This window comes from Lactococcus sp. KTH0-1S (assembly GCF_052544945.1).
The window spans coordinates 1-115343 of sequence record NZ_CP195165.1; the positions used below are offsets into that span (position 1 = coordinate 1).

Sequence of the window (115343 nt, forward strand, 5' to 3'; positions counted from 1 at the left end):
ATGGCATCCCTTAATGAAAATCAAAAATTTTGGGCCCGTGTAACCGAACTAGCTAGGCAGAGTATCGGTAAACAAGCTTATGATTTTTTTATTGAGCCTGCTCAATTAATGTCTGTCGAGCAAGATACTGCCAATATCTTGCTTGATAGTGGAATGAAAAAAGATTATTGGAAAAAACAGTCCGATTTGATCACAACGGCGGGATTTGAGGTCTTTGGTCGGATGATTGATTATGAACTCTATGCAAATGATGAGTTAACTGAATTGGAACTTCATCGTTTAAATAATCAATCTTCTGTTGAAGAGCAATCGCGTTCTACTGCTAAACCCGCTTCTCCTTTGGTTAGTGGTCTCAACGAGAAATATAATTTTGAAAATTTTGTGCAAGGTCCTGGTAACCGTTGGACTTTAGCTGCAGCAATTGCTGTTGCTGATAAACCTGGTGATACCTATAATCCACTTTTTATTTATGGTGGAGCTGGCTTAGGTAAGACGCATTTAATGCATGCAATTGGAAATCAGATTTTGACTGACAATCCGACAGCTCGAATTAAATATGTTTCTTCGGAGAATTTCGTTAACGACTATGTTAATGCAACGCGAAAAAACCAAATGGAGAATTTTGAAAATACTTATCGTAATTTAGATTTACTTCTATTGGACGATGTGCAATTTTTCAGTGATAAAGAGGGGACGAAAAATGAATTTTTCAATACCTTCAATGCACTCTATGATAAAGGTTCCCAAATTGTTTTAACTTCTGATCGTATTCCGCAAGAATTAAATAATTTGGAAGATCGCTTGGTTTCACGCTTCTCTTGGGGTTTGACTACTGATATTACGGCTCCTGACTATGAAACTCGGATGGCTATTCTTTTGATTAAATCTGAATCAAGTCGTTTAGAATTTCCGAGTGAAACTCTATCTTATATTGCTGGTCAGATTGATTCAAACGTTCGAGAACTCGAAGGCGCTCTAAATCGAGTCGAATTTGTGGCTCGAGCAAATGGCATTGCGGTGGTCGATATTGAGACAGCAAGTCAGGCTTTGCGTTCTTTAAAAAATGCAACTCAGCAATCTTTATCAAATCTTACTATTAAAAAAATTCAAGATGAAGTTGCTAATTATTATCATATTTCATTCTCAGATCTTGTTGGCCCTAAGCGTCCTAAGGAAATTGCCTTTCCAAGACAGATTGCGATGTATCTTGTCAGAGAACTTTTAGGTACAAGTCTTCCGGCAATTGGAACTGCTTTTGGCGGCCGTGATCACACAACGGTAATGTACGCTTATAAACAAATTTCGGATAAGATGAAAAATGATATGGATGTTCAAAAAGACATCGATAGCATTAAACGTAAATTTTAAACCTGTGGAAAACTCAAGGACTTATAAAATGCTTATTCTTTAATTATCCACAGGGAAAAAGCTTATACTTCTAAGTGGATTTGTCTTATACAGATTATCCACAGGACCTACTACTATTACTATTATATTTATAAAAAGAAATTATAAAGGAATCTCATGATTAAATTTTCAATTAATAAAAATGCGTTTCAAAATGCTTTGAGAATTACCAAACAAGCAATTGGTTCTAAAGTAACAATTCCTGCTTTAACAAAGTTAAAAATTGAAGTTGAAGAAAATGGAATTACTTTAATTGGTTCAAATGGTCAAATTTCAATCAAGAATTTTTTACCTGTTGATAATAAAGATGCAAGTATGCTTATTTCAGGGACTGGTTCAGTTTTATTAGAAGCTGCTTTCTTTGAAAATGTGGTAAGTCAATTACCAGAAGTCACTCTTGAATTTACTGAAAAAGAACAAAAGCAAGTTTTGTTAACTTCTGGTAAGTCAGAAATTACTTTAAAAGGCCTGGATTCAGAAATCTATCCGCATTTACAAGAAATTTCCGAAGGCTCTTCATTGAAAATGAAAGTTAAAGTACTTAAAGAAATTTTTACAGAAACAGTTTTTGCTGTAAGTACTCAAGAAAATCGTCCAATTTTTACAGGTGTTCATTTAGAAACTTTATCAACTGGAGAATTAAAAGCAGTCGCAACTGATTCACATCGGATGAGTCAACGTTTATTGCCTTTAGAAGATTCAGAATTAAAATTTGATGTTATTTTGCCAAGTAAATCAATCAATAGTTTTAAAAATGTTTTCACAAATGATGAAGAAGAGATTGAAATTTTCATCAGTGGAAGCCAAATGCTTTTTAGAAATGAAACAATTAGTTATTATAGTCGTTTGATTGAAGGATCTTATCCTGATACTAATCGTTTAATTCCAAATGAAGCTGATTATACTTTAGATTTAGTTTTTGATGCTGCGCAATTGCGTCATACAATGGATCGTGCGCGTTTGTTGACAGTAATGACAACTAATGGAACTGTAAAATTGACTGTTTCTGGTGATTCTGTAGTAACCACAGCCAACTCTCCTGAGGTCGGTTCTGTCCATGAAGAATTGACAGCCTTATCAAAAGAAGGAAATGACTTAGCAATCAGCTTTAATCCTGAATATTTGATTGATGCTTTGAAAGTGATTAAAGCACCAGAAGTTCGTATTCGCTTTATTTCTAATGTTCGTCCGTTCACTTTACAACCACGTAATGAAGAATCTGGATTTGTCCAATTGATTACACCAGTACGTACAAATTAATTTTACTGACAGCTCTTTTGTCAGCTTAGATTTACTGACGAAAATGTCTGTCAGTAAATTTAGATTTTGTTATAATGGACTTAACGAAAGTTAGGTCTATTTTTTATGGAAATTTTATATACTGAAATTACACAAGATTTAACAGAGGGACTATTAGAGATTTCTCTTGAAGAACTTGGAAAAAATCGAAAAGTTTATTATATTGTGCCTTCTTCAATGTCATTTGAGAAGGAGAAAGAAATTTTAGAGCGTTTGGCTAAAGGAAGTGATGCAGCAGTTTTTGACTTACTCGTCACTCGTTTTAAGCAATTGCCTTATTATTTTGATAAGCGGGAAAAAGCGACAACCAAAACAGAGTTAGGAACAGCAGGCCTATCAATGCTTTTTCGACGTGTTTTGAGAAGTTTTTCAAAAGAAGAAATTCCGCTGTATTTTTCTCTACAGGATTCTGCTGGTTTTTTGGAAATGCTAATTCAGTTAAGAACAGAGTTACTGACAGCAAATCTGTCAGTAGAAAATTTACCTGACAGCCCTAAAAATCAAGAATTAAAAAAAATCTTAAGTAGATTTGAAGAAAAATTAGCAAATGACTATGCTAACTACTCAGAATTTGGTGATTTTACTAGTCGTCTTGCTGATGGGGAATTTGATTTTCAACTCAAAGATGTGACAATTGTCATTGATGGATATACTCGATTTTCTGCGGAAGAAGAGCTTTTTATTGAAAGTATTCAAGATAGAGTGGCACGTTTTGTCATTGGAACTTATAGTGATGAAAATTCACTGACAGCCGGATCTGAAACAATTTATATCAGTACGAGTCAAATGATTGGGCGTTTTCGCAGTAAATTTCCAGTAGAATTAAGAAAAATGACTTCTTCATCTGTCAATGAAGTTTACAATAAGTTGACAAAATTACTCGATTTGGATTCAAGATTTGCCATTTCTGATCAAAATATTGAAATAAATTCTGCTGATACAAATTATTTCAGAATTTGGGAAGCCGAAAACCAAAAAGTTGAAATTGAAGGTGTCGCAAAGGAAATTAGACAAAAAATAAGTCAGGGGGCTTTTTTCAAAGATTTTACAGTTTTAGTAGGTGACCCAGCTGCTTATGAAATTACTTTGAAAGAAATTTTTGAACTCTATGAAATTCCATTTTTCTATGCCCAAGAAGAATCAATGAGTCAGCATCCTTTGGTTATCTTTTTTGAAAGTTTACTTTCAATTAAAAAGAATAATTATCGGACAGATGATGTTGTCAATCTTCTAAAAAGCAAGGTTTACACTGATGTCAACCTTGATGAAGAAGTCATTGATTACTTTGAATACTATGTTCAAAAATATAAGATTTCTGGTCGAAAAAAATTTACGGAAGCATTCAATGAAAGTGAGTTTTCTAAAATTGAATTAGTGAATCAGCTTCGTGAAAATTTATTGGGAAATGATTCTCCTTTACAAGTCTTTTTAGGGACAAATCGGCAAAAAACAGGAAAAAAATGGGTTTCTGATTTACAAGTTTTACTTGAAACTGGAAATGTAATGGCCAATATGAATAATTATTTTTCAGAAGCAGAATCTGAAAATAATCACCAAATGGCTGATAAACATGAACAAGTTTGGCAAATGCTTATTTCCATATTGAATGAGTTTTTGGCCGTTTTTTCTGATGAAAAATTGAAAAATGTGGAGTTTTTAGATATTTTATTAGCAGGATTGAAAAATGCAAAATATCGACAAATTCCAGCAAACGTTGATGTTGTAAATATCAAAGATTATGAACTTGTTGAACCTAAAACTAATAAATATATCTATGCCATTGGTTTGAGTCAAACTAATTTTCCAAGAATAAAGAAAAATTCAACACTTTTATCCGATGAAGAACGACTAGAAATTAATCAAACAACTGATGAAAATCAGTTTATTGAACAGTTGAACGTTGTCAACTATCAAAAAATCAATTTACAGTCCTTTCTTTAGTGAATTCGGCAAAAGAAACTTTAGTTTTGTCCATGCCACAAATTATGGCAAATGAGCAAGGAGAATTTTCACCAGTTTTCCAATTATTTTTGAATCATGCGGATGAAAAAATTCTTCAAAAAATTCAAGAAGTCAATCTTTTTGAAAGCTTAGAGCACATTGGAAACAGTCGTTCAGTGATTTCTATGATTGGAAAAATTGAGCGTGAACTTGTTGAAACAGAAGAAAAAAATGATGATAAAAGAGTTTTTTGGTCTAGTATTTTCCGGATTTTAGTTAAGTCAAATCCAGATTTTCAAAAAATATTATTGAATTTAGCTAAAGATATTGATACGGTAAACTTATCAAAAGAAACCTTAGACAAAATTTATGGTGATAAACTTTATGCTTCTGTCAGTTCTTTTGAACGCTTTTATAACTGTGAATATCAGTACTTTTTAGAGACCACTTTGGGTCTGGAAACTTTTGAAAATATTGATATAAATTCCAAAATTGTTGGTAACTTTTTCCATGAAGTTTTTGAAAAAGTCATGCAAGAAGAAGCCTTGTCAGCTGAAAATTTTGATGAAAAATTGACAAAAGTTTTACATGATGTTGACAGTAATTACTCTCGTTATTTTACTCAGGATGCAACAGCAAGATTTACTTGGACCAATTTAGAAGAAATTGTTAGACAGACTGCAACAGTTTTAAAGGAGACGGTTTCTACTGATGAACTTAAAACTTTACTGACAGAAAGTAGTTTTGGCTTACCAAAAAGTGAATTAGGTAATTTTTCTGTTGATGATATTTACTTACGAGGAAGAATTGACCGTTTGGACCAACTTTCTTCTGATTATCTGGGAGCTATAGATTACAAATCAAGTGCTCATTCCTTTAAATTACAGGATGCTTATGACGGTCTGAGTTTACAATTTATGACCTATTTAGACGTGATTAAAGAAGCATTTCCTAATCAAAAAATATGGGGTGCTCTTTATTTACAATTTAAAAATCAACCAATTAACTTATCAGAAATCAATCATTTATCAGAGATTGCTGGCTTATTGAAAGAATCAATGCGCTATGATGGTTTAGTTTTGGAAGAGGCAGCTGACCAAATTAAAGCAATAGAAAATATTGCTGTAAAAAAATCTAATATTTACAATCAAGAAGAATTTGAACAGCTTTTAAAATTGAATGAAAATCATTATCAGCATGCTGGTCAGCGACTTAAGAGTGGTCAGATTGCAATAAATCCAATTATGAAACGCTCCGAAGGGATTGATCAAACAGGTAATGTTCGAGGTTGTCGCTACTGTCCGCTTAAATCTATTTGTCGATTTGAAGCAAATGTACACATGAATGAGCATAGTCGTGAAATTGGTCAAAAATCCCAAGCAGAAATCTTAGCAGAATTAAAAGGAGAAGGGCGAAATGAGTGAAGTAAAATTAACTCCAGAGCAAAATGAAGCCATTCATAGTTCTGGTAAGAATATTTTAGTTTCAGCGAGTGCTGGTTCCGGAAAAACTTTTGTTATGGCTCAAAGAATTGTCGAGAAAGTCAAACAAGGAATTGAAATTGATCGACTTTTCATTTCCACATTTACAAAAAAGCAGCAAGCGAATTACGGATGCGGCTTGAGCGAGATTTGAAAAAAGCCAGACAAGAAAGTTCTGATGAAAATCAAGCTCGTAGGTTGACACTTGCTTTACAGAACCTGTCAAATGCTGATATTGTAACTATGGATAGTTTCACCCAAAAATTGACAAAAGCGAATTTCAATCGAGTAAATATTGACCCGAATTTCCGAATCTTAGCTGATCAAACAGAGAGTGATTTAATTAGACAAGAAGTCTTTGAACAATTGGTTGAGTCTTATCTATCAGAAGATGATGGATTGAATATTTCAAAAGAAAAATTTGAAGAACTTATAAAAAATTTTTCTAAAGACAGAAATATTGCTGGTTTTCAAAAAGTGGTTTACACTACTTACCGTTTTGCATCAGCAACCGAAAATCCAATAAAGTGGTTAGAAAATCAATTTTTAAAAGGTTTTGAAACATATAAATCACTGACAGACTTGTCAGCAGATTTTTCAGCAGAAATAAAAGAGAATTTACTGATATTTTTTGAACTTCTAGAAACTTCATTAACCAATGGAGTAATTGCTAAAAAAGGAGCTGGACGTGATAAAGCCAATCTTATTTTAGATAATAAAAATGAACTCTTAGAAGTAATAACCACTAAAGATTTTGCAACTTTCACAGAACTATTTTTATCAATAGATACAGATATTCGGGTGGGTTCTTCAAAAGATGAAATACTTTCGGCTCTGAAAAAAGATTTTTCAGCACAAAAGCAAGACTTAGTCGGCTCGAAATCCAAACCTGGAGAAATTCGGAAGTTTGTTGATAAAATAAAACATGGTCAGTTGATTGAAAAATATCAAAATCAAGCATTTGAAATCGCAGAAAACTTACAAAAATTTGTTATTGAGTTTTACCAAAGTTATTTAGAACGTAAAAAGAATGAAAATGCCTTTGAGTACTCTGATATCGCACACTTTGCCATCGAAATTTTAGAGGAAAATCCAGATATACGTGAAACTTTAAAAGAACATTATGATGAAATCATGATTGATGAGTATCAGGATACCAGCCACACTCAGGAGCGAATGCTGGAACTTTTATCGAATGGACATAATCTCTTCATGGTTGGTGATATTAAGCAATCAATTTACGGCTTTCGTTTAGCTGACCCTGGCCTCTTTTTAGAAAAATATAAAGACTATGCCAAGACAGAAAATCCAAATCAATTAATTCGCTTAAAAGAAAACTTTCGTTCACGTGGTGAGGTTTTAACATTTACAAATGATATCTTTAAACACCTGATGGATGAAAAATTAGGTGAGATGACTTATGGCAAAGAAGAAGCCTTAGTTCAAGGAAATATTACTGATTATCCAGTTGAATCTGAGAAAGATTTTTATCCAGAACTTCTTTTATACAAAGAAAATACAAGTGATGAAGAAACAGATGAATCCGAAGTCAGAATTTCGGATGGAGAGATTAAAGGAGCAGCTCAAGAAATAAAAAAATTGATTGAAGCTGGAGTTGAACCAAAAGATATAGCAATCTTGGTTCGATCTAAATCAAATAATAATAAAATTGAGGATATTCTGCTTAGTTACGATATTCCAGTGGTTCTTGATGAAGGACGAGTTGATTTTTTGAAATCAATGGAAGTCTTAATTATGCTAGACGTTTTACGAGCAATTGATAATCCACTCTATGATTTATCATTGGTTGCGATGTTAAGGTCTCCGTTATTTGGATTTAATGAAGATGAATTAACGAGAATCAGTACTCAAGGAAGCCATGACCTTCGATTTTGGGATAAAATTCTTTTGTCACTTAATAAAGAAGGACAAAATCCAGAACTTATCAATCCTTCCTTAGAGAACAAGCTTAAAGCATTTTATAAGAAGTTTACAGAATGGCGTAAACTTGTAAACCAAGTTGCAATTCATGATTTACTTTGGAAAATATATACTGAAACCTACTATTTCGACTATGTTGGTGCCTTAAAAAATGGGGAAATGCGTCAAGCGAACTTACAAGCCTTAGCAGTTCGAGCAGAATCATATGAAAGTTCTGGTTATAAAGGATTATTTAAATTTGTAAGATTAATCAACAAATTTATGGAACAAAATAATGATTTAGCTTCTGTTAATATAAAACTTCCTCAAAATGCTGTTCGAGTGATGACCTTCCATAAATCAAAAGGATTAGAATTTGATTATGTCTTTTTAATGAATTTACAATCTCGTTTCAACGATCGTGATTTGAAAGAAGATGTTATCCTAAGTCGTGAAAATGGTTTAGGAATGAAGCTTATTGCTGATTTAAAGGATGAAGCAGATGTTATAACTGATTTCCCTTATGCTTTAGTGAAAATGGAAACATTCCCTTATATGGTGAATAAAGACTTAAAACAAAGAGCAGCTCTCTCAGAAGAAATGCGTGTTTTATATGTTGCATTTACACGAGCAAAGAAAAAACTTTATCTTGTCGGAAAAATAAAAGAAACAGATAAGAAATCAGGACTTGACCTTTATGATAATGCAAGTTTAGAAGGAAAGATTTTAGAAGATAAATTTCGTAACTCAAGTCGCGGTTTTCAACACTGGATATTGGCGCTTCAAAATGCCACAAAACTTCCGATGAAACTCAATGTCTACACAAAAGAAGAGTTGGAAGTAGAAAAACTTGAATTTACAAGTCAACCTGATTTCAAAAAATTGGTCGAAGAATCGGAAAAATTTGATAATATCATGGCCTATTCTGATGAAATACAAAAAGCTCAAAAAATTATGAATTATGAATATCCAAATCAAGCAGCAACAGAGCTTTCAAGTATTCAAACACCAAGTCAGGTTAAAAAACGAAGCTATGAAAAACAATTACAAGTGGGTGAAATTCAACCGATAAGTGAATTTACTCGGGTCAAAAAGCTAGATTTTTCTGATTTTGGTCCTAAGAAAGTTACTGCTGCAGAAATCGGTTCGGCAACACATAGTTTTATGCAGTATGCAGATTTTTCTCAAGCAGATTTATTTAGTTTTCAAGTGACACTTGATGAAATGGGATTTGATGAAAAAATAAAAAATCAAATTGATATTGCTAAAATTTTGACTTTGTTTGATACAGATTTCGGTCAGTTTTTATCAGAAAATGTTGATAAAACAGTTAAAGAAGCACCATTTTCAATGTTGAGAACAGATGAATTTGCTAAAGAGCAGTATATTGTTCGGGGAATTTGTGATGGATTTGTTAAACTTACTGATAAAATCGTTCTATTTGATTATAAGACAGATAGATTTACAAGTTCTTCAGCTATTTCTGAAATAAAAGAGCGTTATAGAGATCAGATGAATCTTTATAGTGAGGCTTTGAAAAAAGCCTACGATGTCAACCAAGTTGACAAGTATCTCATTTTATTAGGAGGCCCTCAGCAAGTTTTTGTTGAAAAACTAGATGATTAGATTATAATGACAGGAATTGTATAGAAAGGATAGATAATGCTGGAATATGAATTAGGTTCGATTGTCGAGATGAAGAAACCTCATGCCTGCACTGTTAAGGCGACTGGTAAAAAAGCAAATGCTTGGGAAATCACTAGATTGGGTGCAGATATCAAGATAAGATGTACAAACTGCAATCATGAAGTGATGATGAGTCGTTTTGACTTTAATAAAAAAATAAAAAAGGTGCTCAAGTGAGCCCTTTTTTTAATTATAAACCGATTTGAGATTAAATTTGAGGTATTTAATAAGCCAAAAGTAAAGTAACTTTGTAAATCGCCAAATCAAAGGGCTAACAAGAACCATCAGCGAACAAGCGATAATCGCAACTAACCAGTACCACCAGTCAAAACCTGTTGCTCCATTCGCATTCCCAAAAGTAATATGTGGGTTATGAGTAGCAACAGCGAAAATCATAATAAATGGAGCAAGGAATAAAGCTAATATAATAGCATAGAGAGCCAAAAGAATCAAAGCAGTAGTAATTATCAACCAGAAACCAAGAACGAAGTTAAAAAAGACTAAGCCAAAACCAGCAAATAGGTTGATATGTTTCTTTCTTTTTTGTGGTTCAATTCCTTGAGCAAAAGCTGATAAATCTGATTCATATAATTCGGCTAGGGCAATCAATGTTTCAAAATTTGGTTCAGTTTTATTGGATTCCCAACGTGAAATGGCTTGTCTACTAAAATAAAGTTCTTTTGCAACTTCTTCTTGTGTGAGCTTCTGGGCAAGACGAGCTTTTTGTAAATTTTCTCCGAGCATTTTTTCTCCTGAAATTTAAATGGGTGATTTAGTGATTTGTTTCTGATTTCATTATCAACTAAAGCGAAGTTAAAAGCAAGAACATAGGTGGTATTTTAGGGTAACATTTTGTGGCAAGCCTTTAAAATAAAGGCTAGTGATGACATGCTCTATTGTTTACGAGCCTTGTGTAAACTTGTAAACTTAGAGATTTTCTATGATTTGCCTTGCCTTTATTGTGTTTTTAGGCGATTTACAGTATAATTAGAACTAATTAATCTTAATTTTGGAGAATATAAAACATGGCTTTAACAGCAGGTATCGTTGGTTTACCAAACGTTGGTAAATCAACTCTTTTTAATGCAATTACAAAAGCAGGCGCAGAAGCTGCAAACTATCCTTTTGCAACAATTGACCCAAATGTTGGGATGGTAGAAGTACCGGATGAACGTTTAAACAAGTTAACAGAGTTGATTAAACCTAAGAAAACTGTTCCGACAACTTTTGAATTTACAGATATTGCTGGGATTGTTAAAGGGGCTTCACGCGGAGAAGGTCTAGGAAATAAATTTCTTGCCAATATTCGTGAAGTAGATGCTATCATTCACGTTGTTCGAGCTTTTGATGATGAAAATGTCATGCGTGAAAATAATCGTGAAGATGCTTTTATTGATCCAATGGCAGACATTGAAACAATTAATCTTGAATTAATTTTGGCCGATTTAGAATCAGTCAATAAACGTTATGCGCGTGTTGAAAAAGTTGCTCGTACGGCAAAAGATAAAGATGCGGTCGCAGAATTTAATGTTTTGAAAAAGCTCAAACCGGTTCTTGAAGATGGTAAATCAGCACGAACAATTGACTTTGACGAAGATGAAACAAAGGTTCTTAAAAGCTTGTTCTTATTGACAAGTAAACCAGTTCTTTATGTAGCTAATGTTTCAGAAGATGAAGTAGGCGAACCTGATAATATCGAATACGTGAAACAAATTCGTGAGTTTGCGGCGACTGAAAATGCTGAAGTTGCAGTGATTTCTGCTCGTGTTGAAGAAGAAATCTCAGAGTTGGAAGATGATGAAAAAGCAGAATTTTTGGAAGCAATTGGCTTAAAAGAATCTGGTGTTGATATGTTGACTCGTGCAGCTTACCACCTTCTTGGACTTGCCACTTACTTTACTGCTGGTGAAAAAGAAGTCCGTGCTTGGACCTTCAAGCGTGGAATGAAAGCTCCACAAATGGCAGGAATTATCCATACAGACTTTGAAAAAGGCTTTATCCGCGCAGTAACTATGTCTTATGATGATTTGCTTAAATACGGTTCAGAAAAAGCTGTTCGTGAAGCCGGTCGCTTGCGTGAAGAAGGAAAAGAATATGTTGGTCAAGATGGCGACATTATGGAATTCCGTTTCAACGTGTAAACCTTGTAAATGAAATGAAGAAATGCACCGAATCGGTGCATTTTTGCAACCTAAAAATGCTTGAGTTGAAGAATAAAAAACGATACTCTTAAAGCATGAAAGGAAGGCAACATGGAAATCTCTCAGATAATCAAAGAAAATCGTAAAATGAAAAATCTCAGTCAGGAAGAATTGGCGAAAAAAATGCATATTTCTCGTCAATCAATTTCAAAATGGGAGACAGGAAAATCACTACCAACAACAGACCAAATTATCTTACTTAGTGAAATTTTCGATTGTTCTTTGGACACGTTGCTCAAAGGTGACAAAAAGATGGAAGAAAAAGCAAAACATGAGATTGATGACAAACGGACTTTGAAGTTAATTTATAAGGTGGGTTGGGGATTTATTATTCCTTTACTTTTTATTTTGAAATTTGTTTTACATTTGTTTTGATGATAATGAAAGACCATTTTGGTCTTTTTTTGTTTGGTAAAAACAATCAAAAGAGTACGATGTAAATCTTAAAGTTACGTTTTATTAAATTAAGTTTTTTTAAAGTTAAAATTTTGACAAATAAATTAAATTCGAGTATAATCACTTTCAAGAAAGCGTTAACAAAACAGTATTACTCTATCATATCAGAAGAAAAGTACTAGCACTCTGATAGATATTTTAGCTAGCTTATGAACAATTTGAAGGAGATACACAATGGAACTTACAATGACACGCGCTCTTATTAGACGCAGAAATCTAAAGAGAAAAGTATCGGTTTTAGTACTGGCAACTGCACTTATCTCAGGAACAGCTTTTGCTTCGGCACAGGTTTTCGTTTCTGGTGGTTGGAATACGAATTATATCGAACGATTTAATCCGACGATTACTAAAGCTACTGCGCATGATAATGCCCAAATAAATCAAAGACATTATAGCTGGGCAAAAGTCGGAAAAAGTGCAACAGCTTTTAGTAATACCGTATCAGCTAACAAAATTGCACAGGCGAAAGCTATTGGGGCATGGAATGCTGGTTATAGTGGTTGGTTTGTCAAATTATAATAGAGAGTTAATATGAATAAGGTTATTAAGTTTGTTCTTCTTGTTCTATTTATTGTTATTTCAATATCTTCTGCCAATATAGTAAAAAATAATTTTGTAGATAAGCAAATTGAAAAAAATTATGATGTTCAAGATTTTACACAAATTTATCTTCCTTCATCCATTAGTAGCGACAAGAAGTTAATTTCCCTTGTAGAAGGTGTGTCAGCTAAAACTGGGGCATCTTTTATTTTTAGGAGTACGTATGGTGGAGTAAAGAACGATGGGAAAGGTCATGCGGATTTGCTTAAAATGGATAGTAAAGCGGTGTTTTACAAGACAAACTATCAAACATCTGATAAAAAAACTTTTGTATCTCACGGTTTTAGCTGTCAATTATGGAGTGAGCCTCTTAAGAATATTACGACTGTAGAACAGGAAAATAGTGATGTTTATATAAAAAATAAAAATATCCAAACTTCTCTCCAAGACTTTTTAATAGCTCTTAATCAAAAATATGGGACTCATATTACTTCTAAAAAATTAACGACTCGTCCTAGTGATTTTTATCCTAATAATTATACTAGTTTCATTGGTTTAACTAATGATAATTTATCTTTATTTATAGGAATTTCGATAGTTTTCTTTGCTATCTTTTTATTTGTTTGGTTAGTTGGAAATAATAAAAAAATTGCTACTTATCGTTTGAATGGCGTCAGCGCTCATAGGATAGGCTTGCGTTTATTTTTGAAAGAATTTTTTATAGTGACATTGCTGGCTTATATATTTTCAAGTTTTTTAGTTTTCAGAGGATTTAATCTTCAATTTAGTTTGCAAATGTTTATTATGCTGTTACTTGTTATCATAGTTTCCTATATCTCCATAGTACTTGTATCTAGCTTTTCACTTGCCAATCAGATTAACTCTAAGTCATTTTTTAAGTATAGTCACTATGTTCTCTATGCGGTCAAAGCATTTGTATTTTTGATTACAGTTTCTACAACAGCAACTCTACTCTATTTTGTAAATGCTAAGCTAGAAATAACTTCCAAAATTGGGCAAGAATATGCCGTACTTTACCCAGAATTTTCAGGCTATGACGGAGGTCAGCCCCTAAATCTATCATGCATTGATTTATTTGTTTATGCTGAGGAACATGATGGACTTTATATTTCTGATTCAAGTATTGATATTGTAGAAAATGATAGTCTGAATGACTTACAAATTAATGATAACTATCTTTCAAAATTTGCTATATACTCTCAGGACAATCAAAGAGTAGAAATAAATCCTGATACAAATTCGGGGATTATTTTGGTTTCGGAAAAATATAAATCTCAACTTTCTAAGATAAAAAAATATTATGCTTCTTCTGATTCATTGGCATTTTTTAAAGGTTCAACTATAAAATACTATTTCATAAAAGATGCTCAAAAGTTAGACTTACTAGACGAAAATAGTACCAAAATATCTCCAGATTTAGTAGAAGTTTATACGAGAAAAAATTTTACTGATAAGGGAAATATTACTTTTCAACACAATACTGTTTTGAAATTTAAAATTAGGGGAACAATAGAAAAAACATATCAACCTCTTATTCCTATTTTGAAGAAAAATAGTGCTCTTGAAACTCACCCTTCCATGATTAAGATAGACGATATAAGTAAAACGGATAATTTGAGTACGGTTGGAAATCCCTATAATTATGCTGTTACTAATGGTTTAGTGATTCTTATATTTTTATCAATGATTCTGACAACTACGGTTTTTTATTTTGAAACATACAAAAAGAAAATTGCGGTCAAAAGATTATATGGAATTTCTTTCTTTGTAACTTATAAAACTCTTTTTGCAATAGTCTTAGTGCAGGGAAGTTTATATTTTGCTTTTGCTTTAAGTCAAAGAGATGTTAACATCACACTGGAGGGACTGGGAATTTATTTTGTCTTAGAAATTTTGATTATTATTTTGATATTGCTAAAACTACAAAAAGGACTATTTTTGAATGTCTTGAAAGGAGAATAGAATGATTGAGATTGAAGAACTGACAAAAAGTTACAAAGGGCATATTATTTTTGATAAATTAAATTTAAAAATTCCGGAAGGAAAAATGACCGCAATTTATGGGACAAGTGGTGCGGGAAAGTCAACACTTTTGAATATTATCGGTTTAATTGAGGATTATGATGATGGGAAATATTATTTTAACGGTCAGTTTGCACCACCTTTTAATAGTTCCTTAGCTTTAAAGATGAGGAGAAATAAAATTTCCTATCTTTTTCAAAACTTTGCTTTATTGGAAGATGAAACAATCGAAAAAAATTTAGAGATAGCACTGATTTATTCTAGAATTTCCAAAAAAGAAAAACGAAAAAAGATGAAGAATTTGTTACTCCAAGTAGGCATAAATCATCGATTAAATACAAAAGTTTATAGTCTTTCTGGTGGAGAGAAACAAAGAGTAGCAATTGCACGGGCTTTATTAAAAGAAAGTCAGCTGATTTTGGCAGATGAACCAACAGGTTCGCTTGATACAGAAAATAGAAATGAAGTGATTGCTCTTTTGCGTCAAGAAGTTGATAAGGGAAAGACGGTTGTCATTGTGACACATGATTCTTATCTGAAAGAAATTAGTGATTTAGTTATTGAGATTGGGGAATGATCTGTGATGAAAATTAAAAAGGCTCAATAGAAATATTGGGTCTTTTTTTTGCTCCTCTAGGTAAATAAACATGTTATAATAATCTCAGAAGCTGATTTTTATGAATCGGCCTTTTGGCTTTTATTGAAATATTTACTGACAGATAAAAATAGGACAGCTGAAAAGTCTGTCAGTAAATTTGGTAGGTTAAACTAATGAAAATCTATATTGTCGGAACAGTTGGATCTGGAAAATCAACGTTGGCTAGGAAATTAAGTGAAAAAAACTCAATGTGCGTGTTTCACTTGGATAATATCGTTCATGAAGGTGAAAGAAATCGAACAGATAAAGAAGTTTTCGAGTCAATTGAGTGTATTTTTAAGAATGAGTGTTTTATCATTGAAGATACATTACGCGAACGATTTATTCCATTGTTAGACAAAGTTGACAAGATTATTTATTTAGATTTACCTAAAAACTTACTGAAATATCGGATAATTAAGCGCTATGTAAAACAAAAATTGAGACTTGAAAAATCAACTTATCGACCAAGTTTACAGATGTTAAAACAGATGTTTATCTGGCAAAAAATTGACCGGAGTGAATTGATAAATGCTCAAAAAAATAAAATTGTTTTACACAATAAAAGAGAAATTCGGCAATTTATAAAAAATTTTCAAAAATAGAGAAGAAAGAATAGAAAATGACAAAAATGATTGTTGGCTTGGGAAACCCAGGCGATAAATATGAAAAAACAAAACATAATATGGGCTTTATGGCACTTGATTTACTGGCAAAAGAACTGAATGTTGATTTTAAAGAAGAAAAACCTTTTATGTCGCTTGTCGCGTCAACATTTGTGAATGGTGAAAAATTGTTTCTCGTGAAACCTCTGACTTTTATGAATGAATCTGGGCGGGCGGTGGCGCCACTTTTGAAATATTATAATATAGACGAGGCAGATTTAACGGTCATGCATGATGACTTGGATTCACCAGTTGGGCGCGTGCGTCTAAGACAAAAAGGGTCATCTGGTGGACAAAATGGAATAAAATCAGTCATTACACATGTGGGAAGTCAAACTTTTAACCGTGTAAAAATTGGGATTGGCCGTCCAAAACATGGGATGACAGTTGTGAATCATGTACTCTCTGGTTTTGACAATGAAGATAAGGAAATCGCTCAAGATGGAATTTTCAAAGCTGTTGATGCAATGAAATTCTATCTTGAAAATGGTGATTTTCAAAAGACAATGAATAAATTTAACTAAATGAATATTATTGAATTTTTTGACCAAAATTGGCAACTACAAAAATGGCAACAAGGTTTTTCAAAGCGTGAGCGAACTTTACTGACAGGATTGTCAGGAACAGCAAAGAGCTTAGTGATGGCAAATGCTTATGAAAATGTTGCTGACAAATATATTATTGTTACTGACAGCCAGTTTCATGCGAATGAACTTTATGATGAACTGTCAACTTTGCTTGGTGAAGAAAAAGTTTTTCAATTTTTTTCTGATGATAATATCTACGCAGAGTTCGCACTTGCATCTAAAGATCGAGTTGCTTATCGACTTGAGGCACTTAATTTCCTACTTGACGAAAAGTCAACAGGATTTTTGGTTGTGCCATTTTTGGCATTACGGAGCTATTTACCAAGTCCCGAAAACTTTTTAGAAAATTATCTTTTACTGACCTCTGGGGATGAGTATGATTTATCAAATTTAGTTAATTTATTATCAAATGCTAGTTATGAAAAGACAGAACGCGTAATGACGCCAGGTGAATTTTCAATGCGAGGAGATATCGTTGATATTTATCCTTTAGATGCGGAAAATCCAGTACGCTTAGAGTTTTTTGGTGATGAAGTAGATACGATTCGCTCATTTGATGTGGAGAGTCAACGTTCGCTGACAAGCCTTGAACGTTTGGAAATCTATCCGGCCAGTGATTTTATTTTGACTGACAAAGAATTTGACAAGGGTGCAAAATCACTGACAGAAATGACAAATTTACTGACAGACCCGTCAGCAAAATCATATATGGAAGAAGTGATTTCAGCAGCTCAAAATCACTATTATCACAAAGATTTACGAAAATTTGCGGAGTATTTTTATGATAAAAAAACTTCACTTTTAAATTATTTTCCAAAAAATGTTCAAATATTCATTGATGATTTTCAAAAAGTAAATGAAATGAATAATAAGTTAGAAATGGAATTAGCAGATTTCATTTTATCTGAAAAAGCAATGGAAAGAGGATTTGAAGGGCAGACTTATTTGCTAGATACAATGGCAAAAGTTAGAAATTATAAGCCTGCTACCTTCTTTTCAAATTTCCAAAAAGGGCTCGGAAATCTCAGATTTGAACAACTTTATAATTTCAAACAACATTCAATGCAACAATTTTTCGGTCAATTAGAACTTTTTTACACTGAAGTTGAACGATTTATTAAGCAAGAGTTTACAGTTGTTTTAGCTGTATCATCAGAAAAACTCCGCAAATCACTCCATGAGTTAGATTTAAGTTTACAAGAGGTTGACAGAGAAGCTATTCAAGTGGGGAAAATCAATCTGATTGATTTGCAATTATCCAATGGTTTTAATTTCCTTGATGAAAAATTAGTCGTCATGACTGAGCATGAAATATTTGGTAAAATGCGTAAGAAAAAGGCACGCAAACTGAATATAACAAATGCAGAAAGACTAAAAGATTACAATGAACTCGCTGTTGGTGATTTTGTTGTCCATAAGAATCATGGGATTGGGAAATATTTAGGTTTACAAACGCTTGAAGTCGGCGGAATGCATCGGGATTATCTGACCATTCAATATCAAAATGGGGATACAATTTCTGTTCCAGTTGATCACTTAGATTTACTCAGTAAATATACAGCTGGTGAAGGAAAAAGTCCTAAAATTAATAAACTGAATGATGGTCGCTGGCGTAAAACCATGTCTTCTGTCAGTAAACAAGTTGAAGATATTTCAGATGATTTGATTAAACTTTATGCTGAACGTCAGGCGAAAAAAGGATTTGCATTCTCGCCGGATGACACCAGTCAAGAAGAATTTGATTCTGGTTTTTCATATGTTGAAACTGAAGACCAGATGCGTTCAATCAATGAAATTAAGCATGATATGGAACTTGAACGACCAATGGACCGCTTGTTAGTTGGTGATGTTGGTTTTGGTAAAACCGAAGTTGCAATGCGAGCAGCCTTCAAAGCCATCAATGACGGGAAACAAGTCGCAGTTCTTGTGCCAACAACTGTTCTTGCTGAGCAGCATTTTAATAATTTTACTGAACGTTTTATCAACTTTGGTGTCAATGTCGAAGTTCTCAGCCGTTTTCAAACGAAAACACAGCAAACTGAAATTCTAGCCAAATTGAAAAAAGGACGAGTTGATTTAATTATTGGAACCCACCGTTTACTTTCAAAAGATGTTGAATTTTTTGATTTAGGTTTGATGATTATTGATGAAGAACAACGTTTTGGGGTTAAGCATAAAGAACGTTTGAAAGAATTAAAAACCCAGGTTGATGTTTTGACATTGACAGCCACACCTATTCCTAGGACTCTACATATGTCAATGCTTGGAATTCGTGACTTGTCAGTTATTGAAACACCACCAACAAACCGTTATCCAGTTCAAACCTATGTCATGGAAACAAACTATGGTGTGGTTCGTGATGCAGTGTTGAGAGAAATCTCTCGTGGTGGACAAGTTTACTATGTTTACAACAGGGTTGACACAATAGAACAAAAAGTTTCTCAATTAGAAGAGTTAATTCCTGAAGCAAGAATTGGTTTTATACACGGCCAAATGACTGAAGTTCAACTTGAAAATACTTTACTTGCCTTTATCGCAGGTGATTATGATGTGCTTGTTGCAACGACAATCATTGAAACTGGAGTTGATATTCCAAATGCGAATACGCTTTTTATTGAAAATGCGGATATGATGGGCTTGTCACAACTTTATCAACTAAGAGGGCGAGTGGGGCGTTCAAATCGGGTGGCTTACGCCTACTTCATGTATCGACCTGAAAAAATATTGTCTGAAGTTTCGGAAAAACGTTTGGAAGCTATTAAAGGCTTCACAGAATTAGGCTCAGGTTTCAAGATTGCCATGCGTGATTTGTCTATCCGTGGTGCTGGTAATTTATTGGGAAGTGAGCAATCAGGATTTATTGATTCTGTTGGTTTTGATTTGTACTCACAACTGTTGGAAGAAGCCATTCACGCTAAACTTGGGACAAGTAAGCAAAAACGGACTTCAAATGTGGAAATTTCTTTGGAATTGGATGCCTTTATTCCTGCTTATTATATTTCTGATGAACGTCAAAAAATCGAAATTTATAAACGAATTCGTCAAATTGATAGTCGTGAGATTTATGAAGAACTACAAGAAGAATTGGTTGACCGTTTTGGAGAATATCCAGATGAAGTCGCTTATCTTCTGGAAATTGGTCTCTTAAAACACTTTGCAGATAACGCCTTAGTTGAAAAAATTGAAAAATCGAGATTTGAAGCAACTGTTACTTTGGAAAAAGTGGCTAATACCACCTATGACCCACAAGATTATTTCAAAGCCTTGGCTAAAACAAGCATGAAAGCTTCTGTGGGGGAAAAATATGGTAAAATGACTTTCCGCTTTAAAATTGAAAATCGAAATTCAGTTGTTCTTCTGAGCGAAATAATGAATTTTATTGAAGAATTATCAAAAATACGAGATAGTTACGAAAATGAGTAATCATTTTGTAAGAAAATATAAATATGATACGATACTTTTATATAAAACTATAAAATCAGAGTTTAATAATTTTTTATAAACAAAAAAACATAAAGAGAAAAAATTCTCAAGATGTAATTTATAAAATTAAACTCATATCTTAAAGGAACATTTATAAAAGTGAATTTAAAAGCAACAAAAGCGGAGTTGAGAGAAAAAGCCGTACCTATCAAACTTATTCTTACTATCTTATCATTCCAGTCTTTATCATTCTTGTTTTTCTATTAACTTTAGTGGGGTACAATAAAGGAACTTTTGGAACAATCGTTTTTGTTTTTGTGATTTTTGCTCATGTTTGGGCAAGTAAACTAGATTTAGTAAGAAAAAGAAAGCATGTGGCGCCAATTTTAATGTATGTCACTCAAGGCTTAAGAATTGTTCTTATGGTTTTATTAGTTACCGAAGTTTCAGCTAATGATATAAAAAAAGCTTATCCAACAATGAAAGAAGATGCCAAAGCAGCAAGGCTAGAATATCAAGAACTTAGACGTTCAAAATAATAAAAAAATTACTGACAGGTCTGTCAGTAAATTAATAAGGTTCTATCACTAATGATGGAGCCTTATTATTATAAATAAAGGCATTTTCAAACAAAATGAAATATGTTATAATCAAACCATGAGATTAGATAAGTTTTTAAAAGTTTCGCGCTTGATTAAACGTCGTCCAGTTGCGAAAGAAGTTGCCGACAAAGGTCGGATTAAAATTAATGGAAAATTAGCGAAATCTTCATCTGATGTAAATTTTAATGACACAATTGAAATTCGTTTCGGAAATAAAATTGTTGAAGTTCGGGTTGCTGAATTAAAAGAGTTTACACGTAAAGAAGATGCTGATAAAATGTATGAAATGATTAGCGAAACTCGTATTACAGAAGAAGTTGAGTAATTATCATCAAAATAGATTGGAGGTTGTCATGGCAAAACAAGTGATTCAACTAAATAATAAGTACACTCAGAAGCATAAAAAAAGAAATTTAAACCCAGTACCAAAAAGAAAACATTTAGGGCTTATTTTGATCGTGGCAATTTTACTTTTTAGTTTAGCAAGTATGAGTTTGATAAAATCATATGAAACTTTGCACAGTCAAGTAGCTTTAGAACAAAGTGCAAAGAAACAATATGAGAGTCTTTCTAAAGAAGTAACGATTAAAAAAGAAGAAATATCAAAACTTCAAGATCCTAACTATCTCCAAAAATTTGCTCGGAGTGACGGTCAAGAATATTCACAAAGTGATGAAAAAGTTTTTACTACTGACAGTCCCTTGATTGGAAGTAACGGGTCAAAATAATGATTGGACAAGTTGAAAATATTACAAGATTTGGACTTTTTGTAAAAATTTCTACTGACAAACTTGACGAAAGTACAGAAAAACTTGTTGACAAAGCTGTCAGTAAAAATAGAGGACTTTTGCGTTGGTCACAAATCCCTAAAAATGTACCCAAAGTACAAATTGGAGATTTGATTGGTGTTGAAATTTCAAAAATACACGAAGATGGTAAGATTGATTTAAATTATCAAGAAAAAAATTTTAAAAATGTCTATGCCGAATTTTTAGAAAAAAGTCACCAAAGACTTACAGAGCTTGAGCAAAAAAATCGTGAATTAAACTAAATAATTAAAAAGAAAAAATATTATTTAGTTTTTTCTTCGACTATTCTATTGACTAAAAATAGCACCTATTTTATGAAAAATTCTAGGAATTAAAAAGATAAAGATTACAACAGAAATTATTCTATGGAATGGATAAGATGTTGGGCAAGGTTTTAATCATGCAAAAACAGAGAACAAAAATTAATAGTGGAGTGGCCTTGGTGATGCTTTTAATGATTATCCCAGGCTTTTTTGCTTTTTCACAAACAAGATATTTTGCTGACAAAAAGGTCAGTAAATCCAAAAATATTGTTGTAGCTGACAAAGTTACAGACAAAGAAAAAGAAACTGAAACTTGGACCTCAATCCCCCAAAGAGCAGTGGCTTATCAAGAATTAACAACTTATGAGGACTCAAACCTTACCAAATCAGTTGGTAAAATTCCAGCTAAGACACAATTAGATATTGCCGAAATCGTTGGGAAATCCTTTAAGTTAAAGACAGGAAAGTTTATTTCTACTGACAAAAAAGCTGTGATATCAGATCTTACAATTTCTAGAGAGTCAACAAATACAACAATATATACTGATAAAAGTGTCAATGTATTTTACAACCCCGTAACCACTTATGATAATCAAATAATGACAAATTTAAGTGGCAGTCATCAACTTTCTGCTGATAAAATGGCTAAGACTAACTGGGGAACTTACTACGAAGTATCTTTAGATAATGGCCAAACGGGTTGGGTTTCAGAAAATGATATTTCTTTGGAAAATCCCAAAATCAAACAAGTTCAGGCATTATTGAATCAGAAATACAATGACAAAAAGTATTCAATCTATGTCAAAGAACTTGATGATAAGTTTACAGCTGGTGTAAACCAAGAACAGAAAATGTATTCAGCAAGTCTTTCTAAAATTCCAATTCTTTATTGGACTCAAAAACGACTTAATGAAGGTTTGGCTTCACTTGATGACAAACTATTGTATACCCCAGCCATTAATACTTTTTATGGAAGCTATAAACCAGAAGGAACTGGAAATTTACCAAAAACAGCAGATAATAAATATTACAGTCTTCAGGATGTCATCAATAGAACAGCCAAACTCTCAGACAATGTCGGAAGTAATATGCTCGCCTATTATGAAACCCAGGAGTTTAATCCAAACTATCAAAAAGAAATAAATAGGATTGCTGGACAAGAGTGGAATCCAAAAGAGCGAAATGCCTCAGCTCAAATGGTAGGTAGAATGCTAGAAGCTCTTTATAATGAAGGAGGGGCTTCCTTTAACGCTTTATTTGATACCTCTTTTGATGATGTTAAAATTAGAGCAGGCGTTCCTAAAAATATATCGGTTGCTCACAAAATTGGTGGTGCAGATACAGATAATCATGATGCAGCCATTGTATTTGCAAGTAAACCATATCTTTTGGTCATTGAAACTGATGGGGCAACAGATGATGAAATAAAAGCAATTTCTCAAGATGTTTATGGAGTTATGAAATGACACCAGCTCAACGTAAATTTTTAAAAATAGTCAAAGATGAACACTATTTTGATAAAGATTCAAAAATATTATTGGCTTTATCAGGTGGTAAAGACTCAATGACTCTTTTTAACTGGCTCTATGATTTGAAAGAAGTTCTCGGTATTGAACTGGGACTGGCTCATATTAATCATGGCTTACGAGAAGAGTCGAAGTTTGAAGAAATTGCTCTTCGAGAAATGGCAACAAAACTTAAAGTACCCATTTATGTCGACAAGTTTACAGGAGAGTTTACAGAAAAAAATGCACGTAATTTCCGTTATCAGTTTTTTGAAAAGCTAATGATAGGAGAAAATTACAATATTTTGCTGACAGCTCATCATCAAGGAGACCTTGTTGAAACGGTATTAATGCGTCAAATTACAGGACGTCCTTTGAGAAGTCTGCAGGGCATTGCTGACCGTCAACCTTTTGCAGGTGGTCAATTAATCAGACCTTTATTGAAATTTACAAAAGAAGAACTTGATGCATCAACCTATTATGAAGATTCAACAAATCAAGGACTAGATTATTTTAGAAATAGAATACGTAATCAACTAATTCCAGAATTGACAAAAGAAAATCCTCAATTTTCACAATCAATCAGTGATTTGAGCTCGGAAATTAAAATGGCTTTGGGAGTAATTAATCAAAAAATTTCGGAACTTGAAATTGTTGATGAAAAAATATCATCTAAAAAATTCATCTCCCAAACAAAAGAATTACAACATTTTATCTTACAAGCATTTTTTGCTCAATATCCAGAAATAGAAGTAAGTAAGAAAAAATTTGCAGAATTACTTCATATTATCAATCGTCCTCAACAATATTTCGCAAAATTGAATAAGGAATTTTATTTTGTGAAGACTAAAGATTTCTTTTATCTTGAAAAAATTCAACTTGAAAGAGAGAATTCAGTAGAAATTGTAAGTGAAAATCCACAAGATGAATCATTCATGGAAGTTTATTTGCCTCTTGAAGGAGAAATTGAAATTCGTAAACGCCAGCCCGGAGATCAAATTCTAATCAATGGTCATCATAAAAAATTACGCAAGTTTTTTATTGATAACAAAGTTCCATTAAAGGCCCGAGAGAATCCACTTATCTTCGTTGATAAAAAACTCTATGCCATTGTCGGTCTTGCGTGTTCTGATTTGAGTAAAATGCTCAAAAATGATAAAATTAGAAGAATATTATGGGTCAAACCCAGTATAGGAGAGGAAATCAACGATGCTCGAAAAAAATCTTGATAAGGCCATTGAAAAAGTATTAGTTTCAGAAGAAGAAATTATAGAAAAATCCAAAGAACTTGGAGAAATATTAACAAAGGAATACGAAGGAAAAAATCCATTAGTCTTAGGAATTCTTCGTGGTTCAGTTCCTTTCTTAGCTGAATTAATCAAACATATTGATTGTCACTTAGAAACTGACTTTATGACTGTATCAAGTTATCACGGCGGAACAAAATCTTCTGGTGAAGTAAAATTAATCCTAGATGTTGATACAGCAGTAAAAGGTCGTGATATTTTAATTGTTGAAGATATTATCGATACTGGTCGTACTTTAAAATATCTAAAAGAACTTTTGGAACATCGTGGAGCAAATGTCAAAATTGTAACACTTCTTGATAAACCAGAAGGACGAATTGTTGAAATTAAACCAGATTATTCAGGTTTTACAATTCCTAATGAATTTGTTGTTGGATTTGGTTTGGACTACGAAGAAAACTACCGTAATCTTCCATATGTCGGAGTTTTAAAACCAGAAGTTTATAACAAATAATTCGTTGATTTTAGTCATCTAAAATTTTTCTCAGACTAAAGTATGAAAAAATCTCTGACCAATACTTACTATTAGCATTCCAAAAGGAAATATGCTATAACTAGGTATAGCTGTTATTGACTAGCCTGTATCCTTTATTACCAGTGATACTAAGAAGTAAATTCTTGGCTTTTCTAATAATAAATAAACAAAAGATAAGGAAAATATGAATAACAACAAACAACCAAAACAAGGAAATTTTGTAAAAAATATCTTGATGTGGGTAATCTTGGCTATTGTTGTTGTTGTCGGTTTCAATTTCTTCTTCAGTAGTAATCAATCAAGCGTGGATAAAATTAGCTATTCACAATTGATGACGAAACTTGACGGTAACAAGATTGAAAACGTCACAATGCAACCTTCTGATAGCTTAATTACTGTAACAGGTGAATATAAAGAACCTGTAAAAGTAAAAGGAACAAATAATTTCCCACTTTTAGGTAATTCTAGTAGTGAAGTTAAAAACTTCCAAGCTTATATTATTCCAACTGACAGTGTTGTCAAGGATATCCAAAATGCAGCTAAAAGTAATGATGTAAAACTTAGTGTTGTTCAAGCTTCATCAAGTGGTATGTGGGTTCAAATTCTCTCATACATCATTCCAATGCTTCTATTTGTTGGTATATTCTGGCTCATGATGGGCGGAATGGGCGCTCGTGGCGGAGGCGGCGGTGGAAATCCGATGTCCTTCGGTAAATCTCGTGCTAAACAACAAGATGGTAAAACATCTAAAGTTCGTTTTGCTGACGTTGCCGGTTCTGAAGAGGAAAAACAAGAGCTTGTAGAAGTTGTTGATTTCCTTAAAAATCCGAAAAAATATCATGATTTAGGAGCTCGTATCCCAGCAGGTGTTCTTCTTGAAGGCCCTCCAGGTACAGGTAAAACATTGCTTGCTAAGGCTGTTGCCGGTGAAGCAGGAGTTCCTTTCTATAGTATCTCAGGTTCTGATTTCGTTGAAATGTTTGTCGGTGTCGGTGCCTCACGTGTCCGTGACTTATTTGAAAATGCTAAGAAAACTGCACCATCAATTATCTTTATTGATGAAATTGATGCTGTTGGTCGTCAACGTGGTGCAGGTCTTGGTGGTGGTAACGATGAACGTGAACAAACCCTTAACCAATTGCTCGTTGAAATGGATGGTTTCCAAGATGATGGCAACTCAGTAATCGTTATTGCTGCAACTAACCGTTCAGATGTGCTTGACCCAGCGCTTTTACGTCCAGGTCGTTTTGACCGTAAAGTCTTGGTCGGAGCTCCAGATGTTAAAGGTCGTGAAGCCGTTCTTAAAGTTCATGCTAAAAACAAACCTTTAGCAAGTGATGTTGATTTGCACAATGTTGCTACACAAACTCCAGGCTATGTCGGAGCTGATTTGGAAAATGTTTTGAATGAAGCTGCACTTGTTGCTGCACGTCAAAATAAAAAAGAAATCAATGCTGCTGACATTGATGAAGGAATGGACCGTGCAATGGCTGGTCCAGCTAAGAAAGATCGTATTCAATCAATGCGCGAACGTGAGATCGTGGCTTACCACGAAGCAGGTCACGCTATTGTTGGACTCGTTCTTGAAAATGGATCTACTGTTCGTAAAGTTACCGTTGTTCCACGTGGACGCATCGGTGGTTACATGCTTGCTCTTCCAGATGAAGAAATCATGCAACCAACTAATTTCCATCTTCAAGACCAACTTGCCAGCCTTATGGGTGGACGACTTGGTGAAGAAATTGTCTTTGGTGTAGCTACTCCAGGGGCATCAAATGATATCGAAAAAGCAACACACATTGCTCGTTCAATGGTAACTGAATATGGGATGTCTAAGAAACTTGGTATGGTATCTTATGAAGGAGACCATCAAGTATTTATTGGTCGCGACTATGGTCAAACTAAGACTTACTCAGAAGCAACTGCTGTTATGATTGATGATGAAGTGCGTCGTATTCTCGGTGAAGCTTATGACCGTGCTAAAGAAGCAATTGAAACACACCGTGAGCAACATAAAGCAATTGCGGAAGCTCTGCTTAAATATGAAACACTTGATGCGAAACAAATCATGTCACTCTTCAAAACAGGAAAAATGCCTGATGAAGCAGCGGCAGCAGAAGTACCAGAACCAAAAACATTTGAAGAATCTCTCAAAGATGCAAATGCGAATGTTGATGATTTTTCAAACATTAATATCTATAATGGTGATGAAAAAACAGATTCTAAACCAGAAGAAAATAAGGAAAAATCAGAAGATGAAACAGCCGAATAAGGCTGTTTTTCTTTTTTTTTATGTTTTAGAATAAGTGGTCTAGTTTATTCTTGACAAAAAATAATATTTTGATATAATTAAATAGTTGTCGTTTGAGACGACTGACTTTCTTATTATTCATCTAAAATATTATTTTGAAAAGATAACACAGTTTATTCTTGACAAAAAAATATAAAAGTGTATAATAGAAAAGTACTGTTTGAGACAGCACAACAATATATGGTCCGTTGGTCAAGGGGTTAAGACACCGCCTTTTCACGGCGGTAACACGGGTTCGAATCCCGTACGGACTATATCTGGAGGATTACCCAAGTCCGGCTGAAGGGAACGGTCTTGAAAACCGTCAGGCGTGTAAAAGCGTGCGTGGGTTCGAATCCCACATCCTCCTTTTTAATTATCGCGGGATGGAGCAGCTAGGTAGCTCGTCGGGCTCATAACCCGAAGGTCATAGGTTCAAATCCTATTCCCGCAATTTTGGCTCGGTAGCTCAGTTGGTAGAGCAATGGATTGAAGCTCCATGTGTCGGCGGTTCGATTCCGTCTCGCGCCATTCCTTATTTAGCGGATGTAGTTTAATGGTAGAACCCCAGCCTTCCAAGCTGGCTACGCGAGTTCGATTCTCGTCATCCGCTTAACTTAATATTTTGGGAGTTTAGCTCAGTTGGTTAGAGCACTGTGTTGATAACGCAGGGGTCCCAGGTTCGAATCCTGGAATTCCCATATTTGGTATTTATTGCATAGGAGATATACCTGTTCCCATGTCGAACACAGAAGTCAAGTCCTTTTGCGCTGGAAGTACTTGGGGGTTGCCCCCTGGGAGATAAAGACGATGCCAAGTTTATATTGCGGATTAGCTCAGTTGGTAGTAGCGCATGACTGTTAATCATGATGTCGTCAGTTCGAGTCTGACATCCGCAGTAACTAAGTCACCTAAGGGTGACTTTTTTTATTTTATAAATATCATCAATAAATCTTGGCACGCCTTTTTGTGTCAAGGTTTTTATTTACAGCTTTATTGGTAGCGGTTACAATATAATTATACTAGTTACTATGTAAAGGAGTCTGAAATGACTGATACTGTAAACTTAAAAGTACGAGTGCAAAAACTTGGTACCGCATTATCAAATATGGTAATGCCAAATATTCCTATTTTGATTGCCTGGGGGGTGTTGACGATGTTCTTCATTCCTGATGGTTTTACCCCTAATAAAACATTTGCAGCAATGGTTAGTCCGATGCTTGCTTTTCTTATTCCCCTAATGATTGGTTACACTGGTGGAAAAAATATTTATGAACATCGTGGAGGAGTGGTTGGTGCAATTGCGACTTTCGGTTCAATTATTGCCACAGCTAGTCTTTCTCTAGGAGGTCTAAATACTAAAGGAAATGTTCCTATGATTTTAGGGGCAATGATTTTGGGTCCTTTTGGTGCTTGGGTAATAAAAAAATTTGATGACTATGTTCAACCGCATATTAAAGCAGGTCTAGAAATGTTGATTAATAATTTCTCAGCTGGTTTAGTTGGATTTGGACTTGCACTTTTTGCTGTAAAAGTGGTTGGTCCACTTGTAGCTTGGTTAACCGACGTGATGGGACATGGGGTCGATTTTTTAATTGCTAATCATTTGATTCCCCTTGCTAATCTTTTTATTGAACCAGCAAAAATATTATTTTTAAATAATGCAATCAATCAAGGGATTTTATCGCCATTGGGAATTCAGCAAGTTTCTGAAAATGGAAAATCACTTCTATTTTTATTAGAAGCGAATCCTGGACCAGGACTTGGAATTCTGATTGCTTTTATGCTTTTTGGTAAGGGTTCAGCTAAAGCGACGGCACCTGGTGCGATTTTGATTCAATTTGTCGGTGGTATACACGAAATCTATTTTCCTTATGTCATGATGAAACCTGCGCTCTTTTTTGCTGTGATGGCCGGTGGTGTATCAGGAACCTTGACAAATAATTTACTAGGTTCGGGTCTTGCGGCTCCTGCTTCACCTGGTTCAATTATTGCAATCACAGGGATGGCATCAGCTAAATCAGCGGGTGGTTTTGTAAATGTCTTATGTGTCTGGTCAGGAATAGCTGTGGCAGCAATTGTTTCATTTTTAGTTGCATCTTTTATTTTAAAACGGGATAAATCAATGATTGATGATTCTGCTTTTGAGAATGCAAAAGTAGGTGTAGCTGCAGATAAAGCTGTCAGTAAAGGACAAGTTTCTGTCAGCAATAATATTACTGACCAAGTCGATTTCTCTACGATTAATCATATTATCTTTGCTTGTGATGCAGGAATGGGTTCATCAGCAATGGGAGCCTCTATTTTGAGAAATAAAGCTAAGAAAGTAGGTTTGCTACAAGATGTTACTAATGTCGCTATAGCTAACTTAAAAGCAGGTTCTGACACAATTGTTGTGACACAAGATGAACTTGCTCCAAGAGCTGCGACAATGGCTCCTGAAGCAATTAGATACTCAGTGGCTAATTTCCTTAATTCACCTCGCTATGATGAAATTATCAGTAATTTATTGACTACTGACAGTGCTACAAATCAAACAATAATTACTGACAAACCTGTCAGTAAAAATGAGATAGACTTGAACCAAATTGATGAAGTTGTCTTTGCTCATGATGATTTACATATTGGTTCAAATACAATGGGCAAAGAAACATTAAAAGCAATATTCCAGATGCATGGTGTCAAAATTCCTATCTCTGATGTTGAATTTATTGGTTTAGGAGCATTTAATGCCAAAAATATCATGATTGTTTCAACAAAAGAATTTACGACAAGTGTAAAAAACGAAGCTCCAAATGCTCAACATCTTTTTGTTGAGTCATTAATTACTACTCCTGAATACATCAATATGGTGAAACGGATGAACAAATAAAAATGCTAGCTGTTAATTGGCGGTCTAGTTATGAGTAGAATTTTAAAAAAGGAATTTTTATGTTTTTAACAAGTCGTGAGCAAAAATTAATCCAGACATTTTTGAAACGTGGAAAGCTTACGATAGCAGAAATGATGGAAATTACAGATACAAGTCGCAGAACGCTTTATCGCGATTTGAACAATTTACAAAAGTCTTTACCAGAAAATATCAGTTTGGAAAATACTGATGAAGGCTATTTTTTGAAAGGGGATATCAATCAACTTACTCAAGCTCATGAATTAATAGACTATTCAATAAGTGAACGTTTGTATGGTGAGTTGCTTTTATTAATTGAAAATAAAGCATCTATCGCTTCTCTAACAGATTATTTTGGAATTAGTCAACCGACAGTAACTAGTGATTTGAAGCAAATTGAGCAAGCTCTGTTTGAAAATGAACTAGTACTAATCCGAGATCGTGGCTTAAAACTTAAAGGGTCAGAAGAAAATATTCGTCCAGTATTTGTGGCAGTGATTTATAATTCAGCAAGCATTCAGGAACTACTTCTTAATCAACTTTCTAACAATAAAATTTTAAGAATAATAGATTTAAATAAATTTAAGCAAGTAAATGAGGCTTTTAAACGTATAGATTTACCTGAAAAAATGACTGACAAAGTCAAAGTTTTAATGCAACTTTTTTGCTTAGTTGTTTTGCTGCGTTTGGATGAGGGGGATTCTGTCAGTAGTGAAACTCTGGGCAGACCAAGTAAGCAAGCCTTAAACTTTGTCAATAAGTTACTGACAGAGTTGTCAGTAACAAAATTTGTTGTTTCTGAAATCACTTATCTTGCAACAGTTTATGATATTTTATATTTTGGCTTTGGAAGAGAGCTGTTATTTATGGAAAAATTTGATACCGATTTTTCTTATAAAATTCGGCAACTCATTGATAAAGTTTCAACAATTCTGGAGATAGAATTTGGGAAAGATGACCGTTTATATGGTTTACTATATGCTCATCTCAAAGAATCAGAGATGTTACCAGTCCTCTTTCCTAAAAAAGAAAATGATTTTATCAAAAAGATAAATAAAGATAATCCTGAAATTTATAAAACAGTCAAAGAATCATTAAGGGAGGTCTTTGATAAGAATTTTTCAGAAATGGAAATTGCTTTTATAAGTCTTCACTTTGTGGCGACTCTTGAACGCAGTGACCTAGTTTTACCTTTAAGTGCCGTACTTGTCAGCAGTCGTGGAAGAATTTCTTGCGAATTTATCATGAGTAATTTAAGAAAGAATTTTCCCTTCTTAAAAAAGATAGAACTTATTCAAAGTTCAATCCATATCACTCAGGAAAAATATGACGTCATTTTTACAACAGAGAAAGAGTTAGATTACCTCTACATCAATCCACTGCTAGATCAAAAGAATTTGGAAAATATTCGTCACCAGCTGAGGTTGATTCAACAAAAATCACGAGCACTTACCTCTGATTCAGAAAAAGAAAAGAATTTTTTAAATCTCAATGACTTATTTTCAATAGGCAATGAAATATTAAAATCTTTTGAAATCCTATCTCTTGAAAATAAGGCAGAATTACATGATACTGTAAAACAAATTATTCAGCGAGTAAACCCAGAAGATAGTGGAGAACTCGTTCATTTGGTGGAAGAAAGATTTAAAGAAACACATCTAGCAATTCCAGAAACAAAAATTGCTCTCTTTCACGCAGTTCATTCATCAATCTCAAGTCCAATTTTTAAAATCTTTGACTTAAGTCAGCCAATTGAAGGAGTAGCAATGGATCATCAAGCTATTCAAATTGGACGAGTTCTATTGTTATTAGCGCCTCCAGAAGTTCCAGAGTATGTTTCCTTTTTATTAGGTAAAATCTCAAGTTCAATTATTGAAAACAAGCTTTATACTAGGATATACGATTCCGGAAATTATGAAATTGTAAGTGAGTTACTAAGAGAGATACTCATCGAAGCTGTTAAACATTATGATGACTAGGTTTACATAAGTTGTAAACCTAGTAAACCAAGAAAGGTAGTTTTTAAAATGGAAATTCAAAAAAGTCTGATTAAAATTAATCAAAACTTTTCAAATAAAGAAGAGGCCATAAAATATTGTGGAAGTTTGTTGGTTGATGGAGGTTATGTCAAACCTAACTATATCTCAGCGATGATTGAACGAGATAGAGAATTGTCAGTCTATATGGGAAACTTTATTGCAATTCCTCATGGAACTGATGAATCAAAAAAAGAAGTTTTAAAAACAGGAGTAGCCATTGTTCAAGTTCCTCGTGGTGTAAATTTTGGAACAGTAGAAAATCCTAAGATAGCAACAATGCTATTTGGAATTGCGGGCATTAAAGAGGAGCATCTTGAGCTGATTCAAAAGATTTCAATTTTTTGCGCGGACGTTGACAATGTTGTAAAACTTGCTGATGCTCAGACAATCGAAGAAATTGCAAAATACTTTGAAAATTAATTAAAAAATGGCACAGATTTTAGTGCCATTTTTTATATTTACCAGCACAATGTAAAAGCTTACAATTGCTTATATAGAGGGATTTTAGAGGATTCTATTTGAACTTTTACTTTCTAAATAAAGGAGCAGTAAGTAAGATGAAAAAAGCAGTACATTTTGGTGCAGGAAATATTGGACGTGGCTTCATAGGTGAAATTTTGAGTAAAAATGGATTTGATATTCACTTTATTGACACAAATAAGTCTATAATTGACGAACTTAATAATCGACATTCCTATGAAATTGGGATTGCAACTAGTGAACATGAAAAAATTTCTGTAAAAGCTGTCTCTGGTATTAACAATAGTGAGAATCCTGAGGCAGTCATTGAAGCAATTGCAAAAGCTGATATTCTAACAACAGCGATTGGTCCTAATGTCTTGCCTTATATTGCTGAGCTTATTGCAAAAGGACTTCAGAAACGTAAAGAAGAAAAGGTTCAGAGCCCGTTAGATATTATTGCCTGTGAAAATATGATAGGGGGCTCTGAATTTTTGGAAGAAAAAGTGTCCGATTATCTGTCGGAATCTGATAAACTTTATCTTTCTAAATTTATTGGTTTTCCTAATGCTGCAGTTGACCGTATTGTCCCTGCTCAAAAACATAAAGATGTTCTCTATGTTGAGGTAGAGCCTTTTAGTGAGTGGGTAATAGATGCAAGTCATTTAAAAAATAAAGAAATCAAACTTGAAGGAGTTCATTATACAACTGACCTTGAACCCTTTATTGAGCGTAAACTTTTTTCTGTAAACTCAGGACATGCTGCAGTTGCCTATTCTAGCGCATATAAAGGTTATAAAACAATATTAGAAGGTTTACAGGATGAAGAAATTTTGAATATCCTAAAAGCAGTTCAAAAAGAAACACGCGCTTTACTTTTAGCAAAATGGGCTCAATATTTTAAGCAAGATGAGTTAATTAAATATCATGAACTAATCATTTCTCGCTTTTCTAATCCAGAAATTATTGATGAAGTCTCACGCGTGGCAAGAACACCTATCAGGAAATTAGGATATGATGAACGTTTTATTCGTCCAATAAGAGAATTAAACGATCGTAAGCTTTCTTATCAAAATCATCTAGATATTGTTGGAAAAATTTTTGCTTACCATGATGAAAATGATGCTCAAGCCATTCAACTCCAAGAAAAACTAAAAATAACAGAACTCCCAATGCTCATTGAAGAAGTGACTGGTCTAAGCAATCAAAAGTTGATTTTGGAAATTGAAAAGGTTATTAATCACTATAAAAAATAAAATTTGGTAGAGATGATGATTATTTATTAATACAATTTATGACTCAAAATTAAACCGCTTTCTATTGAAAAAAAAGATAAAAAGTGTTATTATAGAATCATAGAAAAAGCACTGGAATGTGCGAGCTCTTTCATTTTTTTGACCGACTATATTTGTATTGCATAGGGGTTCATGAGACATTCGGTAGCGTAATACCTCGAACGAAAGTAGGGGAAGCTGATGCGAAGCGAGAACACCCACCTGGCGTTTTAGCGGGTTCAATACACGGAAGAGTATACGGCATTCAATCAGTGTTTTTTGTGTATTAAAAATTAGGCAAATCAATAATAAATCTAAGGCATGGGACTATATATTTAAATAGAACTGCTTTATAACATTAGATTTGTTTTTGCATTCATTTGTTAACAATTTTTGTTAATTTATTTGTTGGATAATTTTTGTAGAATAAAGATACTTCAATGTGTAGGCCTTACACGAATAATAAAAGGTCAGTCTAACTTTGTTTGTACCTAGATATGTACTTCAAACTATCTTTCGATTTTGAAAGCCCATAGTTTAACTCCTATGAGTTTTTTGTTTTTAAAAGGATATGAATCTAAAAGGAGTAAAGATTTATGCTGATTAGAAATTATGAATCAAAAGATTTAAATGAAGTTATTAATCTGTTTAAAAACACTATTTTTGAAGTAAATATTTCTGATTATACTTTGGAACAGATTAAAGCTTGGGTTGACGTTGACACAAAGTTATTTGATGATAATCTTGCCAAAACCTACGCCAGAGTCATTTCTAATCATGAGCAGATAGTAGGATTTGGTAACATTGATGATAAAGGATATATTGATTTATTTTATGTCAGTGCAGACTATCAAAGGCAGGGAGTAGGGCAAAAACTTCTAAATGATTTAGAAAAAAGCTCGAATTATACAAGCTTTATGGTTAATTCATCTATTACTGCTAAGCCCTTCTTTGAAAAAATGGGCTATAAAGAAACAAAAAAGAACTGTGTACACTTGCGAGGGCAAGATTTTGTTAATTTTACTTTAAAAAAAGTTGTTGAATAAAGTTGATTTTATTTAACAACTTAAAATAACGTGCAGGTACTGAGCCACGTAAAAAGCTGATAGGTTTATAGTACTTACAATAATACTGAAGATATTACATTTATTAATGGTGGATATTCTAGATAAAAGCTCACCTATTTGAGTTCTTTCTCAAATTTCTTTTAGGAGTTTATACATAAAAAATAGACCAATCATTGGCCTATTTTTTTTATTTATTTTTATCAACTAAATCTAAAAGGAATTCATTGACACTTGCGTAAATGGCTTCTTCACCAACCATGCTAATAAGTCCAGTTCTCTTAAATGATTCTTTTAATTTAGGATTCATTGAGGCGAAGACAATTTGGCGTTCTTCCTTATGAAAAATACTGTAAATATCAATCAATAGTTTTATAGAAGTGACGTCAATCATCGGTACACCTCTTAGAGAAAGAACAACATTAGTATTTGCTGGAAGTTCATCAATTGCCTGTTTTAACTTGCTACTATTTAAAAAGAAGAGCGGGCCAGAAATATAAATAACTGTCCAATCAGTAAATACTTCGTGATGATTTTGACTGATTCGTTCGGGTTCAATTTGTGAACTATTAATCTCAATTTGGGAAATTTTTACGATAAAGAGTAAGAAACCAACAATGATTCCTGCTAATATTGCAGTACTTAAATCGAAAATAACAGTGATAATCATCGTTACAAAAAATTCGATGATTCCACTTTTTAATTTATTTTTGAATAAGAAACGAATGGCTTCCCACTCGTTCATTCTTACGGCGGTCATGATAAGAACACCAGCAAGGGCACTTAGTGGAATATGAGTCATAAATGGTGCAAATAGAAACATTGACAGGAGAAGAATAAGGGCGTGAATAATACCAGTTAAGCGAGTTTGAGCACCTGCTTTTATAGCTACACTTGTTCGAGCAATTGCGGCTGTTGCTGGAATTCCTCCGAAAAAGGGAATGAAAATATTTCCGATTCCTTGAGCAACGAGTTCTTGGTTATTATCCATTGGGTGATTGGTTGCACGACCTGCTGAGGCACCACAAAGGAGACTTTCGGTCATTCCAAGTACGGTGATGCTTATGGCTGGGATAAGTAGAGTTTTCATGTCTTGAAGATTCAATTCAGTCAAACGTAGATGAGCTTGGGGAATAAGGGTGGTTGGAATTTTTCCTACTAAAGGAATATCTAGTTTTAGGACAAGGACTGCTAAAGTTGACAGAAGAATGGCCAACAATGAAGCTGGGAATTTTTTACCCCATGATTTAGGATAGAAAATCATTAATAAGATTGTTAAAAGTCCAATAATTGTTGAAGCATAATCAATGTGTAAGCCAGAGATAAATTTTATTAAATCAAAAAAAGAACCTGTAAAATGTTCTATTCCGAAAAAGTTTTTAATTTGTCCACTGGCAATGATGATGGCAATACCAGAAGTAAAACCTGTTATTACTGGTGAGGGAATAAGTGAAATTAAATTTCCTAAACGGAAAATACCTGCGAGTAATAGAAAAATTCCTGCCATAAAAGTAGCAATAAATATTCCATTCATTCCGTATTTACCAATGAGTGAAATTAAAATAGCCGCCATTGCTCCTGTTGGACCAGAAATTTGATAGAAAGCTCCAGAAAGTGAGCTAATAATCAGACCTGCAACAATGGCTGTTATAAGACCGGCTGCGGCTGTTGTACCACTTGATACACCGAAGGCAAGGGCCAGCGGGAGGGCAACGGCAGCTACAGTAATTCCCGCCATCAAATCTTGTAAGAATTTTCGTCGGTTGTAGTCTTTGAATTCTGAGTTAATAATACCTAAAAATTGTTTAATCATAATAATTCCTTTAATTTTTTATCACAATATTCTATGATAACAGAGATGAGTAATCATATCAAATAATTATCGGAATCGAAATGAAATCAAGATTAGACAAATTTTTGTAATTAAAAAACTAGAAAATAAATTTCTTACTAATATCTAATGAAAAATTTAAGAATAACTGTTAAAATAATGATAGAGATTATATTAGGAGAGGAAGATAATGATAATTAAAACAATAAATTTAGAAGACTATAAAGAAGTTGCTGAACTTATTCGTGAATCTTTTGGTCATTCAGAGCATGGTTATGGTAATGAGGCTGAACTTGTTGATAAAATTCGTAATGAAGAAGGTTATATCAAAGATTTGGAAATTGTTGCTTTTGAAGATGGTAAAATCGTTGGTCACGGTCTTTTGAGTGAGGTAGAGATAGTAAGTGACTCACAAAAATTCAAAGGTTTGGTCTTAGCTCCCCTTGATGTTTTAACTACTTACCAAGGTAAAGGAATTGGGGCAGCAGTATTATTGGAACTTGAAAAAAGAGCAAAAATTTTGGATTATCCGTTTATTAGTATTTTAGGACATGAAACTTATTATCCTAAGTTCGGTTATGTACCAGCAAGTCAATATCAGATCAAAGCACCTTTTGAAGTTCCTGATGAGAACTTCATGATTAAAGAATTAACTGACGGTGGCTTAGAAGGAAAATCAGGAGTAATTCAATACTCAGAAGCCTTTAACTAAGTAACAATTGAGTTTAAAACTCTTTGTTAGTAACTCTATATTTAAGACTTAAATAATAAAAATTCTTGCATTTTGGTCTATAAATCGGTATAATAAGCTAGTAAGTTGGCCTGGTAGCTCAGTTGGCTTGAAGCACTGCTTCAAGGTTGCGGATAGAAAAATTGCGAAGCAATTTATCATTACTACCACAGAATTTTAGAATTCTAGAAGTGGTCACAAAATATTCAACTTTTTATAAGTTGGCCCGGTAGCTCAGTTGGTAGAGCAGTAGACTCTTAATCTATGGGTCCAGGGTTCGAGCCCCTGCCGAGCCATAAATAGTAAAAGCACTCTAAATTTTTAAAAGTTTAGAGTGCTTTTTTTACTGACAGAAATCTGTCAGTAAAGTAAATAGTCTGAAAATAGTGTATAATATTGTCAAAAGATTTCTGTCAGTAGAACAGGATGGTAAGTAGAGGATGTTTTATGGATTTATTAAAAAAATTTAACCCTAATTTAGATAAAATTGAAATTTCATTGATTCGTCAGTTTGACCAACAAGTTTCATCTATTCCTGATATTATAAAGTTGACTTTGGGAGAACCTGATTTTTATACGCCTGAGCATGTTAAAGAAGCGGGGATTGCGGCGATTGAAAATAATCAAAGTCATTATACTGGAATGGCTGGTTTACTAGAACTACGTCAGGCAGCTAGTGAATTTATAAATAAAAAATATGGTTTATCTTATGCAGCAGAAGATGAAATTTTAGTTACTGTTGGAGTAACGGAAGCCATTTCTAGTGTTTTGTTATCAATTTTAGTTGCTGGTGATGAAGTTTTGATTCCTGCGCCTGCATATCCTGGTTATGAGCCATTAATTACGCTTGCTGGCGGTTCTTTGGTTGAAATTGATACAAGAGCTAATGATTTTGTTCTCACGCCTGAGATGCTTGAACAAGCGATTGTCGAGCGTGAGGGAAAAGTTAAGGCTGTTATTTTGAATTATCCAGCAAATCCTACAGGGGTAACTTATAATCGGGGGCAAATTAAGGCTTTAGCTGAAGTTTTGAAAAAGCATGAAGTATTTGTGATTGCTGATGAAGTTTATTCTGAACTAAATTATACTGACCAACCGCATGTGTCAATTGCTGAATATGCACCTGAGCAAACAATCGTACTTAATGGTTTATCAAAATCGCATGCGATGACTGGTTGGCGGATTGGATTAATCTTTGCAGCGCGTGAATTAGTGGCACAGATTATTAAGACTCACCAATATTTGGTGACTTCGGCTTCAACTCAGTCACAGTTTGCAGCGATTGAAGCTTTGAAAAATGGTGCTGATGATGCTCTTCCGATGAAAAAAGAATATCTTAAACGTCGTGATTATATTATTGAAAAGATGTCAGACCTTGGTTTCAAAATTATTGAACCAGATGGAGCTTTCTACATTTTTGCAAAAATTCCAGCTGATTTAGAACAAGATTCATTCAAATTTGCTGTGGATTTTGCAAAAGAAAATGCAGTTGCCATTATTCCTGGTATCGCTTTTGGTCAGTACGGTGAAGGATTTGTCCGCTTATCTTATGCGGCTTCAATGGATATGATTGAGCAAGCAATGGCAAGATTGACGGATTATGTGACTAAAAAACGTGGCTGAGGAATCGGTCAGTAAAATTAAAAATCATTGATAACAGTTAGAAGAGTTGTCAGTGATTTTTTTGATATAATGAAATAAAATATCGAAAGGAGAAAATCATGCGTGATGCCGAAACTCAAGGTCTAGTGCTTTACAGTCGTAATTACAAAGAAAAAGATAAATTGGTTAAGATTTTTACAGAGTCTTTTGGTAAACGGATGTTTTTTGTCAAAAATTTTGGAAAATCCCCTTATGCTAGTTCCTTACAAGCTTTTACTGATGGAAAATTGACGGCAACGATTAATGACGGGGGATTTTCTTTTATCGAGGATGTCAGTGAAGTGGTCGTTTATAAAAATATTAGTTCAGATATTTTCATCAATGCTCATGCTTCTTATATCATAAGTTTGGCTGATGCGGCCATTTCTGATAATCAATACGACCCAGGGCTTTATGGATTTCTAAAGCGAAGTTTAGAGCTTTTAGATCAAGGATTTGATATGGAAGTCGTGACTAACATTTTTGAATTACAAGTTCTTCATCGTTTTGGGGTTTCATTGAACTTCTCAGAATGTGCATTTTGTCATAAAACCGTTGGCCCCTTTGATTTTTCTTATAAATTTAGTGGCTGCCTTTGTCCCCAACATTTTGATGAAGATTTACGACGGAGTCATCTTGACCCAAATGTGATTTATTTGGTCAATCTTTTTCAAGAAATATCTTTAGATGAACTCAAAAAAATCTCGATAAAAGCAGATATGAAACTAAAAATTCGTCAATTTATTGATGGGCTTTATGATGAATATGTCGGAATTCATCTCAAATCCAAAAAATTCTTGGATGGAATGTCTGGGTGGGCAGATATTATGAAATAAATCTGTGGATAAGTCGCTAGAAGTTCTGTCAGTAAATTTATCCACAGTGGAAAACTTAAAATTACTGACAGAAACCTCTAAATATTTCTGTCAGTAAAAAATGAGGAAAATTTATGGACTCAAAATCATGGGGAAGAGTTTTTCGTGAAATTCGCGAAATGAAAAATTTGTCATTAGCCAAAGTTGCAGGAGATTATGAGAATTCACCAAATCTTATTACTTCAAAGCAACAAGTTTCACGTTTTTAACTTGGTAAATCTGATATCACACTCACAAAAATTTACTGACAGATTTCCGTTAGTAAATTTATCCATAGAAAAAATCACTGACAAATCTGTCAGTGATTTTTAATTTTATTAAACGTGAATTGGTAAGCCATCAGCCAATTCAGCTGTATCCATAATCGCTTCACCAAGTGTTGGGTGAGGTTGGATAGTCAATGAAATGTCTTTAGAAGTCAATCCATTTTCAATCGCTAGTGACAAACCAGAAATCAAGTCAGATGCACCAGGGCCAACGATTTGAGCACCGATTAAGGCCCCTTCTTTAGTTTCAGTAATCAAACGTAAGAAACCAGTGGTATCATTCATTGAAATGGCACGGCCATTTGCAGCAAATGGGAATTTAGAAATTTTAACATCTTTACGGTCTTTAACTGATTCAGGCGTTTCTCCAACTGTTGCCAATTCAGTTGTTGTATAAGCTACAGCAGGCAAAGCAACGTGTAAGTCCACGTCGTCCTCAGCTCCAGCAATCGCAGCAGCAGCAACTTTAGCTTGGAAAGAAGCTTTGTGAGCGAGCATTGGACCAGGAACCACATCACCGATTGCATAAATGTGGGGAACATTAGTTGCATAAGAATCGTCAACTTCAATCAAACCACGGTCAGTCAATTTAACATCAGTGTTGTTCAAGCCGATTAAATCAGTATTTGGACGACGTCCAACAGAAACGAGTAAGTAATCACCAGTCACTGTTTGTTCTTTTCCGTCAACCTCAAAAGTCAAAGTTACATCTTTATCAGTTTGAGTAGCTGATTTAGCCATTGCTGAAGTAAAGATTTCAGAACCAGCAGATTTAACGCGATTAGCAATGATATCAGACATTTCTTTATCAAACCCGTTTAAAATGTGGTCCAAACCTTCAACGATTGTAATCTTAGAACCAAGCATACGGTAAGCTCCACCAAGTTCAGAACCAATAACTCCTCCCCCAACAATAATCAAATGTTTAGGAACTTCTGGAAGTGACAAAGCACCAGTAGAGTCAATAATGCGACCACCAAATGGGAAAGAAGGAATTTCGATAGGACGTGAACCAGTTGAGATAATCACATCATTAAATTGCAAAAGTTGGAAACCATCTTCTTGTTCAACATTGATTGTATTGTTATCAATAAATTCTGCAGTTCCTTGAATCACGTCAATTTTGTGTTTTTTAAGTAGCATTTTAACGCCACCTGTCAACTGGTTGACAACTTTATCTTGTTTCCATTTTTGGGCAGATTCCCAGTTTAATTTAACATTTCCGACAGAAAGACCAAAAGGATTTTCTCCTTTTTCTTCCTCCAAAGATTCTTGGTAATGATGACCAATATTAATCAATGCTTTTGATGGGATACAACCAATATTTAAACAAACCCCACCAACATTATCTTTTTCAATAATTGTAACTTTTTTACCAAGTTCAGCCGCACGGATGGCTGCAACATAACCACCAGGGCCTGAACCAATAACAACCAAATCAACTTCTGTTGCTTGTGCACCAACAACCATAATATATCCTCTTTCTTGTAAACATTAGTGTCAACTTGAATTTACAATACTGTAAACTAGTTTTTTAAATCTATGACAGAAAGAAACGAAAACAATATTTTTTCGTTCCTTTACTAATAAGACAATTAGCGAGTATCCTCTAGGAGACTCGCCTGTAATTAATAGATGCTTTAGCACCATTTATTACAGTCTATTAGATTTCCATAAGCATGAACTCAGGGTCAGCCAATAGAGATTTCAAGTAGTTAAGTGATGTTTGACCCAACATCCCATCAATCAAACGGTGGTCATAAGTCATAGACAATTTCATGTTTTGTCCCACAACAATTTCGCCTTCACCATTAACAATTGGTTCTTTAACGATTGAACCCAGTCCTAAAATTACGACATCAGAACCATTAATGATTGGTGTAAACCAAGAACCACGAGCAGATCCAATATTTGAAATTGTAATTGTTGAACCTTGCATTTGTTGAGGTTTAAGTGTTCCTTCTCGTGTAGCAGTGGCTAATTCAGCGATTTCTTTAGCAATCTCAAGAATTGATTTAGTTTCAGCTTCATGAATCACTGGAACGTACAAACCAGTTGGAGCATTTACAGCGATTCCAAGGTTGACATGTTCATGATAAACAATTTCTTGTTTTTCATAGTCAACAGAAGCATTGATATCTGGGAATTTATGAGCAGTAGTAGCCAACGCTTTAGCAACATAAGCAAGATAAGTTAATTTAATATCTTGTTTTGCAGCAATTTCTTTAAAGACAGCACGATGTTTCACGAGTTTAGAAACTTCAACTTGGTCAAAGTTTGTTACTGGTGGAATGTGTGTATGTTGAGCAGTCATGACTTTAGAAACAACTTTACGAGTTGGATTCATTGCTTCGCGTCGATCACCAGACCCTGCTTTAACGCTTGGCGCTTTTTCAGCAACAGGAGCAGCTGGTTTATCAGCCTTAGGTGCTGGAGCAGCTTCTGGTGCTGTTTGAGCGATAGGAGCGACATTGCCAGATTCAAAAGCTTTAACATCGGCCAACGTTGTGTGACCGTGACGACCAGTTGCAGGAACTTGACTTAAATCAATACCAGCCTTGCGTGCATAATGACGAACAGAAGGCATCGCAAGAATGTGACCAGTAGAAGTTGTTTTAGTCAATGGAGCATTTGCAGGACTTGCAGTACTAGTAGCAGGAGTAGCTGCTTTAGGTGCTTCTGCGACTGGAGCAGGACTAGCAGCTGCTGGAGCAGCCCCATTTCCATTGTACTCAATTAAAGGAGCCCCAACTTCTACAGTTGTTCCAGCTTCAACGAAAAGTTTAGTGACTTTTCCAGAATATGGAGAAAGAATTTCTTGCATGAGTTTATCATTTTGAACCTCTGCAACAGGATCATCTTCTTTAATTTCATCTCCAACTTTAACTAACCAGTTGGCGATATCTCCTTCATGCATTCCTTCACCAATATCAGGCATCGTGAAGATTTGAGCTTCTCCAGAAGGTGCATCAGTTGTAGCAGTATCAGAACCAGCTGTTTCTTGAGGAGCAGGAGCAGCTGCAGAAGAGCCTGAACCGTCACCATCAAACTCAACCAAAGGAGAATCAACTTCTACGGTTGTTCCAGCTTCAACGAAAAGTTTTGTTACGGTACCAGAATAAGGAGAGAGAATTTCTTGCATAAGTTTATCATTTTGTACTTCAGCAATTGGGTCATCTTCTTTAACAACATCTCCAACTTTAACTAACCAGTTGGCAATGTCTCCTTCGTGCATTCCTTCGCCAATATCAGGCATTTTAAAAATCTCAGTCATAGTCAACCACCTCTTTAACTTTATTCACAATATCTTCAGCTTTAACTGCCCAGTCATTTTCTGCTTGTGCAAATGGGAAAATTGAGTCAGGACCACTAACACGTCCAATTGGCGCTTTAAGGTTCAAAACAAAACGTTCTGAAATTTCGGCCATGACATTCGCTGCGATACCGGCTGTACGTTGAGCTTCTTGAACAACGACCACACGCCCAGTTTTTTCAACTGTTTTACCAATTGACGCAATATCAAGAGGAGCAACTGTTCTGAGGTCAAGGACTTCAGCTTTAATTCCATCTTTTTCGAGTTGTTCAGCAGCTTTAAGAGCAAGTGGAACTGTTCCACCATAAGCAATGATTGAAACATCAGAGCCTTCTTTAGCGACTGCAGCAGTATCAAGTGGTGTAGTGTAATAACCTTCAGGAACTTCACCTTTAAGTGAGCGATAAAGGTGAAGGTTTTCAAGGAAAATAACAGGGTCGTTATTTTCAATTGAAGCCAGCAATAATCCTTTAGCATCAGCTGGATTTGAAGGCATTACAACACGAATTCCGGGGATTTGTGAAAATAGCCCTTCAATTGAATCCGCGTGCATTTCAGGCGTTTTAGTTCCGATTCCATAAGGTGTACGCACGACAATATTATTTGAACGTGTGTTATTAAAACGGTAACGTGTCCGGCTCATTTGTCCAGCAATTGAGTCGAAAACTTCAAAGATAAAGGTTCCGAATTGAATTTCCATAATTGGGTGGAAACCTTGTGTTGCAAGACCAATTGCCATTCCACCAATTCCTGATTCAGCAAGTGGAGTATTGAAAACACGTTCTTCTCCATATTTTGCTTGCAGACCATCAGTAGCACGGAAAACCCCACCATTTTGTCCAACGTCTTCACCAAAAATGAGTGCATCTTTATCTTTTTCAAGCGCCAAATCAAGCGCTTCTGTAATTGCTGCAATATAAGTTTTTACTGCCATTCTTATTTGCCCTCGCTTTCAAATTTTGCAATTTGTTCTGCCATTGCTTGGCTTGGCACTTCAAGTGTATTTTTAATGAAGCTAGAAATTTTTTGTTTTTCAACATTATTGGCTTTCTTAATGTCGGCATCAATACCTGCATCAAGTTCAGCAATATAAGCTTCCTCTTTCTCTGTATCCCAAAGTCCTTTTTCAGTCAGGAAATTACGCATACGAACGAGAGGTTCTTTTTTCCACCAAGCTTCAATGTCTTCTTTAGTACGATAGCGAAGTGGGTCATCACCAGCTGTTGAGTGTGGTTCTAAACGGTTTGTAATTGCTTCAATAACAACTGGACCATTTCCAGCTACTGCCCAAGCACGAGCTTCTTTGGAAGCAAGATACATAGCAATCGCGTCCATTCCATCAACTACGATCGAAGGAGCACCTGCGGCCCAACCTTTAGCAGCTAAATGAGGAGCAGCACTTTGGAGACTACGAGGCGTCGAAATTGCATAGCCATTATTTTGGATAAAGGCAACAAGTGGGGCTTTATAAGCTCCAGCAAAGTTAATTCCTTCATAAGTATCACCTTGTGAAGAACCACCATCACCTGTGTAAACGAAAGCTACAGCATCTTTTTTACGTTTTTTGAGTCCGAGTGCGACACCAGCGGCTTCAACGTATTGAGCACCAATGATAATTTGTGGGAACCATGAGTTTACAGGTTTACCATCATCGGTAGTGTACTCATTACCAAGTTGATGTCCACGAGACCAAAGAAGACCTTTCCAAATTGGCCAACCTTTTGCGTAAATTTGTGGCAAGTCACGGTAACCTGGGAAGAGCCAGTCTTCGTCAGTGAAAGCGAATGATGAGGCCATTTGAGAAGCTTCTTGACCAGCGTGAGGTCCAAAGAATCCCATACGTCCTTGTTTAGCTAATTTCATTGAACGAATGTCAACTTGACGTGCAAAAAGCATACTTTTAAAGAGTTCAACGAGTTTTTCATCAGAAAGTCCTGCACGTTTAAGACCCTCTTCGTCAACAATTTTCCCTTCTTCGTTAAGAATTTGAAGCATTGGAAATGTAGTGTCTTGCAGTTCTAGCTGCGCTTTGAAATCTAAGATTTGTTCTGAATTTGACATAATAGATTCCCTTTCTATTTTATGTGTCTATAATTAGAAATTTATCATTTTTTGGAGAAATTTCCTAAGGTTATGCTTGTGAAATAACTTAGTCTGTTCGGTAGTCAGCTTTGAACATTTCAGAAAGTTCAGTATTTTGAATTGTTCCAAAATATTGTCCTTCTTTATTTGTTTCAAGGACTTCAAGAATTGCTGAAGGTTCAAATTCTAGACCAATAAATTGCTCTTTGATATCTCGCCAATCTCGAACGCCTAAGAAATCTCCTTGGAAATTAATTTCAGTGATTTTACCATTTTCGACATTGACTTGAATATCAATGGCTCCGCCGGTAAATTTAGCGTGATTTTGGAAGGAGAATTTTGGTGATTCGCCATAATTCCAATCCCAAGTCGCAAATTGCTCATCTCGTATTTTTTTGATTGAGCTAAGTTGGTCATCAGTTAAAACTAATTCACCATCTTTTCCTTCGTCTGTGAGATAGTATTTTAATGCGCCAATAAAACTATCTAAGGTTAAGTCCTCAGGGGCAAAATCTTTGATATTTCCCACACGAGCGCGAACTGATTTAGCCGCTTTACTGACAAATTTTTCATCAGAAACATTGAGAGAACGAATCATTGCTTCAACATCAGTGTCCCAAAGGAGGGTTCCGTGATGCATCAAATAACCTCCAGCATAGCGTTGGGCATTTCCCGAAATCTTTTTACCCTCAACTTCAAGGTCATTGCGTCCAGTGATTTCAGCTTTGATTCCAACAGCATGGAGTGCTTCATACATCGGTTGAACAAATTTTTTAAAGTTGACAGAGCCAGAATTTTCGACAGGAACAAAAAATGTGAAACAGATGTTTCCTTCATCATGATAAACTGCACCACCGCCAGATACTCGACGAACAACTTGAACATCATGACTGTCAATGTAGTCTTGATTCACTTCAGCAAAAGTGTTTTGGTTGCGCCCCACAATAACTGCACGTTTATTTTGCCATAAAGCAAAAACAGGCTCAGTTGGTTTTAGGTGATAAAGCAGCCAGCTGTCCATCGCGATATTTGTGTAAGCGTCTTGACCTAGATAGTTAATATATTGCATGTTTATGCATCCCTTCCAAATCCTTGTGCTTATTTTGTCAAATAAGTTTGACAAAATAACACGCACGATTTAATTATACCCTTTGTGAAACAAAATGTAAAGAGAAATGCTTTACGCTTACAATTACTGTACTATGTGATTTTCACCTCAAAATATTGTGAAATAGATATCATTTGTGACAGATGAAAAAAAGACCAGTCTATTTTGACTGGTCTTGGATTTCTCGACGAATTTCGAGGGCACGTTCCGGAAAATCGGTGATGATTCCAGCGACATGTTGTTGAAAAGCTTGTCGCATTTCTGTTTCTTGATTAACTGTCCAGAGACGAAGAGGTCTTTTTGAACTTTTGAGAAGAAGTGGGTGCTTGAAGGCGTAGGTTCTTCGGGGATGAATTCCGGAAATAAAATCTGTTGAGCTGCCTTTATAATGACTTTTTAGGGTCAAAAGATTTTTCGTCAGATAATTAACCTCAGCCTTTGAATCAAAAGTGTGTATTTTTTTTAATGAATCGAAATTAAACGAACTATAAATATAGCTAAAGGGCCATTTAGTTTCTGTCATTAAGTCTGAGAGCTTTTTTTCAATTCCGGGATAGTCAAATTTATCAGTTTTAATTTCGATATTTAAATAACCAGTAAATGATAGGTCTGTCAGTAATTTTAAAACCTCTGACAAAGTTGGAATTTTTTCGTCAGTAAATTTTGAATTGAACCAAGAACCAGCATCAAATTTCTTTAAATCTATAGCATTCATATTTTTGACAAGACCTTTACCATTTGTTGTCCGGTCAATTTTCTCATCGTGAATAACAATTAATTCATTATCGAGTGATAAGTGGACATCAAGCTCAATTCCGTCAGCGTGGACACGAACAGCTTCATGAAAAGCGGCCAATGTATTTTCTGGACAGTTGGATTTAGAACCACGATGAGCAAAAACCAATGTTTTAGAAGTGAGGCTTGGCTTGAATTTCAAATTGTTTTTGATTTTATTTCTGTCAAGAAAATTATGAAGTTTAAAAACTATTTTTGTGAAGCCAGACATGAGTCACTTCCTTTCGATTTGAGCATAATTTTTACTGACAAGGCCATAAAAAAGTGCTGGTAGGGTCTGTCAGTAAAAATTAAAGAAGAGTTTCCTTGTATTCTTCTTCGATTTGGCTGACAAAAAGGTGCATTATTTTATCACGCTTTTCGCCTAGTCTTTTTCCTTCGGTTGTATTTAATAAATCTTTTAACAAAAATAATTTTTCATAAAAATGATTGAGTGTGGAGTTATTTTTTTGACTATGATAGTCTTCTTTAGAATTGTAATCTAAAGGTGGCAGATTTGGGTCATAAAAGACTCGATTTTTTGCCCAACCATATTCAAGTGTCCTTACAATTCCCCAAGCTCCCATTGCATCAAGGCGGTCAGCATCTTGCACAATTTGTCCATTCAAAGAGAGTGTTTTTCTCTCGATTAAATTACTTGAAAAACTCATGTTGTCAATAATCATAAAAAGTTCATCAATGAGCTTTTTATCAATTTTAAGCTCATTTAAAAATTGCGCAACTTTTGCTTTTTGTTTAGGAACATCCTCTGTTAATTTTTCATCATAAGTATCATGTAAATAACAAGTTGCTAGAACAAGTTCTTGATTTGCTGACGGCTCTGTCAGTAAAATTTTTTGAGCAAGAGCAACAACCCGTTCAATATGGTCAAAGCCATGTCCATCATTATTTTTATCATGAATTTCTTGAGCAAATCTTTTAATTTTCTTTAAATCAATCAAGTTAAATCTCCAAAATAAATGACTTGAGTTTACACCAGTGTCAACTAAAACCGAATAGTGTAAACTGGCAAATCCTCAAGATTAGTAAGGCTAAGGAAGTAAAATTTGAAAATGAATTATTTGAAATAGTTGATTCCCATAGCAGACTTAACTTCATCAAGAGTTTGACTGGCTACAGCTTGGGCCTTAAGTGAGCCTGCTTTAAGCATATCGTAAACGTAGTCCATATTTTGTGCAAACTCAATACGACGTTCACGGATTGGTGAAAGTTCGCGGTCAAGAACATCAAGAAGGAAACGTTTTGTTTTCACATCACCAAGACCACCCGCTTGATATTGGGCTTTCATTTCAGCAATTTGCTCTGCATCTTCAGCTTTACCAAAAACGTCAAGATAATGGAAAACCATGTTTCCTTCAATTTTACCAGGATCTTCAACTTTGATATGGTCAGGGTCAGTATACATTGACATCACTTTTTTCTTGAGTGTATCCATGTCATCAGCAAGGAAAATTCCGTTTCCAAGAGATTTAGACATTTTGGCATTTCCGTCAAGTCCAGGTAAACGACCAGCAGCTTCATTTTCAGGGTAAATTCCTTCTGGTTCAACTAAAACATCTGTGTGATAAGCATTATTAAATGAGCGAACAATTTCTCGTGTTTGTTCAATCATTGGTTTTTGATCATTTCCGACTGGAACATGAGTGGCTTTAAAAGCAGTAATATCAGCAGCTTGAGAAACTGGATACACTAAAAAGCCAGCAGGGATTGATTCACCAAAAGCTTTTTGTGCAATCTCTGTTTTTACAGTAGGATTGCGTTCAAGGCGGGCAAGTGAAACTAAATTCATATAATACATTGAAAGTTCAGCCAGTTCAGGAATTTGACTTTGAATGAAAATGGTTGATTTTTCAGGGTCAAGTCCTGCTGCTAAGTAGTCAAGGGCAACATCACCGACAGATTGACGAATGAGTTCAGGTTCTTTTGCATGGTCAGTTAAAGCTTGTTGGTCAGCTAAAAAGACAAACATATTGTATTTATCTTCATTTTGCATTTTGACACGATTTTGCAAAGAGCCTACATAGTGGCCGATGTGAAGTTTTCCTGTTGGACGGTCTCCAGTTAAAATAGTTGGTTTTGTCATTTTGTTCTCCTTATGTGTGTTTGGATTAGATTGATTATTGAAGAGTGTAAACTGATTTACACTAAATAAATAATAAAAAAAGCACCCATAGAACTATAAAAAGTCCTACGGGCGCTTTGAGCGCGGTGCCACCGTAAATTTAAAATCAAATGATTTTCTTAGAACTTGTCAAAAAACAAGTTGCTCTGTAACGGAAGCGACCGTGATTCTTTATTTTTTTAAATCAAATTTATTAGTTAATCACAAGCCCATTCACTTTGCTGAAAACGTTGGTTTGCACAACCACCAACTTCCTAAAGATTTCAAAATCAAAGTTACTTTCTTGTTGTTTTAAATTTTACACTTTTTGTAATGAACTGTCAAACTTTAAAAAGTAGAAAATCAATTTGCTTGAATTCATAATTGCAAAAAGATATACTCAAATTACAAGAGAGAATTACAAATACAACTTAAGTATTCAATTCATAAAGCAATTGCACAGTTCTATTAAGGAGGAAAAAAATGAAAAATATCTCTACTGCATCAGCACATTGGGAGGACACTTTAGAAAACGGTTTTGGCACAATTTCTGCTGAAAGTTCTCAAATTTTTACAGAAACTCCCTATAATTTCAAAGCACGTTCAGAAAGTCAAGCTCATATTACCACACCAGAAGAACTTTTGGGAGCTGCTCATGCAGCCTGTTTTAGTATGGCATTCTCAATGGTTTTAGGACAAAAAGGCTTAGTAGCAACTTCTATTGACACAACGGCAGATGTTACTTTTGAAGCAACAGCAGATGGTCCAGCGATTACAAAAATTAAATTGACTAATCGTTCAGTGGTACCAGAACTTTCTGAAGCTGATTTTCAAGAAATTGCCAAAGTAGTAAAGGAAAGCTGTCCAGTATCTAAGGCTCTGTCAGGAGTCGATATTGAACTTGAAGCGACTTTAGGCTAGTCTATTTTATAGAATAAAATAAAAACTAAGTTATTGATGAATAGCTTAGTTTTTTTGCATAAACTGGTGAAATAATGACGAAAAATGAGGCCTTTCTGATATAATTTAACTAACAATAAATTTAATAAAGTCTTAACTTAATTAAAATAAGTGGGGTCTCAATGAAAGAAAATAAATTATTATCACCGGCAGCCATTTTTCTGTTGGGTGTGAATTCCATTATTGGTTCAGGAATTTTCTTACTTTCTGGCAAAATTTATGAAGATGCAGGAATTTGGAGTTTGCTGGCTATTTTATGTGCTGGTTTATCGATTTTTGTGATTGCTTTTGCTTATGCCAACATGAGTAAGATTTATTCAAAAAATGGTGGAGCTTTTGTTTATGCCAAAGAAACTTTTGGGCGTTTTCCAGGCTTTATTGTGGGAATGGTGACATGGTTGCTAGGTACAGTGACACTAGCTACAGAGGTTTCGGCTTTACTGACAGCAATGAAAATGATTCTTCCAAATCTTAATAGTCGGTTAATTGGTATCATTATTATTTTAGCCTTAGGAATTATCTCCTATTTTGGGAGTTCAATTATTGCTGGTTTAGACAATCTGACTTCTTTTGTGAAAATTGTCTTAGTTCTTGTTTTTATTTTTACTTGTCTATGGTTGGTACGTGGTCTTAATTTTTCAAGTCCAAATTTACTGACAGCTTCGTCAGCAAATTTAGGTGGCTTTAAAGGATTTCTGTCAGCTTACGGTACTGTATTCTTTTTCTTCACCGGCTTTTCATTTCTACCGGTGAATGCTGAAAAAATGAAAAATCCAGCAAAAAATTTACCAAAAATGATGTCCCTTGTCATGTTAACCTGTTTGGCTGTTTATCTGATTATTCAAACCATTACCATTGGGGCATTGGGGCCAGAACTGACTAAAACACTTGTACCTGCGGCAACAGCTTTTAGTAAAATCGTGGGTAGCATTGGAATTCCGCTCTTTGTTGTCGGAATATGTTTTTCAATTTTTGGTGTTATTGTTGCGACCACTTTTAATACACCAACAATTTTAGCCAGTTTGGCTCAGGCTCATGAAGATGTGCCTATGTTTGTTTCTAAAAATAATCGCTTTGGAACCCCCACTTGGGCAATTATTTTGACGACAGTTTGTGGAATAGCTCTCTTTTTGAGTGGAAATTATGTTTTTCTGAGTGGCCTGACTGTCTTTATGAGTTTTGTTCAATATTTATCAACTGGACTTGCTAACATTAAGAAAAAATTCCTTTTGATTGGAATTGGTTCGGTTCTCTTTTCATTGGTTTTACTGACAAGCTTTACTTTATCCGTCCTAATTTTAGGTTTAGGAATCTTGATACTACTTGTTATGATTTATTTTGTCGTTAAATTAGATGATGATGAACGTGAAAAATGGCTCAAAGAACACCAAGAAAAGTCAAAAGGAGCAGATGTCAATACTGTTAAACGTTTGTAAGTAATTTTTAGATATTTTATTTTACTGAAGAAAGCTGTCAGTAAAATAAGGAGAAAAATATGAAAAAAAGAATATGCATTTTGGTTGTTGAGCAGTATTTTTTTAATAATTGGTCTAATTTTGCAATTCATCCCCAGTCATTCAATACAAAATGCTAGTTTTACTGCTTTAATAATTGGACTAGTTTTAGTTTTTTTCATTAAGGACAAAAATGAATCGAGAAAACCATTACCCGAAAAGTTTTATCAGAAAAAAGTTTTTTGGGCTTGGATTTTTATTTCACTCTTTGTAATTTTGTTTATTTATTCTATTTTTTTGAAAAAAGAGTCTCCTTATAATTTTATGATGATAATTTTAGTTGTTGATATGATTATCTTTAACTATTTCGGTACCAAGTATAAATGGTAGATAAAAAAATACTGACAGCTCAATTCTGTCAGTAAAAAAACTCGGTTTCCCGAGTTTTTTTATTTGTCCATTTTTTCAAAATGTTCGACTAATTTACCAGAAACATCTGATTCCAACATTTTATGAATTTGTTTCAAGGCAGAGGCAATCGCCAATTCACTTGAATTTCCGTGAGCTTTAACAACAGGTGCTTTAAGACCAACAAAAGCAGCTCCACCAGCTCCATCTGTACTCATCAAATCTTTAAGTCCAGACAAAGGTTTTTTAATTAGAGCCCCACCGATTTTAGTGGTGACACTACCAGCCATGATGGCTGATTTTATTTCTTTCATGAGAACAGTCGCTGTTCCTTCAATCGCTTTTAAAATGGCGTTTCCCGTGAAACCATCGGTTACTACAACATCAGCCCCACCTGAAAGTAAATCACGAGATTCAATATTTCCGATGAAGTTGATTTCAGACATAGCTGACAAAATTTCATGCGCTTCTTTGACAGTTGGCGAACCTTTAGATTCTTCGGCACCATTAGAAATCAAAGCAACACGTGGTTTATTGATCCCGCGAACATTTTCAGCGTAATAAGAACCAAGAATGGCAAAATCAACGAGATGATGGGCCGTATTTTCAGTATTTGCTCCCAAATCAAGCATATCAAAACCGCGACCATCAGCTGTCGGTAAGGTTGACATCAAGGCTGGACGTGACACTTGCTTAATTCTTTTAACCAAAAGTAAGCCGGCGGTTAAAAGTGCACCAGTTGAGCCGGCAGACAAGACTGCATCAGCTTCCCCTTTTTTCACAGCAGTCACAGCTCGGACAAGTGAGCTGTCTTTTTTTGTTTTAATGGCAGCAACGGGATCATCATGAAAATCAATGACTTCAGTTGTTTCAACAATTTCAATATTTGTTTCATCGTCTAAAAATTGACGAATTTTTGCCCCATCTCCGTAGAGTTGGAAGGTAACATTAGAAAGTTCTTTCTTTGCCAAGTTTACACCTTTGACAATATTTTCGGGAGCAAAATCTCCTCCCATTGCATCAATTGCAATTTTCATATTTTTATTTTCTCCAAATCAAATAATCTCTCATTAAAATTATAACAAAAAAAGTGACCAGATAGTCACTTTTTTTCACAATAGGAAATCTATTGAATAAAATTATTCTTTATTTAAAATATTTTCAATCTCAACCAGTACAGCATCTTCGTCATTAGAAAGAATGACTTTATCAGCTAGTTCAAGAATTTCAGGCGCTGCGTTACTGACAGCAAAAGAAGAACCAGCGTATTCAAACATTTCCAAATCATTCATTTGGTCACCAAAAACAGCTAAATTTTCAGGGAGCCAGTTAAAATGTGCTAACAAATGTGCCAAACCAGAAGCTTTAGAAATACCATTTGGCACGATGTCAATACTAGTAAAACCAGTTGTTGTTGCCCTTACGAAAGAGAGTCTGTCTGTAATCCATTGTTCACAGTCACGCACGTGGTCTTCGGGGAAGTTGGTTGTAACCTTGAGCAATTTATCATCAATTTCATCTAAGCGATGGTAAAGTTGACAGTTAGGGTAATAAAGTTTTGCATGAGCAAGGTATTCTTTAGAAATACCTTCAGGATAATAAGCCCCTTTAAGACCAGAAATTAAATAATCATTTTTGGGACTAAACGGCATTTCTTGCAAGTCATCAATTAATTCTTGCGTTTGAGCAACAGTCAAATCTTTTGCAAAGAGAATTTCTCCTTTATAAGCAACAACTCCACCATTCTCAGCAACAAAAGCCATTTGATCTTTATATTCTGAAAAAACTTCAATCAAACCTAGCAAAGAACGTCCAGAAGAAGCAGCAAAAAGAAGATTTTTATCTTGAATTTTTTTAATTACTTCAGCGAGTTTTTTGTGATTATAAGAATGGTCATTGCGCAGAAAAGTTCCGTCCATATCTGTCGCAAAAAGTTTTAAATTTTGATTCATGACTTCTCCCTCAATCCACTGTTAGCGCTAACAGTAGATGAAAATGAATTCTGTCAGTAAATTTTACTGACAGAACTGTCAGCAAAGCTGTCAGTTCTTTTATCCGCAACTAAAACGTCTCCCGTGAGTCGCCTTTTACTGACAGAACTGTAAACTTGGTTTACACAACAGTGTAAACGAACTAAATAATAATAAATTTAATCGGCCCAGAGTGCTTTTACTTTTTCTTGGACTTCCGCATTATCTAAGAAATCATCATAAGTTTCACCAATACGGTCAATGACACCAGATTTACCAAGAACAACAATGTGATTGGCAATGGTATTAATGAATTCATGGTCATGTGAAGCAAAGAGGATTGAGCCTTTAAATGATTTCAAACCATCATTAAGTGCAGAAATAGATTCCAAATCCAAGTGATTAGTTGGGTCATCAAGCACAAGCACATTAGCTCGTTGAAGCATCATTTTAGAAAGCATGACACGAACTTTTTCTCCCCCTGAGAGGACATTGACAGCTTTTAAAGATTCTTCACCTTTGAAAAGCATACGCCCAAGGAAACCGCGAAGATAAGTATTATCATCTTCTTCTTTTGTCAATACAAATTGACGCAACCAGTCAAGAATAGAGTCACTTGTATCAAAATCTTTGGTATTATCTTTTGGAAGATATGAACGAGAAGATGTAACTCCCCATTTAATATCGCCAGTTACGGTCCAATTATCTTCTACATCATCCATTAAAGCACGAAGTAACGTTGTTTGTTGAATATCGTTTTGACCAATAAATACAGTCTTATCACCAGGATTTAAGATGAATGAAATATTTTCGATAATCATTTCTCCTTCAATCGCAACTGAAAGATTTTCTACACGAAGTAAATCATTACCGATTTCGCGTTCTTGTTCAAAACCAACAAATGGATATTTACGTGATGAAGGAACGAATTCCTCAACTTCAATTTTATCAAGCATTTTCTTACGTGATGTCGCTTGTTTTGATTTAGACGCATTAGCAGAGAAACGAGCGATAAACTCTTTCAACTCGGCAATTTTTTCTTCAGCTTTACGGTTTTGGTCACCTTGCAAGCGAAGAGCAAGTTCAGAAGACTCTTTCCAGAAATCATAGTTCCCTGGGTAAAGTTTGATTTTACCATAGTCAAGGTCTGCCATGTAAGTACAAACATTGTTCAAGAAGTGACGGTCATGGGAAACAACGATAACGGTATTTTCAAAATTAATCAAAAATTCTTCAAGCCAAGCTATTGCTTGAATATCAAGTCCATTGGTTGGTTCGTCAAGAAGAAGCACATCAGGTTTACCAAAAAGTGCTTTAGCAAGAAGGACTTTAACGTGTTCGCCAGAAGTTAAATTGGCCATCAAATCTGTATGTTGTTCAGCTTTAATGCCAAGGTTTTGCAAAAGACGAGCAGCGTCAGCTTCGGCTTCATAACCACCCATTTCGCCAAATTCTGCCTCAAGTTCGGCAGCTTTCATGAAGTCATCATCTGTCGCATCAGGATTCATGTAAATGGCATTTTTTTCTTGATTAATGGCGAAAAGTTTTTCATTCCCCATCATCACGACATCAAGTGGTGTTTGGTCTTCGTAATCGTAATGATTTTGACGAAGAACAGACATGCGTTCGTTTGGTCCCATTGAGATGTGACCTGTTGTTGGTTGGATTTCACCGTCCAAGATTTTCAAGAAAGTTGATTTACCAGCACCATTGGCACCGATTAAACCGTAACAGTTTCCCGGTGTAAACTTGATGTTTACTTCGTCAAAAAGCTTGCGGTCAGAGAATTGTAATGAAATATCAGATACTGTAAGCATGTATTTTCCTTTTTTATTGATGAGAATAATTCTCAAATATTTTTCGATAAAGTAGTTTGACTACTTTTGTGCTCAAAAATAAGCATTCTGCCCTTATTTTATCATAAATCTTGGACTTTATAAAGCCCACTTTTTTATAAATCTTGACAAGTTTTTCATTCATTTTCTTACAAAAAGATGAAGTTTAGTTTCAATTTAGCGTAATTTTAGCATTACTTAAGTCAGGGTGACTATAATATACTTATTCCAATAAAATTTTTCATAAAGTTTACTCCTAAACAAAAAAATGAGCGGCTGGTTACCGCCCATTTTTTTATTTATCGCTATTTTTAATGAATAAAATAATTGAAATAGCTAAAGCCACAAAACCAATTCCATTAAATTCGATAAATGTTATGAAAACATTTGAAGAATATCCCAACTGATTAAAGATAAGCGTGGCGGGAATTCCTATTCCCCAAATTAATAAGGTTAGGGCTAAAAAAATTAAGGCTCCTATAAAATAATTTTTATTCATGTTTTATCTTTCTCCTAACTTTCTTTGGCATCTACAGAAATATTTACAACATAAATAAACAGTAGAATTGAAAATAGACTACCTAATAGACTTGTTAAAAAAAATCCCAATCCTAACGTTCGCCAAAGTCCCACAAATGTTTCTGGGGATAATGCAGTTTTTAATGAAACACCGACAAATATTCTTCCTAAAATAACTTCTAAAAACAAGTCATAAATGTAGAGTATCATAAAACTAAAAGAGAGAAATGTATTTATTTTCCACTTTTGTAGGCATGACACACCTATCCCAATAAGCAATAAAAATAAAACTACGCTAGTTACTGGTTTTTGAACGCAAAGATAGTAAAAATAATTCTCACGACTCTTTGCTATATCAAAATTAGCACTTAATTTTAATTGATTGATTGTTGCAGGTAGAAACATTGCAGCAATCCATAAAATGAAAATAAGATAAATTTCCCAAAGTTTGGCTAACTTTCTTTTTTTGTTACCAGTCATCATGAGTAATTCCTCCCCAAGCAAATGCTTGAATTTTTACATCCCAAGCACTCTTTGTCCCACGTTTTAAATGAGCTAAATAATTTGCAGACCCACCCGTTCCACCTGCATATGGTATAGTCTTTAAGCTCAAGTTATAGCTAAAACTTCTGGAAGAACCAGGATAAAATTTTTGACTATATACGCTTCCTCCTCTATCCTGTTCTCCAGCATTTACCCAAGTTTTGTGGGAAGAATCTACTAGTATTTGTGAATCTCCAGAATATCCTCCTGATACATTATTTAAGGTTGCTGTTGCTTGTGAACCTTTTTGAACAATAGTCCATTTTAACTTTAAAGAAACTTTTATACCGAGAGTAACATCATATACAGGTTTTGGGGTAGTTACTTGGGGAATTGTGCCAGCAAAAACCTCAGTTTCCCAAAGCTTATTCATCCCAATAGAATTTAAACTAACTTTTCTTGAATTCTTAATTTTAGCTTGACTTAAATCTGCAGAAATAGTGGTTACTCCAGAAGTGCTATTTCTATTTTCAGAAATAATCTGGCTATCGACTATGATAGGAGCCGTCAAATCAGTTCCATCTACTGCGTTATCGATTGAAACCCCATCATTGACCTGATATTTCACTTGATTATCTTTACTAGTGATAACTTTATCTGCATCACTTGGAATGACTAGGTTAACATCTCCACTAGACGTGACATTAATGGCGGGAGATACTTCATCTGCTCTTACAGCAACGGTCAACAATAAAAGTGTGGACACTGTGGCAAGTATGAGTGTATATTGTTTCGTCTTCATAACGTTTTCTCCGATTTCTAGCTAAAGATTTAGCAAAGTCCAATGAAATTGGGAGAAAATTTCACTAGACAGAGAGAGGGGGTAACTTGAGATCGTAAAGTTCTCGCTTTTGTTTTTTCATACTTTTATTATAATCCAAAAGTCAAGTCTAACAACAAAAAAGCCGTAGTGTTATCACTACGGAAATATTACAGGTTTTTATTCAAAAAATGCTTGTTTCGCCTACCATAGAAATCTTTTAATTTCTCTTGACCCAATAAGTCAAAAATAGCGAGCCCATTTCTAATCTCTGCTAAACCTTCATTTTCATCAACAAAGGAATAGTTATAAAATCCAATAGCCATTTTGTGCAAGACTTCAAGATAAAGGTCAATTCCTGCTCGGTTTGGTTTTTCTATCATCTTCAAAATCTGTTGACTCAGCTTTTTTTCACCACGTGAAGATAGAATGACTAAAGCTCGATAAAAAATTTGGAAAATTCGTCGACGATATTTATAAATCCCAAAATAATTTTGATTCTTTTGTTCAAAATTACTCATTAACGACTGGATTGTGAGAGGATCCAAATTATCTAATACAAAATAAGCGATAGAAAGCTCGAAATAGCCCCATGAAGTTACTTCTGTTAAAAGTTTAACGACAAAATTTATCTCCGACAATGTAAGTTTCTCAAATCGTGATTTCACAGATAAAGCTAAATAAGAAAAGCTTGATTCTTTGGCCTCTTTATAGAGTGACTTTAATTTTTTTTCGTCTTGAGCAAAATCTGCCTCCTCAACTTCAAATAGAAACTCTTCTTGAAAGTCAGGAACGAAATGATTAATTACAAGTTCATATTCTGCTAAACTGACATTCATTTCTTGCAACATTACATCAACTTTTTCAAATCCCATCATGCTTAATCCACGTTCAAAACGACTCAATCCAATTTTGTCGATACCCACTCTTTGAAAATAGGATAAAGGCAATCCTTTTTGTTTGCGGATTAACCTAAAGTTTTTTCCATAACCTGTATATGGCATTGTTTCTCCTTGGAAAGTAAAACATTTAATATGATTATACAGCTTTTTGTAACTTTTGTCATTTAACGTAACTTGTTAAGTTTTGATTCAAGGCTAGAAGTTATAATGATAAAATTTTTTGTATGTTTCGAAAACTAGTAGGATTTCAACTTTCATTTTAGCCTAGTTTTAGTAAAAATTAAGTCAGGGTGACTATAATATACTTATTCCAATAAAATTTTTCATAAAGTTTACTCCTAAACAAAAGAATGAGCGGCTGGTTACCGCTCATTTTTTTATATTTTTTCTAATGCTTGCTCTAAATCAGCAATCAAGTCAGTTACATCTTCAATACCAACCGATAATCGAATGGTTCCTTTGGAAATCCCTGCACTAGCAAGTTCTTCGGCATTCAGCTGCTGGTGAGTGGTCGAAGCAGGATGAATGGCCAATGATTTGGTATCTCCAACGTTGGCTAGAAGTGAGAAAATTTCAAGATGATCAATCAAATCACGTGCTTTTTTCTCATCTTTGTCTTTGAGTTCAAAGGTAAAGATAGATCCAGCATCTTTTGGATAATATTTCTGATAGAGCGCATGATAGGAATTACTTTCAAGCAGAGGATGGTTAACAAGTTCCACCTTAGGATGCTTGTCTAAAAATTCTACAATCTTTTTAGTATTGGAGATGTGACGTTCTACCCGGAGTGAGAGTGTTTCTAGCCCCTGTAAGAAAAGCCAAGAATGAAAAGGCGATAAAGCCGCACCCGTATCACGTAATAAAATAGCTCTAATCCGAGTCACAAAAGCAATTTCACCCAATTCGGCAAATTTAATCCCATTGTAGCTTTCATCAGCTTGTGTAAAATCAGGAAATTTACCATTTGCCCAATCAAAGTTTCCGCCATCAACGATGACTCCACCAATAGAAGTACCGTGACCGCCAATGAATTTCGTTGCTGAATGAACAATTACATTAGCACCATGTTCAAATGGTTTAAAGGTCACAGGGGTAGTAAACGTTGCATCAACAATAACGGGAATTCCATGTTTTTTAGCAATTTGACCAATGGCATCATAATCAATCACATTATTTCCCGGATTGCCCAAAGTTTCATAATAAATAGCTTTGGTTTTTTCATCAATCGCCTCTTCAAAATTCTTCGGGTCATCTGGATTGACAAATTTAGTTGTAATTCCATATTTTGGTAAAGTCCCAGAAAAAAGGTGGTAGGTTCCACCATAAAGGGTACTTGCGGAAACAATATTATCACCGACTGTAGCGATATTCAAGATGGCATAAGTAATAGCTGCTGAACCAGAACCAACACCAAGGGCTGCACTTCCACCTTCAAGAGCTGCGATGCGTGCTTCAAAAACATCATTGGTTGGATTTCCTAAACGTGAATAAATAGCTCCAGGATCTTGTAAAGCAAAACGAGCTTCGGCATGGTCTGAATTGTTAAAAACGAAAGAAGTTGTTTGATAGAGTGGAACGGCGCGTGAACCCGTGACAGGATCAGGGACTTGTCCTGCATGGACTTGCAAAGTGTCGAATTTATAATTGTGATTAGTCATAGTTTTTTCTCCTATTTTTGAAAATTTTAGTTAGTATAAAAAATAGTCGTTAATCACATTCGTTGATTATTCGTCAGCAATTCTTGAACCATAGCTTTCTCCTTTAGCTATAAAACTTATTATAATTATAAGAAATTCAGAAAATTCTAGCGATATGATTTTTTAATGGAGCTGATAGAACTTTTAAAAGTAGAAATAAAAAAATACAACTCAAGGTTGTATTTTTATTGATTGTACTTTTCAAAGTAACGCATTGTAATAAGAAGAGCTTTACGAAAGATTTTTGGATGTTTACGAGCAACATTTACCATGAATTTATCACCGAAAGAGTGGAGGTAGCGAAGGCTCGGTTTAATCTCTGTCGCAGCTTTATAAAAAACTTCAGCTAAATCAGAAGCTTTAGCACTATTTTTCATAAAACGGTCAAGTCCTGAAGCAACAGAATTTACCAAAGGTTGGTAAGCAGAGTTTGAACTCATATTCTTTTTAGAATTTTCTAGGGCAATATTTCCCCAGCTTGACTGAGTTCCACCAGGTTGAACACAAACTGAACGGATACCAAATTGGGCAACTTCGAGGTCCAAAACGTCAGACCATTGTTGAAGGGCGGCTTTTGTAGCGTGATAATAAGCACCAAGTGGCATATAGACATCTCCACCAATTGATGAAATATTAACAATTCGTCCATAATTTTGAGCTCTCATTGTTGGTAAGACAAGTTGAGTTAATTCAACCGCACCAAAGAAGTTGGTTTCAAACTGATTGCGAATTTTAACCATTGGGATTTCTTCGGCTGGTCCGTATTCGCCATAACCTGCATTATTGATGAGGACGTCAATATGACCTGCCTCATCTAAAATTTTTTTCACAAAGGCTTGGTTTGATTCAGAGCTAGTAACATCCAGTTTTAGTGCTTTGATGTTGTTCTCGTATTGTGGAATTTTTTCAACGCGGCGTGCCCCAGCGTATACTTTCCAACCCCGTTTGGCAAAAAGTTCTGCTGCCTCAAATCCCATTCCATTTGAAGCACCTGTGATTGCAACAATTTTTTGTGTCATCTCTTTAGAGTCCTTTCAATTTGTCTGTATCTTGTTTTCATGATTTTAAAAGTAATTATACCACTTTAGTAAATCAAAGGCTAAAAAAACTTCCGCGGAGTAAACGGAAGTTTTAGGAGTATTTATGAAAAAAGTTTATTTAGGAGTATGAAACTATTGTACGTTATAATGCTGAAATGAAACTTAAATGAAAAAGAAAATGTTTTTGTATTTTTAGAATCCCTTTTCTATAAATCAATTCTAACTATAAGGACCTGATGATTGAGTGATAATGCTAGTTTGAAGCATTCTTAGTAAGAAAGTGATTTTTTATAAATGGTTTATAGAATAAATTGTACAGCGTTTAATTGGACTTGCTCTCTGAAATAACGTAAAATTGTAGTGAGGAGGACGGTTACAATGAGTAAAAATTATAAAAAAATCCTAGTCGCAATTGATGGATCTGAGCAGGCAGAAGAAGCGTTAAAAGAAGCTATTGTCCTTGCTAAAAGAGACAACTCACAATTATTCGTTTTACATGCGACGGATAAAAACAGTATTTATGCAGCTGGTAACCCAGTTCCTGTGGTTCCTGCACCAGCTATTCCAGTAGTTCCAGCAGTTCCCGTACTTGAAGAAAGTGCAGATAATGAAGCTAAAGAAGTTTTAGACAAAGCCTTGGCGATTATCAATAATGAAGTGAAATTTGAAGAAATTCGAGTTGATGGTTCGGCAAAAAATGAAATTGTCGATTTCGCTAAAGAACATGAAGTTGATATGATTGTGATGGGCTCTTCAGGAAAAGGCGCTCTTGACCGAATGTTGCTTGGTTCTACAGCAGTTTACGTGGTTAAACATGCACCTTGTAGTGTAACAATCATCAAATAAATTAGATAGATTTTAAGAATCGGCAAGCATTTGCCGATTTTTTTGTATTTTAAAAATAAATTCCTTGACAATGAAATTCTTTTCGTTTACAATTGTAAACATAGAAATGAGAAAGTTGGATTGAACAATGAAAGTTACTTTTAAAACCCTTGATGGACGTACAATGACTAAAGAATTTGCTAGTGTAGATGAATTCGTAACTCTACAAAATCGTGAAATTCCGGCAATTGATGATTCAGCGAAAGTTCTTGAAGTTGTCATTTCTGGACAAATTGAAGAATTTAGTGGAAATGTTGCTGATTTGTATTTCAAACTTAGTAAATAAGAATCTGAAATCGTGGATGGAGGAGGAAAGATGACAGATTATGTTTTTAAGGCAGGTCGTAAAGATTTGGCACCTCTTTTGTTATTACATAGCACGGGTGGAGATGAGCATCAATTAGTAGAAATTGCTGAAATGATTGCCCCTTCACATCCTATTTTGTCAATTCGTGGACGTATTAATGAGCAAGGAGTCAATCGTTATTTTAAACTCCGAGGCTTAGGTGGTTTTACTAAAGAAAATTTTGATCTTGAATCTTTAGATGAAGAAACAGACTGGTTGACGGATGAGGTCAGTTTGTTGGCTGAAAAACATGACCTTGACGTTCATAAAATGATAGCTATCGGTTATTCAAATGGTGCAAATGTAGCTTTGAATATGTTTCTTAGAGGAAAAATAAATTTTGATAAAATTATTGCCTTTCACGGGATGCAATTGGAAGACTTTGAACAGACCGTTCAAGTTGATGACAAGCATGTATTTCTAAGCTATGCGCCAAATGATATGATTGTTCCTCAGAAAAACTTTGGTGATTTAAAAGGTGATTTGGAAGATTCAGGCTGTCAGCTTGAAATATATGAAAGTTCACTTGGTCATCAATTGACGCAAGAGGAAGTTTTAGCCGCTAAAAAATGGCTTACAGAAACAAAATAATTTTGTATTGAAAAAATTTCAGTACAAAGTAACTAAATAGGAGAAAACAAATGGCTGAATTAACAAAAATTGAAACAAAAATACCTGAAAATCTTACTCTTGGTGGTGTTCACCACGTAACAGCAATCACCTCAAGTGCTCAAAAAATCTATGATTTTTTCACAAATATCTTGGGTCTGCGTTTAGCAAAATTAACAGTCAATCAAGATGACTATGAAACTTATCACCTCTTTTTCACAGAAGAAGATGGGCATGGAGCTGATATGACTTTCTTTGATTTCAAAGATATTCCTAAAGGAAATCATGGAGTTAATAATATTGAACGTGCTTCATTTCGTGTACCGACAGATGCGTCCTTAGATTATTGGACTCGTCGTTTCGACAATGCCCATGTTAAACATGGCGAAATTTCTAGTAAATTTGGTCAAAAAACCTTAGAGTTTGAAGATTTTGATGGTCAATTGTATCAATTGATTTCTGACCAAAATAATAGTGGGGATGATTCAAAAGGACGTTCTTGGCAACTTTCTAATGTTCCGCAAGAACATGGAATTACTGGACTTGGCCCTGTTTTTGTAAAAGTTGAAAATGCCGAAAATCTTCGGACCATTTTGGAAACAGTTTTTGGCTTCCGTTACGCTGGGCAAGAAGCTGATTTACATCTTTTTGAAGTGGCGAATGGTGGAAATGGAGCAGCTTTGATTCTTCAAGAAGCTGGTGAAAAAGAAGCTTACGCTTATCAAGGTTATGGTACGATTCATCATTTAGCTCTGGGAACAGCAAATCCTGAAACTTTAAACTATTGGATTGAACGCATTAAGGCTTTCCGTTTGCCACATTCTGGTTTGGTTGACCGTTTCTACTTCTCAAGTGAATATGTCAGAGTAGCGCCAGGAGTTCTCTTTGAAATTGCGACTTACACACCAGGAATTGGGGCATTGGACATGGCAAAATCAGGTCTAGGAGCTGTTGATTCTTATGAAGAAGCTTTAATTACTTCTGGTTTCTGGATTGACCAAACTAAGGAAGAATCAGGTTTATCTTTGAGCTTGCCTCCTCATTTATTCCCAGGAGATGAAGCTACAAAAGCGAGAACAGCCGCAAGTTTACGTCCATTGGACACTTCAGATGCTCATCGTGACCGCACAAAAGATGAACTATGGACTGTTGAAAAAGTATTGGAACACAAAGCTGGAACTCCGGCTGAAACAGTGCAATAAAGGAGAACTGATGAAATCATATCAAGCAAATGAGCTCGACGAAAAAACAGTCTATAAACTTCTGTCAGGCAGTATTGTTCCGCGCCCAATTGCTTGGGTGACCAGTCAAAATCTCGAAGGTCTAGTTAATGTGGCCCCCTTTAGTTTTTTCAATGTTGCTTCGTCAAATCCACCACTTTTATCCATTTCGTTTACGGGAAATAAAGATAGTTTGAATAATTTATTGACGACGAAAGAAGCAGTGGTTCACCTTGTGAATGAGGATAATGTGGAGCTAATGAATCAAACGGCAGCACCATTAGCGGACCATATTAGTGAAGCGGAAGAATTTTCACTTGAACTTGTCCCTTCTCAGAAAGTTCAGGTTCCAAGTTTAAAGGAGTCAAATGTTCGTTTAGAAACTAAATTGTATCATCATTTACCTTTAGGAGAGAGCGGGCATTTAGTTCTTCTTGAAGTTGTCAATTTCTCTTTTGCAGAGGAACTATTGGATGAGGAAAACTTTCATGTCAATCTAAATAAACTTAAACCAGTTGGGCGTTTAGCGGGTGATGATTACAGTACCTTAGGAAATCGCTTCAGCCTTTTACGACCTAGATAAATAAAAAAACTTACTGAGGATTGGTCAGTAAGTTTTTGTTTGCTTTAAAAATAAAAAAATAACCCGAAGGTCATTTTTATTATTTAACTTCTTTAAAGATTACGTGTTTACGCAATTTTTTAGAGTATTTTTTAAGTTCCAATTTGTCTGGAGTGTTGCGTTTGTTCTTTTGAGTAAGGTACAGACGTTCACCAGATTCTTTGTGTTCAAGTGTAATATTTACGCGCATGATAGTCCCTTTCTATAACTTTTGTCGAATTATTTAGTGTCGCGAACTTTGCGGCCTTTGTAGTAGCCTTTAAGTGAAACGCGATGTGAGTGACGGTAGTCACCAGTAGTTTCGTCAAAAGTAACAGTTGGAGCTGTCAATTTGTAATGTGTACGACGACGGTTTTTCTTTGCTGATGAAGTGTGACGTGCAGGTACTGCCATTGTTTTTTTCCTCCGTAGAATTTTATCTCGTTCTTGCAGAGTGCAAAAACGTACTTTATTAGTATAGCATAAATTTTCAGAAATGCAAGTTTTGTAAAGTAAAATTACTTGACAAATTTTTGCAAACCTTTCTGTCAGTAAAATTTGAGTAAGTAAAAGTACTGACAAATATCTTTGACAACTAAAATGATAGGGCCTTTAGCGCAAATTTGATAAAATAGTAGTAACTTAACGGATAACTTAAAAATTTAAGCTCAGCTTCGAAAGAATCAAAGCGGCGTAAGGAGAAGACAATCAGGTCGTAAAAGCTCCTCACAAAGCAGGGCAATGTTCTAGGACAATTGAATTTTTAAGGAGAAATGAATGAAGAACTGGAAAAAACTGATTCTTGTTTTTGTCATTGCAGGCGTGGCATTGATTGCTTACTTTGGCTTTAATCAGCCTTTTTTGGCACGCTTAATTGTTACAATTGCTGGGGGAGTCTTGGCTTTCTCAATGCTGATTGAAATGATTAAAACTTTACGGTCTGGCTCTTATGGTGTTGACTTATTGGCCATCACGGCCATTATTGCTACTTTACTAGTGGGCGAATATTGGGCCTCTTTGATTATTATTCTCATGCTTGTTGGAGGTGAGAGTTTAGAAGACTATGCAAATGGTCGAGCTCACCGAGCTTTAGCTGCTTTATTAGATAAGTCGCCTGATATTGCTCATGTGCAAAAAGGGGATAAGGTGGTCGACTTGCCGATAGACCATGTGGAAGTCGGGAGTCATTTATTGATTAGACCGATGGAAATTATTCCAATTGACGGGAAACTTATTTCTGAGGCAGTGGTACTTGATACAGCGTCATTGACGGGTGAAACCAAGCCGAATGAATTAGTAAAAGGTGATCCTGTACTTTCGGGAGCTATCAATGGGAATTCCAGTATCCTGATTGAAACCACGGTGATAGCGGCAGAATCACAGTTTCAAAAGATTGTAGAACTGGTTAAAGAAACGGAGAAAACTCCAGCTCAATTTGTACGTCTGGCTGATCGTTATGCTGTTCCTTTTACAATTATTGCCTATCTTATTGCAGCAGTTGCTTACTTTATTTCTGGTGACCCAGTACGAATTGCGGAAGTCCTAGTGGTTGCCAGTCCTTGTCCATTGATTTTGGCAGCCCCTATCGCGTTTGTTTCGGGAATGAGTCGCTCAAGTCAAAATGGAGCTTTAATCAAAAATGGAACAGTCATCGAAAAATTAGCAAAAGCTCGGGAAATATTTTTAGATAAAACAGGTACAATTACTGAGGGGACAATTAAGGTTGACAGTCTAAAACCAATAGAAAGGGTAGATGAAGTAGAACTTTTACAGTTGGTTTACACGGTTGAAAAATCAAGTGGTCATATTTTGGCAAAAGCTGTTGTTGAATATGCTGAAAACAAAAAGGTTCAACCATTAAAATTGACCTCTTTAACTGAAGTTGCTGGACTTGGTGTGATTGGAGAAATCGAAGGTCAAGAAATTAAAATTGGCCGAAGTTCGTTTGCTTTTGCACCTGAAAATCTCAACTATGAAACAGCATTTTATGTGAGTAAAGCAGGTAAATATATTGGGGCGGTCACTTTCTCTGATACTTTAAGGCCAGAAGCTAAAGAAACAATTGCTCAGATGAGAAAAATTGGTCTTGAAAAGATTACGATGTTGACGGGTGACAATCAACTTGTTGCTGATAAAATTGCGAGCACTGTTGGAATTGACAATGTTTATGCAGGTTTAATGCCAGATGAAAAATTAAAATTTATTAAAAATGCGACGAATAGACCAGTAATTATGGTTGGCGATGGAGTTAATGATGCTCCAGCTCTAGCCACAGCAGATGTTGGAATTTCGATTGGTGTAGGCTCAGGGACTGTTGCAAGTGAAGCGGCCGATATTGTTCTATTGCAAAATGACCTTAGGAAAGTGACGACATCTATTGAAATCAGTCGTGATACGTTAAAAATTGCTAAACAAGCGGTCATGATTGGGATTATCATTTGTATTATTTTGATGTTTATTGCAGCTCTCGGAGTGATTCCAGCTGTGATTGGAGCTTTGTTCCAAGAGATTATTGATGTTGTTTCAATTCTCTATGCGCTTCGAGCTTTAAGAGGATAAAGAAAAAATTTACTGACGGAATGCTTAAAAGTCCTCTGTCAGTAAATTTTTTTATTTTTTTAGTAATTTTATTAGATGTTCTAGTTCATCAAGATTATCAAAGTGAATGGATAAATTCCCTTGATATTTTTTATTTGCTTGAATCTTAACCCTATTTCCCAATTTTTTCATCAGTTCTTTTTCAGTTTCGTCAGTAAAAAGATTGATATTTAATTTACTGACAGATTTGTCAGTAACTTTTTCTTCACCATAAATAATAGCTTCAAGTGCTCTGACATTGAGCTGCTCTTTAATTATTTTATCAACGAGCTCTAATTGCTTTTTAGGATTTTTTTCAGCTAAAAGTGTTCTAGCGTGAGCAGGTGAAATCTCTCGATTTTCAACATGCTTCAAAATTGTATCAGGCAAACCAAGTAAACGAATAAGATTAGAGACATAAGACCTTGATTTTCCAAGGGCCTTAGCGATTTGATCGTGGGTCATTCCCAATTTGTCAGCAAGTTGTGCCAAGCTTTTGGACTCTTCTAGTGGATTGAGATTTTCTCTCTGCAAATTTTCTAAAATTGAGAGAGTCATCATCTCTTCATCAGAATAGCTTCTAATAATTGCTGGTATAGTTTCTAAACCAGCTAATTTTGAAGCTTGAAACCGACGTTCGCCTGCTAAAAGCTCATAGCCAACAAGTTTTGATTTACGAACGATTATGGGTTGTAAAACGCCATTTTCTTGGATAGAATTAGCCAATTCTTTTAATTTATACTCATCAAAAACAAGACGAGGCTGGTAAGGGTTTTTTACAATTGTTGACAACTTAAGTTGAGTGATTTGTTCTACCATATTTTTCACTTTCTGTCAGTAAATTTTATTGTGCTCTATTTACTGACAGATTTGTCAGCTCCTCTTTTTTTGTTCATCAATCCATTCTTTACGACTGTGGAGTGCTTTTTCATATCTTCCCATATCATCAGGACGGAAATAGTCAGCATTTTTAATTTTATCAGGTAAGTACTGTTGGTTTACCCAGTGATTAGGAAAATTATGAGCATATTGGTATTCTACAGACCTTCCTAAATCTTTTGCCCCAGCGTAATGGCCATCCTGTAAGTGTGCCGGTACAGCAAGATTTCCATATTTTCCTAAATCAGCAATGGCTTCATCCATCGCTAAATAAGCTGCGTTTGATTTAGGGGATAAAGCCAAGTCAATAATGATATTGGCAAGGGGAATCCGTGCCTCAGGAAAACCGAGTTTTTCGGCTGCTGATAATGCTGAAACCGTATGAAGTGCGGCATCAGGATTTGCTAAACCAATATCTTCATAAGCCATAACGGTTAAGCGCCGGGATAGACTCTGCAAATCTCCGCCCTCAATTAAACGAGCCGCATAGTGTAAACTTGCATTGACATCAGAACCACGAATTGACTTTTGTAAAGCAGAAAGCAAGTCATAATGAGCATCGCCATCTTTATCAAAAGTTGCAGCTTTTCTTTGTAAAGAATTTTCCATATCATCTAAAGTGACATGGTGTTCTTCTGAGGAAAGAACGGCTAATTCTAAGGCATTAAAAGTAGAACGTAAATCGCCATTAGTTGAATGAATTAAAAAGTAAAGTGCATCATCTTCAATGGTCACATCAAAATCAAATCCACGTTCTTTATCTTGTAAACTAAGGTTTACAGCAAATTCTAAATCCTCTGGTTCTAAAGGTTTTAATTCAAAAATCTGTACGCGAGAACGAATCGCTGGAACAACTGAAAAATAAGGGTTTTCGGTTGTTGCTCCAATTAAAATAATTTGTCCATTTTCTAAAAGTGGTAAAAGAAAATCTTGTTTTGGTTTGTCTAGGCGATGAATTTCATCAAGTAATAAAACAAGTTGGCCAGAAAATTCGGCTTCTGAGGCAATTTCTTGAAGTCTTTTTTTAGTATCTGTCGTTGCATTAAATGTCCGAAATGCGACATTCATTGTTCCAGCAATTGCTGAAGCAATTGAAGTTTTACCAATGCCAGGAGGTCCGTAGAGAATCATACTTGAAAGAAGGTGAGTTTCGACCATTCGGCGAATGATTTTTCCTTTACCAACTAAATGTTTTTGTCCAACAATTTCATCAATATTTCGGGGTCTCATTCGTCTTGCAAGATTTTGTGCCATATTATTCTCCAATCCATAGGTTTACAACGAATGTAAATCTGGTTTACACAAGGCTTTTGTCTAGATAGAAGGCGAGAATGCAATCATCAATATATTCACCATCAATGAAAAATTCTTTTTTCAAACATCCTTCTTCAACAAAGCCTAATTTATTATAAAGTTTCAAGGCTGCTGGATTTGAACCCATCACTTGAATTGTAATTTTTTTGAATCCTTCTTTTTTTGCAAAATCAATAAAGAAGTTTATTAGTGTAGTAGCCACGCCCTTACCTCTGGCTTCTTGTGCTGTCATAATGCCAAAGGTGACAGTATGTCTTCCAAATTCAGATTTGTGGCGGGGGGCGTAATCAAGTATTCCAAGAATTTCATCATTTTCTACTGCCAGAAAATAAGTGGTTCCAGTCATAATTTTACCGATAATTTTTTCTGCTGAGGAATCCATGACGTGTGGAGTTGAAGCTAGGGTCCAGTTTTCATTTTCCAATTGAGCAACTTTGACAAAGTCACGTGGTTCTATTTTTCTAATTTCCATTAAATCTTTCTCCAAATTCTAAAAAAATATCTATTTACACATTATAAACGTAAAAAAGCTATTAAATGAACTGATTTATTAAGTCTTGCGACTTTTCTAGAGCAAATTTTTGTTATAATTATTTTAACATAATATAAAGAGGGTGTGAACAATGGCTAAATTTGGATTTTTAGATGTTTTGGAAGAAGTTTTAGAAAAAGGATTTACTTATGATTTTGAAATGAATTGGGATAAGCGTAATTTTGCGGTAGAAGTCAGCTTTTTACTAGAGGCAGAAAATAGTTCCGGAGCGCTTTTGACTGATGCAGAAGGAGTAGAATCAGCAGAAAATATTGTCTATGAGGATGCAGTTTTATTTTATAATCCCGCTAAATCACGTTTTGATGAAAATGATTATTTGGCAACAATTCCTTATGGTGAAAAAGGCTTATCTCGTGAATTTTTGGCTTATTTTGCTCAATTTTTACAAGAAAGTGCCGATCAAGGCTTGGATGATTTAATGGACTTTCTAGCTGATGAAGCTGCCGAAGAATTTTCAGTCAATTGGGATAAAGAAGCTTTTGAAAATGGCATTGCTGATTTATCTGAAACAGACTTTTATAAGTATCCAAGATATTAAGAAATTTAGAAAGATTTAAGAAATAAAAAATGAGTATTTTAAATGTAAAAAATCTATCCCACGGTTTTGGTGACCGCGCAATTTTTGAAGATGTAAGTTTCCGTTTGCTAAAAGGCGAGCACATCGGATTTGTTGGGGCAAATGGTGAGGGTAAATCAACTTTCATGAATATTATCACAGGAACTCTGGTTCCTGATGAGGGAAAAGTAATCTGGTCGAAAAAACACCGGGTTGGCTATATGGATCAACACGCTGTGCTTGGAAAAGGTAAAACGACACGTGAAGCATTGGCTGAGGCTTTTCAATATCTTTTTGATATAGAAGCGCAAATCAATGATACTTACATGAAAATGGCAGAAATGTCAGAAGATGAGATGAATGCTGCGCTTGAGAATGTAGGAGAACTTCAAGAAGAATTGGATAATAGTGACTTTTATCTCATTGATGCCAAAGTTGAAGAAACAGCACGAGGTCTTGGTTTAACTCCTCTTTTGGATAAAGATGTAGCCGAGCTTTCTGGAGGGCAAAGAACAAAAATTTTACTTGGTAAACTTTTGCTTGAAAAACCAGATATCTTGCTTTTGGATGAACCAACAAACTATTTGGATGAAGAACATATTTTATGGTTGAAAAATTACCTTAAAAACTATGAAAATGCCTTTATTTTGATTTCGCATGATGTGCCATTTATGGATGAAGTGGTCAATATCATTTATCATGTGCATGGTCTAGGGATTACCCGCTATTCAATGGGGTATGCGGAATTTGAACGTGTCTTTGAAGAGAAAAAGGCACAGCTTGAATCTTTGCATAATGCGCAGGTCGCTGAGCAAGCTAAACTTAAAGATTTCATTGCCCGTAAAAAAGCGAATGTGGCAACATCTGGTCAAGCAAAAGCGCGTGAGAAAAAATTGGCGAAAATGGAAATTGTTGAGACTATTTCTGAAAAGCCAAAACCTCATTTTGATTTTAAATTTAGTCGAAAACCAAGTCGTCTCGTTTTTGAGGCAAAAGATTTAGTTATTGGTTACAATGAACCTTTGTCGTCAGAAATTAATTTAAAAGTAGAATCTGGACAAAAAATTGCCTTTATTGGTTCCAATGGGATTGGGAAATCGACTTTGCTTAAGAGTTTAATGGGCTTGATTCCAAGTCTTGATGGGGAAGTTGAAAAAGGAAATTTCCAAGATATTGCTTATTATGAGCAAGAAATCAAAAATCCTTCGCAAAAAACGGTACTTGATGATTTATGGGATGAGTATCCAAGTTGGAATCAAGCAGAACTCCGCGGGGCACTTGCTCGGGTGGGCTTGACGGCTAAACAAATTGAATCACGTGTTTATGTTCTTTCAGGTGGAGAGCAAGCAAAATTACGTTTTGCTAAATTAATGAATACCGAATCTAACATTCTCATCTTGGATGAACCAACCAATCATTTGGACGTGGACGCTAAAGAAGAACTCAAACGTGCACTTATTGAATATCCGGGAACTGTTTTGATGGTTTCACATGAACCAGAATTTTATGAAGGTCTGGTTTCTGATGTCATTAACTGTGAAGAATGGACAACTCGTATTTTGTAATTACTGATTAATTCTTATGCTAGTTTATCTCTAATTTTTCTTAAAAATTGGTAGTTGAACTGCAGTTATACTGGCTTGCACAAAAAATTAAACAGTATTAGGAGAAAAATGACTCAGAAACTTCATCCTTGGGAAAATCCCGAACAAGATTACGCACGAACTTTGGCAAAACGCCGCTCAGAGCGGCGTTATCGGAGCTTACAGTTAGTAAAGACGCTTAAAATTTTACTGACAGAATTTAAAAAGTACGATGTGAATAATTTTAACTCAGAGATATTGAGTTGGATTGATTTGCTTGAAGATGCTGTTGAATATGTTGATGATGAAGATTTTAAGTCAGCAAAAAAATTTGTTTCGCGAATGCAAAGAGAACTAAAAAAACTTGAAAAGTAAATTTTTTACTGACAGGAAAGAGGACTTTAAGGGCACTATGAAAAGTTATAGTTTTCAAGCTGAACTGGAAATTATCGGTATCAATCCCTTTGTGGCTGTACCGCCAGATATCTTGCAGAAAATATTTCAGGATTCAGAGCGAGAAAAATCGCCAATTCCTATTTGTGGTCAGATTAATGAAAAAACTTATCAGCAAAATCTAATGTTTTTCAAAGGGGATTGGCGCTTATATGTCAATACGACGATGCTGAAAAATTCGCCTAAAAGAATCGGGGAAATCTTTGATTTTACAATTTCCTATGATTCAGAGCCACGAATTGTCAAGCAACCACAAGTTTTAAGTGAAGCATTAGCCAAAAATCCGGAAGCAAAAAAAGTATTTGACCAATTAACTCCCTCTAAACAAGTTGAAATTAATCGTTATATTGCAAGGTTGAAAACAGAAGAAGCTATCGAGCGAAATGTTAGGCGAGCGATTGGTTTCTTACTGGGAAAGAACTCTTTTGTAGGCCGAGATAAACCATAGAAAGAAAGATGAAATAAATGAATAATTGGAATTCAATCACAATAAAAATCAGTCGGGAAGCCGAAGAGGCCATTTCAGCTTTGCTGATAGAGGCGAGTTCAGCCGGCGTTGAAATTACTGACAGTGCTGATTATCTTAATCACGAAGACCAATTTGGCGAAGTTCTTCCTGAAATTGAACAATCTGATTTTGTTGAAATTACTGCTTATTATCCAGAAAATATGCCAATTGTGGAACTCAAAGCCGAAATTGAACATAAAATCGCAAATTTGAGTGATTATTTTTCACTGACAGGTCTGTCAGTAACAACGAATAACCTGTCAGAAACAAATTGGGCAGAAGCTTGGAAAAAATATTTTGAACCAGCACGAATTACGCATGATTTAACCATTGTGCCGAGTTGGACAGAGGATTACGTGGCGACAGGCTCTGAAAAATTGATTCGTCTTGACCCTGGTATGGCTTTTGGGACTGGAACACATCCAACGACCAAAATGTCACTCTACGCCTTAGAACAAGTTCTTCGTGGTGGAGAAACGTTACTTGACGTTGGAACAGGTTCGGGCGTGCTGTCAGTTGCAGCTTCATATCTTGGTGCAGCAGAAATATTTGCTTATGATATTGATGAAGTGGCTGTGCGCGTGGCTTTAGAAAATATTGAACTCAATCCTGGTCATGAAAAAATTCACGTTTCAGCAAACAATCTGCTTGAAGGAATTGACAAAAAAGCGGATGTCATTGTGGCTAATATTTTGGCTGATATCCTTGTTTTAATGACAGAAGACGCATTCCGCTTGGTCAAAGAAGAAGGCTATCTCATTATGTCAGGAATTATTGCTGACAAAGCGGATATGGTCATTGCATCAGCAGAAAAAGCTGGATTTTTCCTTGAAACACGAATGATTCAAGGCGAATGGAACTGCCTGATTTTCAAGAAAACAGAAAATCGTGAAGGCGTCATTGGTGGATAAAAGGCTTAAATAAAGTCGTTTATCTTTCAGTCAATGGAGAAGCACAATAAAGAAAAGATTAGATTCAAAACTTTATTCTAAGAAATGATTGGAAAAAAATATGGCCAACCAATATTTTGTATTTAAAAAATTACCAGAACTGGGCGAAGAATTTATCATTGAAGATCAAGCAGCAGCTCATCATATTTTCACAGTGATGCGGGCTAAAAGTGGTGACCAAATCCGTCTTGTTTTTACTGACGGTGAAATTGGGCTGTCGGAAGTCGTTTCGCCAAGTGACCAATCAGTGAAGCTGATAAAATTACTGACAGAGTCCTCAGAATTGCCTGTTCAAATTACAGTAGCTGTAGGATTTCCTAAAGGAGACAAGCTCGATTTTATTGTTGAAAAATCAACAGAATTAGGAGCCACAGCCATTTGGTCAGCACCTTTTAAAGCTTCTGTCAGTAAATGGGACAAGAAAAAACTGACAAAAAAACAAGAAAAATTGGAAAAAGTTGCTCTAGGAGCAGCCGAACAATCACGCAGACAAATGATTCCAGAACTTCAACTTTTTGAGCAATTTACTGATTTACTTGATAATTTTTCTGATTTTGACCAAGTTCTTATCGCCTATGAAGAATCAGCAAAAATGGGTGAGAAAACAATGTTCAAACAAGCACTGACAGAAATGTTACCCAACCAAAAAGTGCTTATCGTTTTTGGACCAGAAGGCGGAATCAGTCCAGACGAAATCACAAAATTTTCCGATTTAGGTGCAAAAATGATTGGCTTAGGGCCGCGAATTTTAAGAGCAGAAACAGCTCCATTATATGCCCTCTCAAGTATTTCAGCTTATTTTGAATTATTATAAATAAAGAAAAATTTTTAGGAAATCGATTATGAAAAAACGTGCACAACGTAACAAAAAACGAATTCGCTGGGCTTCAGTTCTCACAGTTTTCGTTCTTTTAATTGGAATAATTGCAATTGCTTTTGCTGGGGTTCATTTGTTAAGCCCTAAAACAAATACAAGCCCAAAAAGCAGTCAAACTTCAAGTCAAGAAAAAGCTAAAAGCACTGCCTCATCTAGTGCTTCTCAACCAAAAGAAACAAAATGGCTGGCTGGAACAAATGAAAATCAACTGCCCATTTTGATGTTTCATTATGTCACTTCAAGAGCAGATCAGCTCCCACAAGATAGTAATAACATCAATATTGTAACCTTTGAAAATGAATTAAAAGCGCTGAAAGAAAAAGGCTACACAACGGTTAGTGGCTCAGATGCCGAAAAAATTCTAACGACCAAAGAAAAACCAAGTGATAAAATGGTTTGGCTTACTTTTGATGATGGTTCAGTCACAATGTATACTGAAATTTTCCCTTTATTGAAAAAATACAATATGCATGCCACGAATTTTATTATCACAGGTTATGTGAATAAAGGCCAAGGCGGAATTTTGACCTGGGAACAAATCAAGGAAATGAAAGCAAGTGGACTTGTTGATTTTGGCAGTCATACGGTCAGCCACCCTGATTTAGGAAAGCTCACTTTGGAAGCTCAACGAACAGAACTTGAACAATCAAAAGCAGATTTAGATAAAAACCTCGAGCAAAAAACAGATATCATCTGTTATCCAGCAGGGGGTTATAACCAAAATACCTTGAATTTAGCCAACGAGTTAGGCTATAAGTTTGGTTTGCTTGACCCCGGTCGTAACGGTGCTGTTGCAATAGCAGCCAAAGAAAGTGATGGTTTATTAACGCTACCGCGCTTTAGAATGATGAGTTCTACCACAACTGAGCAAATGCTACAAATGATTCAACCCTCAACCGATTATAATGAAAAAAATAAATAAACTCCGAATAATCGGAGTTTTATCTTTAGTTTTGCAATAGTCATCCTTTTGCTTAACCTACAAATGTGGTAGAATAGATTAAATTAAGTGAAATAAACCTTAACTTACAAAATTTGATGAGATGATATATTAATCTAAATAAGGAGGAAAACTGGTCACCATTTTAGAGTCAACTTTAAAATGGTCTAGTATCTAAAGTTATGCCTAAAGAACCAGATTTAACCGGAGCAGAGGTTGTCAATATCTGTTCTGACTACATGAATGAAACAGACCTTTTACTCGTAGAAAAAGCACTTGCTTGTGCTTCACTTGCCCATGCAGACCAATATCGTGCATCAGGAGAAGCTTACTTTGTCCACCCTACCCAAGTTGCAGGAATTTTAGCCAAATTAAAACTGGATGCCGTTACCGTTTCCTGTGGTTTTTTGCATGATGTTGTTGAAGATACCAATTTTACTCAAGGTGATTTGCAAGAATTATTTGGCGACGAAATTGCTGAAATTGTTGATGGAGTTACTAAGTTAGGTAAAGTTGAGTATAAGTCACACGAAGAACAATTGGCTGAAAACCACCGTAAGATGCTTATGGCTATGTCCAAAGACATTCGTGTTATTTTGGTCAAATTGGCTGACCGCTTGCACAATATGCGCACGCTTAAACATCTCAGACCAGATAAACAAAAGCGGATTTCACGTGAAACCATGGAAATTTATGCCCCTCTTGCTCATCGCTTGGGGATTGCCAGTATCAAGTGGGAATTAGAAGATTTATCATTCCGTTATCTTGAAGAAGCAGAATTTTATCGCATTCGTGGTCTCATGAATGAAAAAAGAACGGCTCGTGAAGCGCTTGTTGCTGAAGTAATTGGTAAATTACAAGAACGAGTCGAAAAAGCTGGAGTTGACGCAGAAATTTACGGTCGTCCAAAACATATTTATTCTATTTATCGTAAAATGCACGATAAGAAGAAACGTTTTGATGAGATTTATGACCTGATTGCCATTCGTTGTATCACAGAAACAACAAGTGACGTTTACACAACTTTAGGTTATATTCATGACCTTTGGAAACCAATGCCAGGTCGTTTTAAAGATTATATTGCCAATCCAAAAGCCAATGGTTATCAATCTGTCCATACAACCGTTTATGGTCCCAAAGGCCCAATGGAATTCCAAATTAGAACACGAGAAATGCACCAAATTGCTGAGTTTGGGGTTGCCGCTCACTGGGCTTACAAACAAGGAATTAAAGCGAAAGTTGATGTTCATGAAATTTCTGAAACCTTGAATTGGATTCATGAACTTGTGGAATTGCGTGAAGAAGCTGGTGATTCAGCAGAAGATTTTGTCAAAGCCGTTCAAGAAGATATTTTATCAGATAAGATTTATGTCTTCACTCCAAATGGCGAAGTCCAAGAATTACCAAGAGGTTCAGGTCCTATTGACTTTGCTTATGCTATCCATACAAAAGTTGGTGACCATGCGACTGGAGCTAAAGTAAATGGACGAATGAAACCATTATCTGTTCAACTAAAAACAGGTGATCGGGTTGAAATTATTACCAGCTCAAGCTCTTTTGGACCAAGCCGTGACTGGATTAATCTAGTTAAAACTAATAAAGCCAGAAACAAAATCAAACAATTCTTTAAGAACCAAGATAAAGAATTGTCGGTCAATAAAGGCCGTGAAATGTTACAAGAAGCTTTGGAAGAAGGCGGATTTGTACCAAATCAGTATTTAGATAAGAAACATCTAGATGAAGTCTTCAATAAGATTAGCTACCGTAATGCGGAAGCTTTGTATGCAGCGATTGGATTTGGTGAGCTTTCAGCAACAACAATTGCCAATCGTTTAACTGAAAATGAACGTCGTGAAGTTGAGAGAGCCAAACAAAAAGCCGAAGCTGAAGAGCTGATGAAGGGTGAAGTTAAACGCGAATCAAGTAAAAACATCATGAAGATTCGTCACGATGGTGGAGTCAGTGTTTCAGGGATTGATAGCCTACTTGTTCGTATCGCCAAATGTTGTAATCCTGTTCCAGGGGACCCAATTGTGGGGTATATTACAAAAGGTCGTGGTGTTTCAGTTCATAGAGCTGATTGTCAAAATGTGCGAAGTATGGAAGACTTTGAACAAAGACTTGTTGAAGTTGAATGGGATGATTCAGAAAACTTAGTGAAAGAATATGTCGCTAATATTGATGTCTATGGCTTTAATCGTCCTGGATTACTCAATGATGTGATGCAAGTTTTATCAAATTCTACTAAAAATTTGATTTCAATTAATGCTCAACCCACTAAAGATAAAAAAATGGCGAATATTCACATCGCTTTAGGCATTAAAAATCTATCAGATTTGACTTTAATTGTTGATAAAATCAAAATGACCCCAGATGTTTATTCTGTAAAACGGACAAATGCTTAAAAAAGAGCTTGACTTAGTCAAGCTCTTTTAAATTACTTTCTTTAATAATATAATTGGGACGTTTTTTTGTTTCCAGGAATATTTTAGCGATATATTTACCAATAATTCCAAGGGAGAGAAGTTGTAAGCCGCCTAAAAGTAAAATCAAAACAATCAAAGTTGGGAAACCTTGAACAGGGTCACCAAAAATCAGTGTTTTAAGAAGATAAAAAATACTGAGTAAAAGCGAGGCTAAAAAACTAAAAAAACCAACAAACGTCGCAATATTGAGTGGCATATCCGAAAAATTTATAATCCCATCAATAGAATAACGGAGAAGTTGACTAAAAGACCAAGAAGTCTGACCAGCACTTCGTTCATGATTTTCGTATTCTAAATAAGTTACATCATAACCGACCCAAGAAAAAAGTCCTTTTGCAAAACGATTATTTTCTCTGAGTGTCAAAATACTATCCACAACTTGACGAGTCATAAGCCGAAAATCTCTGGATCCTTCCACAATAGGTGTAGTCGATACTTTATTAATAATCTTATAAAAAAGTCGAGAGAAAAATGAAATCAGTGGAGATTCACCAGAACGTGAGATTCTGCGAGCACCAATACTATCATAACCTTCTTGAAGTTTCTGATACATAGAAACAAGTAGTTCAGGTGGATCTTGTAAATCAACATCCATTACTGTAACAAGAGGTTCTGTAGTAGCTTCTAAACCAGCAAGTAAAGCTGCTTCTTTACCAAAATTTCTTGAGAAACTAATGTAGTTAATATTATCAACTTGACTCGCTAATTTTTTTATAAGAGGAAGCGTTTGGTCACTAGAACCGTCGTTTACAAAGTAAAAAAACTTTTTTAGCTCGAGTTTTTCTGTTTTGTCATTTACCTCTTTAATAAAGAGCTCAATCGTTTCTTCTTCGTTATAAACGGGGACAACAATCGCTAATTCTTCCATTTTTTTCCTTTTTTATTTTTTTATCTTATCTTAGTACCTATTTATGATAATACCTAAAGAGTCCTGTGATGTCAAGCTTTCTTTTGATGTTATTAAAATGAAGAAATGTCCAAAGAGAGCTGATTAAAATTGGACTTTTTGTGCTATACTGTCAGTAAAGAGATTATCATAGGAGTGAAATATAAAGATTATGAAAATAGTAATTCAACGTGTAAAGTCAGCTTCTGTCAGTATTGATGGAGTTATTAAGGAAAAAATTAATCAAGGCTTTTTATTGTTGGTTGGGGTTGAAGATGCTGACAGCAATTTTGATTTGGATTATGCAGTACGTAAAATCGCGCAAATACGAATTTTTTCAGATGAAGCTGATAAAATGAATCTCTCCGTTCAAGATATTCAAGGAGAGATTTTGTCAATTTCTCAGTTTACTTTGTATGCGGAGACTAAAAAAGGGAATCGTCCGAGCTTTTCTGCAGCAGGTAAACCTGATTTTGCAAAAGCAATGTATGAAAAATTTAATGATAGCTTAGCTCAGATTGTGCCGGTTAAAGTAGGCATTTTTGGGGCTGATATGCAAGTTGAGTTGATAAATGATGGTCCTGTCACTATTATTTTAGATACGAAAGAAGCTAGAAAAAATGGCTAAAAGACTGCAAAAAAGTAGCGTAAAAAAACGGGTTCCTGTTCGCTCTGTCAGTAAAATAAAAACTTATCAGTCCTCAGAAAAACCTGACCAAGTTGGTGAAATTTGGCAAAATAATATTATTGGCTCACTTGATAACGGTTATTCAAAAGAGCAGGCTAGAAAACAACAAAGTCAAAACCTGACTGAACGTCAGAAACGAAAAATTGAGGAAATGCAAAGCAATCCGGAGATGATTCAAGCGCGTGAAGAACTTAAAGAAGAGTTTCTCAATACTCATCCACAATATGCCAAGATGACGAGTGAAGAATTGCAAGAATCAATGACTCATCATGCTTTAGAAGATGAAAAGCTTAGAAAACAAAAGCTCCGTCATCACATTGAAGCATTTGCTGACGGAATTATTGCGGTCATCATTACTATTATGCTCCTTGAGATCCCTGTACCTTCTGGTAATCAAGGCTATTGGGAGTTCATCAGTTCAGTTGGAATCTTCTTAGTTAGTTTTGTTGTTACAGCTAATTTTTGGTTCAATCGTCACAAGATTTTTGCTCTGACAGAGGAAATTACGGAAAAAATCATTGTTCAAGATTTTATCTTTATTGGTTTGCTTTCACTAATTCCGCTGTTGACCAAATGGATTATGGTTGCTCCAACATCATTTAGTGCCCTGAATTTTGGTCTGGTTTTGATTGTGATTTTACTTCAGCAGGAGCTTTTAAGTTATTCAATTACTAAAGATCATTTTCATAAAATGCCTAAATCTTTTAAATTCTGGCGTCGTGTTTGGTTAATCAGGCTATTCTCAACTATTCTAATGAATGTTGTCATCATGATTATTGCCATTATTTTTCCATTTTATGGACATTGGCTCTTTGTTATTGTTCCTATTTTTAACTTTTTGTTCCGCATGGTTAATGACCGCAATCAGGAGGAAGAAGTTTATGCTGCTACACGTTCTATCGGTGTTCCTTATTTGAAAGAAGGTTAATAATGACTGTAAAAAATATTATTTTTGATTTAGGTGGTGTAATTTTAGACTTAGGTTTTGAACGAATGGTCAACTCCTTTGAGAACTTAGGAATAAAAGATTTTTCTGCTTATTTTAATCCGCAAAAGCAAGTCGATTTTTTTGAGGAATTAGAATTAGGCCTTATTTCTCCCGAAATTTTTTATGACAAGTTTAGAGAAGCAACAAATAGCCAACTGACAGATGAAATAATTGAAGAAAATTGGAATTTAATTCTAAAAGATTTCCAAAAAGAACGAATGGATTTACTGACAGAGCTGTCAGCAGATTTTTCACTCTATCTTTTTTCAAATACGAATGCTATTCACGCTAAGTGTTTTGAGCAACGTTGTATTGAAGAAATGGGTCAGCCTCTATCAACTTATTTTAGAAAAACTTATTATTCACATGACTTGCATTTAAGAAAGCCAACAGTTGAAAGTTTTCAAGAGGTTCTTCGTCAGTCAAATTTAAAGGCTGATGAAACTTTATTTATTGATGACAATGCGGATAATATCTTGGGGGCGCAAGCAGCAGGTTTGAAAACGTATCATCTAAAGGCACCAAAAGTACTGACAGAACTCAATTTCCAAGAAATAATTTACTGACAAGTCTGTCAGTAATTTTTTTTGGAAAAAATATTTTTATACTGCATAAAGTTAGTTCTTGACAATTGTCAGACAATTCGGTAAAATACAGTTTATTGAAATTATTTAGTTACAAATTCAGAAAAATGAGGATTTATTATGGGATTTATGAGAAAAGCTGATTTTGAGCTTTATCGAGACGCAGATAAACACTATAATCAGGTGTTAACCACACGTGATTTTCTTGCACTAGGTGTTGGAACAATTATTTCGACTTCTATCTTTACTTTACCAGGTCAGGTCGCTGCACAATTTGCAGGCCCAGGCGTTGTCTTTTCTTACCTGCTTGCTGCATTGGTCGCTGGTTTTGTTGCCTTGGCTTATGCTGAAATGTCAACAGTGATGCCATTTGCAGGTTCAGCCTATTCTTGGATTTCAGTCTTATTTGGCGAAGGCTTTGGTTGGATTGCTGGTTGGGCTTTGCTTGCGGAATATTTTATTGCCGTTGCCTTTGTTGGTTCAGGCTTCTCAGCAAATCTGCAACAATTGCTAGCGCCACTCGGTTTCCATCTCCCAAAAGTATTGGCCAATCCATTTGGTACAGACGGTGGAGTTGTCGATATTATTTCACTTTTAGTCATTTTACTCTCGGCAATTATTGTCTTTCGTGGGGCATCTGATGCTGGACGAATCAGCCAAATTCTTGTTGTGCTTAAAGTAGCCGCTGTCATTGCTTTCATTATTGTTGGAATTACGGTCATTAAGCCAGCAAATTACCATCCATTTATTCCGCCACACAATCCTAAAACAGGTTTTGGTGGCTTCTCGGGAATCTGGTCTGGTGTGTCAATGATTTTCTTGGCCTATATCGGTTTTGATTCAATTGCAGCCAATTCAGCGGAAGCTAAAAATCCCCAAAAAACAATGCCACGTGGAATTATTGGGTCGCTTCTCATTGCTGTTGTTCTATTTGCAGCAGTAACCTTGGTACTTGTAGGGATGCATCCTTACTCAGCCTACGCAGGAAACGCAGCACCAGTTGGTTGGGCTCTTCAACAATCAGGTTATTCTGTTTTATCAGAAGTTGTAACAGCTATTGCACTTGCCGGAATGTTTATCGCCCTTTTGGGAATGGTTCTTGCAGGTTCACGTTTGCTTTATGCTTTTGGACGCGATGGACTTTTACCTAAAGGTTTGGGTAAAATGAATGCTCGAAATCTTCCAGCAAATGGCGTGTGGACCTTAGCCATTGTTGCTATTGTCATCGGGGCATTCTTCCCCTTTGCTTTCCTTGCTCAACTTATTTCAGCAGGAACTTTGATTGCTTTCATGTTTGTTACACTTGGAATCTATTCACTTCGTCGTCGTCAAGGAAAAGATTTGCCAGAAGCAACTTACAAAATGCCTTTCTACCCAGTTTTACCAGCTCTTGGTTTTATTGGTTCATTGTTTGTATTTTGGGGATTGGATGTGCAAGCAAAACTTTATTCAGGAATTTGGTTCCTTATTGGAATTTTGATTTATTTTGCTTATGGAAATCGTCGAAGCAGAAAATCAGAAGAAAAATAAAAAGATATTATAAAAAATGGTTTCAAAATCTTTTGGAACCATTTTTTTATCACCATTTTTGAGCGGACAAAAATTGCTAAAATTACTAAAATAAGTTAAAATAGGGAAGTTATCAGCAACTATGATATGAGGAGTAAATTACCCAAAAATGAAAGAATATGAAAAACAACATCGAATCTTTTATGTCTTTTTACGCAATCTTGTCGCTTTTTTACTTTTCATTTTGAATGGAAAAAGTAAATACTACAATGTTGACCGAATTCCTAAAGATGAAAATTATATATTAGTCGCCCCTCACCGAATGGCTTGGGAGCCAGTTTGGTTTGCTTTTGCAACTCGTCCCAAACAATTTATTTTCATGGCGAAAAAAGAATTGTTTAAAGGATTTGGGGGTTGGTGGATTAAAATGTGTGGTGCCTTTCCAGTTGACCGCGAAAATCCAGGAACTAAGCCTTTAAAACATGCGGTTAAAATGCTTAAAGAATCAGATAAATCAATGATTATGTTTCCATCAGGAAGTCGTCATAGTGCAGAGATGAAAGGTGGCGTTGCGGTCATTGCTAAAATGGCAAAAGTCCGTATTGTACCTGCCGTCTATCAAGGGCCTTTGACGATGAAAGGTGTTTTCAAACGTCAAAAAGTTTCAATAAATATTGGACATCCAATTGATATTTCAGATATTAAAAAAATGGATGAAGCAGGTATTGCCGAAGTTAACCGTCGAATGGAAGTTGCTTTTGCGGAGCTTGATAAAGAATTGAACCCAGATTTTCATTATGAAGCAAAATAAAAAAACTCTAGCAAATTGATTTGCTAGGTTTTTTTGACTTATTCTGAATCAAAAAGTCCTGCTTCTGTCAGATTGAAATCAGACAGAAAGCTCAAAATAATTGATTTTTCTTGTTCATTATATTTATTGAAAATTTGTCCAAGTTTAATATCCATGATTTTATGCATTTTATCGTGAATGGTCGCTACTTTTCGACCTTTGACTGTCAGGTGATAGAAAATTTTCTTTTTATCACTTTCAGATTGATAAGTAGTTAAAAACTGATATTTGATTAAATTTTGGACAGCACGAGTCACTCCGCCACGAGTGACGGATAATTTTGTGGCTAATTCGATACCAGTTAAATCTTCTTTGGTCAAAGCTGACAAAATGTGAAGAGCAACAACTGACAATGTCAAAACTTCTTTTTCCAATTTATCATTATCTAATTGCTCTAAAATCCAGCTTCTTTCCTGAGAACGATTGTCAGTTGCATGTCGTAACTCATGCAATTCTTTTGAAATTTGTTGGTTGAGGTCTGCTGAGGTCATCTTATCCATGCTTACATTATACAATAAAAGGGAATTAGAAGTCTTTTCCTAATTTTTCTGCACTGGTAAATGCTTTTTCTTTTAATTCATCCGCACGTTCTGGGTAGCGAGCATACCCTTCTACGAAAAGTTGTTGACGGTTCGCGTCAATAATTCCTGCCATTTTCATTGTTTGGTCAATATAAGCAGCACCTAAATCATTAGCCATATGTGTTGGGTCTTGTTCATTATGATAAAATCCTCCGGCTGATTGAATATGAAGCGATTTTTTTCCTTCAAGTAAGCCAATCGGACCATTTTCAGTATAACGGAAAAGTTTTCTAGGCACAGCAATAACATCAATATATTGTTTCAATTCCGCAGTGACAAAGCCGTTGTACATCGGGTTGACGAAAACATATTTGTCAGCTGATAGAAATTCTTCTAAATATTCTTCGTGTCGATGTAGTAAATTTTTATCGTCAGCACTCAGTGAATCAGGAACATATTTATTACGTTTCCAAGCAGCAAAAGTTTCATTATCAAGAGCTGGGACCTTTTCTGAAAATAAATCACGGATGATTATTTTATCTAAAGGATGAGATTCTTGATAAGATTTTTTGAATTCTTCTACTGTAGCAAGAGACCAGCTAAAGTCGTCAGTATGTGGGTGAGCTAAAATTATAAGTAAAGTTGTCATTTTTGAATTCTTCTTTCTTTTTTGTTGATAAGCAACATTATAAACTTAGTTTTGTTGCTTGTCAACATGAAGGTTAATTAAATTCGAATTATTTGTGGTATTCCAGTTTGTAAAAGCTATGTAAAAGTGTTACAATTAATGGTAATATCCACTTATTTTGTGAAAGAGAAATTATGCCGAATATTATTAGAAAACTTGTCGAAAACGACAAAAAAGAGCTCAAAAAGCTCAATAAAATGGCGCTTCAAGTTGAAAGTTTCGCTGATGAAATGGAACATTTGACTGATGAGCAATTGAAAGCCAAAACTCCCGAATTAAAAGAACGTATTGCAAAAGGAGAAAGTCTTGATGATCTTCTCTATGAAGCATTTGCTGTCTGTCGTGAAGCAGCCCGCCGTGTACTTGGCTTGTACCCTTTCCACGTTCAAATTATGGGTGGGATTGTCTTACATAATGGGGACGTTCCCGAAATGCGTACTGGTGAAGGTAAAACTTTAACTGCGACAATGCCAGTTTATCTTAACGCTTTGTCAGGTAAAGGCGTTCACGTTGTTACTGTCAATGAATATTTGGCAACTCGTGATATGACTGAAATGGGTGAACTTTACAGCTGGCTTGGATTGACTGTTGGTTTGAACTTGAATTCAAAATCTCCAGAAGAAAAACGCGAAGCTTACAACTGTGACATCACCTATTCAACATCAGCTGAGCTTGGCTTTGACTATCTTCGTGATAACATGGTAACACGTGCCGAAGATATGGTTCAAAAGCCATTGAACTATGCTCTTGTCGATGAAGTTGACTCAATCTTGGTCGATGAAGCCAGAACACCTTTGATTATTTCTGGACAAGCTGAAAGTTCATCAGCACTTTACTATCGTGCTGACCAATTCACTAAGACATTAAAAGGTCAAAACTTGAATGTTGCTACTTCTGAATATGAAGAAGGCGACGATTACAAGATTGATTTACAATCAAAAACAATTTCCTTAACTGAAGAAGGAATTGATAAGGCCGAAAAATTCTTCCAAATCGAAAATCTTTATGATATGGAAAATGTTGCCTTAACTCACTTTGTAGATAATGCTTTACGTGCCAACTTTATCATGCTTCACGACATCGACTATATGGTTGATGAAAACCAAGAAGTTTTGATTATTGACCAATTTACTGGACGTACGATGCCTGGACGTCGTTATTCTGATGGTCTTCACCAAGCAATTGAAGCTAAGGAAGCTGTGCCAATTCAAGATGAATCAAAAACAATGGCTTCAATTACGATTCAAAACTACTTCCGGATGTATAAAAAGTTGTCAGGGATGACAGGGACTGCTAAAACTGAAGAAGAAGAATTCCGTGAGATTTATAACATTCAAATCACACCAATTCCAACCAACCGTCCTGTTCAACGTTTAGACCATCCAGATTTACTTTACCCAACTTTGGAAGCTAAATTTAAAGCAGTTATTGATGATATTAAACGTCGTCATGCTGAAGGTCAACCAATATTGATTGGTACTGTTGCCGTCGAAACTTCCGAATTGATTTCTAAGAAACTGGTTGAAGCAAAAATTCCTCATGAAGTTTTGAATGCGAAAAATCACTTCCGTGAAGCCCAAATCATCATGAATGCGGGTCAACAAGGAGCAGTGACGATTGCAACCAATATGGCCGGTCGTGGGACTGATATCAAGCTTGGACCTGGTGTAATTGACCATGCAGACCCTGAATTCCGAGGTCTTGCTGTTATTGGTACTGAGCGCCATGAATCTCGCCGTATTGATAATCAATTACGTGGTCGTTCTGGACGTCAAGGTGACCCAGGGGTATCACAATTCTATCTTTCTCTTGAAGATGAATTAATGAAACGTTTTGGTTCGGAACGTGTTTCAGCTTTCCTAGATAGAATGCGTATTTCTGGTGAAGATGCTGTCATCAAATCTGGGTTGATTACTCGTCAGATTGAAAGTTCACAAAAACGTGTCGAAGGAAATAACTACGATTCTCGTAAACAAGTCTTGCAATATGATGATGTCATTCGTGAGCAACGTGAAGTTATTTATGCGCAACGTCAGGAAGTTATCTTGGCTACAGAAGATATGACTCCTGTTTTGATGGGCATGTTCAAGCGAACAATTGATCGTCAAGTGGATGGTCATGAACTTGCAGGAAGTCTTAAAGATGAAGAAAATGTCAAAAATCTCTTGCAAACATTGCACAATACAATGTTGCCAGAAGATGGCATTGAATTGTCTGAACTGACAGGTTTGTCAGTACAAGCAATGAAAGATTTGATTTTTGATAAAGTCAAAGCTCGTTATGCTTCACAAATGGAAAAATTATCTGACCCAGAACGTCAGTTGGAATTCCAACGTGCAGTTATCTTACGAGTTGTTGATAATAACTGGTCAGAACACATTGATGCGCTTGACCAAATGCGTCAATCAGTAGGACTTCGTGGTTATGCCCAAAATAACCCTATTGTTGAATATCAAGAAGAATCATATAAAATGTACAATAATATGATTGGTGCGATTGAATTTGAAGTGACTCGTTTGATGATGAAAGCTCAAATTCAACCACAAACGGCAATCCGTCAGGAAGCGCCAAGAATGACAACCACAGCTTCACAAGGAAATATTACAAATGTTGATACTGAACATTCTGTCAGTGAAGAAATTTCATTTGAAAATGTTGGACGTAACGACCTTTGTCCTTGTGGTTCTGGTAAGAAGTTTAAAAATTGTCACGGACGTACACATATTGCCTAAAAGGCCAATTAATTTACTGACAGCTCTGTCAGTAAATTTTTTTATATTAATGGACGCAAATAAGTATAGAATTAAATGAATTTTTGATACAATAGATAAAATAACAAAGCGAAATACGAGGAATTGGAATGAGTTTTAAAGAAATAAGTCCTAAGATAAATATCGATGCAATTAAGATGTTGGGACATCTCAACAGTGAGCAACAAGAAAAAAAATTGCAACGAGATAAAGAACTTGAAGCAATTATAAAAGGTGAAGATGACCGTTTACTCTTGATTATTGGGCCATGTTCGTCAGACAATGAAGAAGCGGTTTTAGAATATGCTCGCCGTTTAGCTAAACTTCAAGAAGCAGTTAAAGATAAAATTTTTATGGTCATGCGTGTCTATACTGCAAAACCTCGTACAAATGGTGATGGCTATAAAGGGTTGATTCACGAACCAGATGCTGATGGTCATACCGATTTAATCAATGGAATTAAAATGGTTCGTGACTTACATTACAAGGTCATCACTGAAACTGGTTTGACAACTGCTGATGAAATGCTTTACCCAGAAAATCTTCCAATGGTAGATGATTTGGTCAGCTACCATGCAATTGGTGCACGTTCTGTTGAAAATCAACAACACCGTTTTGTTGCATCTGGGATTGATGTGCCAACTGGTTTAAAAAATCCAACATCAGGAAATTTGAAAGTGATGTTTAATGGAATTTACGCCGCTCAACAATCACAAGATTTCCTCTTTGGTCGTGCAGAAGTTCAAACATCAGGAAATTCTTTAGCACATGCGATTTTGCGTGGTGGACAAGATGAAAATGGAAAATACCATCCAAACTACTACACTGATAACTTGCTTGATACAATTGAAATATATGAAAAAATGGGCTTGAAAAATCCTTTTATTGTCATTGATACAAACCATGATAACTCTGGTAAGAAATTTATGGAACAAATCCGTATTGTTCGTCAAACCTTAGTTAATCGTGACTGGGATGATAAAATTCGCCAAAATGTTCGTGGCTTTATGATTGAATCTTACCTAGAAGATGGTCGCCAAGATAAACCAGAAGTATTTGGTAAATCAATTACTGACCCATGTTTAGGTTGGGATAAAACAGAGGCACTTGTTCAAGAAATTTACGAAGCCGAAAACAAAAATAACTAAAAATAAAAGCTGTCAGAACTGACAGCTTTTTTTCAGCTCATTTTCTTCAGGAAAATAATATAAAAAATACTTATTTGATGATAAAAGAAATCAAAGTGTAGCGACCATTCAAAAGCAGCTATGAAAAAAATAATGAAAAATTAACAGCAGATATTGCAAACCCTTTCGTTTTGTGGTACAATTTCAAGAGTGATAGATATTTTAGATATCGTCAATAAAAATGAAAAAACATCTAAGGAGAACCATAAAAATGGCATCTAAAGAATTCCACATCGTTGCAGAAACTGGTATCCATGCACGTCCAGCTACATTGCTTGTGCAAACAGCTTCAAAATTCACATCAGAAATCACTTTGGAATACAAAGGTAAATCAGTAAACCTTAAATCAATCATGGGTGTTATGTCACTCGGTGTTGGTCAAGGCGCTGACGTTACTATTTCAGCTGAAGGTGCAGATGCTGACGATGCAATCTCAACAATCGCTGAAACAATGACTAAAGAAGGACTCGCAGAATAATCATGACAACTATGCTTAAAGGTATCGCCGCATCATCAGGTGTAGCAGTAGCTAAGGCATACTTGCTTGTCCAACCAGATTTGTCTTTTGAAACAAAGACAATTGCTGATACAGCTAATGAAGAAGCTCGCCTTGATGCAGCACTTGCTACATCTCAAAGCGAGCTTCAACTTATTAAGGACAAAGCAGTAACAACCCTTGGTGAAGAAGCAGCATCTGTATTTGACGCTCATATGATGGTCCTCGCTGACCCAGATATGACTGCTCAAATTAAAGCAGTAATCAACGACAAAAAAGTTAACGCTGAATCAGCCCTCAAAGAAGTAACTGATATGTTTATCGGTATCTTTGAAGGAATGACTGATAATGCTTATATGCAAGAACGTGCAGCTGACATTAAAGACGTTACAAAACGTGTTTTGGCTCACCTTCTTGGTGTTAAATTGCCAAGTCCAGCGCTTATCGATGAAGAAGTAATCATCGTAGCAGAAGACTTGACACCATCTGATACAGCTCAATTGGACAAGAAATTCGTTAAAGCCTTTGTTACTAACATTGGTGGACGTACTTCTCACTCTGCAATTATGGCTCGTACTTTGGAAATTCCTGCTGTTCTTGGAACAAATAATATTACTGAACTTGTTTCTGAAGGTCAACTTTTGGCTGTTTCAGGATTGACTGGTGAAGTAATTCTTGATCCATCTACTGAACAACAAAGCGAATTCCACAAAGCTGGTGAAGCTTATGCTGCTCAAAAAGCAGAATGGGCTGCTCTTAAAGATGCTGAAACTGTTACAGCTGACGGACGTCATTATGAGCTTGCTGCTAATATCGGAACACCTAAAGACGTTGAAGGTGTTAACGATAACGGTGCTGAAGCAATTGGTCTTTATCGTACAGAATTCTTGTACATGGATGCACAAGATTTCCCTACAGAAGATGACCAATACGAAGCATATAAAGCTGTACTTGAAGGAATGAACGGTAAACCAGTTGTTGTCCGTACAATGGACATCGGTGGTGACAAAACATTGCCTTACTTTGACCTTCCTAAAGAAATGAACCCATTCCTCGGATGGCGTGCACTTCGTATCAGCCTTTCAACAGCTGGTGACGGAATGTTCCGTACACAATTGCGTGCACTCTTGCGTGCTTCTGTACACGGACAACTTCGTATCATGTTCCCAATGGTTGCTCTCGTAACTGAGTTCCGCGCAGCTAAGAAGATTTATGACGAAGAAAAAGCAAAATTGATTGCTGAAGGTGTTCCAGTTGCAGATGGTATCGAAGTAGGTATCATGATTGAAATTCCAGCAGCAGCAATGCTTGCAGACCAATTTGCTAAGGAAGTTGATTTCTTCTCAATTGGTACAAACGACCTCATCCAATATACAATGGCTGCAGACCGTATGAATGAACAAGTTTCTTACCTTTACCAACCTTACAATCCATCAATCCTTCGTTTGATTAACAATGTAATCAAAGCAGCTCATGCTGAAGGTAAATGGGCTGGCATGTGTGGTGAAATGGCCGGCGACCAAACTGCTGTACCATTGCTTATGGGTATGGGGCTTGACGAATTCTCTATGTCAGCAACATCAGTACTCCAAACTCGTTCACTTATGAAACGTTTGGATTCTAAGAAAATGGAAGAATTGTCTAGTAAAGCTTTGAGCGAATGTGCAACAATGGAAGAAGTTATTGCCCTCGTTGAAGAATACACTAAATAATCTTTTCAATTGATTTGAAGAAATGAATCCTGTCAGTTCTGACAGGATTTTTTGTAATCTATTTATCAACAACAAATTTACTGACAGAAAAACTTATCCACGTGGATAAGTTTTTTGTATTATTTTAATGTTAAAGCGTAAAATAATGATAAGTGGAGAGAAATGACAAATTTAATTTTTTTGATTACTGGTTAGTTGGAGACGTAGGTTACAGTCTCATTTTGATATTCATTTTACCTAACGAAATTAATATTAAGTTCTGGCTTATTTTGACGGGTAAGCAAACTAGCTATAATATTGTCCTACTAATTCTGATGGCCTTGACTAATCTAATTCAACGGGTGATGACCTCAAATTCTATTTATTGGACGAAACAAAAATATATTATTCTAATATTGAATTGTATTTTACTTTCAGTGACAACTTTTTGGTTGCTAACATTTTCTTTTGGGCAGTAAAAAAGTTACTGACAAAAAGTCTGTCAGTAACTTATACGTGCTTAAAATGGTAATCCTTTAGTGAATTTTCCAAGTTTTTGTTCAGTAACTTTTTCGATTTGGCTTAGCGCATCGTTAACAGCGTCAGTAACCATATCTTGTAAAGTTTCAGGATCTTCAGGGTCAATCACATCAGGTTTGATGTCAAGAGATTTCAAAGTGCGGTCACCTGAAAATTCAACAGTTACAAGGTCTTGAGCAGATTTACCAACAAAAATTGTATTGGCAATTTCTTCTTGTGAAACTTGCATTTGTTTTTGAAGTTTTTGTGCTTGTTTCATCATTGATTGCATATTCATCATGGAAATATTACCTCTTTTAGAAATTTTGTTGAAAGCCTTTCAACACTTCTCTATTTTACCATAAAAAAAGATAATAAAAAAATAGGAAAATAAAGGAGAGGCAAATGAAACTTATGTAAAGTCACTTTTTATTTACTGACAGAAGTAGAAAGGTTTGAGGAGCTTCTTGTCAGTAAAATTGAGACAAAAAAACTCAGCCTTAGCTGAGTTTTGTTAGTGCGGTGGGCGGGACTTGAACCCGCACCAAGAAAATTCCCGACAGGATCCTTAATCCTGCGCGTCTGCCAATTCCGCCACCACCGCGAAAACAGTACCTAAATATAATACCATTTTCATTGTTCTCTGTCAAGAATTAACTCGTAATTTACTGACAAGATTTATAGTAAATTATGGATTATAAGCTTTCATAAATTTTGAAATTGTTTGACGATAAAGTTCAGGGTTTGTTTCAAATGATTTGGCGTGAGCAGCCCCTTTGATAACCAGTAATTCTTTTGGCGTTCCTTTTTTGACGGCTTTATAATTTTCGTAAACCATCGAAGTAGGGACGTAAGTATCCTTACTTCCATGAATCAATAGAATAGGAAGTTTATCTTTTGTCAGTGCTTTTTTAGCACTAGCCTCTTGGAAAAACCAACCTTGTCGCAATTTACTTTCAAGAGAAACACTATAAACGAGTGGAAAAGGTGGAATATTATAACTTTCTTTTGCTTGATAAGTAATTTCATCCCAAGCGTTGGTATATCCACAATCTTCAATAATATTTTTTACTGACGAAGGCAAAGATTTTTCGCTAGAAGCCATCATTACTGTAGAAGCACCCATGGAAAGTCCGTAAAGACTGATTTGACTCTCAGGATTCTTGTCAGTTAAATAGTTAGCCCAAGCAATGACATCGAATTTGTCATGATAACCAAAAGTGATGAATTTGCCTTCTGACTGACCAGCCCCACGATTATCTGGCATGAGCACATTATAACCTAATTCATGAAAAAGTTGACCATACTGGCGCATAGCCGACTTATCTTGGCGAAAACCATGTACCACGATTACTGTATTATTAGTTTTGTGCTCAGCTGGAACATACCATGCATCAAGTTTCAGACCATCATTTGTAATTGACTCAGTACTTTTTGATAATTTATCGAATTTTTGTACCAAAGAATAATTAGGACTGCTACTTTTGACCTGACCAATCTGTTGATTATTTCGAACACAGGCAATTTGATAAAAATATAAAGTTGCTCCTAAATTAATAACTAAAAGAAGAGCAAAAAGTCCAATTATCACACGCCAGATTTGTTTTTTTCTAAATTTTTTCATGAATTTTATTATACATGAAATTCAATGTAAAACCAAAATTAAAAGATTCTCTGTTTTAATAATAGATTTAATCATTCAACTCTAAAAAATAAATTTAGCTTTTTTAATAAAAGTGTGATAGAATGAAGAAAATAGAATAAATACTCCACCGGGAGTTAAATCGTATGAACGATTATTTGCATTTCAGTAGGTCTGAGAAGAAATGTAGATGGTCGTTCTTTTTTTAGCTGAGGAGGCAAAAATGACTTGGATTTATTTACTTATAGCAGGAACATTTGAAGTGGCTTGGGCAACAACAATGAAGTTGAGCCACGGCTTTTCAAATTTGAAGTTTACACTACTGACAATTATCGGAATGATTGCTAGCTTTGGTTTTCTTGCGCTAGCTCTAAAAAAATTACCTTTAGGGATTGCTTATCCGATTTGGACGGGGATTGGAGCCGTTGGCTCAATCTTAATCGGACTTATTCTATTCAAAGATAAAGTCCCACCATTAACTTGGCTTTTCATTGCCTGTTTAGTCGTGGGTATTATTGGAATAAAAGTAACAAGCGGTCACTAAAGATGATACAGTCTTTTAATTTTTTAGTATATAGATTTCATGATATAATAAGAGAATTGGTAAAAAATAAAAGAAATAGCAATAGAATAATCTATTTGCTATTTTTAATGAGGAGGAAAAAATGAAAAACAAAAAAAGCATGATGAATTTAGCAATTTCTAATCTGTTTTTAGTATTTTTGGGTGCAGGTTTAGTCATTCCTGTTTTGCCAACCCTTAAAGAACAAATGCACTTTTCAGGAACAACAATGGGAATGATGATTTCTATTTTTGCAATTGCTCAATTGGTTGCTTCACCAGTCGCTGGTGCTTTATCTGATAAAATTGGGCGCAAAAAACTCATTGCCATTGGAATGATTATTTTTTCTTTTTCTGAACTTTTATTTGGTTTAGCACAAGCGAAAACGGGTTTTTATATTTCGCGAGCGCTAGGGGGTGTCGCAGCTGCGATGCTCATGCCTTCAGTTACTGCTTACGTGGCTGATATGACCACAATTGCTGAACGTCCTAAAGCGATGGGACTTGTTTCAGCAGCAATCAGTGGTGGCTTTATTATTGGTCCTGGAGTGGGTGGTTTTATTGCCCATTTTGGAATACGTGTTCCTTTTTATGTTGCAGCAATTTTAGCTTTTCTTGGTTTTATTTTAACAATCACAATTTTAAAAGAACCAGAGCGCAAAATTGAAAGTCATCAAGAAATCGAAAAAGTTTCATTTCTTGATATTCTCAAAAATCCATTATTTGGTTCACTTTTTATTATTATTTTGATTTCATCATTTGGTTTACAGGCCTTTGAGTCAATTTATAGTATCATGGCAAGCATTAACTTTGGTTTTAGTATGAGTGAAATTGCTTTGGTTATTACAGTGAGTGGAATTTTAGCCCTCTTTTTCCAACTTTTCTTATTTGACGCAATCGTCAATAAAATTGGTGAACTTGGCTTAATTCAATTAACTTTCTTTGCCAGTGCAATCTTCATTGCTGTTATTGCCTTTACAAAATCAAATTTAGTCGTTGCTCTCTCTACGTTTGTTGTTTTTCTAGCCTTTGATTTATTTAGACCGGCTGTAACAACCTATCTTTCAAAGCATGCAGGCAATCGGCAAGGGGCAATCAATGGGTTGAACTCAGCCTTTACGAGTTTTGGAAATATTTTAGGACCAATGGCCGCGGGTTATATGTTTGACCTTAACCATTTATTTCCATATTATATCTCTGCGATTATTTTACTGGGAACCGGATTTTTATCACTATTCTTAAACAGAAAAAATTTCAGTAAAATCTAAATAAAACTTTCAATTTTATTATATTTATAACTACTATCTTGCAAAAGGTGGTAGTTTTTTTATCAACTAAAATTTTCTTGAATAAAAAAACCTCCTGATGTAATCTTATACATTCAGGAGGAAAAGTATTAAGCGTACTGGTCAGTCTATGGACACAAAATTTATAAAATAAAGGGCTACTAAGAATTGATTGGTAACCTTTTATTTTGTATATTTTTATGTTTTAACGATAGAGTAAAAAATATTAATTTATCTAGTTCGTTTTTCCCTTTTTAATATAAAGCTAACAATCAGAAAAATTAGACTAGTAAACAAAAATAAATAGCCTAAAGGAATTAAAAAGAAATATGGCTCGTGCAGCATTCCATTAGGTAAGACTGTGGGCTTAGTCAATGAATATATTAGAAAGAGACTTCCACCTATAAGGAACAAGATTCCGCTAATTATGTTCATTCTTGCTTTCTTTGTTTTATTACCATCTTCTATTAATTTTTTCTCCATTTTTTTATCCCCCATTATTAGTTGATCCAGCGAAATATTAAACTCTTTAGAAATAATGACAATCATTTCTAAATCAGGAAAATTTCTCCCGACTTCCCAACTAGAGATGCTTTGTCTGGAAACATTTAATATTTTCGCAAGTTGTTCTTGGGTAAGCCCATTTGATTCTCTGATTCTTTTTAATTGATTATTAAAATCCATAATTCTCCTCTCTATAACTACTTATATCATATATTAAAAATTTTTCCAAGATTGAATTTCGAGAATCACCCTTTAATTGATGCTCGTTTCTCGAGCATGGCAAAAAAAGAAAATTTTATTAATAACCAAGGCAGAAATGGAAATATAAATTTATGCATAGAATCGATGAATCTTTAACGAAATTTCCAAAAAAGAGTATAAAGAGAAAGATGCGCATTATGTTTTGAATATGTTGAGAATATTTACTTAAAAGTTAAGAAAGCTGATATAATATGAATTAATATCTCTATTTAATACTCAGGCATTGTAAATAGCGATAAAGCTTGGTACAGAAGGATTGATAAGAATTGTGTCAATCTTTTTTAGTGATGTTCATTATATTATCTAGGTTTATGACAAATAACATGCTAGTATTTAAAGCGAAAGGAGTCACATGGAATTATCAGAAAAACTAAAACAACTCAGAGCTGATAAAAAAATAACTCAAGAGAAACTTGCAGAGATTTTGCATGTTTCCAGAACAACAATATCTAGTTGGGAAACTGGGAGGAGCTATCCTGATTTACAGATGATTGTAGAAATCAGTGATTATTTTAATGTTTCTCTTGATTTTCTCTTAAGAGAGGATAAAAAAATGATAACGAAATTAACGTTTGATACAAAAAACAAAAGGAGATTCAAAGCTCTTATTTCTGTAATGATAGCATTATTTATTGTAGGTATAGGAATGTTTATTTCTATATGGAATAATCAGATTAATGAAATGAACCCTAATAGCATCCAAATTGAAAAGGTAGAAAAAGTAGCAATTCATTCAAGGGTTATTGATGGAAAAGAGATTGGAAAAGACTATAAATATTATGTTTATGTAAGAATGAATGACCCACTTCATAGATTTGATGAGGTCACCGGTAGTTCTAATGGTTACGACAGTAAAGAGAATGCTGTATATGCTCATTTTCAGGTTCGGAACTCTCTCAATATTTTTAGTAATTTGAAAAATAATAAAAAGTTAAAACGTCTTGTCGTAGATAGCTTTGGAGCACAAGAATTTGTTAATGGAGTAAAAGGAAAATATAATATAAATAAAAATATTTTCTTAGGTGGTCCAGATTCAAATAAAAAATTAATCATTGATGCAGAAAACAATAAATAAGGAATAGAGGAAATAAATTTGCCAATTTCTATAAATAAAATAAAAAAATATAAAAATTCAATTATAATTATCTTAGGAATTTTTTTACTGATTGTAGTAATCTTTCGGATATATCTGACCGTTTCGATTGCAAAAGCAGAATTTATTCACTATGATGACTTTAAAACACCCACACGTTATGTAACTTATACTCATAGAAATGATAAAATAATTAAGCAAAATACAACTGTATCTACTCCATATATAAATAAAAGAAATGGCAACTACTCAAGTGTCACTGATAAACTTAAAAATATTAGTGGAATAAGAACAACAAAAAAATATGAGAAATCGGTCATTTTTGAAACGATAGAAGTTAATTTTAATAAATTGTCTAAAAATAACTTAAACAGATATCAAGAAATTATGTCTGAAATTGACACTCCAATTACTACTGATTTAAACCTTAAAAACTCAACGAAACTTTTAGAGAAACAAGGATTTCTAACTGCTGAAAAGTATCAAGAACTAAAAGAAGACAAGGAACCCTAAAGCATTTAGGAAAAATGGTTTAAAATAGAGAATACTTTTCATAATCTTCTTAATTCATAATATAGAGCTTATGAAATTTTAAAAAGACGTAGGATATTTGTTAATAACTACCACATAATACATTCATATCCTGATATTCAAAAAATGGTTATTTAAATATTTGATGATTTTGAATAAAAAAACCTCCTGATGTAATCTTATACATTCAGGAGGAAAAGGAGTAAGCATATTGGTCACTGGATATTCTATAATTTTTGTCAAATAGGATAGAAAAATCCATTTATAAAAGGAGTCAAGGGGATTTGAACCCCTGCGCCGCTTTACACGGTTCGACGGATTTCGAGTCCGCTGCATTACCACTCTGCCATGGCTCCACTCCTTTATCTAAATTAATTATATCACAGTTGATTCTCTTCTTGAAATAATATGAAATTGCTAGAATGAAAATAAAACGCATATTTATACAAAAATGTTGACAAATGAATAAATATGCTGTACAATTGCATTTATATTAATTTGAAAGAAGAAAAATGATGGGAAACAAAAAAATTGTCTTGGCATATTCGGGTGGATTGGATACAAGTGTTGCTGTAAAATGGTTGACTGATAAAGGATTTGACGTCATTGCTGCCTGCATGGATGTTGGTGAAGGAAAAGACTTGAATTTTATTCATGATAAGGCGCTTCAAGTAGGGGCAGTGGAATCTGTTGTTTTGGATTGCAAGGAAGAATTCGCTGAAATATTTGTTGGAGCTGCACTCAAAGGAAATTTAATGTATGAAAATAAATATCCTTTAGTATCCGCTTTGAGTCGCCCTTTGATTGCTCAAAAATTAGTAGAAGTAGCCAAAGAAAAAGGGGCAACGGCTATTGCTCATGGTTGTACAGGAAAAGGAAATGACCAAGTGCGTTTTGAAGTAGCCATCCATTCTCTTGCGCCTGAGCTTGAAGTCATTGCTCCAGTTCGTGAGTGGCATTGGGCTCGTGAAGAAGAAATCGAATATGCCAATCAAAATGGTGTTCCTATTCCTGCTGATTTAGACAATCCCTACTCAATTGACATGAATTTATGGGGACGTGCGATTGAAGCTGGTGTTCTTGAAAATCCTTGGAATACTTGTCCAGAGGATGCTTTCTTTATGACTAATTCTGTGGAGGACGCTCCAAACGAAGCTGAATATATCGAGGTTGAGTTTAAAGAAGGATTACCAATCGCCTTAAATGGAAAAAGCTTAGAATTGCATGAAATCATTAAAGAAGTGAATATTATTGCAGGAAAACATGGAATTGGTCGGATTGACCATATTGAAAATCGCCTGGTTGGGATTAAATCCCGTGAATTTTATGAATGTCCTGCTGCCATTACTTTATTAAAAGCACATAAAGATTTGGAAGATTTAACTTTTGTTCGAGAACTTGCACATTTTAAACCAGTTCTTGAAAATGAATTAGCAAACTTGATTTACAATGGTTTGTGGTTCAATCCTGCTACTAAGGCTTTGATTGCTTATCTTGATGAAACTCAAAAAGTAGTTAACGGGATTGTGAAAATTAAATTATATAAAGGTTTAGCAACGCCAGTGGGACGTAAATCAACTAATTCGCTTTACAGCGAAAAATTAGCAACATACACTGCTGCAGATGAGTTTGACCAAGCAGCAGCAGTTGGATTTATTAAATTGTGGGGTCTACCTACTCAAGTCAATGCTCAAGTAAATCTCAAATAATAGCTATAGGAAAATTTGGAAAGTGAGAGAATGGTAGAAAAACTTTGGGGAGGACGTTTTGAGGCGTCACTAGATAAACAAACGGAAGAATTTGGAGCATCAATTAAATTTGAGCAACGACTTGCTCCTTTTGATCTAAAAGGCTCATTAGCTCATGTAAAGATGTTGGGTGAAACAGGAATTATTACTACCGAGGAATCCCAAAAAATTGCCGAAGGTCTGAAAAAAGTAGAAGAAAAGCTTCTTAATGGCCAAATTGAATTCAAGATGGAAAATGAAGATATTCATATGAATATGGAATCTTATCTTCATCAAGAAATTGGTCCACTAGCAGGTAAATTACATACGGCTCGCTCTAGAAATGATCAAGTGGCAACAGATATGCATTTATACCTCAAAAGTATCTTAGAGGCCGTTTTAGAAGCTTTAAAAGAGTTAAGACAAACAATTGTAAAGCTCGCTGTAAACCAAATTGACACTATTATGCCTGGTTATACTCATTTGCAACATGCACAACCAATTTCCTTTGGGCAGCATCTAATGGCTTATTATCAAATGCTGACACGTGATTTTGAACGCTTTGAATTTAATGTTAAACATACAGATATGAACCCTCTGGGAGCAGCCGCCCTAGCTGGGACGACATTTCCGATTGATAGAATGTTGACGACAGAATTACTTGGTTTTGAGAAGGCTTATGATAATTCAATGGATGCGGTCAGTGACCGTGACTTTATTTTAGAGTTTCTCTCAAACGCAAGTTTGTTAATGATGCATTTATCAAGATTTTGTGAGGAGCTTTTACTATGGTCTAGTCATGAATTCAAATTTGTCAGTCTGTCTGATGCATATTCTACGGGTTCTTCTATTATGCCACAGAAGAAGAATCCAGATATGGCAGAATTAATCAGAGGAAAAACAGGCCGCGTATATGGAAATCTTACGGCTTTATTGACTGTGATGAAAGGTTTACCTTTAGCTTATAACAAAGATTTGCAAGAAGATAAAGAAGGAATGTTTGATAGTGCTGATACTATAATAACTTCTTTAACAGTTATGAATGGGATGTTGTCAACTTTAACTGTAAACCGTGTAAACATGGAAAAATCAACTGAACAAGATTTTTCTAATGCGACAGAGTTGGCCGATTACCTTGCAACAAAGGGCCTTCCTTTTAGAAAAGCCCATGAATTAGTGGGTCTCTTAGTGTTAGATTGTATAAAAAAAGGAATTTACCTCCAAGATGTAAATTTACAAGATTATCAAATTCTATCTCCATTAATCAATGAAGATGTTTATGAAGTTTTAAAATCAAGAACGGCAGTTTCAAGAAGAAATTCTCTAGGTGGTACAGGATTTGAATCGGTTAAAAAACAAATAGAAGAAGCAAAAAAAGAACTTCAAATTTGAAGTTCTTTTTCTATAATTAGTTTTTTACAGCAAGTGATTTAGTATGTGTAAAGTAGTTTATTAAATTAAAGATAACCAGAATTGCTGAACCCACAAAGACATAGCGATAGTCAATAAAGCCAGCAATAGCTGAACCAAGTAAGGGGCCTGCAAAAGCACCAATTGATTGAGCAGATTGATTATAAGAGAAAATTCGACCAGTAATAGCTTGAGGAGATTCTTTTGCTAAGATGGCTTGAACTGAAGGGAGAATTGCTGCATCAGAAACTCCGACAAGTAGTCGCATAACAATTAAAAACCAAACATTAGTTGTCATTGCTGTGATTGAGAAGATAATTAGTGAAAAGAAAAGTCCAAAACCAAGGATTTTTCTTTGACCAACTTTATCACCTAGACGACCTAAGAATGGAGCAGCCACTAATGTAACGATTCCTGGGGCAGCAGCGACAATTCCGGCCATAAAAGTAATGTTTCCTTGACCATGCATAAGTTCTTGGACATAGAGTGAAAGAACGGGATTAATCGATTGATTGGTCATTTGAGTAATGAGGGTTGCAAAAAACATGCCCCAAATAATGGCTGGGTGGGTAACAACTTCCCAAACTTGTTTATAGGAAAGCATGTTTTTCTTCTCAACGGGCTTAAATGTTTCTTTGACAAAAAATAAAGCAAGGAAAAAAACGAGAAACATAATGATTCCTGTGACGCTAAAAACGCGACGATAACCAGTTATATTAACAAGTACTCCGCCAATGATTGGACCGATAAGAGTTCCAGCAACAGATCCTGTTGTAAGGAGCGATAAGACGGCCCCTGATTTTTCCTTTGGTGCAGAACTAGCCATTAAGGCCATTGAATTAGAAACAAAACCGGAAAAGGCCCCAAGTAGCATGCGTAAAATAAGCAATTGCCAAGCAGCTGTAACAAAAGCCATTAATGAAATTGAAATTGCCATTCCAAGAGAAGCGCGTAAGAGCATCAATTTCCGACCTTTTTGGTCAGCTAATCTTCCCCAGAGGGGAGAAACGATTGCTAAAACAATAAAAGTAGATGAGAAGACCAAGCCTGACCAGATGTTTAATTCTGTTTTTGAGTAATGACCAAGTGTGCTGATGTAAAGTGATATAAAAGGGGCGATAAGACTTGAACCTATCCCCGTCATAAATGTCCCAAACCAAAGGACAATTAAATTTCGTTGCCATGATTCTTTCATGAGTGAATGTCCTTCTTTCTTGATGTATTCATAATAATATTATAAAACTATTGTTCGTAGTTTGTCAATGATGAATCATTGCTTGAAAAAGATTGAGAATAGTTTTATACTGATAGTAAGATAGTTTGAATCGACTATAAAAGTTCAAACTTCGAGTAAACTTTCGGCATCGAAAGTATTGAAAGGAATCCAATTATGGCAAGGATTGCATTGACTCGTGATAAAATCGTTCAAGCTACTATTGAACTAGCTGGTAAAATTGGTCTCTCTAATGTTAGTTTTCCGCGCTTAGCTGAGTATTTTGGAATTAAAGCTCCGTCACTTTATAATCATTTTAAAAATATGGAAGAAGTACGTGTGGCAACGGCAGTCTACCTACAAAAAGAATTAAATTATGAACTAACTCATGCAATGGTGGGACTAACTCCTTTGGCAGCGCTTAGGGCTTATGCTGAGAGTTATAAAAAATTTGCTGAAAAATATGAAGCAGTTTATGAACTGATTAATGTAATACATCAAACAAACAATGGGGAACTTGAGTATTTAGCAAAAGAAAATATTCGTTTGGTTCGTCGAAGCTTGGAAAATTTTCATTTGTCAGAAGAAGAAAATTTTCATATCAGTCGGATGTTTCGCTCAACGCTTCATGGATTTATCACTTTAACACAATTAGGATATTTTCGTCAGTCTGGTTCAATTTCTAAAGAGGAATCCTTTACTTACATGGTTGATCATCTGCTTAGTCGTCTAGATAATACAGAAAGCATTTAAAAATACCATGTTAAATACATGGTATTTTTAAATGCTAAATTTAACTATTAATCCCTTCAATAAAATAGAACGTTTTCAAGTGATATAGTGACTTTTTAGCAAGTTTATGATAAAATTAATACGATAATTTCTAAAATGGGAGAGAGTGGCTTGGCTATAAAAAAAACATATCGCGTTAAACGCTCAAAGGATTTTGACCAAATTTTTTCAGCGAAACATAGCTTTGCCAATAAAAAATTTGTGGTCTATAAATTAAACACAAATCAACCTCATTTTCGTGTAGGTCTATCAGTAAGCAAAAAGCTTGGTCATGCGGTTTTACGTAATCGAATTAAACGTCTTTTACGCCATGCCATTGCTGAATTTAAGCCTTATTTGACAGATGAAGATTTTGTAATTATTGCACGTTCGGGTGTTGAAACACTCAGTTTTGATGAAGTAAAGAAAAATCTAAAACACGTTTTGAAGTTGTCAAAAATCTATGTGGATGGAGAAAACGATTGAAAAAGAAATTTAGTTTGATCGCAATGGCAGGGGCAGCTCTTTTGTTGCTTACAGCTTGTGGAACAACAGCTGTGACAAGTAGTTCAACCAACCTTTGGGACCAAATTGTATATGGCTTTGCACAGGTTATTCGTTTCTTGTCATTTGGTGGTTTGACCGGAGTTGGTATTATTTTATTCACGATTGTTATTCGGGCAGCATTGCTTCCCTTGATGAATATCCAAATCAAATCTAGCCAACGTATGCAAGAAATTCAGCCAGAAATCAAAAAAATTCAGGCTAAATACCCTAGCAAAGATATGGAATCTCGTCGTTTGATGAACGAGGAAATTCAAAAACTTTATGCAGAAAATAAAGTCAACCCTTACATGGGTTGTTTACCACTAATTGTTCAAATGCCAGTGCTATGGGCACTTTATCAAGCCTTGTCTCGTGTGGACTTTTTGAAACACGGAACTTTCCTGTGGTTTGAAATTGGTGCTAAAGACCCTACTTTTATTTTGCCTATTTTGGCTGCGGTCTTTACTTTCTTGAGTTCATACTTGATGATGAAATCTGCTCCAGAAAGAAATGCAATGACAACTTCAATGACTTATATCATGCCTATTTTCATCTTGATTATGGGGGTTAACTTTGCTGCCGGGATTGCACTCTACTGGGTAATCTCTAATGCTTTCCAAGTATTCCAAACAATGTTGTTGGCAAATCCATACAAAATTATTGCGGCGCGTGAAGCTAAGGTACAGGTCGAAAAAGACAAAATTAAAGCTCGCGAAAAAGCCTTGAAGAAAGCAAGAAAAAAATAAAAAATACCATTGGCAGTTTTTATTTTAATTTGGAAGTTGTGCTAGAAATTGTCAATAGGCTTTATCATATGACAGGAGTAGTTTTATTATGGCTATTTTTACTGGTGAAACGGTCGAAGATGCAATCGAACGTGGCTTAAATCGCTTAAATGTTAAGCGTGAAAATGTTCATATTCATATTGAACAAAAAGAGAAAAAAGGTTTCTTAGGGTTTGGAAAGAAACGGGCTCGGGTTAATATTGAGCCAATCCATGAAGAAACAGTGCGTAAAGCTGACCATTTAGCAGAACGTGGTGTGGATGATACAATCAATCTTGGTGTGCCTAAGTCACAATCTGCTATGGAAGCAACACTTGAATTAAGCCAAGTGGTTAAAGCTGTCCGTGCGGCTGAGAGAGAACAAAATGGGGAAATCACTGAAGAAGAGCGTAATGCGATTATTGAAGTGGCTAAAAAGACGGTTGTTCAAAATCGTCAAGGAACAGCAGACCTCTCTGATGTGGTTTCCGCTGTTAAAGAAGAAGTTGAAGCGAAGAAAGAAGTTTCAAATGAAGATGAAAAAATTGCTTCAAAAATTTCAAGTTATTTAACAACTATCACACAAGAAATGGGAATTGCAACACGTGTTTCAGTTTCTCGTGACGGTAATTTAACAGTTTTCAATTTGACTTCTAATCATGATGCTTTGCTTATTGGCAAACATGGTAAAATTTTACAAAGTTTGCAAATTTTAGCAAAAGCTTACGCTAATAGTATTTTGAATACACGAATGAATATTGCTGTGAATGTAGGTGATTATCATGAAAAACGCAAAGCTTATATCGTAAGCCTTGCTCATCGTGCAGCGGAACGTGCGCGTGCCGGTGAAACTGTTTATATTAATGATTTACAGTCTAATGAACGTAAAATTGTTCACACTATTATTGGTCAGGAAAATGGTGTATCAAGTCATTCAGAAGGACAGGAATATAATCGCTATATTGTTGTGGCTAAAGAGATTTAGCCTTGACAAAAGACCTTTCATAGTGTAGAATTGTAAGGTATGCTTTTAATAGCAGTAAAAAGATGAAAGGAACACCGAAAAGGTGGAGCTACTTTCAACCAAAAGTGAAGTAGCCCAGGGACTTATATAAAATGAAACGTACTTACCAACCACACAAAAAATCTCGTAAGACTACTCACGGATTCCGTAGCCGTATGGCAACTAAAAACGGACGTCGTGTCCTTGCAGCTCGTCGTCGTAAAGGACGTGCTTCACTTACAGTTTAATTTGTAAATGAAATTGAAATCAGCTTATGGCTGATTTTTTTTATTTGATTATTCATAAATAAGGCAGGAGTCGGTTGATGATTAAATATATTTTGTTAAACGGTTTCATTAATTGTGTTATAATGGTTTTATTAAATAATTAGTGAAATTTTTTCCTTTGTTGATTGAAGATAAGGTGAAATCTCACACTTAAAGGAGAGTTTTGTCGTGAAAAAATTCAAAATTGGTGAACTTGAAGCTTCTCAAATTATTTTAGGTTGTATGAGAATTAATGAAGAGGGAAAAGATCCGGTTGCTGTAATTGAAAAATCAGTGGAGCAAGGGATAAATTTCTTTGACCATGCTGATATCTATGGGGGTGGAGCTTGTGAATCGATTTTTGCAGATGCTCTAGAAAAATCGTCAGTAAAACGAGAAGATATTATTTTACAGTCAAAATGCGGAATTGTTCCTGGGAAAATGTTCGATTTTTCAAAAAAACATATTATTGAATCGGTTGAGGGGAGTTTATCTCGTTTAAAAACTGATTATTTGGATACTTTGCTCTTGCATCGTCCAGATACTTTAGTCGAACCTGAAGAAGTAGCTGAGGCTTTTTATGAATTGGAAAAAGCAGGGAAAGTACGTTATTTTGGGGTTTCTAATCAAAATCCTGGTCAAGTTGAACTGTTGAAAACAGCGGTGAAAGAGCCATTGTTGTTTAATCAATTACAGTTTGGCTTGAAACATACGGGAATGATTGATGCTGGGATTCATGTAAATATGAGTGATGAAGGTTCTTTTGTTCATGATAATGGAATTTTAGAGTATTCTCGTATTAATAATATGACTATTCAGGCTTGGTCACCTTTCCAATATGGTTTCTTTGAAGGCGTCTTTGTTGGAAATGAAAAATTCCCTGATTTGAATAAAAAATTGGAATTTTATGCAGAAAAATACAATTCTACTCCAACTGGAATTGCTGTCGCTTGGATTAATCGGCATCCTGCCAATATCCAAACAATTATTGGAACGATGACATTGAGCCGAATTGAAGAAATTGCTGCTGCTTCAGATATTGTCTTGGAACGTGCGGAATGGTACGACTTGTACATGGCGGCTGGAAACATTTTACCTTAAATATAATTAAAGTAGGAGACTGGTTTAAAAACTAGTCTTTTGATTACTTTTTTGGGAGGAAATCTGATGGATTTTTCTAAATATTTCAAGAAAAATAATGACAGTAAGGTAAAAATTTTTTCAAAGTTAGAAATTTTTGAGAAAGTCAATGATGAAGAATTGATAGAGGTTTCTGGAGGAAATTTTTCTAGTAATCTTCGACAAAAAAGGCTTATAGCGGGGCTGACACAAAAAGAACTTGGGAAACTGCTTTATTCGAGTAAACAAGCTGTCTGTAATTGGGAGCACGGCCGACGTGAACCGAGTTTAGAACTTGTCCAAGAGATGGCAAATGTATTTAAATGTTCAATAGATGATTTGTTAAAAGATAGTGAAAATATAAACTAAAAGTACACAAAAAGAATATTAAAACAGTATTGACTAAATATTCAGAAAAGTATAAAATATACGTGTAATTAATTACGGAGATGCCGAAAATTTGATGAGCCTTTCTAGTGGAAATGTTTATTGACTAAAAATGCTCAAAACGAGTCCGATGGGGCTAGAAAGTGTGTTTTTATGGAATTGCAAACTATTTTTGAAGAATTTGAAGTGTTGACTGATGAGGAATTGATGGGGATTAGGGCTGGAGGAATAGATTATCACTACGAAAGTTCGATTTCTTCATTAATTGAATTTGGCGGTAGTTATGGCGACGGTATAAACACACCCAAATAAGATGTTTGAAAAGTGCTGTAATTTTTTACAGTGCTTTTCTTTAAGAGGTATAAAATGAGAAAATTACTAACTTCCGATTGTTGTGTTGCTTTCTTTTTATTGCTAGTAACTTGGCTTTTATATGTTGGTCCCGATTATTTGCTTCCTACATCTATATATTATGAAACCTTTAATATTCACACAGGGTTAACTGCATTGATTGCATTTGTGATTGCCTGTAAGGTGGGGGTTTTTAAAAAAGTTTTGACAACTTTTTATTATAAAAATTTATTTATGTTCATTCTCTATCTTGTTTTGGGCTTTGTTTTTATTTATTTTTGTTATCGAATCTATTTTAGTTTAGTTCCAGCATTAGAAACAGTATCAGACAATGGGATAAGATTGTGGGATTTTTTGCATACAATTCCAACTTGGGAGGGGAAACTTATCGTCTATATTTTGGGACCAATGTTTGAGGAGTTAATCTTTCGAGAATATCTTTATCGTCTGCTTAAATGGAAATGGTTAGCATTTTTTGTGAGTTCGGTCTTTTTTGCTTGGGTGCATTCAAGTTTCACCATTTCGTTTTTCTATTATCTACCAATGGGTCTTACCCTTGGGTTGGTTTATCAACGTCGGCGAGTTGTCACGGAGAGTATGATGGCACATGGTCTGCTAAATTTTATAATTGACAATGTTCCGGCATTTACGATGTATATGTAGCAATCTTTCATTTTCTAAAATACTAAGGTTTTAGATATTTTGTTCTTATGAAGAGGGGGGAGTCACTCTTTTTGAGAGTGATATTTATGACCGTTAATCTAATCGTTTTTTGTTAATTCTAGTTTATTTTAAGCTAAAGGATTGTTAATATAATTTAGCAATCCTTTTTTTGGGGGCTTTTATGATTGAACATATAAAAAAATCTTTACAGACTAAATTAAAAGTAGTTCTATTGCTATTAGTGACATTGATTCTCTACAACGGTTGGGAACCTAGACTAGGTATTTTTCCACCAACTTTCTATGATTTTGCTTTTAATTATTATGGATTTGTGGATATTTTAACTTTTTTAGTAATAATAGTTATTGCTTATAAAAATGATGCTTTTAAAAAGATTTTTGATATATTTCGTCCAAAAAATTTGTTATTTATTTTGTTTTTTATTGTTGGTGGAAATATTTTTATTGCTTTGGCACATCATTTATATTTTCAGATGACACCAGCTTTAGAAGCTTTTCCAGAACATTCAATAGATTTGGCAAATTATTTTGCACGGACTCCTTTTTGGACGCATTCATTAGATTTATTCGTGATTGGACCGATTAGTGAAGAGTTGATTTATCGGGAATATCTTTATCAACTTTTTGACAAAAAATGCTTGGCTTGTTTTGTGAGCGTCACTGTGTTTGCATGGGTGCATACTGGTTTTACTTACTCTTTCTTTTTATATCTGCCTATAAGTTTAGTTGTTACTTTGGCCTATCACCGGCGTAAAGCAATTGGGGAAAGTATCGCTCTTCACAGTTCAATAAATCTGATAAATACTTATTTACCAAATTTATTAAGCTTTTGGGCATTCTGAGTAACTAGTGATTAGGCTTCTTATTCTTGGGTAATTTTCAAATTAAAATTCGCTTTTTATTTAAAATTTAAAAGTCTTGATAGAAGGCTTTTATTTACTTTAATGGAGAAAACGGTTGAATTCAAGCAAAAAATAACGTATAATTAACATGTATCTAAGAAATTTTTAATGGGATATTTCTGTCAGTAAATAAAATGATTGTCTTCTAAAAATGTGGACATCAGTTGGCTGACGGGATGGAAATTATTGATTTTTAGTTTAATCTGGCTTTACAGATAAATTTAAAGGAGGTGTCTTATGAGTTTTACAGATGAAACAGTCCGTTTTGAATTTGGTGATTCGGACAAGAAAGAAATTGGCGAAACACTCGTTGATGTTTACAATGTGCTTGAGGCTAAGGGTTACAATCCTATCAATCAAATCGTGGGTTATGTTTTGTCGGGAGACCCTGCTTATATCCCTCGTCATGATGATGCGCGTAATAAAATTCGCCGTTTTGATCGAGATGATATTGTTGAGGAATTAATCAAGAATTATTTGAAAGATAATGGTGTCAATTTATAGTGTTTGCACGAATTTTAGGGCTTGATGTCGGAACAAAAACTGTGGGAGTTTCTGTCAGTGATTTACTTGGGATGACCGCTCAACCTGTTGAAACCATTAAGATTGACAGTGAAGCTGGTGAGCTTGGCTTTGAACGTTTGGGCGTTTTGATTAAAGAATACAAACCTGAAAAGGTAGTTCTTGGTCTTCCAAAACATATGAACGGTGATGAAGGAATTCGTGCCGAAGCATCACGGGATTATGGTACAAAATTAGCCAGTGAATTCGGTTTGGAAGTTGCTTATCAAGATGAACGATTGACAACTGCGCAAGCTGAAAAAGTATTGATTGATGGTGGAGTGCGTCGTAAAGATCGCAAAAAATCAATTGATAAATTGGCTGCTGTTTTGATTTTACAAAATTATTTGGATGCTCATGCATTAAAATTATAATTTTTGGTTTACTGATGACAGCTTTAGTTTATTTGTAAGTATAAAAGTACTGACAAATATTCGTAGGATTTTCTGTCAGTAAAAGTTGTCTATTTATTTGATTATGAATAGCAGAAAATCCCTCTAATTAAGGATGAAGAAAAGGAAATAAAATGACTCATACACATGATCACGAACATGACCATAATCATGAACCTGACTATATTACTTTGGTTGATGAAAATGGAAACGAAAGCTTGTTCCAAATTTTGATTACCATTGATGGACAAGAAGAATTTGGCAAAAACTATGTTGTTTTACAACCTACTGAGTTTGAAGAAGATGAACAAGGTCTTATCGATGTTTTGGCTTACTCATTTACTGAGAATGCTGACGGTACTGAAGGTGATTTGCAACCAATCCCTGAAGATGCTGAAGATGAATGGGATATGATTGAAGAAGTCTTCAATAGCTTTATGGATGAACAAGAAGATTAAAATAAAAAGCTGTCATTAACTGACGGCTTTTTTATTTCTTTAAGAAACTTATGAGGGATATTGTAGCAAGCATAGCAACGCAAACTAAGCCGACAGGAGGCCAAAACCAAACGATAATAATGGAAAGAAAGTTGATGAGAAAAAGATTTCTACCTGAAAGACTGTGTGTGAGTTCTTTGTATTCCTTATCGGGATTTTCTTTGAGCAGCTCATGGTCCATAAGGTGAAAAACAGCTGCCCAGAGAAAAATAATAATCAAATAGAAAAATTCAGGGAGAAACTCACTTGCATGTTTTCCGACCCAACCCGTGGTGAAGGGGAAAAATGACATAATGAATAGCCAGAGCGTATTCAATAAGAATATTCGAGGAGTAATATTTTTAATATCACGATAAAGTTGATGATGATTATACCATACGGTCATAATCATAAAAAAGCTCAAAGCATAGGCTAAAAGTGGGATGGTTAATTCTGCCAGAGCAGGCCAGCCACTTTTATCAGGGGTTTTAAATTCTAAAACCATAATCGTTGCAATGATGGCAATAATAGCATCTGTAAAGGCCAAAAATCTTTCTTTTTCCATGGAATTATTTTATCACAAATGTTAAGATTTGCTTACTTTTTTTCAAAAAATAATAAAAAAGTTGCTGACCGATCTGTCAGTAACTTTTTTATTTATTTTTTAAATTTACGCTTTAAACCATTTTTAGCGACATCTTTAATGACTTTATTACGTAAGCCTGGTTCATAGTTATCATAAATTGTTCCGTCAAAATTAATAATTTGAGCGTTATGATTTTTGTCATCAAAAATAAATTTACTAATCATTTGTGCTGTTTCCTCAGGGGATTTTACAAACGGACTATCACCAACTTTTGTACCGTTCAAATCTGTTGCAACTGCACCAGGCATAACAGCAAAGATTTGTTTTTTAGATTTATCTTTTTTGAATTGATGACCAAAAGCAAAGGTCATGGCATTTTGTGCGGCTTTTGAAGTGACATAAGCAAGTGGCATCCAATATTCTTGAGAAACGGGTACGGTGATGTTAATAATTTTAGCGTTTTCTGTCAGTGAATGTGGAAGAAGTTCTTTAATCACAGCATGTGTTCCCAAAAAATTGGTTTTAATTGTTTCTTCTAAATCAATTGTTGAATAATCAAAAGCTGATTTTTCCATATCAAGGTGTCCTTTATCTGAATGAATGTTACCAGAAATTCCAGCATTATTAATCAATAAATCAATATCTGTCAGTGCTGACAGACTCGTCAATTGATTTAAGTCATCTAAATCTACTTTGACAAATTTGGCAGTAATTCCTTCGGCTTTCAGCTTTTCAACGGCTTCTTGTCCACGCGTTTCATTACGGGCTCCGACTAAGACTTCATAGCCACGATGACCAAGGTTTTGAGCAAGTGCAAAACCAATTCCTTTATTTGCACCGGTGATAAGTGTTTTCATGATTTTTCTCCTTTGAGTTTTAGTTGTCGCCTTTAGACATATGTTGCTGGTCAATTAGATTAGTATTTAAAAACCAGTGACGGTGCCAATCTCCAGCTAAAGCGGTAAAGTGAACAGGCTGTTGACCTGTTTTTTCTACTTTTTCTAGTAAATAATTTCGTAAAATCCAAGTATCTTCGAGTGTTCGTTGTTTAAGATTAAATATTTTTTCAAGTTTTACCTCGCTAATTTTTAAATCATTAGCAATTTCAGATTTGCTAAGTCCTGTGAGTTCAAAATTTTTACGGAGTTCTTTTTTGGTATTATGCATTTGAAGGGGATTGAGTGACATTTTTTCTTCTCTAATCTTTCATTTTGGGAAAATAATTAGTGAGCATTTGTTGAGAAAGTAGTTTGGTGTTTTCGTCACTATTTACTTTGCCCATTTGGTGAAGTTGTTTAGCAAAACCAGCGTCAATCCGGTCTAATCCAGTTTCAAGCCCGGCTAAAGTTTCACTAATTAAGTCTGAAAGTGCCATGTTATTGGGTGCGTCAGTATTTGTATGGCTTTCGAGATTTGTTTCAGCAACTAATGGTGGAACTAATTCGATGACTTTTAAAGTCTTTTCAAAATATTTAGCTTGTTCTCGAAGCGCATCAGAGTAAAAATGAACCCCAGCTTTGGTCAAATTGTAAATAGGGTGTGCACCGTCAGCCAGATTTGATAATCCTGATGAAACATTAATGACCAGTCCATTATTTGCGACAAGGATATTCAAAAATGCTTGTGTCACAGCAATTGTTCCTAATAAATTAATATGAATTTCTTCTGTCAGTAGTTTTAGAGAATTATCAGCTTGTTCAAACAAATTAATCGCACGCATAATTCCGGCACAGTTCATAATGACATCAAGTTGAGGGAAATTTTCTTTGATGAAGTTGACTAATTGGGGGAGGGAGTTTTTGTCAGCAACATCACTGACAAATCCTGTAAAAGTTGGATTTTCATTTAAAATTTGATTAAGACGTTTTTCATTTCGGGCGGTAATGATGATTTTATTTCCTAATTCGGAAAACTTTTTAGCAAAACCAAGTCCGATTCCGCTTGTACCACCTGTGATTAAAATCGTATGTCCTGTAAATGTCATGATTTCTCCTTTTTATGAGGTTATTTTTTTTAACTTTTATAACCAACAAAATGAATTATAAACCAGAAAGTTATATTTGTCAAGGATTATAACTTGTGTTACAATTAATTTATGAATACACGTGAAAAGATATTAGGAAAAACAGAAGAATTTATCTTAGAAAATGGAATAGAGAAACTCACTATTTCAAAAATTGCTAAGGAACTCAATATTAGTCAACCAGCTATTTATAAGCACTTTAAAAGTAAAGATGAACTTTTAACGATACTTGCCCTTCGTTGGCTCAATGGTCAGACACTTGTAAAAATATTTCCTTTTGACACAAGTAAGTATGAACATCAAAAAGAGATTGTTCATGACTGGCTCTGGTCAGTCGCCATTGCCAAATATGAAGCACATCGAAAAACCCCAGAAATGTTTGCCTTATACACAACCTACATTGGAGAAAATTTAGAATTGGGACGTAAACATATTTTAGAAATGGTTGAGAGTCTAAAAACAGCTGCTAAATTTGAAAGTGAAGAGGAAGCTGCTGCGTATATTCAAGCTTTTGTTTATTTTCATCACCCAAAAATTGCCCCACAGTGGGATGACCAATTTCGAAATCAATTTGAAAATCTCTGGACTTTGCTTGAACCGAATTTAAATGCCTTTTAAAGTTACTGACAGACTTTTTGGATTTCTGTCAGTAAAAAAACCTGTCAATTGACAGGTTTTTATTCTTTAATTTGGAAAACCATGGCAGTTCTGGGTTCAAGGATTAGATTTAAATGCCCTTTTGACCAACCAAAACTACTTCTTGGACCAAAACCACCAAATTTTTGGTCATCACTATCGAAGATAAGCTCTGGTTTCTCAGGAAATTGGAGTTGAAGTTCTTGTTCATAACTAGGATGGAAATTAAAGACGAAAAGAAGTTGCCCTTTTTTATAAGCTAGTAATTTATCCGAATTTTTTATCCAAAGTTGTTGGACAGGTTCTGGGCTTTCTAGAAACTTATAATGTCGCTCTAGATTAATCATCGCTTGGTCAAATGCCAATAAATATTGGAAACGTAAATCTTTATTATCAGCTAAAGACCATTGTCTTCTAGCATGTTGGAAATCATCATGATTTTCTTGACGCGGAAAATCAAGCCATTCGGGGTGGCCAAATTCGTTACCCATGAAATTTAAATAACCTTCACCAGCCAAACTAAAAGTAATGAGGCGAATTAATTTATGAAGCGCTATAGCACGGTCAATTTTTAGAGAGCGACTATTAAGGTCCATTTTCCAATAAATCTCTTCATCAGCTAACCACATCATAATCGTTTTATCACCAACTAAAGCTTGGTCATGACTTTCAGAATAACCAATATTTTTTTCACCAGGACGTCGCGTCGTTAATTCCCACCAAAGGCTCAATAAGTCAAGACTATTATCCGTTTTTTCTTTCAATTGTTTAATCCAAAAATCAGGAATCCCCATTGATAAACGGTAATCAAAACCAATTCCACCACTTGAAATAGGTAGGGCCATTCCCGGCATGGCTGACA

109 protein-coding genes, 10 tRNA genes, 1 rRNA gene, 2 pseudogenes and 1 other annotated feature (1 of these 123 running past the window's edge) are annotated in these 115343 nt (G+C 35.0%); of the genes and pseudogenes, 84 read left to right on the plus strand and 38 right to left on the minus strand.

The window, feature by feature from the left end:
* The 5 genes and pseudogenes from dnaA to ACRYLU_RS00025 all read left to right on the plus strand — a co-directional run bounded on the left by dnaA (position 1) and on the right by ACRYLU_RS00025 (position 9911).
* Positions 1 to 1368: a chromosomal replication initiator protein DnaA gene (dnaA, locus tag ACRYLU_RS00005; RefSeq protein ID WP_058205615.1), complete on the plus strand. Its 1368-nt coding sequence runs from the start codon at positions 1 to 3 to the stop codon at positions 1366 to 1368.
* A 156-nt stretch (positions 1369 to 1524) separates the two neighbouring features.
* Entirely contained in the window at positions 1525 to 2667 is a 1143-nt protein-coding gene (gene dnaN, locus ACRYLU_RS00010) for a DNA polymerase III subunit beta (protein WP_003130856.1), read from the plus strand.
* A gap of 105 nt (positions 2668 to 2772) precedes the next feature.
* Positions 2773 to 6071: pseudogene (rexB, locus tag ACRYLU_RS00015) on the plus strand (ATP-dependent nuclease subunit B).
* Positions 6064 to 9674: pseudogene (addA, locus tag ACRYLU_RS00020) on the plus strand (helicase-exonuclease AddAB subunit AddA). Before rexB ends, addA begins: the two co-directional pseudogenes overlap by 8 nt.
* Positions 9675 to 9710: 36 nt before the next feature.
* Positions 9711 to 9911 (plus strand): DUF951 domain-containing protein, encoded by a 201-nt coding sequence (locus ACRYLU_RS00025; RefSeq protein WP_003132155.1) that lies wholly within the window; start codon positions 9711 to 9713, stop codon positions 9909 to 9911.
* Between the two features lie 9 nt (positions 9912 to 9920).
* Here ACRYLU_RS00025 and ACRYLU_RS00030 read toward each other — a convergent pair whose 3' ends face one another.
* The gene (locus ACRYLU_RS00030; RefSeq protein WP_010905025.1) at positions 9921 to 10478 is read right to left on the minus strand and encodes a helix-turn-helix domain-containing protein; all 558 of its coding nucleotides are present in this window, start codon (positions 10476 to 10478) and stop codon (positions 9921 to 9923) included.
* A gap of 281 nt (positions 10479 to 10759) precedes the next feature.
* Between ACRYLU_RS00030 and ychF the strand changes: the two genes are divergently transcribed.
* The 29 genes from ychF to ACRYLU_RS00175 all read left to right on the plus strand — a co-directional run bounded on the left by ychF (position 10760) and on the right by ACRYLU_RS00175 (position 35245).
* Positions 10760 to 11875, plus strand: coding sequence for a redox-regulated ATPase YchF (ychF, locus tag ACRYLU_RS00035; protein ID WP_015425597.1), 1116 nt, complete (start codon positions 10760 to 10762; stop codon positions 11873 to 11875).
* Between the two features lie 111 nt (positions 11876 to 11986).
* A complete protein-coding gene (locus ACRYLU_RS00040; protein WP_015425598.1) occupies positions 11987 to 12310 on the plus strand; it encodes a helix-turn-helix domain-containing protein in 324 nt (107 codons plus the stop codon).
* 255 nt (positions 12311 to 12565) lie between these two features.
* A complete protein-coding gene (locus tag ACRYLU_RS00045; RefSeq protein ID WP_227149969.1) occupies positions 12566 to 12910 on the plus strand; it encodes a hypothetical protein in 345 nt (114 codons plus the stop codon).
* Positions 12911 to 12922: 12 nt separating this feature from the next.
* Positions 12923 to 14914 carry a bacteriocin-associated integral membrane family protein gene (locus ACRYLU_RS00050; RefSeq protein ID WP_332529514.1) on the plus strand — a complete coding sequence of 664 codons (1992 nt, stop codon included), beginning with the start codon at positions 12923 to 12925 and terminating at the stop codon, positions 14912 to 14914.
* A 1-nt stretch (position 14915) separates the two neighbouring features.
* Positions 14916 to 15551, plus strand: a complete 636-nt coding sequence (locus ACRYLU_RS00055; RefSeq protein ID WP_063281590.1) for an ABC transporter ATP-binding protein — start codon at positions 14916 to 14918, stop codon at positions 15549 to 15551.
* 194 nt (positions 15552 to 15745) lie between these two features.
* Positions 15746 to 16216: an AAA family ATPase gene (locus ACRYLU_RS00060; protein ID WP_058205610.1), complete on the plus strand. Its 471-nt coding sequence runs from the start codon at positions 15746 to 15748 to the stop codon at positions 16214 to 16216.
* 17 nt (positions 16217 to 16233) lie between these two features.
* On the plus strand, positions 16234 to 16800 hold the full coding sequence (pth, locus tag ACRYLU_RS00065; protein ID WP_003132167.1) for an aminoacyl-tRNA hydrolase: 567 nt from the start codon (positions 16234 to 16236) through the stop codon (positions 16798 to 16800).
* A complete protein-coding gene (gene mfd, locus ACRYLU_RS00070) occupies positions 16801 to 20286 on the plus strand; it encodes a transcription-repair coupling factor (RefSeq protein ID WP_445081032.1) in 3486 nt (1161 codons plus the stop codon). It begins immediately after the preceding gene.
* Positions 20287 to 20558: 272 nt separating this feature from the next.
* Positions 20559 to 20825 carry a hypothetical protein gene (locus ACRYLU_RS00075; protein WP_445081033.1) on the plus strand — a complete coding sequence of 89 codons (267 nt, stop codon included), beginning with the start codon at positions 20559 to 20561 and terminating at the stop codon, positions 20823 to 20825.
* A 118-nt stretch (positions 20826 to 20943) separates the two neighbouring features.
* Complete coding sequence (locus tag ACRYLU_RS00080) at positions 20944 to 21213, plus strand: RNA-binding S4 domain-containing protein (RefSeq protein ID WP_445081034.1); 270 nt, start codon at positions 20944 to 20946, stop codon at positions 21211 to 21213.
* A 28-nt stretch (positions 21214 to 21241) separates the two neighbouring features.
* Positions 21242 to 21616, plus strand: a complete 375-nt coding sequence (locus tag ACRYLU_RS00085; protein WP_003132171.1) for an FtsB family cell division protein — start codon at positions 21242 to 21244, stop codon at positions 21614 to 21616.
* On the plus strand, positions 21616 to 21939 hold the full coding sequence (locus ACRYLU_RS00090) for a S1 RNA-binding domain protein (protein WP_038598316.1): 324 nt from the start codon (positions 21616 to 21618) through the stop codon (positions 21937 to 21939). The genes ACRYLU_RS00085 and ACRYLU_RS00090 overlap by 1 nt, the downstream gene beginning before the upstream one ends.
* A 137-nt stretch (positions 21940 to 22076) precedes the next feature.
* Positions 22077 to 23426: a serine hydrolase gene (locus ACRYLU_RS00095; protein WP_445081390.1), complete on the plus strand. Its 1350-nt coding sequence runs from the start codon at positions 22077 to 22079 to the stop codon at positions 23424 to 23426.
* Complete coding sequence (tilS, locus tag ACRYLU_RS00100; protein WP_445081035.1) at positions 23423 to 24694, plus strand: tRNA lysidine(34) synthetase TilS; 1272 nt, start codon at positions 23423 to 23425, stop codon at positions 24692 to 24694. The genes ACRYLU_RS00095 and tilS overlap by 4 nt, the downstream gene beginning before the upstream one ends.
* Entirely contained in the window at positions 24675 to 25226 is a 552-nt protein-coding gene (gene hpt / locus ACRYLU_RS00105; protein ID WP_010905038.1) for a hypoxanthine phosphoribosyltransferase, read from the plus strand. Before tilS ends, hpt begins: the two co-directional genes overlap by 20 nt.
* A 205-nt stretch (positions 25227 to 25431) precedes the next feature.
* Entirely contained in the window at positions 25432 to 27519 is a 2088-nt protein-coding gene (gene ftsH / locus ACRYLU_RS00110; protein ID WP_003132177.1) for an ATP-dependent zinc metalloprotease FtsH, read from the plus strand.
* Positions 27520 to 27740: 221 nt separating this feature from the next.
* Positions 27741 to 27812: transfer RNA gene (locus ACRYLU_RS00115), tRNA-Glu, on the plus strand.
* Positions 27813 to 27817: 5 nt separating this feature from the next.
* A tRNA-Ser gene (locus ACRYLU_RS00120) sits at positions 27818 to 27907 on the plus strand.
* A gap of 10 nt (positions 27908 to 27917) precedes the next feature.
* Positions 27918 to 27991, plus strand: a tRNA-Met gene (locus ACRYLU_RS00125).
* 4 nt (positions 27992 to 27995) lie between these two features.
* Positions 27996 to 28068: transfer RNA gene (locus ACRYLU_RS00130), tRNA-Phe, on the plus strand.
* 11 nt (positions 28069 to 28079) lie between these two features.
* Positions 28080 to 28150: transfer RNA gene (locus ACRYLU_RS00135), tRNA-Gly, on the plus strand.
* 14 nt (positions 28151 to 28164) lie between these two features.
* Positions 28165 to 28238, plus strand: a tRNA-Ile gene (locus tag ACRYLU_RS00140).
* A 2-nt stretch (positions 28239 to 28240) separates the two neighbouring features.
* Positions 28241 to 28356, plus strand: a 5S ribosomal RNA gene (rrf, locus tag ACRYLU_RS00145).
* Positions 28357 to 28362: 6 nt separating this feature from the next.
* Positions 28363 to 28436: transfer RNA gene (locus tag ACRYLU_RS00150), tRNA-Asn, on the plus strand.
* Positions 28437 to 28585: 149 nt separating this feature from the next.
* A complete protein-coding gene (locus ACRYLU_RS00155; protein ID WP_445081036.1) occupies positions 28586 to 30409 on the plus strand; it encodes a PTS transporter subunit EIIC in 1824 nt (607 codons plus the stop codon).
* Between the two features lie 59 nt (positions 30410 to 30468).
* A complete protein-coding gene (locus ACRYLU_RS00160) occupies positions 30469 to 32406 on the plus strand; it encodes a BglG family transcription antiterminator (RefSeq protein ID WP_445081037.1) in 1938 nt (645 codons plus the stop codon).
* Between the two features lie 48 nt (positions 32407 to 32454).
* Positions 32455 to 32886, plus strand: a complete 432-nt coding sequence (locus tag ACRYLU_RS00165) for a PTS sugar transporter subunit IIA (protein WP_003132182.1) — start codon at positions 32455 to 32457, stop codon at positions 32884 to 32886.
* Between the two features lie 137 nt (positions 32887 to 33023).
* The gene (locus ACRYLU_RS00170) at positions 33024 to 34181 is read left to right on the plus strand and encodes a mannitol-1-phosphate 5-dehydrogenase (RefSeq protein ID WP_445081038.1); all 1158 of its coding nucleotides are present in this window, start codon (positions 33024 to 33026) and stop codon (positions 34179 to 34181) included.
* Between the two features lie 614 nt (positions 34182 to 34795).
* A complete protein-coding gene (locus tag ACRYLU_RS00175) occupies positions 34796 to 35245 on the plus strand; it encodes a GNAT family N-acetyltransferase (RefSeq protein ID WP_445081039.1) in 450 nt (149 codons plus the stop codon).
* A 208-nt stretch (positions 35246 to 35453) separates the two neighbouring features.
* Here ACRYLU_RS00175 and ACRYLU_RS00180 read toward each other — a convergent pair whose 3' ends face one another.
* A complete protein-coding gene (locus ACRYLU_RS00180) occupies positions 35454 to 37076 on the minus strand; it encodes a SulP family inorganic anion transporter (protein WP_445081040.1) in 1623 nt (540 codons plus the stop codon).
* A gap of 208 nt (positions 37077 to 37284) precedes the next feature.
* Here ACRYLU_RS00180 and ACRYLU_RS00185 point away from each other — a divergent pair, with 208 nt between their 5' ends.
* From ACRYLU_RS00185 to ACRYLU_RS00205, 5 genes are all read left to right on the plus strand, one after another.
* Entirely contained in the window at positions 37285 to 37806 is a 522-nt protein-coding gene (locus ACRYLU_RS00185) for a GNAT family N-acetyltransferase (RefSeq protein ID WP_445081041.1), read from the plus strand.
* 241 nt (positions 37807 to 38047) lie between these two features.
* Positions 38048 to 38120 (plus strand) — tRNA-Lys (locus tag ACRYLU_RS00190).
* A gap of 151 nt (positions 38121 to 38271) precedes the next feature.
* Complete coding sequence (locus ACRYLU_RS00195; protein WP_445081042.1) at positions 38272 to 39447, plus strand: pyridoxal phosphate-dependent aminotransferase; 1176 nt, start codon at positions 38272 to 38274, stop codon at positions 39445 to 39447.
* Between the two features lie 98 nt (positions 39448 to 39545).
* Positions 39546 to 40301: a DNA repair protein RecO gene (gene recO, locus ACRYLU_RS00200; RefSeq protein ID WP_058205599.1), complete on the plus strand. Its 756-nt coding sequence runs from the start codon at positions 39546 to 39548 to the stop codon at positions 40299 to 40301.
* A 113-nt stretch (positions 40302 to 40414) separates the two neighbouring features.
* The gene (locus ACRYLU_RS00205) at positions 40415 to 40549 is read left to right on the plus strand and encodes a hypothetical protein (protein ID WP_445081043.1); all 135 of its coding nucleotides are present in this window, start codon (positions 40415 to 40417) and stop codon (positions 40547 to 40549) included.
* Between the two features lie 108 nt (positions 40550 to 40657).
* Here the strand turns inward: ACRYLU_RS00205 and lpdA are convergent, their stop codons facing one another.
* From lpdA to trpS, 8 genes are all read right to left on the minus strand, one after another.
* Positions 40658 to 42076, minus strand: a complete 1419-nt coding sequence (lpdA, locus tag ACRYLU_RS00210; protein ID WP_047205965.1) for a dihydrolipoyl dehydrogenase — start codon at positions 42074 to 42076, stop codon at positions 40658 to 40660.
* Between the two features lie 193 nt (positions 42077 to 42269).
* Positions 42270 to 43880, minus strand: coding sequence for a 2-oxo acid dehydrogenase subunit E2 (locus tag ACRYLU_RS00215; protein ID WP_445081044.1), 1611 nt, complete (start codon positions 43878 to 43880; stop codon positions 42270 to 42272).
* Complete coding sequence (locus tag ACRYLU_RS00220) at positions 43873 to 44853, minus strand: alpha-ketoacid dehydrogenase subunit beta (protein WP_003132227.1); 981 nt, start codon at positions 44851 to 44853, stop codon at positions 43873 to 43875. The genes ACRYLU_RS00215 and ACRYLU_RS00220 overlap by 8 nt, the downstream gene beginning before the upstream one ends.
* A gap of 2 nt (positions 44854 to 44855) precedes the next feature.
* Positions 44856 to 45980, minus strand: a complete 1125-nt coding sequence (locus ACRYLU_RS00225; protein WP_038598367.1) for a thiamine pyrophosphate-dependent dehydrogenase E1 component subunit alpha — start codon at positions 45978 to 45980, stop codon at positions 44856 to 44858.
* Positions 45981 to 46068: 88 nt separating this feature from the next.
* A complete protein-coding gene (locus tag ACRYLU_RS00230) occupies positions 46069 to 47070 on the minus strand; it encodes a lipoate--protein ligase (protein ID WP_445081045.1) in 1002 nt (333 codons plus the stop codon).
* Positions 47071 to 47269: 199 nt separating this feature from the next.
* Positions 47270 to 48115 carry a glycerophosphodiester phosphodiesterase gene (locus tag ACRYLU_RS00235; protein WP_038598373.1) on the minus strand — a complete coding sequence of 282 codons (846 nt, stop codon included), beginning with the start codon at positions 48113 to 48115 and terminating at the stop codon, positions 47270 to 47272.
* Positions 48116 to 48194: 79 nt separating this feature from the next.
* Complete coding sequence (locus tag ACRYLU_RS00240) at positions 48195 to 48845, minus strand: HD domain-containing protein (RefSeq protein WP_038598376.1); 651 nt, start codon at positions 48843 to 48845, stop codon at positions 48195 to 48197.
* A 116-nt stretch (positions 48846 to 48961) separates the two neighbouring features.
* Positions 48962 to 49987 carry a tryptophan--tRNA ligase gene (gene trpS / locus ACRYLU_RS00245; protein WP_033900570.1) on the minus strand — a complete coding sequence of 342 codons (1026 nt, stop codon included), beginning with the start codon at positions 49985 to 49987 and terminating at the stop codon, positions 48962 to 48964.
* 104 nt (positions 49988 to 50091) lie between these two features.
* Positions 50092 to 50326 (minus strand) — a binding site (T-box leader).
* 162 nt (positions 50327 to 50488) lie between these two features.
* Between trpS and ACRYLU_RS00250 the strand changes: the two genes are divergently transcribed.
* Both ACRYLU_RS00250 and ACRYLU_RS00255 read left to right on the plus strand, forming a co-directional pair.
* Positions 50489 to 50926 (plus strand): OsmC family protein, encoded by a 438-nt coding sequence (locus ACRYLU_RS00250; RefSeq protein WP_003132235.1) that lies wholly within the window; start codon positions 50489 to 50491, stop codon positions 50924 to 50926.
* Between the two features lie 161 nt (positions 50927 to 51087).
* Entirely contained in the window at positions 51088 to 52401 is a 1314-nt protein-coding gene (locus ACRYLU_RS00255; protein WP_023163567.1) for an APC family permease, read from the plus strand.
* 467 nt (positions 52402 to 52868) lie between these two features.
* On the opposite strand, the gene plsX is transcribed toward ACRYLU_RS00255, so the two are convergent.
* The 9 genes from plsX to ACRYLU_RS00300 all read right to left on the minus strand — a co-directional run bounded on the left by plsX (position 52869) and on the right by ACRYLU_RS00300 (position 62072).
* A complete protein-coding gene (gene plsX, locus ACRYLU_RS00260) occupies positions 52869 to 53864 on the minus strand; it encodes a phosphate acyltransferase PlsX (protein WP_058205593.1) in 996 nt (331 codons plus the stop codon).
* Positions 53865 to 53966: 102 nt separating this feature from the next.
* The gene (locus tag ACRYLU_RS00265; protein WP_038598395.1) at positions 53967 to 54779 is read right to left on the minus strand and encodes a Cof-type HAD-IIB family hydrolase; all 813 of its coding nucleotides are present in this window, start codon (positions 54777 to 54779) and stop codon (positions 53967 to 53969) included.
* A 197-nt stretch (positions 54780 to 54976) separates the two neighbouring features.
* Positions 54977 to 56614, minus strand: a complete 1638-nt coding sequence (locus ACRYLU_RS00270; protein ID WP_014570333.1) for an ABC-F family ATP-binding cassette domain-containing protein — start codon at positions 56612 to 56614, stop codon at positions 54977 to 54979.
* 313 nt (positions 56615 to 56927) lie between these two features.
* Entirely contained in the window at positions 56928 to 57131 is a 204-nt protein-coding gene (locus tag ACRYLU_RS00275) for a hypothetical protein (RefSeq protein WP_012896934.1), read from the minus strand.
* A gap of 14 nt (positions 57132 to 57145) precedes the next feature.
* Positions 57146 to 57634 (minus strand): hypothetical protein, encoded by a 489-nt coding sequence (locus ACRYLU_RS00280; protein ID WP_230315082.1) that lies wholly within the window; start codon positions 57632 to 57634, stop codon positions 57146 to 57148.
* On the minus strand, positions 57621 to 58436 hold the full coding sequence (locus ACRYLU_RS00285) for a hypothetical protein (RefSeq protein WP_038598402.1): 816 nt from the start codon (positions 58434 to 58436) through the stop codon (positions 57621 to 57623). Before ACRYLU_RS00285 ends, ACRYLU_RS00280 begins: the two co-directional genes overlap by 14 nt.
* Before the next feature lie 188 nt (positions 58437 to 58624).
* Positions 58625 to 59458 (minus strand): Rgg family transcriptional regulator, encoded by an 834-nt coding sequence (locus ACRYLU_RS00290; protein ID WP_445081046.1) that lies wholly within the window; start codon positions 59456 to 59458, stop codon positions 58625 to 58627.
* Positions 59459 to 59733: 275 nt separating this feature from the next.
* Positions 59734 to 61014: an O-acetylhomoserine aminocarboxypropyltransferase/cysteine synthase family protein gene (locus ACRYLU_RS00295; RefSeq protein ID WP_104142670.1), complete on the minus strand. Its 1281-nt coding sequence runs from the start codon at positions 61012 to 61014 to the stop codon at positions 59734 to 59736.
* Between the two features lie 224 nt (positions 61015 to 61238).
* Complete coding sequence (locus tag ACRYLU_RS00300) at positions 61239 to 62072, minus strand: SDR family NAD(P)-dependent oxidoreductase (RefSeq protein ID WP_256293617.1); 834 nt, start codon at positions 62070 to 62072, stop codon at positions 61239 to 61241.
* A gap of 399 nt (positions 62073 to 62471) precedes the next feature.
* On the opposite strand from ACRYLU_RS00300, the gene ACRYLU_RS00305 reads away from it, so the two are divergent.
* From ACRYLU_RS00305 to ACRYLU_RS00325, 5 genes are all read left to right on the plus strand, one after another.
* Positions 62472 to 62939, plus strand: coding sequence for a universal stress protein (locus ACRYLU_RS00305; protein ID WP_038598414.1), 468 nt, complete (start codon positions 62472 to 62474; stop codon positions 62937 to 62939).
* A gap of 127 nt (positions 62940 to 63066) precedes the next feature.
* Positions 63067 to 63264, plus strand: a complete 198-nt coding sequence (locus tag ACRYLU_RS00310) for a hypothetical protein (RefSeq protein WP_058205588.1) — start codon at positions 63067 to 63069, stop codon at positions 63262 to 63264.
* A 30-nt stretch (positions 63265 to 63294) separates the two neighbouring features.
* Positions 63295 to 63915: an alpha/beta hydrolase gene (locus tag ACRYLU_RS00315; protein WP_098393050.1), complete on the plus strand. Its 621-nt coding sequence runs from the start codon at positions 63295 to 63297 to the stop codon at positions 63913 to 63915.
* Between the two features lie 50 nt (positions 63916 to 63965).
* Positions 63966 to 65135, plus strand: a complete 1170-nt coding sequence (locus ACRYLU_RS00320) for a ring-cleaving dioxygenase (RefSeq protein ID WP_015425630.1) — start codon at positions 63966 to 63968, stop codon at positions 65133 to 65135.
* A 10-nt stretch (positions 65136 to 65145) separates the two neighbouring features.
* Entirely contained in the window at positions 65146 to 65736 is a 591-nt protein-coding gene (locus ACRYLU_RS00325; protein WP_038598419.1) for a flavin reductase family protein, read from the plus strand.
* Positions 65737 to 65815: 79 nt separating this feature from the next.
* Here ACRYLU_RS00325 and rpmG read toward each other — a convergent pair whose 3' ends face one another.
* Both rpmG and rpmF read right to left on the minus strand, forming a co-directional pair.
* On the minus strand, positions 65816 to 65965 hold the full coding sequence (rpmG, locus tag ACRYLU_RS00330; protein WP_003132258.1) for a 50S ribosomal protein L33: 150 nt from the start codon (positions 65963 to 65965) through the stop codon (positions 65816 to 65818).
* A gap of 29 nt (positions 65966 to 65994) precedes the next feature.
* Positions 65995 to 66168 carry a 50S ribosomal protein L32 gene (gene rpmF / locus ACRYLU_RS00335; protein WP_010905107.1) on the minus strand — a complete coding sequence of 58 codons (174 nt, stop codon included), beginning with the start codon at positions 66166 to 66168 and terminating at the stop codon, positions 65995 to 65997.
* A 363-nt stretch (positions 66169 to 66531) separates the two neighbouring features.
* On the opposite strand from rpmF, the gene ACRYLU_RS00340 reads away from it, so the two are divergent.
* Complete coding sequence (locus ACRYLU_RS00340) at positions 66532 to 68313, plus strand: heavy metal translocating P-type ATPase (RefSeq protein WP_445081047.1); 1782 nt, start codon at positions 66532 to 66534, stop codon at positions 68311 to 68313.
* Between the two features lie 51 nt (positions 68314 to 68364).
* Here the strand turns inward: ACRYLU_RS00340 and ACRYLU_RS00345 are convergent, their stop codons facing one another.
* Genes ACRYLU_RS00345 through ACRYLU_RS00355 form a run of 3 tightly spaced genes read right to left on the minus strand, consistent with a single transcriptional unit; the run spans position 68365 to position 70996 of the window.
* Positions 68365 to 69150: a ParB/RepB/Spo0J family partition protein gene (locus ACRYLU_RS00345; protein ID WP_445081048.1), complete on the minus strand. Its 786-nt coding sequence runs from the start codon at positions 69148 to 69150 to the stop codon at positions 68365 to 68367.
* 54 nt (positions 69151 to 69204) lie between these two features.
* Complete coding sequence (locus ACRYLU_RS00350; RefSeq protein ID WP_038598427.1) at positions 69205 to 70464, minus strand: replication-associated recombination protein A; 1260 nt, start codon at positions 70462 to 70464, stop codon at positions 69205 to 69207.
* Positions 70465 to 70507: 43 nt separating this feature from the next.
* On the minus strand, positions 70508 to 70996 hold the full coding sequence (locus ACRYLU_RS00355; protein WP_038598431.1) for a GNAT family N-acetyltransferase: 489 nt from the start codon (positions 70994 to 70996) through the stop codon (positions 70508 to 70510).
* 151 nt (positions 70997 to 71147) lie between these two features.
* Between ACRYLU_RS00355 and ACRYLU_RS00360 the strand changes: the two genes are divergently transcribed.
* From ACRYLU_RS00360 to ACRYLU_RS00395, 8 genes are all read left to right on the plus strand, one after another.
* Entirely contained in the window at positions 71148 to 71615 is a 468-nt protein-coding gene (locus ACRYLU_RS00360; RefSeq protein ID WP_010905112.1) for a DUF3013 family protein, read from the plus strand.
* 29 nt (positions 71616 to 71644) lie between these two features.
* Positions 71645 to 73198 carry an ABC-F family ATP-binding cassette domain-containing protein gene (locus ACRYLU_RS00365; RefSeq protein WP_010905113.1) on the plus strand — a complete coding sequence of 518 codons (1554 nt, stop codon included), beginning with the start codon at positions 71645 to 71647 and terminating at the stop codon, positions 73196 to 73198.
* A 108-nt stretch (positions 73199 to 73306) separates the two neighbouring features.
* A complete protein-coding gene (locus tag ACRYLU_RS00370; protein WP_010905114.1) occupies positions 73307 to 73591 on the plus strand; it encodes a hypothetical protein in 285 nt (94 codons plus the stop codon).
* A gap of 37 nt (positions 73592 to 73628) precedes the next feature.
* Entirely contained in the window at positions 73629 to 74117 is a 489-nt protein-coding gene (locus tag ACRYLU_RS00375; protein WP_278227919.1) for a YdeI/OmpD-associated family protein, read from the plus strand.
* A gap of 17 nt (positions 74118 to 74134) precedes the next feature.
* Positions 74135 to 75088, plus strand: coding sequence for a 50S ribosomal protein L11 methyltransferase (gene prmA, locus ACRYLU_RS00380; protein WP_445081049.1), 954 nt, complete (start codon positions 74135 to 74137; stop codon positions 75086 to 75088).
* 100 nt (positions 75089 to 75188) lie between these two features.
* Positions 75189 to 75941: a 16S rRNA (uracil(1498)-N(3))-methyltransferase gene (locus ACRYLU_RS00385; RefSeq protein WP_098393054.1), complete on the plus strand. Its 753-nt coding sequence runs from the start codon at positions 75189 to 75191 to the stop codon at positions 75939 to 75941.
* 28 nt (positions 75942 to 75969) lie between these two features.
* A complete protein-coding gene (locus ACRYLU_RS00390; RefSeq protein ID WP_015425639.1) occupies positions 75970 to 76926 on the plus strand; it encodes a polysaccharide deacetylase family protein in 957 nt (318 codons plus the stop codon).
* A 200-nt stretch (positions 76927 to 77126) separates the two neighbouring features.
* The gene (locus ACRYLU_RS00395) at positions 77127 to 79349 is read left to right on the plus strand and encodes a RelA/SpoT family protein (RefSeq protein ID WP_003132277.1); all 2223 of its coding nucleotides are present in this window, start codon (positions 77127 to 77129) and stop codon (positions 79347 to 79349) included.
* A 13-nt stretch (positions 79350 to 79362) separates the two neighbouring features.
* Here the strand turns inward: ACRYLU_RS00395 and ACRYLU_RS00400 are convergent, their stop codons facing one another.
* Positions 79363 to 80298: a glycosyltransferase family 2 protein gene (locus ACRYLU_RS00400; protein WP_256293621.1), complete on the minus strand. Its 936-nt coding sequence runs from the start codon at positions 80296 to 80298 to the stop codon at positions 79363 to 79365.
* A 190-nt stretch (positions 80299 to 80488) separates the two neighbouring features.
* On the opposite strand from ACRYLU_RS00400, the gene dtd reads away from it, so the two are divergent.
* The 5 genes from dtd to ACRYLU_RS00425 all read left to right on the plus strand — a co-directional run bounded on the left by dtd (position 80489) and on the right by ACRYLU_RS00425 (position 84896).
* Positions 80489 to 80944 carry a D-aminoacyl-tRNA deacylase gene (gene dtd, locus ACRYLU_RS00405; RefSeq protein ID WP_445081050.1) on the plus strand — a complete coding sequence of 152 codons (456 nt, stop codon included), beginning with the start codon at positions 80489 to 80491 and terminating at the stop codon, positions 80942 to 80944.
* Positions 80937 to 81932 (plus strand): TMEM175 family protein, encoded by a 996-nt coding sequence (locus tag ACRYLU_RS00410; protein ID WP_038598458.1) that lies wholly within the window; start codon positions 80937 to 80939, stop codon positions 81930 to 81932. The genes dtd and ACRYLU_RS00410 overlap by 8 nt, the downstream gene beginning before the upstream one ends.
* Positions 81933 to 81934: 2 nt before the next feature.
* The gene (locus ACRYLU_RS00415; protein ID WP_017863967.1) at positions 81935 to 82558 is read left to right on the plus strand and encodes an HAD family hydrolase; all 624 of its coding nucleotides are present in this window, start codon (positions 81935 to 81937) and stop codon (positions 82556 to 82558) included.
* A 138-nt stretch (positions 82559 to 82696) separates the two neighbouring features.
* Positions 82697 to 84106, plus strand: coding sequence for an APC family permease (locus ACRYLU_RS00420; protein WP_012896953.1), 1410 nt, complete (start codon positions 82697 to 82699; stop codon positions 84104 to 84106).
* 148 nt (positions 84107 to 84254) lie between these two features.
* Positions 84255 to 84896 (plus strand): lysophospholipid acyltransferase family protein, encoded by a 642-nt coding sequence (locus ACRYLU_RS00425; protein WP_017863968.1) that lies wholly within the window; start codon positions 84255 to 84257, stop codon positions 84894 to 84896.
* A gap of 38 nt (positions 84897 to 84934) precedes the next feature.
* Here the strand turns inward: ACRYLU_RS00425 and ACRYLU_RS00430 are convergent, their stop codons facing one another.
* Together ACRYLU_RS00430 and ACRYLU_RS00435 are read right to left on the minus strand one after the other, a co-directional pair.
* Positions 84935 to 85426 (minus strand): MarR family transcriptional regulator, encoded by a 492-nt coding sequence (locus ACRYLU_RS00430; RefSeq protein ID WP_098393056.1) that lies wholly within the window; start codon positions 85424 to 85426, stop codon positions 84935 to 84937.
* 34 nt (positions 85427 to 85460) lie between these two features.
* Positions 85461 to 86105 carry an NAD(P)H-dependent oxidoreductase gene (locus tag ACRYLU_RS00435; protein ID WP_445081051.1) on the minus strand — a complete coding sequence of 215 codons (645 nt, stop codon included), beginning with the start codon at positions 86103 to 86105 and terminating at the stop codon, positions 85461 to 85463.
* A 173-nt stretch (positions 86106 to 86278) separates the two neighbouring features.
* Here ACRYLU_RS00435 and secA point away from each other — a divergent pair, with 173 nt between their 5' ends.
* From secA to ptsP, 4 genes are all read left to right on the plus strand, one after another.
* The gene (secA, locus tag ACRYLU_RS00440) at positions 86279 to 88876 is read left to right on the plus strand and encodes a preprotein translocase subunit SecA (protein WP_038598467.1); all 2598 of its coding nucleotides are present in this window, start codon (positions 86279 to 86281) and stop codon (positions 88874 to 88876) included.
* A gap of 128 nt (positions 88877 to 89004) precedes the next feature.
* Positions 89005 to 90042 carry a 3-deoxy-7-phosphoheptulonate synthase gene (locus tag ACRYLU_RS00445; protein WP_256293623.1) on the plus strand — a complete coding sequence of 346 codons (1038 nt, stop codon included), beginning with the start codon at positions 89005 to 89007 and terminating at the stop codon, positions 90040 to 90042.
* Between the two features lie 250 nt (positions 90043 to 90292).
* Positions 90293 to 90559 (plus strand): phosphocarrier protein HPr, encoded by a 267-nt coding sequence (locus ACRYLU_RS00450; protein ID WP_003132292.1) that lies wholly within the window; start codon positions 90293 to 90295, stop codon positions 90557 to 90559.
* A gap of 2 nt (positions 90560 to 90561) precedes the next feature.
* Complete coding sequence (gene ptsP, locus ACRYLU_RS00455) at positions 90562 to 92289, plus strand: phosphoenolpyruvate--protein phosphotransferase (protein WP_010905129.1); 1728 nt, start codon at positions 90562 to 90564, stop codon at positions 92287 to 92289.
* Between the two features lie 499 nt (positions 92290 to 92788).
* On the opposite strand, the gene ACRYLU_RS00460 is transcribed toward ptsP, so the two are convergent.
* The 3 genes from ACRYLU_RS00460 to ACRYLU_RS00470 all read right to left on the minus strand — a co-directional run bounded on the left by ACRYLU_RS00460 (position 92789) and on the right by ACRYLU_RS00470 (position 94411).
* Positions 92789 to 93088, minus strand: a complete 300-nt coding sequence (locus ACRYLU_RS00460) for a YbaB/EbfC family nucleoid-associated protein (RefSeq protein WP_038598478.1) — start codon at positions 93086 to 93088, stop codon at positions 92789 to 92791.
* A gap of 217 nt (positions 93089 to 93305) precedes the next feature.
* A tRNA-Leu gene (locus tag ACRYLU_RS00465) sits at positions 93306 to 93391 on the minus strand.
* An 84-nt stretch (positions 93392 to 93475) separates the two neighbouring features.
* Positions 93476 to 94411 carry an alpha/beta hydrolase gene (locus tag ACRYLU_RS00470; RefSeq protein WP_038598481.1) on the minus strand — a complete coding sequence of 312 codons (936 nt, stop codon included), beginning with the start codon at positions 94409 to 94411 and terminating at the stop codon, positions 93476 to 93478.
* Between the two features lie 241 nt (positions 94412 to 94652).
* Between ACRYLU_RS00470 and ACRYLU_RS00475 the strand changes: the two genes are divergently transcribed.
* Together ACRYLU_RS00475 and ACRYLU_RS00480 are read left to right on the plus strand one after the other, a co-directional pair.
* Complete coding sequence (locus ACRYLU_RS00475; RefSeq protein ID WP_021723289.1) at positions 94653 to 94973, plus strand: SugE family quaternary ammonium compound efflux SMR transporter; 321 nt, start codon at positions 94653 to 94655, stop codon at positions 94971 to 94973.
* 121 nt (positions 94974 to 95094) lie between these two features.
* Entirely contained in the window at positions 95095 to 96258 is a 1164-nt protein-coding gene (locus tag ACRYLU_RS00480) for an MFS transporter (protein WP_038598484.1), read from the plus strand.
* Positions 96259 to 96507: 249 nt separating this feature from the next.
* On the opposite strand, the gene ACRYLU_RS00485 is transcribed toward ACRYLU_RS00480, so the two are convergent.
* The gene (locus tag ACRYLU_RS00485; protein WP_038598498.1) at positions 96508 to 96960 is read right to left on the minus strand and encodes a helix-turn-helix domain-containing protein; all 453 of its coding nucleotides are present in this window, start codon (positions 96958 to 96960) and stop codon (positions 96508 to 96510) included.
* Between the two features lie 433 nt (positions 96961 to 97393).
* Here ACRYLU_RS00485 and ACRYLU_RS00490 point away from each other — a divergent pair, with 433 nt between their 5' ends.
* The gene (locus tag ACRYLU_RS00490) at positions 97394 to 98116 is read left to right on the plus strand and encodes a helix-turn-helix domain-containing protein (RefSeq protein WP_052053816.1); all 723 of its coding nucleotides are present in this window, start codon (positions 97394 to 97396) and stop codon (positions 98114 to 98116) included.
* Between the two features lie 18 nt (positions 98117 to 98134).
* Entirely contained in the window at positions 98135 to 98647 is a 513-nt protein-coding gene (locus ACRYLU_RS00495; protein ID WP_038598501.1) for a DUF1307 domain-containing protein, read from the plus strand.
* A 287-nt stretch (positions 98648 to 98934) separates the two neighbouring features.
* Here ACRYLU_RS00495 and ACRYLU_RS00500 read toward each other — a convergent pair.
* Positions 98935 to 99021 (minus strand) — tRNA-Ser (locus ACRYLU_RS00500).
* Between the two features lie 159 nt (positions 99022 to 99180).
* On the opposite strand from ACRYLU_RS00500, the gene ACRYLU_RS00505 reads away from it, so the two are divergent.
* Together ACRYLU_RS00505 and argH are read left to right on the plus strand one after the other, a co-directional pair.
* A complete protein-coding gene (locus tag ACRYLU_RS00505; RefSeq protein WP_445081052.1) occupies positions 99181 to 100374 on the plus strand; it encodes an argininosuccinate synthase in 1194 nt (397 codons plus the stop codon).
* Between the two features lie 30 nt (positions 100375 to 100404).
* On the plus strand, positions 100405 to 101784 hold the full coding sequence (gene argH / locus ACRYLU_RS00510; protein WP_260311412.1) for an argininosuccinate lyase: 1380 nt from the start codon (positions 100405 to 100407) through the stop codon (positions 101782 to 101784).
* Between the two features lie 16 nt (positions 101785 to 101800).
* Here argH and ACRYLU_RS00515 read toward each other — a convergent pair whose 3' ends face one another.
* Positions 101801 to 102997, minus strand: coding sequence for a multidrug efflux MFS transporter (locus ACRYLU_RS00515; protein ID WP_445081053.1), 1197 nt, complete (start codon positions 102995 to 102997; stop codon positions 101801 to 101803).
* Positions 102998 to 103192: 195 nt separating this feature from the next.
* Here ACRYLU_RS00515 and ACRYLU_RS00520 point away from each other — a divergent pair, with 195 nt between their 5' ends.
* The 13 genes from ACRYLU_RS00520 to ACRYLU_RS00580 all read left to right on the plus strand — a co-directional run bounded on the left by ACRYLU_RS00520 (position 103193) and on the right by ACRYLU_RS00580 (position 111218).
* Positions 103193 to 103768, plus strand: coding sequence for a TetR/AcrR family transcriptional regulator (locus ACRYLU_RS00520; RefSeq protein WP_038598510.1), 576 nt, complete (start codon positions 103193 to 103195; stop codon positions 103766 to 103768).
* A 135-nt stretch (positions 103769 to 103903) separates the two neighbouring features.
* Positions 103904 to 104272: a ribonuclease P protein component gene (gene rnpA / locus ACRYLU_RS00525; RefSeq protein ID WP_161935064.1), complete on the plus strand. Its 369-nt coding sequence runs from the start codon at positions 103904 to 103906 to the stop codon at positions 104270 to 104272.
* Entirely contained in the window at positions 104269 to 105078 is an 810-nt protein-coding gene (locus ACRYLU_RS00530) for a YidC/Oxa1 family membrane protein insertase (protein ID WP_038598513.1), read from the plus strand. Before rnpA ends, ACRYLU_RS00530 begins: the two co-directional genes overlap by 4 nt.
* Before the next feature lie 88 nt (positions 105079 to 105166).
* Positions 105167 to 106081 carry an RNA-binding cell elongation regulator Jag/EloR gene (jag, locus tag ACRYLU_RS00535; RefSeq protein WP_038598516.1) on the plus strand — a complete coding sequence of 305 codons (915 nt, stop codon included), beginning with the start codon at positions 105167 to 105169 and terminating at the stop codon, positions 106079 to 106081.
* Positions 106082 to 106212: 131 nt separating this feature from the next.
* Complete coding sequence (rpmH, locus tag ACRYLU_RS00540) at positions 106213 to 106347, plus strand: 50S ribosomal protein L34 (RefSeq protein WP_003131818.1); 135 nt, start codon at positions 106213 to 106215, stop codon at positions 106345 to 106347.
* Between the two features lie 207 nt (positions 106348 to 106554).
* The gene (locus tag ACRYLU_RS00545; RefSeq protein WP_029344698.1) at positions 106555 to 107466 is read left to right on the plus strand and encodes an aldo/keto reductase; all 912 of its coding nucleotides are present in this window, start codon (positions 106555 to 106557) and stop codon (positions 107464 to 107466) included.
* A 66-nt stretch (positions 107467 to 107532) separates the two neighbouring features.
* On the plus strand, positions 107533 to 107853 hold the full coding sequence (locus ACRYLU_RS00550; RefSeq protein ID WP_445081054.1) for a helix-turn-helix transcriptional regulator: 321 nt from the start codon (positions 107533 to 107535) through the stop codon (positions 107851 to 107853).
* 171 nt (positions 107854 to 108024) lie between these two features.
* Positions 108025 to 108183, plus strand: coding sequence for a bacteriocin (locus ACRYLU_RS00555; protein ID WP_143466199.1), 159 nt, complete (start codon positions 108025 to 108027; stop codon positions 108181 to 108183).
* Between the two features lie 54 nt (positions 108184 to 108237).
* On the plus strand, positions 108238 to 108885 hold the full coding sequence (locus ACRYLU_RS00560; RefSeq protein WP_195362654.1) for a CPBP family intramembrane glutamic endopeptidase: 648 nt from the start codon (positions 108238 to 108240) through the stop codon (positions 108883 to 108885).
* 181 nt (positions 108886 to 109066) lie between these two features.
* The gene (locus ACRYLU_RS00565) at positions 109067 to 109747 is read left to right on the plus strand and encodes a CPBP family intramembrane glutamic endopeptidase (RefSeq protein ID WP_038598535.1); all 681 of its coding nucleotides are present in this window, start codon (positions 109067 to 109069) and stop codon (positions 109745 to 109747) included.
* Between the two features lie 297 nt (positions 109748 to 110044).
* Positions 110045 to 110311 (plus strand): IreB family regulatory phosphoprotein, encoded by a 267-nt coding sequence (locus ACRYLU_RS00570; protein ID WP_003131820.1) that lies wholly within the window; start codon positions 110045 to 110047, stop codon positions 110309 to 110311.
* Positions 110311 to 110742, plus strand: a complete 432-nt coding sequence (gene ruvX / locus ACRYLU_RS00575) for a Holliday junction resolvase RuvX (RefSeq protein WP_098393064.1) — start codon at positions 110311 to 110313, stop codon at positions 110740 to 110742. The genes ACRYLU_RS00570 and ruvX overlap by 1 nt, the downstream gene beginning before the upstream one ends.
* Positions 110743 to 110894: 152 nt before the next feature.
* Entirely contained in the window at positions 110895 to 111218 is a 324-nt protein-coding gene (locus ACRYLU_RS00580; RefSeq protein ID WP_003131822.1) for a DUF1292 domain-containing protein, read from the plus strand.
* A 31-nt stretch (positions 111219 to 111249) separates the two neighbouring features.
* On the opposite strand, the gene ACRYLU_RS00585 is transcribed toward ACRYLU_RS00580, so the two are convergent.
* The 4 genes from ACRYLU_RS00585 to ACRYLU_RS00600 all read right to left on the minus strand — a co-directional run bounded on the left by ACRYLU_RS00585 (position 111250) and on the right by ACRYLU_RS00600 (position 113806).
* On the minus strand, positions 111250 to 111801 hold the full coding sequence (locus ACRYLU_RS00585; RefSeq protein WP_038598542.1) for a TMEM175 family protein: 552 nt from the start codon (positions 111799 to 111801) through the stop codon (positions 111250 to 111252).
* Positions 111802 to 111893: 92 nt separating this feature from the next.
* Positions 111894 to 112679 (minus strand): SDR family NAD(P)-dependent oxidoreductase, encoded by a 786-nt coding sequence (locus tag ACRYLU_RS00590; protein WP_038598545.1) that lies wholly within the window; start codon positions 112677 to 112679, stop codon positions 111894 to 111896.
* Positions 112680 to 112698: 19 nt separating this feature from the next.
* Positions 112699 to 113010, minus strand: a complete 312-nt coding sequence (locus ACRYLU_RS00595; protein WP_445081055.1) for a DUF2316 family protein — start codon at positions 113008 to 113010, stop codon at positions 112699 to 112701.
* Between the two features lie 10 nt (positions 113011 to 113020).
* A complete protein-coding gene (locus ACRYLU_RS00600; protein WP_445081056.1) occupies positions 113021 to 113806 on the minus strand; it encodes an SDR family oxidoreductase in 786 nt (261 codons plus the stop codon).
* A 111-nt stretch (positions 113807 to 113917) separates the two neighbouring features.
* Here ACRYLU_RS00600 and ACRYLU_RS00605 point away from each other — a divergent pair, with 111 nt between their 5' ends.
* The gene (locus ACRYLU_RS00605) at positions 113918 to 114463 is read left to right on the plus strand and encodes a TetR/AcrR family transcriptional regulator (RefSeq protein ID WP_038598555.1); all 546 of its coding nucleotides are present in this window, start codon (positions 113918 to 113920) and stop codon (positions 114461 to 114463) included.
* Between the two features lie 59 nt (positions 114464 to 114522).
* Here ACRYLU_RS00605 and ACRYLU_RS00610 read toward each other — a convergent pair whose 3' ends face one another.
* A protein-coding gene (locus ACRYLU_RS00610) for an alpha-amylase family glycosyl hydrolase (protein ID WP_412005725.1) crosses the window boundary here: on the minus strand, positions 114523 to 115343 show its final stretch. It continues 1126 nt past the right edge of the window; the window shows 821 of its 1947 coding nt (coding positions 1127-1947); its start codon lies off the right edge, out of view — the gene reads right to left on this strand; its stop codon occupies positions 114523 to 114525.

Excerpts from the sequence above, each read along its gene's own strand:
- ACRYLU_RS00270 (WP_014570333.1), bottom strand. The coding sequence starts at position 56,614 with ATGCTTACAGTATCTGATATTTCATTACAATTCTCTGACCGCAAGCTT.
- ACRYLU_RS00520 (WP_038598510.1), top strand. The coding sequence starts at position 103,193 with ATGGCAAGGATTGCATTGACTCGTGATAAAATCGTTCAAGCTACTATT.
- ACRYLU_RS00425 (WP_017863968.1), top strand. The coding sequence starts at position 84,255 with ATGAAAGAATATGAAAAACAACATCGAATCTTTTATGTCTTTTTACGC.
- ACRYLU_RS00175 (WP_445081039.1), top strand. The coding sequence starts at position 34,796 with ATGCTGATTAGAAATTATGAATCAAAAGATTTAAATGAAGTTATTAAT.
- rpmG (WP_003132258.1), bottom strand. The coding sequence starts at position 65,965 with ATGCGCGTAAATATTACACTTGAACACAAAGAATCTGGTGAACGTCTG.
- ACRYLU_RS00600 (WP_445081056.1), bottom strand. The coding sequence starts at position 113,806 with ATGACATTTACAGGACATACGATTTTAATCACAGGTGGTACAAGCGGA.
- prmA (WP_445081049.1), top strand. The coding sequence starts at position 74,135 with ATGAATAATTGGAATTCAATCACAATAAAAATCAGTCGGGAAGCCGAA.
- ACRYLU_RS00280 (WP_230315082.1), bottom strand. The coding sequence starts at position 57,634 with ATGATGACTGGTAACAAAAAAAGAAAGTTAGCCAAACTTTGGGAAATT.
- ACRYLU_RS00160 (WP_445081037.1), top strand. The coding sequence starts at position 30,469 with ATGTTTTTAACAAGTCGTGAGCAAAAATTAATCCAGACATTTTTGAAA.
- ACRYLU_RS00385 (WP_098393054.1), top strand. The coding sequence starts at position 75,189 with ATGGCCAACCAATATTTTGTATTTAAAAAATTACCAGAACTGGGCGAA.
- ACRYLU_RS00220 (WP_003132227.1), bottom strand. The coding sequence starts at position 44,853 with ATGGCAGTAAAAACTTATATTGCAGCAATTACAGAAGCGCTTGATTTG.
- ACRYLU_RS00515 (WP_445081053.1), bottom strand. The coding sequence starts at position 102,997 with ATGAAAGAATCATGGCAACGAAATTTAATTGTCCTTTGGTTTGGGACA.
- ACRYLU_RS00060 (WP_058205610.1), top strand. The coding sequence starts at position 15,746 with ATGAAAATCTATATTGTCGGAACAGTTGGATCTGGAAAATCAACGTTG.
- tilS (WP_445081035.1), top strand. The coding sequence starts at position 23,423 with ATGACACCAGCTCAACGTAAATTTTTAAAAATAGTCAAAGATGAACAC.
- ACRYLU_RS00080 (WP_445081034.1), top strand. The coding sequence starts at position 20,944 with ATGAGATTAGATAAGTTTTTAAAAGTTTCGCGCTTGATTAAACGTCGT.
- ACRYLU_RS00040 (WP_015425598.1), top strand. The coding sequence starts at position 11,987 with ATGGAAATCTCTCAGATAATCAAAGAAAATCGTAAAATGAAAAATCTC.
- ACRYLU_RS00310 (WP_058205588.1), top strand. The coding sequence starts at position 63,067 with ATGAAAGTTACTTTTAAAACCCTTGATGGACGTACAATGACTAAAGAA.
- ACRYLU_RS00485 (WP_038598498.1), bottom strand. The coding sequence starts at position 96,960 with ATGGATTTTAATAATCAATTAAAAAGAATCAGAGAATCAAATGGGCTT.
- ACRYLU_RS00315 (WP_098393050.1), top strand. The coding sequence starts at position 63,295 with ATGACAGATTATGTTTTTAAGGCAGGTCGTAAAGATTTGGCACCTCTT.
- ACRYLU_RS00195 (WP_445081042.1), top strand. The coding sequence starts at position 38,272 with ATGGATTTATTAAAAAAATTTAACCCTAATTTAGATAAAATTGAAATT.
- ACRYLU_RS00490 (WP_052053816.1), top strand. The coding sequence starts at position 97,394 with ATGGAATTATCAGAAAAACTAAAACAACTCAGAGCTGATAAAAAAATA.
- ACRYLU_RS00295 (WP_104142670.1), bottom strand. The coding sequence starts at position 61,014 with ATGACTAATCACAATTATAAATTCGACACTTTGCAAGTCCATGCAGGA.
- ACRYLU_RS00155 (WP_445081036.1), top strand. The coding sequence starts at position 28,586 with ATGACTGATACTGTAAACTTAAAAGTACGAGTGCAAAAACTTGGTACC.
- ACRYLU_RS00565 (WP_038598535.1), top strand. The coding sequence starts at position 109,067 with ATGATTGAACATATAAAAAAATCTTTACAGACTAAATTAAAAGTAGTT.
- ACRYLU_RS00215 (WP_445081044.1), bottom strand. The coding sequence starts at position 43,880 with ATGACTGAGATTTTTAAAATGCCTGATATTGGCGAAGGAATGCACGAA.
- ACRYLU_RS00180 (WP_445081040.1), bottom strand. The coding sequence starts at position 37,076 with ATGATTAAACAATTTTTAGGTATTATTAACTCAGAATTCAAAGACTAC.
- ACRYLU_RS00250 (WP_003132235.1), top strand. The coding sequence starts at position 50,489 with ATGAAAAATATCTCTACTGCATCAGCACATTGGGAGGACACTTTAGAA.
- ACRYLU_RS00480 (WP_038598484.1), top strand. The coding sequence starts at position 95,095 with ATGAAAAACAAAAAAAGCATGATGAATTTAGCAATTTCTAATCTGTTT.
- ACRYLU_RS00205 (WP_445081043.1), top strand. The coding sequence starts at position 40,415 with ATGGACTCAAAATCATGGGGAAGAGTTTTTCGTGAAATTCGCGAAATG.
- secA (WP_038598467.1), top strand. The coding sequence starts at position 86,279 with ATGCCGAATATTATTAGAAAACTTGTCGAAAACGACAAAAAAGAGCTC.
- ACRYLU_RS00570 (WP_003131820.1), top strand. The coding sequence starts at position 110,045 with ATGAGTTTTACAGATGAAACAGTCCGTTTTGAATTTGGTGATTCGGAC.
- ACRYLU_RS00165 (WP_003132182.1), top strand. The coding sequence starts at position 32,455 with ATGGAAATTCAAAAAAGTCTGATTAAAATTAATCAAAACTTTTCAAAT.
- ACRYLU_RS00415 (WP_017863967.1), top strand. The coding sequence starts at position 81,935 with ATGACTGTAAAAAATATTATTTTTGATTTAGGTGGTGTAATTTTAGAC.
- ACRYLU_RS00365 (WP_010905113.1), top strand. The coding sequence starts at position 71,645 with ATGAGTATTTTAAATGTAAAAAATCTATCCCACGGTTTTGGTGACCGC.
- recO (WP_058205599.1), top strand. The coding sequence starts at position 39,546 with ATGCGTGATGCCGAAACTCAAGGTCTAGTGCTTTACAGTCGTAATTAC.
- ACRYLU_RS00420 (WP_012896953.1), top strand. The coding sequence starts at position 82,697 with ATGGGATTTATGAGAAAAGCTGATTTTGAGCTTTATCGAGACGCAGAT.
- ACRYLU_RS00595 (WP_445081055.1), bottom strand. The coding sequence starts at position 113,010 with ATGTCACTCAATCCCCTTCAAATGCATAATACCAAAAAAGAACTCCGT.
- dnaA (WP_058205615.1), top strand. The coding sequence starts at position 1 with ATGGCATCCCTTAATGAAAATCAAAAATTTTGGGCCCGTGTAACCGAA.
- pth (WP_003132167.1), top strand. The coding sequence starts at position 16,234 with ATGACAAAAATGATTGTTGGCTTGGGAAACCCAGGCGATAAATATGAA.
- ACRYLU_RS00395 (WP_003132277.1), top strand. The coding sequence starts at position 77,127 with ATGCCTAAAGAACCAGATTTAACCGGAGCAGAGGTTGTCAATATCTGT.
- ACRYLU_RS00085 (WP_003132171.1), top strand. The coding sequence starts at position 21,242 with ATGGCAAAACAAGTGATTCAACTAAATAATAAGTACACTCAGAAGCAT.
- ptsP (WP_010905129.1), top strand. The coding sequence starts at position 90,562 with ATGACAACTATGCTTAAAGGTATCGCCGCATCATCAGGTGTAGCAGTA.
- ACRYLU_RS00275 (WP_012896934.1), bottom strand. The coding sequence starts at position 57,131 with ATGAATAAAAATTATTTTATAGGAGCCTTAATTTTTTTAGCCCTAACC.
- ACRYLU_RS00445 (WP_256293623.1), top strand. The coding sequence starts at position 89,005 with ATGAGTTTTAAAGAAATAAGTCCTAAGATAAATATCGATGCAATTAAG.
- ACRYLU_RS00265 (WP_038598395.1), bottom strand. The coding sequence starts at position 54,779 with ATGAATCAAAATTTAAAACTTTTTGCGACAGATATGGACGGAACTTTT.
- ACRYLU_RS00585 (WP_038598542.1), bottom strand. The coding sequence starts at position 111,801 with ATGGAAAAAGAAAGATTTTTGGCCTTTACAGATGCTATTATTGCCATC.
- ACRYLU_RS00550 (WP_445081054.1), top strand. The coding sequence starts at position 107,533 with ATGGATTTTTCTAAATATTTCAAGAAAAATAATGACAGTAAGGTAAAA.
- dtd (WP_445081050.1), top strand. The coding sequence starts at position 80,489 with ATGAAAATAGTAATTCAACGTGTAAAGTCAGCTTCTGTCAGTATTGAT.
- ACRYLU_RS00305 (WP_038598414.1), top strand. The coding sequence starts at position 62,472 with ATGAGTAAAAATTATAAAAAAATCCTAGTCGCAATTGATGGATCTGAG.
- plsX (WP_058205593.1), bottom strand. The coding sequence starts at position 53,864 with ATGAAAATTGCAATTGATGCAATGGGAGGAGATTTTGCTCCCGAAAAT.
- ACRYLU_RS00285 (WP_038598402.1), bottom strand. The coding sequence starts at position 58,436 with ATGAAGACGAAACAATATACACTCATACTTGCCACAGTGTCCACACTT.
- ACRYLU_RS00435 (WP_445081051.1), bottom strand. The coding sequence starts at position 86,105 with ATGACAACTTTACTTATAATTTTAGCTCACCCACATACTGACGACTTT.
- ACRYLU_RS00505 (WP_445081052.1), top strand. The coding sequence starts at position 99,181 with ATGGGAAACAAAAAAATTGTCTTGGCATATTCGGGTGGATTGGATACA.
- ACRYLU_RS00045 (WP_227149969.1), top strand. The coding sequence starts at position 12,566 with ATGGAACTTACAATGACACGCGCTCTTATTAGACGCAGAAATCTAAAG.
- ACRYLU_RS00590 (WP_038598545.1), bottom strand. The coding sequence starts at position 112,679 with ATGAAAACACTTATCACCGGTGCAAATAAAGGAATTGGTTTTGCACTT.
- ACRYLU_RS00095 (WP_445081390.1), top strand. The coding sequence starts at position 22,077 with ATGTTGGGCAAGGTTTTAATCATGCAAAAACAGAGAACAAAAATTAAT.
- ACRYLU_RS00350 (WP_038598427.1), bottom strand. The coding sequence starts at position 70,464 with ATGGCACAAAATCTTGCAAGACGAATGAGACCCCGAAATATTGATGAA.
- ACRYLU_RS00325 (WP_038598419.1), top strand. The coding sequence starts at position 65,146 with ATGAAATCATATCAAGCAAATGAGCTCGACGAAAAAACAGTCTATAAA.
- ACRYLU_RS00370 (WP_010905114.1), top strand. The coding sequence starts at position 73,307 with ATGACTCAGAAACTTCATCCTTGGGAAAATCCCGAACAAGATTACGCA.
- ACRYLU_RS00450 (WP_003132292.1), top strand. The coding sequence starts at position 90,293 with ATGGCATCTAAAGAATTCCACATCGTTGCAGAAACTGGTATCCATGCA.
- ACRYLU_RS00400 (WP_256293621.1), bottom strand. The coding sequence starts at position 80,298 with ATGGAAGAATTAGCGATTGTTGTCCCCGTTTATAACGAAGAAGAAACG.
- ACRYLU_RS00235 (WP_038598373.1), bottom strand. The coding sequence starts at position 48,115 with ATGTCTGGCTTCACAAAAATAGTTTTTAAACTTCATAATTTTCTTGAC.
- ACRYLU_RS00555 (WP_143466199.1), top strand. The coding sequence starts at position 108,025 with ATGGAATTGCAAACTATTTTTGAAGAATTTGAAGTGTTGACTGATGAG.
- ACRYLU_RS00030 (WP_010905025.1), bottom strand. The coding sequence starts at position 10,478 with ATGCTCGGAGAAAATTTACAAAAAGCTCGTCTTGCCCAGAAGCTCACA.
- ychF (WP_015425597.1), top strand. The coding sequence starts at position 10,760 with ATGGCTTTAACAGCAGGTATCGTTGGTTTACCAAACGTTGGTAAATCA.
- ftsH (WP_003132177.1), top strand. The coding sequence starts at position 25,432 with ATGAATAACAACAAACAACCAAAACAAGGAAATTTTGTAAAAAATATC.
- ACRYLU_RS00225 (WP_038598367.1), bottom strand. The coding sequence starts at position 45,980 with ATGTCAAATTCAGAACAAATCTTAGATTTCAAAGCGCAGCTAGAACTG.
- rpmH (WP_003131818.1), top strand. The coding sequence starts at position 106,213 with ATGAAACGTACTTACCAACCACACAAAAAATCTCGTAAGACTACTCAC.
- ACRYLU_RS00410 (WP_038598458.1), top strand. The coding sequence starts at position 80,937 with ATGGCTAAAAGACTGCAAAAAAGTAGCGTAAAAAAACGGGTTCCTGTT.
- ACRYLU_RS00470 (WP_038598481.1), bottom strand. The coding sequence starts at position 94,411 with ATGAAAAAATTTAGAAAAAAACAAATCTGGCGTGTGATAATTGGACTT.
- ACRYLU_RS00345 (WP_445081048.1), bottom strand. The coding sequence starts at position 69,150 with ATGGTAGAACAAATCACTCAACTTAAGTTGTCAACAATTGTAAAAAAC.
- rpmF (WP_010905107.1), bottom strand. The coding sequence starts at position 66,168 with ATGGCAGTACCTGCACGTCACACTTCATCAGCAAAGAAAAACCGTCGT.
- ACRYLU_RS00340 (WP_445081047.1), top strand. The coding sequence starts at position 66,532 with ATGAAGAACTGGAAAAAACTGATTCTTGTTTTTGTCATTGCAGGCGTG.
- ACRYLU_RS00025 (WP_003132155.1), top strand. The coding sequence starts at position 9,711 with ATGCTGGAATATGAATTAGGTTCGATTGTCGAGATGAAGAAACCTCAT.
- ACRYLU_RS00050 (WP_332529514.1), top strand. The coding sequence starts at position 12,923 with ATGAATAAGGTTATTAAGTTTGTTCTTCTTGTTCTATTTATTGTTATT.
- ACRYLU_RS00460 (WP_038598478.1), bottom strand. The coding sequence starts at position 93,088 with ATGATGAATATGCAATCAATGATGAAACAAGCACAAAAACTTCAAAAA.
- ACRYLU_RS00300 (WP_256293617.1), bottom strand. The coding sequence starts at position 62,072 with ATGACACAAAAAATTGTTGCAATCACAGGTGCTTCAAATGGAATGGGA.
- ACRYLU_RS00390 (WP_015425639.1), top strand. The coding sequence starts at position 75,970 with ATGAAAAAACGTGCACAACGTAACAAAAAACGAATTCGCTGGGCTTCA.
- mfd (WP_445081032.1), top strand. The coding sequence starts at position 16,801 with ATGAATATTATTGAATTTTTTGACCAAAATTGGCAACTACAAAAATGG.
- ACRYLU_RS00170 (WP_445081038.1), top strand. The coding sequence starts at position 33,024 with ATGAAAAAAGCAGTACATTTTGGTGCAGGAAATATTGGACGTGGCTTC.
- lpdA (WP_047205965.1), bottom strand. The coding sequence starts at position 42,076 with ATGGTTGTTGGTGCACAAGCAACAGAAGTTGATTTGGTTGTTATTGGT.
- ACRYLU_RS00290 (WP_445081046.1), bottom strand. The coding sequence starts at position 59,458 with ATGCCATATACAGGTTATGGAAAAAACTTTAGGTTAATCCGCAAACAA.
- argH (WP_260311412.1), top strand. The coding sequence starts at position 100,405 with ATGGTAGAAAAACTTTGGGGAGGACGTTTTGAGGCGTCACTAGATAAA.
- ACRYLU_RS00255 (WP_023163567.1), top strand. The coding sequence starts at position 51,088 with ATGAAAGAAAATAAATTATTATCACCGGCAGCCATTTTTCTGTTGGGT.
- trpS (WP_033900570.1), bottom strand. The coding sequence starts at position 49,987 with ATGACAAAACCAACTATTTTAACTGGAGACCGTCCAACAGGAAAACTT.
- hpt (WP_010905038.1), top strand. The coding sequence starts at position 24,675 with ATGCTCGAAAAAAATCTTGATAAGGCCATTGAAAAAGTATTAGTTTCA.
- rnpA (WP_161935064.1), top strand. The coding sequence starts at position 103,904 with ATGGGAGAGAGTGGCTTGGCTATAAAAAAAACATATCGCGTTAAACGC.
- ACRYLU_RS00580 (WP_003131822.1), top strand. The coding sequence starts at position 110,895 with ATGACTCATACACATGATCACGAACATGACCATAATCATGAACCTGAC.
- ACRYLU_RS00090 (WP_038598316.1), top strand. The coding sequence starts at position 21,616 with ATGATTGGACAAGTTGAAAATATTACAAGATTTGGACTTTTTGTAAAA.
- ACRYLU_RS00475 (WP_021723289.1), top strand. The coding sequence starts at position 94,653 with ATGACTTGGATTTATTTACTTATAGCAGGAACATTTGAAGTGGCTTGG.
- ACRYLU_RS00355 (WP_038598431.1), bottom strand. The coding sequence starts at position 70,996 with ATGGAAATTAGAAAAATAGAACCACGTGACTTTGTCAAAGTTGCTCAA.
- ACRYLU_RS00560 (WP_195362654.1), top strand. The coding sequence starts at position 108,238 with ATGAGAAAATTACTAACTTCCGATTGTTGTGTTGCTTTCTTTTTATTG.
- ACRYLU_RS00185 (WP_445081041.1), top strand. The coding sequence starts at position 37,285 with ATGATAATTAAAACAATAAATTTAGAAGACTATAAAGAAGTTGCTGAA.
- ACRYLU_RS00055 (WP_063281590.1), top strand. The coding sequence starts at position 14,916 with ATGATTGAGATTGAAGAACTGACAAAAAGTTACAAAGGGCATATTATT.
- ACRYLU_RS00360 (WP_010905112.1), top strand. The coding sequence starts at position 71,148 with ATGGCTAAATTTGGATTTTTAGATGTTTTGGAAGAAGTTTTAGAAAAA.
- ACRYLU_RS00605 (WP_038598555.1), top strand. The coding sequence starts at position 113,918 with ATGAATACACGTGAAAAGATATTAGGAAAAACAGAAGAATTTATCTTA.
- dnaN (WP_003130856.1), top strand. The coding sequence starts at position 1,525 with ATGATTAAATTTTCAATTAATAAAAATGCGTTTCAAAATGCTTTGAGA.
- ACRYLU_RS00320 (WP_015425630.1), top strand. The coding sequence starts at position 63,966 with ATGGCTGAATTAACAAAAATTGAAACAAAAATACCTGAAAATCTTACT.
- ACRYLU_RS00375 (WP_278227919.1), top strand. The coding sequence starts at position 73,629 with ATGAAAAGTTATAGTTTTCAAGCTGAACTGGAAATTATCGGTATCAAT.
- jag (WP_038598516.1), top strand. The coding sequence starts at position 105,167 with ATGGCTATTTTTACTGGTGAAACGGTCGAAGATGCAATCGAACGTGGC.
- ACRYLU_RS00430 (WP_098393056.1), bottom strand. The coding sequence starts at position 85,426 with ATGACCTCAGCAGACCTCAACCAACAAATTTCAAAAGAATTGCATGAG.
- ACRYLU_RS00230 (WP_445081045.1), bottom strand. The coding sequence starts at position 47,070 with ATGCAATATATTAACTATCTAGGTCAAGACGCTTACACAAATATCGCG.